Source organism: Bacteroides sp. GM023 (assembly GCF_014750685.1).
Classification (GTDB): Bacteria; Bacteroidota; Bacteroidia; order Bacteroidales; family Bacteroidaceae; genus Bacteroides.
In genome coordinates, this window is record NZ_JAAXGE010000001.1 from 519,041 (window position 1) to 634,383 (window position 115,343).

The 115,343-nt window shown below is 41.6% G+C and carries 93 protein-coding genes, 2 tRNA genes and 1 pseudogene (2 of these 96 running past the window's edge); 70 read left to right on the forward strand and 26 right to left on the reverse strand.

The genetic code is table 11. The annotated features are described in order from the left end of the window. From HC965_RS01895 to HC965_RS01945, 11 genes are all read left to right on the forward strand, one after another. Window positions 1-985, forward strand: the 3' portion of a protein-coding gene (locus HC965_RS01895) for a sialidase family protein (RefSeq protein WP_191029837.1). 656 nt of this gene lie to the left of the window's left edge; the window shows 985 of its 1,641 coding nt (coding positions 657-1,641); its start codon lies beyond the left edge, outside the window; it ends in the stop codon at window positions 983-985. Window positions 986-991: 6 nt separating this feature from the next. Next, complete coding sequence (locus HC965_RS01900) at window positions 992-2,224, forward strand: MFS transporter (RefSeq protein ID WP_191029838.1); 1,233 nt, start codon at window positions 992-994, stop codon at window positions 2,222-2,224. 47 nt (window positions 2,225-2,271) lie between these two features. Further along, window positions 2,272-5,457, forward strand: a complete 3,186-nt coding sequence (locus tag HC965_RS01905; RefSeq protein ID WP_223854636.1) for a TonB-dependent receptor — start codon at window positions 2,272-2,274, stop codon at window positions 5,455-5,457. A 19-nt stretch (window positions 5,458-5,476) separates the two neighbouring features. Further along, window positions 5,477-6,937 carry a RagB/SusD family nutrient uptake outer membrane protein gene (locus HC965_RS01910; protein ID WP_191029840.1) on the forward strand — a complete coding sequence of 487 codons (1,461 nt, stop codon included), beginning with the start codon at window positions 5,477-5,479 and terminating at the stop codon, window positions 6,935-6,937. An 18-nt stretch (window positions 6,938-6,955) separates the two neighbouring features. Then, window positions 6,956-8,284 (forward strand): exo-alpha-sialidase, encoded by a 1,329-nt coding sequence (locus tag HC965_RS01915; protein ID WP_191029841.1) that lies wholly within the window; start codon window positions 6,956-6,958, stop codon window positions 8,282-8,284. A 21-nt stretch (window positions 8,285-8,305) separates the two neighbouring features. Continuing rightward, window positions 8,306-10,474, forward strand: a complete 2,169-nt coding sequence (locus tag HC965_RS01920; RefSeq protein WP_191029842.1) for a fimbrial protein — start codon at window positions 8,306-8,308, stop codon at window positions 10,472-10,474. 12 nt (window positions 10,475-10,486) lie between these two features. After that, entirely contained in the window at window positions 10,487-12,049 is a 1,563-nt protein-coding gene (locus HC965_RS01925; RefSeq protein ID WP_191029843.1) for a calcineurin-like phosphoesterase C-terminal domain-containing protein, read from the forward strand. Window positions 12,050-12,297: 248 nt separating this feature from the next. Continuing rightward, window positions 12,298-13,068 carry a hypothetical protein gene (locus HC965_RS01930; RefSeq protein WP_223854638.1) on the forward strand — a complete coding sequence of 257 codons (771 nt, stop codon included), beginning with the start codon at window positions 12,298-12,300 and terminating at the stop codon, window positions 13,066-13,068. 6 nt (window positions 13,069-13,074) lie between these two features. Continuing rightward, window positions 13,075-14,553: a hypothetical protein gene (locus HC965_RS01935; RefSeq protein ID WP_191029844.1), complete on the forward strand. Its 1,479-nt coding sequence runs from the start codon at window positions 13,075-13,077 to the stop codon at window positions 14,551-14,553. A gap of 73 nt (window positions 14,554-14,626) precedes the next feature. Then, window positions 14,627-15,169, forward strand: a complete 543-nt coding sequence (locus HC965_RS01940) for a hypothetical protein (protein WP_191029845.1) — start codon at window positions 14,627-14,629, stop codon at window positions 15,167-15,169. An 18-nt stretch (window positions 15,170-15,187) separates the two neighbouring features. Beyond that, window positions 15,188-15,778, forward strand: a complete 591-nt coding sequence (locus HC965_RS01945; RefSeq protein WP_191029846.1) for a sugar O-acetyltransferase — start codon at window positions 15,188-15,190, stop codon at window positions 15,776-15,778. A gap of 92 nt (window positions 15,779-15,870) precedes the next feature. Here HC965_RS01945 and HC965_RS01950 read toward each other — a convergent pair. The 4 genes and pseudogenes from HC965_RS01950 to HC965_RS01965 form a co-directional block, all read right to left on the reverse strand. After that, window positions 15,871-17,075: pseudogene (locus tag HC965_RS01950) on the reverse strand (IS256 family transposase). A gap of 185 nt (window positions 17,076-17,260) precedes the next feature. Beyond that, on the reverse strand, window positions 17,261-18,475 hold the full coding sequence (locus HC965_RS01955; RefSeq protein ID WP_191029847.1) for an IS256 family transposase: 1,215 nt from the start codon (window positions 18,473-18,475) through the stop codon (window positions 17,261-17,263). A gap of 137 nt (window positions 18,476-18,612) precedes the next feature. Then, window positions 18,613-19,104: a YfbM family protein gene (locus HC965_RS01960; RefSeq protein WP_223854639.1), complete on the reverse strand. Its 492-nt coding sequence runs from the start codon at window positions 19,102-19,104 to the stop codon at window positions 18,613-18,615. Between the two features lie 26 nt (window positions 19,105-19,130). After that, a complete protein-coding gene (locus HC965_RS01965; RefSeq protein WP_191029848.1) occupies window positions 19,131-19,934 on the reverse strand; it encodes a hypothetical protein in 804 nt (267 codons plus the stop codon). A 236-nt stretch (window positions 19,935-20,170) separates the two neighbouring features. On the opposite strand from HC965_RS01965, the gene HC965_RS01970 reads away from it, so the two are divergent. From HC965_RS01970 to HC965_RS02040, 15 genes are all read left to right on the forward strand, one after another. Beyond that, window positions 20,171-22,648: a TonB-dependent receptor gene (locus HC965_RS01970; protein WP_191029849.1), complete on the forward strand. Its 2,478-nt coding sequence runs from the start codon at window positions 20,171-20,173 to the stop codon at window positions 22,646-22,648. 84 nt (window positions 22,649-22,732) lie between these two features. After that, a complete protein-coding gene (locus HC965_RS01975) occupies window positions 22,733-23,812 on the forward strand; it encodes a sensor histidine kinase (protein WP_191029850.1) in 1,080 nt (359 codons plus the stop codon). Further along, window positions 23,809-24,888, forward strand: coding sequence for a sensor histidine kinase (locus HC965_RS01980; protein ID WP_191029851.1), 1,080 nt, complete (start codon window positions 23,809-23,811; stop codon window positions 24,886-24,888). Before HC965_RS01975 ends, HC965_RS01980 begins: the two co-directional genes overlap by 4 nt. Beyond that, complete coding sequence (locus HC965_RS01985; protein WP_191029852.1) at window positions 24,885-25,601, forward strand: LytTR family DNA-binding domain-containing protein; 717 nt, start codon at window positions 24,885-24,887, stop codon at window positions 25,599-25,601. The genes HC965_RS01980 and HC965_RS01985 overlap by 4 nt, the downstream gene beginning before the upstream one ends. A gap of 66 nt (window positions 25,602-25,667) precedes the next feature. Then, window positions 25,668-26,216 carry an RNA polymerase sigma-70 factor gene (locus tag HC965_RS01990; RefSeq protein WP_191029853.1) on the forward strand — a complete coding sequence of 183 codons (549 nt, stop codon included), beginning with the start codon at window positions 25,668-25,670 and terminating at the stop codon, window positions 26,214-26,216. Between the two features lie 637 nt (window positions 26,217-26,853). Continuing rightward, on the forward strand, window positions 26,854-27,396 hold the full coding sequence (locus tag HC965_RS01995; protein ID WP_191029854.1) for a hypothetical protein: 543 nt from the start codon (window positions 26,854-26,856) through the stop codon (window positions 27,394-27,396). Window positions 27,397-27,475: 79 nt separating this feature from the next. Next, on the forward strand, window positions 27,476-28,069 hold the full coding sequence (locus HC965_RS02000; RefSeq protein WP_223854640.1) for a DUF4304 domain-containing protein: 594 nt from the start codon (window positions 27,476-27,478) through the stop codon (window positions 28,067-28,069). A 52-nt stretch (window positions 28,070-28,121) separates the two neighbouring features. Then, a complete protein-coding gene (locus HC965_RS02005) occupies window positions 28,122-28,565 on the forward strand; it encodes a hypothetical protein (RefSeq protein WP_191030051.1) in 444 nt (147 codons plus the stop codon). A 61-nt stretch (window positions 28,566-28,626) separates the two neighbouring features. Beyond that, a complete protein-coding gene (locus HC965_RS02010) occupies window positions 28,627-29,136 on the forward strand; it encodes a hypothetical protein (RefSeq protein WP_191029855.1) in 510 nt (169 codons plus the stop codon). Between the two features lie 8 nt (window positions 29,137-29,144). Next, window positions 29,145-29,612, forward strand: coding sequence for a macro domain-containing protein (locus HC965_RS02015; protein ID WP_191029856.1), 468 nt, complete (start codon window positions 29,145-29,147; stop codon window positions 29,610-29,612). Window positions 29,613-29,750: 138 nt separating this feature from the next. Beyond that, window positions 29,751-30,920: a FecR family protein gene (locus HC965_RS02020; RefSeq protein ID WP_191029857.1), complete on the forward strand. Its 1,170-nt coding sequence runs from the start codon at window positions 29,751-29,753 to the stop codon at window positions 30,918-30,920. 10 nt (window positions 30,921-30,930) lie between these two features. Next, window positions 30,931-34,311 (forward strand): TonB-dependent receptor, encoded by a 3,381-nt coding sequence (locus HC965_RS02025; protein WP_191029858.1) that lies wholly within the window; start codon window positions 30,931-30,933, stop codon window positions 34,309-34,311. A gap of 26 nt (window positions 34,312-34,337) precedes the next feature. After that, on the forward strand, window positions 34,338-35,795 hold the full coding sequence (locus tag HC965_RS02030) for a RagB/SusD family nutrient uptake outer membrane protein (protein ID WP_191029859.1): 1,458 nt from the start codon (window positions 34,338-34,340) through the stop codon (window positions 35,793-35,795). Window positions 35,796-35,820: 25 nt separating this feature from the next. After that, window positions 35,821-36,987, forward strand: a complete 1,167-nt coding sequence (locus HC965_RS02035) for a metallophosphoesterase (protein ID WP_191029860.1) — start codon at window positions 35,821-35,823, stop codon at window positions 36,985-36,987. 21 nt (window positions 36,988-37,008) lie between these two features. Then, window positions 37,009-38,157 (forward strand): metallophosphoesterase, encoded by a 1,149-nt coding sequence (locus HC965_RS02040; protein WP_191029861.1) that lies wholly within the window; start codon window positions 37,009-37,011, stop codon window positions 38,155-38,157. 47 nt (window positions 38,158-38,204) lie between these two features. On the opposite strand, the gene HC965_RS02045 is transcribed toward HC965_RS02040, so the two are convergent. The 4 genes from HC965_RS02045 to trxA all read right to left on the reverse strand — a co-directional run bounded on the left by HC965_RS02045 (window position 38,205) and on the right by trxA (window position 41,807). Next, window positions 38,205-38,510, reverse strand: a complete 306-nt coding sequence (locus HC965_RS02045) for a DUF202 domain-containing protein (RefSeq protein ID WP_191029862.1) — start codon at window positions 38,508-38,510, stop codon at window positions 38,205-38,207. Window positions 38,511-38,624: 114 nt separating this feature from the next. Next, window positions 38,625-39,866, reverse strand: coding sequence for a glycosyltransferase (locus tag HC965_RS02050; protein ID WP_191029863.1), 1,242 nt, complete (start codon window positions 39,864-39,866; stop codon window positions 38,625-38,627). Window positions 39,867-39,876: 10 nt separating this feature from the next. Continuing rightward, window positions 39,877-41,094 (reverse strand): radical SAM protein, encoded by a 1,218-nt coding sequence (locus HC965_RS02055; RefSeq protein WP_191029864.1) that lies wholly within the window; start codon window positions 41,092-41,094, stop codon window positions 39,877-39,879. A gap of 215 nt (window positions 41,095-41,309) precedes the next feature. Further along, the gene (gene trxA, locus HC965_RS02060) at window positions 41,310-41,807 is read right to left on the reverse strand and encodes a thioredoxin (protein ID WP_191029865.1); all 498 of its coding nucleotides are present in this window, start codon (window positions 41,805-41,807) and stop codon (window positions 41,310-41,312) included. A 490-nt stretch (window positions 41,808-42,297) separates the two neighbouring features. Between trxA and HC965_RS02065 the strand changes: the two genes are divergently transcribed. From HC965_RS02065 to HC965_RS02075, 3 genes are all read left to right on the forward strand, one after another. Then, window positions 42,298-43,695 carry an RtcB family protein gene (locus HC965_RS02065; protein ID WP_191029866.1) on the forward strand — a complete coding sequence of 466 codons (1,398 nt, stop codon included), beginning with the start codon at window positions 42,298-42,300 and terminating at the stop codon, window positions 43,693-43,695. Window positions 43,696-43,797: 102 nt separating this feature from the next. Then, entirely contained in the window at window positions 43,798-44,505 is a 708-nt protein-coding gene (locus tag HC965_RS02070; RefSeq protein ID WP_191029867.1) for an RNA ligase family protein, read from the forward strand. Between the two features lie 2 nt (window positions 44,506-44,507). Beyond that, complete coding sequence (locus HC965_RS02075; protein ID WP_191029868.1) at window positions 44,508-45,617, forward strand: AAA family ATPase; 1,110 nt, start codon at window positions 44,508-44,510, stop codon at window positions 45,615-45,617. A 21-nt stretch (window positions 45,618-45,638) separates the two neighbouring features. Here the strand turns inward: HC965_RS02075 and HC965_RS02080 are convergent, their stop codons facing one another. The 4 genes from HC965_RS02080 to HC965_RS02095 all read right to left on the reverse strand — a co-directional run bounded on the left by HC965_RS02080 (window position 45,639) and on the right by HC965_RS02095 (window position 50,531). Then, complete coding sequence (locus HC965_RS02080; protein WP_191029869.1) at window positions 45,639-46,388, reverse strand: GNAT family N-acetyltransferase; 750 nt, start codon at window positions 46,386-46,388, stop codon at window positions 45,639-45,641. Window positions 46,389-46,871: 483 nt separating this feature from the next. Next, window positions 46,872-48,371 carry an L-lactate permease gene (locus HC965_RS02085; RefSeq protein WP_191029870.1) on the reverse strand — a complete coding sequence of 500 codons (1,500 nt, stop codon included), beginning with the start codon at window positions 48,369-48,371 and terminating at the stop codon, window positions 46,872-46,874. Between the two features lie 96 nt (window positions 48,372-48,467). After that, entirely contained in the window at window positions 48,468-49,919 is a 1,452-nt protein-coding gene (locus HC965_RS02090) for a DUF3868 domain-containing protein (RefSeq protein WP_191029871.1), read from the reverse strand. 24 nt (window positions 49,920-49,943) lie between these two features. Continuing rightward, a complete protein-coding gene (locus HC965_RS02095; RefSeq protein WP_191029872.1) occupies window positions 49,944-50,531 on the reverse strand; it encodes a DUF3575 domain-containing protein in 588 nt (195 codons plus the stop codon). 196 nt (window positions 50,532-50,727) lie between these two features. On the opposite strand from HC965_RS02095, the gene HC965_RS02100 reads away from it, so the two are divergent. The 5 genes from HC965_RS02100 to HC965_RS02120 all read left to right on the forward strand — a co-directional run bounded on the left by HC965_RS02100 (window position 50,728) and on the right by HC965_RS02120 (window position 58,535). Next, entirely contained in the window at window positions 50,728-52,272 is a 1,545-nt protein-coding gene (locus HC965_RS02100) for an acyl-CoA carboxylase subunit beta (RefSeq protein ID WP_191029873.1), read from the forward strand. A 57-nt stretch (window positions 52,273-52,329) separates the two neighbouring features. Continuing rightward, entirely contained in the window at window positions 52,330-53,841 is a 1,512-nt protein-coding gene (gene accC, locus HC965_RS02105; protein ID WP_191029874.1) for an acetyl-CoA carboxylase biotin carboxylase subunit, read from the forward strand. Between the two features lie 44 nt (window positions 53,842-53,885). Further along, entirely contained in the window at window positions 53,886-54,410 is a 525-nt protein-coding gene (locus HC965_RS02110; RefSeq protein WP_191029875.1) for a biotin/lipoyl-containing protein, read from the forward strand. Between the two features lie 87 nt (window positions 54,411-54,497). Beyond that, entirely contained in the window at window positions 54,498-56,849 is a 2,352-nt protein-coding gene (locus HC965_RS02115; RefSeq protein ID WP_191030043.1) for a PAS domain-containing protein, read from the forward strand. A 126-nt stretch (window positions 56,850-56,975) separates the two neighbouring features. Further along, complete coding sequence (locus HC965_RS02120; protein WP_191029876.1) at window positions 56,976-58,535, forward strand: ATP-binding protein; 1,560 nt, start codon at window positions 56,976-56,978, stop codon at window positions 58,533-58,535. Between the two features lie 49 nt (window positions 58,536-58,584). On the opposite strand, the gene bioD is transcribed toward HC965_RS02120, so the two are convergent. The 6 genes from bioD to HC965_RS02150 form a co-directional block, all read right to left on the reverse strand. After that, entirely contained in the window at window positions 58,585-59,232 is a 648-nt protein-coding gene (gene bioD / locus HC965_RS02125) for a dethiobiotin synthase (RefSeq protein ID WP_191029877.1), read from the reverse strand. After that, entirely contained in the window at window positions 59,229-60,005 is a 777-nt protein-coding gene (bioC, locus tag HC965_RS02130; protein WP_191029878.1) for a malonyl-ACP O-methyltransferase BioC, read from the reverse strand. Before bioC ends, bioD begins: the two co-directional genes overlap by 4 nt. A 9-nt stretch (window positions 60,006-60,014) precedes the next feature. Next, the gene (locus tag HC965_RS02135; protein ID WP_191029879.1) at window positions 60,015-60,674 is read right to left on the reverse strand and encodes a DUF452 family protein; all 660 of its coding nucleotides are present in this window, start codon (window positions 60,672-60,674) and stop codon (window positions 60,015-60,017) included. After that, the gene (locus HC965_RS02140) at window positions 60,671-61,825 is read right to left on the reverse strand and encodes an 8-amino-7-oxononanoate synthase (protein ID WP_191029880.1); all 1,155 of its coding nucleotides are present in this window, start codon (window positions 61,823-61,825) and stop codon (window positions 60,671-60,673) included. The genes HC965_RS02135 and HC965_RS02140 overlap by 4 nt, the downstream gene beginning before the upstream one ends. A 222-nt stretch (window positions 61,826-62,047) precedes the next feature. Next, window positions 62,048-64,462 (reverse strand): adenosylmethionine--8-amino-7-oxononanoate transaminase, encoded by a 2,415-nt coding sequence (gene bioA / locus HC965_RS02145; protein WP_191029881.1) that lies wholly within the window; start codon window positions 64,460-64,462, stop codon window positions 62,048-62,050. Between the two features lie 86 nt (window positions 64,463-64,548). Further along, on the reverse strand, window positions 64,549-65,664 hold the full coding sequence (locus tag HC965_RS02150; RefSeq protein WP_191030044.1) for a DUF4421 domain-containing protein: 1,116 nt from the start codon (window positions 65,662-65,664) through the stop codon (window positions 64,549-64,551). Window positions 65,665-65,823: 159 nt separating this feature from the next. Here HC965_RS02150 and HC965_RS02155 point away from each other — a divergent pair, with 159 nt between their 5' ends. Beyond that, complete coding sequence (locus HC965_RS02155) at window positions 65,824-68,952, forward strand: TonB-dependent receptor (protein ID WP_191029882.1); 3,129 nt, start codon at window positions 65,824-65,826, stop codon at window positions 68,950-68,952. Between the two features lie 14 nt (window positions 68,953-68,966). Continuing rightward, window positions 68,967-70,448 (forward strand): RagB/SusD family nutrient uptake outer membrane protein, encoded by a 1,482-nt coding sequence (locus HC965_RS02160; protein WP_191029883.1) that lies wholly within the window; start codon window positions 68,967-68,969, stop codon window positions 70,446-70,448. A gap of 149 nt (window positions 70,449-70,597) precedes the next feature. On the opposite strand, the gene HC965_RS02165 is transcribed toward HC965_RS02160, so the two are convergent. Continuing rightward, window positions 70,598-71,803 (reverse strand): MFS transporter, encoded by a 1,206-nt coding sequence (locus HC965_RS02165; RefSeq protein WP_167966176.1) that lies wholly within the window; start codon window positions 71,801-71,803, stop codon window positions 70,598-70,600. A gap of 187 nt (window positions 71,804-71,990) precedes the next feature. Here HC965_RS02165 and HC965_RS02170 point away from each other — a divergent pair, with 187 nt between their 5' ends. The 5 genes from HC965_RS02170 to uxuA all read left to right on the forward strand — a co-directional run bounded on the left by HC965_RS02170 (window position 71,991) and on the right by uxuA (window position 76,148). After that, window positions 71,991-72,236: a GlsB/YeaQ/YmgE family stress response membrane protein gene (locus HC965_RS02170; protein WP_167966174.1), complete on the forward strand. Its 246-nt coding sequence runs from the start codon at window positions 71,991-71,993 to the stop codon at window positions 72,234-72,236. A gap of 46 nt (window positions 72,237-72,282) precedes the next feature. Then, complete coding sequence (locus tag HC965_RS02175; protein WP_191029884.1) at window positions 72,283-72,570, forward strand: YtxH domain-containing protein; 288 nt, start codon at window positions 72,283-72,285, stop codon at window positions 72,568-72,570. A gap of 378 nt (window positions 72,571-72,948) precedes the next feature. Further along, on the forward strand, window positions 72,949-74,019 hold the full coding sequence (locus tag HC965_RS02180; protein ID WP_191029885.1) for a substrate-binding domain-containing protein: 1,071 nt from the start codon (window positions 72,949-72,951) through the stop codon (window positions 74,017-74,019). Between the two features lie 20 nt (window positions 74,020-74,039). Continuing rightward, window positions 74,040-74,852 (forward strand): SDR family oxidoreductase, encoded by an 813-nt coding sequence (locus tag HC965_RS02185; protein ID WP_191029886.1) that lies wholly within the window; start codon window positions 74,040-74,042, stop codon window positions 74,850-74,852. A 126-nt stretch (window positions 74,853-74,978) separates the two neighbouring features. Next, window positions 74,979-76,148 (forward strand): mannonate dehydratase, encoded by a 1,170-nt coding sequence (gene uxuA / locus HC965_RS02190; protein ID WP_191029887.1) that lies wholly within the window; start codon window positions 74,979-74,981, stop codon window positions 76,146-76,148. A gap of 109 nt (window positions 76,149-76,257) precedes the next feature. Here uxuA and HC965_RS02195 read toward each other — a convergent pair whose 3' ends face one another. Continuing rightward, window positions 76,258-76,812, reverse strand: a complete 555-nt coding sequence (locus HC965_RS02195) for a 3'-5' exonuclease (protein ID WP_191029888.1) — start codon at window positions 76,810-76,812, stop codon at window positions 76,258-76,260. Between the two features lie 189 nt (window positions 76,813-77,001). Between HC965_RS02195 and HC965_RS02200 the strand changes: the two genes are divergently transcribed. The 4 genes from HC965_RS02200 to HC965_RS02215 all read left to right on the forward strand — a co-directional run bounded on the left by HC965_RS02200 (window position 77,002) and on the right by HC965_RS02215 (window position 82,236). Beyond that, window positions 77,002-79,362: a HAMP domain-containing sensor histidine kinase gene (locus tag HC965_RS02200; protein WP_191029889.1), complete on the forward strand. Its 2,361-nt coding sequence runs from the start codon at window positions 77,002-77,004 to the stop codon at window positions 79,360-79,362. Window positions 79,363-79,397: 35 nt separating this feature from the next. Continuing rightward, a complete protein-coding gene (gene nrfA, locus HC965_RS02205) occupies window positions 79,398-80,876 on the forward strand; it encodes an ammonia-forming cytochrome c nitrite reductase (protein WP_191029890.1) in 1,479 nt (492 codons plus the stop codon). A 37-nt stretch (window positions 80,877-80,913) separates the two neighbouring features. Next, entirely contained in the window at window positions 80,914-81,738 is an 825-nt protein-coding gene (locus HC965_RS02210) for a helix-turn-helix transcriptional regulator (protein WP_191029891.1), read from the forward strand. An 81-nt stretch (window positions 81,739-81,819) separates the two neighbouring features. After that, window positions 81,820-82,236, forward strand: coding sequence for a pyridoxamine 5'-phosphate oxidase family protein (locus tag HC965_RS02215; RefSeq protein WP_191029892.1), 417 nt, complete (start codon window positions 81,820-81,822; stop codon window positions 82,234-82,236). Window positions 82,237-82,256: 20 nt separating this feature from the next. On the opposite strand, the gene HC965_RS02220 is transcribed toward HC965_RS02215, so the two are convergent. Together HC965_RS02220 and HC965_RS02225 are read right to left on the reverse strand one after the other, a co-directional pair. After that, a complete protein-coding gene (locus HC965_RS02220) occupies window positions 82,257-82,889 on the reverse strand; it encodes a hypothetical protein (RefSeq protein ID WP_191029893.1) in 633 nt (210 codons plus the stop codon). Window positions 82,890-83,004: 115 nt separating this feature from the next. After that, window positions 83,005-83,280, reverse strand: coding sequence for a putative quinol monooxygenase (locus HC965_RS02225; RefSeq protein WP_191029894.1), 276 nt, complete (start codon window positions 83,278-83,280; stop codon window positions 83,005-83,007). Between the two features lie 274 nt (window positions 83,281-83,554). Here HC965_RS02225 and HC965_RS02230 point away from each other — a divergent pair, with 274 nt between their 5' ends. The 3 genes from HC965_RS02230 to rsgA all read left to right on the forward strand — a co-directional run bounded on the left by HC965_RS02230 (window position 83,555) and on the right by rsgA (window position 86,306). After that, entirely contained in the window at window positions 83,555-84,256 is a 702-nt protein-coding gene (locus HC965_RS02230) for an SIMPL domain-containing protein (protein WP_191029895.1), read from the forward strand. Between the two features lie 218 nt (window positions 84,257-84,474). After that, complete coding sequence (locus tag HC965_RS02235; protein ID WP_191029896.1) at window positions 84,475-85,254, forward strand: class I SAM-dependent methyltransferase; 780 nt, start codon at window positions 84,475-84,477, stop codon at window positions 85,252-85,254. Beyond that, the gene (gene rsgA, locus HC965_RS02240) at window positions 85,251-86,306 is read left to right on the forward strand and encodes a ribosome small subunit-dependent GTPase A (protein ID WP_191029897.1); all 1,056 of its coding nucleotides are present in this window, start codon (window positions 85,251-85,253) and stop codon (window positions 86,304-86,306) included. Before HC965_RS02235 ends, rsgA begins: the two co-directional genes overlap by 4 nt. Window positions 86,307-86,388: 82 nt before the next feature. Here the strand turns inward: rsgA and HC965_RS02245 are convergent, their stop codons facing one another. Beyond that, window positions 86,389-86,670 (reverse strand): hypothetical protein, encoded by a 282-nt coding sequence (locus HC965_RS02245; RefSeq protein WP_191029898.1) that lies wholly within the window; start codon window positions 86,668-86,670, stop codon window positions 86,389-86,391. Window positions 86,671-86,766: 96 nt separating this feature from the next. Further along, window positions 86,767-87,342, reverse strand: coding sequence for a GrpB family protein (locus HC965_RS02250; protein WP_191029899.1), 576 nt, complete (start codon window positions 87,340-87,342; stop codon window positions 86,767-86,769). Between the two features lie 447 nt (window positions 87,343-87,789). On the opposite strand from HC965_RS02250, the gene HC965_RS02255 reads away from it, so the two are divergent. The 9 genes from HC965_RS02255 (at window position 87,790) to HC965_RS02295 (ending at window position 98,691) form a co-directional block, all read left to right on the forward strand. Then, window positions 87,790-87,911: transfer RNA gene (locus HC965_RS02255), tRNA-Lys, on the forward strand. A gap of 21 nt (window positions 87,912-87,932) precedes the next feature. Further along, a tRNA-OTHER gene (locus HC965_RS02260) sits at window positions 87,933-88,023 on the forward strand. 103 nt (window positions 88,024-88,126) lie between these two features. Then, window positions 88,127-90,373 carry a hypothetical protein gene (locus HC965_RS02265; protein ID WP_191029900.1) on the forward strand — a complete coding sequence of 749 codons (2,247 nt, stop codon included), beginning with the start codon at window positions 88,127-88,129 and terminating at the stop codon, window positions 90,371-90,373. A 270-nt stretch (window positions 90,374-90,643) separates the two neighbouring features. After that, the gene (locus HC965_RS02270) at window positions 90,644-91,264 is read left to right on the forward strand and encodes a DNA-binding protein (RefSeq protein WP_191029901.1); all 621 of its coding nucleotides are present in this window, start codon (window positions 90,644-90,646) and stop codon (window positions 91,262-91,264) included. Between the two features lie 80 nt (window positions 91,265-91,344). After that, window positions 91,345-93,057: an ATP-binding protein gene (locus tag HC965_RS02275; protein WP_191029902.1), complete on the forward strand. Its 1,713-nt coding sequence runs from the start codon at window positions 91,345-91,347 to the stop codon at window positions 93,055-93,057. A gap of 613 nt (window positions 93,058-93,670) precedes the next feature. Next, entirely contained in the window at window positions 93,671-95,182 is a 1,512-nt protein-coding gene (locus HC965_RS02280; RefSeq protein WP_191029903.1) for a tetratricopeptide repeat protein, read from the forward strand. 458 nt (window positions 95,183-95,640) lie between these two features. Next, the gene (locus HC965_RS02285; protein ID WP_191029904.1) at window positions 95,641-95,955 is read left to right on the forward strand and encodes a hypothetical protein; all 315 of its coding nucleotides are present in this window, start codon (window positions 95,641-95,643) and stop codon (window positions 95,953-95,955) included. Window positions 95,956-96,043: 88 nt separating this feature from the next. Beyond that, window positions 96,044-98,203, forward strand: coding sequence for a TonB-dependent receptor (locus HC965_RS02290; RefSeq protein ID WP_191029905.1), 2,160 nt, complete (start codon window positions 96,044-96,046; stop codon window positions 98,201-98,203). Beyond that, window positions 98,200-98,691 (forward strand): DUF4625 domain-containing protein, encoded by a 492-nt coding sequence (locus HC965_RS02295; RefSeq protein WP_191029906.1) that lies wholly within the window; start codon window positions 98,200-98,202, stop codon window positions 98,689-98,691. Before HC965_RS02290 ends, HC965_RS02295 begins: the two co-directional genes overlap by 4 nt. Before the next feature lie 149 nt (window positions 98,692-98,840). On the opposite strand, the gene HC965_RS02300 is transcribed toward HC965_RS02295, so the two are convergent. Then, complete coding sequence (locus tag HC965_RS02300) at window positions 98,841-99,737, reverse strand: helix-turn-helix domain-containing protein (protein WP_191029907.1); 897 nt, start codon at window positions 99,735-99,737, stop codon at window positions 98,841-98,843. A gap of 216 nt (window positions 99,738-99,953) precedes the next feature. On the opposite strand from HC965_RS02300, the gene HC965_RS02305 reads away from it, so the two are divergent. From HC965_RS02305 to HC965_RS02340, 8 genes are all read left to right on the forward strand, one after another. Further along, window positions 99,954-100,982 carry an efflux RND transporter periplasmic adaptor subunit gene (locus HC965_RS02305; protein ID WP_191029908.1) on the forward strand — a complete coding sequence of 343 codons (1,029 nt, stop codon included), beginning with the start codon at window positions 99,954-99,956 and terminating at the stop codon, window positions 100,980-100,982. Next, a complete protein-coding gene (locus HC965_RS02310; RefSeq protein WP_191029909.1) occupies window positions 100,979-104,101 on the forward strand; it encodes an efflux RND transporter permease subunit in 3,123 nt (1,040 codons plus the stop codon). Before HC965_RS02305 ends, HC965_RS02310 begins: the two co-directional genes overlap by 4 nt. 21 nt (window positions 104,102-104,122) lie before the next feature. Continuing rightward, window positions 104,123-105,412, forward strand: coding sequence for a TolC family protein (locus HC965_RS02315; RefSeq protein WP_191029910.1), 1,290 nt, complete (start codon window positions 104,123-104,125; stop codon window positions 105,410-105,412). A 106-nt stretch (window positions 105,413-105,518) separates the two neighbouring features. Continuing rightward, window positions 105,519-106,115 carry a cytochrome c nitrite reductase small subunit gene (gene nrfH, locus HC965_RS02320; protein WP_191029911.1) on the forward strand — a complete coding sequence of 199 codons (597 nt, stop codon included), beginning with the start codon at window positions 105,519-105,521 and terminating at the stop codon, window positions 106,113-106,115. 38 nt (window positions 106,116-106,153) lie between these two features. Next, window positions 106,154-107,635, forward strand: coding sequence for an ammonia-forming cytochrome c nitrite reductase (nrfA, locus tag HC965_RS02325; RefSeq protein WP_191029912.1), 1,482 nt, complete (start codon window positions 106,154-106,156; stop codon window positions 107,633-107,635). A gap of 66 nt (window positions 107,636-107,701) precedes the next feature. After that, window positions 107,702-108,946, forward strand: a complete 1,245-nt coding sequence (locus HC965_RS02330; protein ID WP_191029913.1) for a cytochrome c biogenesis protein ResB — start codon at window positions 107,702-107,704, stop codon at window positions 108,944-108,946. Next, entirely contained in the window at window positions 108,943-109,734 is a 792-nt protein-coding gene (locus tag HC965_RS02335; protein ID WP_191029914.1) for a cytochrome c biogenesis protein, read from the forward strand. The genes HC965_RS02330 and HC965_RS02335 overlap by 4 nt, the downstream gene beginning before the upstream one ends. Before the next feature lie 7 nt (window positions 109,735-109,741). Further along, entirely contained in the window at window positions 109,742-111,019 is a 1,278-nt protein-coding gene (locus HC965_RS02340) for an alginate export family protein (RefSeq protein WP_191029915.1), read from the forward strand. A gap of 88 nt (window positions 111,020-111,107) precedes the next feature. Here HC965_RS02340 and HC965_RS02345 read toward each other — a convergent pair whose 3' ends face one another. Beyond that, a complete protein-coding gene (locus tag HC965_RS02345; RefSeq protein WP_191029916.1) occupies window positions 111,108-111,797 on the reverse strand; it encodes a Crp/Fnr family transcriptional regulator in 690 nt (229 codons plus the stop codon). A gap of 390 nt (window positions 111,798-112,187) precedes the next feature. Between HC965_RS02345 and HC965_RS02350 the strand changes: the two genes are divergently transcribed. From HC965_RS02350 to HC965_RS02370, 5 genes are all read left to right on the forward strand, one after another. Continuing rightward, window positions 112,188-112,544, forward strand: coding sequence for a hypothetical protein (locus HC965_RS02350; protein WP_191029917.1), 357 nt, complete (start codon window positions 112,188-112,190; stop codon window positions 112,542-112,544). A 200-nt stretch (window positions 112,545-112,744) separates the two neighbouring features. Then, window positions 112,745-113,287: an RNA polymerase sigma factor gene (locus tag HC965_RS02355; protein WP_191029918.1), complete on the forward strand. Its 543-nt coding sequence runs from the start codon at window positions 112,745-112,747 to the stop codon at window positions 113,285-113,287. 4 nt (window positions 113,288-113,291) lie between these two features. After that, window positions 113,292-113,624, forward strand: a complete 333-nt coding sequence (locus HC965_RS02360) for a hypothetical protein (RefSeq protein WP_191029919.1) — start codon at window positions 113,292-113,294, stop codon at window positions 113,622-113,624. Continuing rightward, the gene (locus HC965_RS02365) at window positions 113,621-114,079 is read left to right on the forward strand and encodes a hypothetical protein (protein WP_223854642.1); all 459 of its coding nucleotides are present in this window, start codon (window positions 113,621-113,623) and stop codon (window positions 114,077-114,079) included. Before HC965_RS02360 ends, HC965_RS02365 begins: the two co-directional genes overlap by 4 nt. Before the next feature lie 22 nt (window positions 114,080-114,101). Continuing rightward, window positions 114,102-115,343: the 5' portion of an SUMF1/EgtB/PvdO family nonheme iron enzyme gene (locus tag HC965_RS02370; protein WP_223854644.1), read on the forward strand. It continues 417 nt past the right edge of the window; the window shows 1,242 of its 1,659 coding nt (coding positions 1-1,242); the start codon lies at window positions 114,102-114,104; its stop codon lies off the right edge, out of view.

Genomic DNA, 115,343 nt, shown 5'->3' on the forward strand with positions numbered 1-115,343 from the left:
TATGGATAAAGGGGTAACTTGGCAGCCGCTTCAACACATTTTGGATATGGGAGAGTGGGGAGGGCTACCGCAGAAGTACAATGGAGTAAGTGATGCCTGTATCCTTGTCGATAGAAAAACTGGTGATATTTATGTAGCCGGGTTATGGATGCATGGGTTGCTGGATAAAGACGGTAAGTGGATAGAAGGATTAAATGAAAACAGTACGGCATGGATGCATCAATGGAAAGGAAAGGGAGCCCAGCCAGGAACGGGAGTAAGAGAAACTTGCCAGTTTATGATAGTAAAAAGTATGGATGACGGACTAACCTGGAGTTTTCCCGATAACATAACTGCTAAAACAAAGCGTCCTGAATGGTGGTTGTTTGCACCAGCTCCTGGACGAGGTATCACATTGGTGGATGGTACATTGGTTTTTCCTACGCAAGGACGTGATGAAAAAGGAATTCCTTTCTCTAATATTACATTTAGCAAAGATCATGGAAAGACGTGGGTGACAAGTAACCCTGCATATCATGATGTAACAGAATGTAGTGTAGTACAGTTGTGTGACGGTTCTATGATGTTGAATATGCGTGATAATCGGAATCGGGGAAATGAAGAAACAAATGGCCGGAGAATCTGTATAACAACGAATCTTGGGAAAAGTTGGACAGAACATCCCACTTCTCGAAAGGCGTTAGTGGAACCGACCTGTATGGCAAGCTTGCACCGACACGAATATATGGAAGAAGGAAAAAAGAAAAGCATGCTTCTATTTGTAAATCCGAATAATTATAAAACAAGAGATAAACTGACTCTGAAAGTTAGTTTCGATGATGGAATGACCTGGCCTGAAGAACACTGGATTCTTTTAGACCAGTATCGTAGTGCCGGTTATTCATGTATTACCTCTATAGACGAAGATTCAATAGGCATTTTATATGAGAGCAGTCAAGCAGATTTAGCTTTTATCAAAATCAAATTAACAGAGATTTTAAAGTAAATAAGTATGAATAATAAAACTTCAAATATATATCCTTGGGTAGTTGTCGGATTGCTTTGGGTGGTTGCTTTGCTCAACTATATGGATAGGCAAATGCTTTCCACAATGCGTATCCCAATGATGGAAGATGTTCGTGAATTGGAGTCTGCTGCTAATTTTGGTCGCTTGATGGCTGTCTTCCTGTGGGTATATGGCCTGATGAGTCCTTTATCGGGCATAATAGGTGACCGCATGAGTCGTAAATGGTTGATTGTAGGAAGTTTGTGCGTATGGTCGGGAGTTACTTTTCTGATGGGATATGCTACCACTTTTAATCAACTTTATTGGCTGCGAGGTATTATGGGAATTAGTGAAGCTTTATATTTACCTGCTGCATTATCACTGATTACTGATTTCCACAGAGATAAAACTCGTTCGTTAGCAGTGGGAATACATATGACCGGATTGTATGTGGGCCAGGCTATCGGTGGATTCGGAGCTACTTTCGCAGCGATTTATTCTTGGCACACAACATTCCATTGGTTTGGCATTATAGGCATAGGCTATGGCATTATCCTGGCATTTTTTTTACGAGACAAAGAGCGAGGAGTAGTTGTTGAGAATCAGAAGAATAAGAAAATACCTGTATTGAAAAGTTTGGGAATGTTATTTTCCAATGTTTTCTTTTGGATTATTCTGTTTTATTTCTGCGTGCCGGGTACTCCAGGATGGGCGGCCAAGAATTGGTTACCGACACTTTTCTCCGAAAGTCTCTCAATCGATATTTCGGTAGCAGGTCCTATGTCAACTATTTCTATTGCTCTGTCTTCACTGATTGGCGTATTGGCAGGTGGTTATATCTCCGATCGTTGGGTACTCAAAAATGTTCGTGGAAGGGTCTATACCGGTGCTTTAGGCTTAGGACTTATCATACCTTCTCTGCTGTTTATCGGTTATGGCCATTCTATTTTTGCATTGGTGACGGGTGCAGTCTTGTTTGGAATAGGTTTTGGAATGTTTGATGCGAATAATATGCCAATCCTTTGCCAGTTTGTATCTGCACGTTACAGAGCGACAGCCTATGGTATTATGAATATGTGTGGTGTATTTGCCGGAGCTGCCATAACAAGTCTGTTAGGTGAATCTATGGATGCCGGATATCTGGGACGTGATTTTGCGTTACTTGCTATATTGGTACTGGCTATGCTAATTATTTTGGTCGCTTGTTTGCGCCCTAAAACAATTGATATGAAAGATTAATCTTTAATTTTTTAGTTATGTTAAATGCACAATTCTTTTATAACAAGATGACCTATATACTGGGAGTCTTGTTGATGTTTCTCTATTTATGTCCCCCTTCGGTCCAGGCTTCGCCTGATCAATCGGGTACAAGTCCTAAAAAAATAACAGTAAAAGGGACAGTTTTGGATGATGCTAAAGAACCGTTAATAGGGGTTTCGGTTTTGGTTAAAGGCATTGATGGAGGAACGATAACAAATGTTGATGGTAAATTTACCATTGAAGCACCCTCTAACGGGGTATTGATATTCTCATACATTGGTATGGATACGCAGGAAGTCGATATTAAAGGTCGACAAGATATTATTGTAACGATGAGGAGTGGGGTAGTTGCCTTGTCGGATGTTGTTGTAATTGGCTATGGAGAAGCTTCCAGGCGTACTATTACTTCCTCTATTTCCAAAGTAAATGGAGATGTTTTGAATGATATACCAATATCTTCTCCTGTTGAAGGTCTGAAGGGACGTATTTCCGGAGTTCGGGTAGTACAAACCAATAATACTCCTGGTGGTGGATTCTCTATAAAAGTAAGAGGTGGTTCTTCCATAACACAAAGTAATGCGCCTTTAGTATTGGTGGACGGAGTAGAACGTAGCATGGATGATCTTAGTCCGGAAGATATTTCTTCTATAGATGTATTGAAAGATGCTGCTTCTACAGCTATATATGGTGCGAGAGGGTCTAATGGAGTAATATTAATATCTACGAAGAAAGGAAAATTCAATAGTGCTCCCAGGATTACATTTGAAGCGAGCCTGGCTTATCAGGAACCTGAGACTTTACGTGATTTCCTGAATGCGGAAGAATATATTAATATTTTAAGACCGGCTATTGCCATTAGTCCGTCTCCACAATGGAACCAGAGTTCCGGGTATTCGGCTTCTTCCGGTAATACGGGAAGTAGTATCTACTCTACTCGTTATTATAATGAGGGAGATGTACTCCCACAAGGTTGGAAAACAATGCCGGATCCTTTGGACCCCTCAAAAACTTTGATGTTTTGTGATACAGACTGGCAGGGTTTGATGTTTGGATCAGCTCTTTGGCAGAATTATCATTTAAGTATAGATGGAGGAAGTAATATAATTCGTTATAATGCTAGTGTAGGATATACGGATGATGGAGGAGTTGGCTTGGCAACCGGTTATAAGCGGTTTAACTTAAAAAGCAATGCGGAAGCTAAGATTTCGGATAATCTGACTGTGAATGTAAATGTCAGTTTCCAAAGAACTTCATCTGAAGCTTATGCAAATCAACGGGATGCTATTTCCCGTGGATTATCGGCTACTCCTACCCAAATTGTTTATATGGAAGATGGAACTCCGGCACAGGGGTACAATGCTACTTCGCAAACTCCTATTTTTTATAATTATTATAATGATGACTCTGATGTGACTAAATATCTTTCTTTAGCAGGGAATCTGAAATGGCAGATTCTGCCACAATGGTCTGTTAATTTGTCCAGTTCATATTATGATACCACAAATAAGCAGAGAACCTTTATGAAGTCAAACTACTACTCACAATCCCGTGAGGCAACGTCTACATGGACTGAAACGAATCGGTTGAAAACAGAGTTATATACCCGATATAATTTTAGTATAAAGCAAAAACATAATGTAGATGTTATGGTAGGTTATGCTTATCAGAAGAGGGATTATGAAAAACTATATGCTTATGGTACGGGGGGAAGTAGTGATAAAATTATTACAATTGATGCTTCATCCGAAACATTAGGTTCTTCTACAATGAATAAAGATGTTGAAGTCGGATTTTTTGGAAGACTTAATTATAATTTTAAAGAGAAGTATTTGCTTACTCTGACAGGGCGTTATGATGCTTCTTCCAAGTTTGTGGAAGATAATCGCTGGGGATTTTTCCCAGGTATGTCCGCGGGATGGATTATTAGTGAGGAAGATTTTATGAAAGGTATTCATTGGCTGGATTATTTGAAAGCGAGATTTAGTTATGGTACAACTGGTAATAACGGAATTGGTGTTAATGATGCTTTAGGTAAATATACGGCTACTTATAAGTATAATGGCAATGCGGCGGTCAGAGGAACAATTCTGCCTAATCAGAATCTGACGTGGGAAACGACTACACAAGTTGATTTGGGGTTTGAGTTGGGTGTATTGGATAATCGTGTTTATTTCTCCTTTGATTTTTATAATAAGAAAACCAAGAACTTATTGTATGATATGAGCTTGCCTAATACGACCGGCTATTCGTCTATCAAGACCAATATGGGATCGGTACGTTTTTGGGGATATGAATTAGAGTTGACGACACAAAATATCAATTCTAAAGATTTCAAATGGGAATCTAAATTCGTATTCTCGCAAAATAAGAACAAGGTTCTGAAGCTTCCTAATAACGGAATGGAAAAGAATCGTACAGGTACGAGCGACTATCCAATATATTCTAATGGAAATGGAACCTTTTTTGGAGGATTGGCAGAAGGAGAGCCGTTATATCGTTTCTACGGATACAAAGCTATTGGAATTTATCAAACAGACGAGGAAGCGGCAAAAGCCGAATATGACCAATTGGCAAGAGGATTTAATTATAAGGACGGAACTAGCGTTGCCGGTCGGAAATTTGCCGGTGATTATATGTGGGCTGACAGAAACAAGGATGGTGTGATTACAAAAAATCAAGATTTATTCTGTTTAGGGACAACGGAACCGACTGTGACGGGAAGTATTGGTAATACCTTTACTTATAAAAACTGGTCATTGAGTGTTTATATGGACTATGCGTTAGGACACTCTATTTATGACGAAAGTTTCAGCAGATATTTCTATTCTACTTTCTCTACAAATTATGCATTGGCAAAAGATGTACAGAAGTGTTGGAGTCAGCCGGGAGATGTCACTCGATATGCGAAGTTCTGGGCTAATGACTCGGGGACAGGACAAGGTAACTTTAATCGAATATCCAATGTGTTCACCTATAAAGGGGATTATTTATGCATTCGGGATGTGGCGGTGAGTTATAGGTTTCCTAAGAAGTGGATGCAAAAGATTAGTATTGAGAACTTGCAGTTGACATTATCCGGAAGCAATCTCTATTACTTTACAGCTGTGAAGGGAATTTCTCCCGAAATAGGGACCGCTTCAACCTATAATAGTTCCTATAGTAATTATCCTCCTGTAAGACGGCTTGCTGTGTCTGCAAAGGTTACTTTTTAATCACTTAAACACTAGAACAATGAAAACTAAAACAATAAAATACTTATTATTTCTATTGCCATTAGGGTTGTTTTCCTGTATCGGAGATTTGGATGTGATACAGAAAAGTACCATAAACTCCGAAAATATGTGGCAAAATGAGGGTGATATGAAAGCTGCCATGTATGGGTCTTTTTATTCTTTCCGGAATGCGTATAAAACAAACTTGAGTTATTGGGGGGATTTTCGTTCAGGATTAATAGGACCGGGATTGGGTAGCTTCAATGGAACTGCATTGGTTACAAACAAACTGACTTCATCCGAAACTAAAGGAACTAATTGGGAAACTCTGTATAAGAGTATAAATGACTGTAATATGATTCTCAAATATGTTGATGAAGTCTCATTTCAGGACGAAAGTGCGCATAATCAGATTAAAGCGAATGCATATTTCTTGAGGGCTTATATGTATTTTACGATTGCCAGAGTATGGGGAGATGCTCCGCTAATGCTTGAAGGTATTGAATCGGATCAAGGGGATATGATGCCGGAAAGAGCAGATGCTGCACTCCTTTATGAGCAAGTGAAGAATGATATTATAGCTGCTTCAGAATCCATGCCTGCTTCTGTTACGGATCGCACTACAGGTTCGCAAGCTGCCATAAATATGTTGGCTACCGATTATTATTTGTGGATGTATAAGTGTAGGAACGGAGAAAAGGATGCACTAAATAAAGCATCTGAAGCAATTGGTAATGTTTTAGGAAACAAGAATTATTCATTGCTTCCTGATTATTCTAAAATATTTGATATCAAAAGTAAAAATAGTGCAGAGATTATATTTACCATGCATTTTGAACAGGATGAAGCTGAAGGTGGTTATCCGGCGAGCTATTTGATTCCGGATAGTAAATATACGGATGATAAAAAGTATAGGGACGCTAATGATGTGAAAACAGGAAGTCAAGACCAGTGGTATTCTCTTAGTAGTACTATCCAAACATTGATAAATGAAGATAGTAATGATAGCCGCACTAGCACGACATTTGGAGTATTTACAATTCCCGAAACAGGCAATACTTATTCCTGGATAAACAAATTCACAGGTGAATGGACTGATAATACTCGTTATTTTGTTTCAGATATTCCCATATATCGTTATGCAGAAGCGCTTCTTTTCAAAGCGGAAATAGAAAATGAGTTGGGTGGAACACCTGTTCTTTATCTGAATCAGATTGCCGAACGGGCTTATGGAAAAGAAGATTATTATCCATCTACTCTGACCAAAGTAGAAATTAATGAAGCTATTTTCAATGAACGGCTCAAAGAATTTGCCACTGAAGGTAAAAGTTGGTGGGATTACATTCGTATGGGATATGTTTTTACAAAGATACCATCACTGTTAGGAAGGCAGAGTGAGACTAATATCTTACTATGGCCTATATCTTCAGACTGCTTTGAAAACAATCCGAATATTCGTCAAACCGTAGGTTATAACTAATTATTAATACAGAATTATATGAAAATTAGGTTATTATACATACTATTTATCTTCTCTGTTTTATGCACTGCTTGCGGAGATGATTTGAAATTCGGTCCTAATCCCGGTACTGTGATTCCTGAAGAACTGGTAGAAGAACCTGGCGGAAATGAAGAACCGGAAATAAGCTATCCGGATAATCGTAAGATTGTAGAGAGCTTAGTTTATGAAGCGGGAAAAGATAATCATATTTATTTTCGAATACCGGCACTAACTGTTACAAAGAAAGGAACTATACTTGCTTTTTGTGAAGCGCGTAATACAAAAGCGGATTTTTATGAGGGTAATGAGGGCAAATTCCCGGTTGAGCCAGTAGGAAGTACTAAAGATTTAGGTGATATTGATCTAGTCGTCAAACGTTCTACGGATGGCGGAGCCACTTGGGAGAATATGATAACGGTTGCGGATGATTTTGATAATACTTGTGGCAATCCGGCTCCTGTTGTAGTTGAAGCGACAGGAAGAATATATCTTTTTTGGTGTTGGGGGCGTTATCCTAATCAATTGAAAAGTAATTGGGTTCAATCCACCTCTGATGGTCATACCCGGCGTGTTTTCTATTGCTATTCGGATGATGACGGACTGACTTGGAGTACCCAGTACGATTTGACGAGTCGGCTAAAGAAAAGTGATTGGAGCTGGTACGCTACTGGACCTTGTCATGGCATTCAGAAACAACTTGCTCCTCAGAAAGGCCGGATTATAATTTCGGCTAATCATCGGGATAATGGTAATAAGGACAATTATTCTCATATTATTTATTCAGATGATAATGGTGCTACCTGGCAGCTAGGTGGAAGAACTGAAATAGGTGGAAATGAATCAAGCCTGACGGAGCTTGCAGATGGAAGTCTGTTGATTAATATGCGCCGAGTAGTGAAAGATACAAATGGTAATGATTTACCATCTGATTACAGAGCTTCGGCAATAAGTAAGGATGGAGGTATTACGTGGGGTAAGTCGGTTATCAATCAGGATTTGATAGATCCCGGATGTCAGGGAGCCATTGTTAATTATCCGGTTGCTAAGAATATTAGTAATACTTTGTTGTTGAGCAATACTCATCATTCTTCCTCGCGTTCTAATCTTTGTATATCCAAAAGTATTGATGGAGGAACTTCCTGGACTACCCCGTTAGTTATATGGAGTGACAGGGCTGCTTATTCGGATATCGTGGTTCTGCAAGATGGCTCAGTATGTGTCATTTATGAGAATGGTTCAGGAAAATTTGGGAAAGCTAATCCGAATGAACAGATAAGCTTTTACAGAATTCCACCTTCTCTTTTGGGAGATAAGTTAAATCTTTAATGATATAATCAAGTATAAATTATGAAGATAATAAAAGTATATATCACATCTGTATTAGCCCTTTTACTGATATTATTTATTGGATGCGAAGTAGACTATAAGGATGTAGATACATTAGGTAAGGCAGATTCCGGTTCTGCTGAGATCAATGTAAGTCTGAATTTATTTGTGGCAGGCAATTGGACTCCTGATCAGGTGTCTGCGACAGAAAAAGAAATGAAAGTAGAAAAGTATGATCTTTTTGTTTTCAAAGTATCATCCGAAGGTAATTATTTGGAGTATAAGGAAGTGAATATTGTACCGGATGCATCCGAAACAGTATCTTACAACCAGAATATAAAAATCGGTAGCAGGGACATAACTTTACCAACAGGAGGAACGAAACGAGTGGTAGTAATAGCTAATGCTAGTGGAAATTCCAATTATCCTGCTTTGTGCTCACTGGCAGAGAGTACACAAGCTGATTTTTCAGATGTCACTCTCTATGAGAACTTTATCAATGATTTTTCTGTAAAAGCGAGTAAGCAGCAGACTTCTCCATTTGTTTTGATGGGAAATGCACTGGTAGCTAATGCAGATACGAAAAATGTAGGTATCACTTTAGCTCCTCAATATGCGAAGATGAATATAAAAAACAAAACTGGCGGCTCTCAAACAAGCGGGCTCTATATTTCTTCCGTACAATTGAAAAATGTACCGGAAAGTGCATTTCCTTTTATAAATGATTATAGCAAGAAGCTTCCTCGTTTTGTAGACTATGATACCAACCTGATAGAGAATGGTTCTATTGAAAATGTATTGCTTGACAGATTATATCTTTTATATACTCCGGGCACAGGAAATGCCTCGGCTGACTATAGGGTAACAATTCTGATAAAAGGAAAGAAGAATGGTGTTGATTTTGAGAAGGAATTCCCATGTCCTAATCCGATGTACGCGGGCTATCTTTATAATATGATTTTATCATTGTCGGGAAATGAAGTCGAAGCGGAATTTGTACCCAATTGGTCGGATGGTAATTTCTCAATCAGTGGAGTGCATCTGAAAAATAATAAGATGACTTTCCCGTTTACAGCGGATAAATACTGGGGATATGAGATTAATTGGGCTACTAATATGGCTGGAACAGTAGAAGTGGAGAAATTGGGAACTGAATCCTGGTATAATGTTGCTGTGGAAGATAATCTTGTGCGAGTGTGTTGTTTGGATGACAATACTTCCGGCATAGAACGAACAGCGTCATTTACTATTGGCCTTGGAAAGAAGAAAGAAACAGTAGAAATCGTTCAACAGCCAATGCCTTCCACTATTATGTTTAACGGTATGGAATGGTTGGATCGGAATTTAGGAGCAATCCTGCCCTCTACAGAGGAGAATATAACTCATTCTGATACCTATGGCTATTATTATCAATGGGGAAGAAACATTCCGTTACCAACTTTTGGAACGTTAGATGTAGTGGCGAGTGATCCGAGCAGGACAATACAAGATGCGCATAATATGAGAGAATTTATATCAGCGTCATCAGATTGGTATACAGCAGTTTCTGTCAGTGACAAGACAACAACTTGGGAAGATAGAACGGGAAGTTTGGGCAATCCATGTCCTGCTGGTTATCATGTTCCGAGTTACAGAGAATATCAAACCATTTTGCCGTATAAGAATTCAGCAGGCATTGGTAGTTTTGCATCGGTGAGCTATAAAATTAATTCAGCTGAAATTTTAGATGATACCGAAACGCTGTATAATACGCTTTATGTGACTTCAGATAAAGAAGGGGCTACCATATATGCTATAAAAAAGTATCAGACTGATGGCGCATACTATTTGAGATTACGTCGAATAAAGACAGCTTCCGGCATTTATTTGCGTATTGATCGTCTTCCCGGTAATGCGGAAAGTGATTTTATTGGTGAAGATGCCAATGCTAAGTTGGCTGCTGCCACGGCTGTTTTCAACTCAACAACCGTGGGAATGGAGACTATTTATTTTCCTGCGACCGGCAGACGAGACAAGACTTCCGGAGAACCTGTAAATCAGGGAATAAATCTTTATGGCTGGGCTGCTACTTGCTGGGATGTAAGCTCCTCTGGTATTTATTTTGATCCGTTTGATGGAAATACAAGAATTTATTGTATTGCTCAAAACAGAGCATTTGGTCAGACTGTTCGTTGTATAAAGAATTATTAGAATGAAACATTTATGAAAATATCAATTTTATTTTTTATAATAAGTATGTTAAACGTTTGCGGCAGTTATGCCGCAGCGTTTGATAATGTGGTGGGAAAAGTGACTTGCGGACAAAAGCCTGTTGCTGATGTACTGATATCTGATGGTGTAGAAGTTGTAAAAACAGACGCTGAGGGTTCCTTTCATTTTAATTCTAAAAAGACGGAAGGATATGTATTTATTTCAGTTCCATCTAATTATGAGGTAGGACATACCGGTATTATTCCAAGCCATTTTGCCCGTCTGCAAAAAGGATATAATGAGATAGATACAATTAATTTTCATTTGACAAAAAGAGAAAATGATGATTGTAGGATTTTTATGTTTACCGATATACATCTGACTCATGATCCTATTGATAAAGATCTACCTCAATTTGGAAAGACGTTTTATCCCGATATTGTATCAAATATAAAAGATTGTACTGATAAACCTGTCTATGCGATATGTTTGGGAGACATGACGACAGATGTGAAATGGCACGTGAATAACTATGGTTTGCCGGAGTATTTAGAAACTATGAAAGATTTTCCTATTCCGGTATATCATACTATGGGTAATCATGACAATGAACGTAAAGTTGTAGATGGTATTTCTGATTGGGATTATTATGGTGAATCTGTTTATAAAAATATAATAGGTCCTAATTATTATTCATTTAATATAGGAGCTTGGCACGTTATGGTATTGGATAATATTATCACGGGAGGACCAATCGAAAAGAATGGGAAGAAGACATATCAATTTACTTATCGTATTGATGATGTGCAGATGGAGTGGATAAAAAAAGATTTATCTTATCTATCAAAGAATACTCCGGTAATGGTATGTATGCATGTTCCGCCATTAAAATATAAAAGTATGGAAAATGGGGTTCTACAGACAGATTATGATTTTGAGAATGCAAAAGAATTGTTAGCTTGTTACTCTGACTTTAATCAGGTTGAAATGTTTGCTGGTCATACGCATAGGAGTAGTAATTATACATATGGCAAAAATATTAATCTGCATAATTTACCTTCTGCATCAGCCGTCTCATGGAAAATTAACGGTGAGACAAGTAGACTGATCAGTGAAGATGGTTCTCCGGCAGGATATTGGATAATAGATATGAAAAACAACCATATTCAATGGCAATTTAAAGCTGCCGAGAGGGATTTGGAAAGCAGTCAGTTTTTTGTTTATGACTTGAATTGTATTCCTGAACAGTTTGGCGGAATCAAGAATTCTAACGAAGTCTTGATAAATATCTACAATTGGGACCCTGCCTGGAAAATAGAAGTGATTGAAAATGGACAAGTATTAAATGTCTCTCATTGCTGGACTCGTGATCCTTTATATCGTCTGATTAGAAGTGATAAAGATGCATTGCCAGGACGCCCAACAGCTTTTTTGGCAAACCATAATTCTCATATGTTTAAAGTGAAAGCAAAGAGTGCAAAAAGCTCTGTAAATATTCGTATTACTGATCGTTTTGGTAATGTTTATAAAACTGTAATGGAAAGACCAAAGAAATTTTCTTGGGATATGCAGTAAATAAAAGAGTCCTGACCTGTCTTTAGTGGGTTTGTTGGGGGATACCGGATACTAAATGAAAGCAAAATGCTTTTTCATGAGTATCCGGTATTTTTTATTCTATTTTTTGTACTTTTGTCCATAATAACACAGTTGCTATGGGAAATTATTTCAGATTACCAGATATTGACTCCTTTATTCAAAAAGTAATAGTACAGGGTAATTGTGGCTTTGACATCTCGACGAGAAGAAAACGAATAAATATAATTATGATTAAGCTAGTTATACTAACTTTGCTCTTTTCAGTATCTTTTGTACCAATGTTTGCCCAAACAAGTGGATATCCGGAATGTAGAAATCAGATAGAAGCTATCAATAAAATGCCTTTGCAGGTAGCATACCTTGTACCTGTGGATAGCTTGGGACAATATATGTTTATGGAATTAATGACACCGGAAATGTGTGATCATTGTGAGGTGGTTGCTGATATATCCGGTGGACAGTTTACTTGTTTTGCTACTTTATATTTTGATAATGAAGGAAAACTTCGTAAGACTATCAAGCAATGGGCAGATGGTGGTGATTTAAATAATATTGTCTATTACGATAAACAAGGAAATATCATTTATGCTGTTTTTGCAACAGGAACTGATGAATATGGGAAGTTGTATTCATATAATTCACAGATTTATGTAGATTATTCATATTCGAAACCTTTTTTCCATAATGGATTTCATCTGTGGATTAATATGACGACCGAGGATTTAGCAACTGTCTATAAAGTAAAACTGGACTTACCCAGGAATTGTAAATCTATAATCTTTACTCCGGTTAAGGTAGGAGATAGAGTTTTGTTGTCTACAAATAAAGTCTATGTTTCTCCCAATGGTAATTTGATAAGTGAAGATTATAATTATTTTGGAAGATATGTCATTGTGAATAAGGTAAAAGGTGATTGGTGTATGGTGAAGGGTATTATATCGGCAGCAGGTGAGTCAATCGGCTATATTCCCGCTGATGATTTGGAAATTATAAGATAGGAAAACATGAAAAAGAAAAACTACTTTATAAACTTTGGTATCGGCTTTCTAGTCGGTATGCTTATATCCATTTATCTATTTTCATTCAGAACTGCTGATTTGTATTGGCACGCCTCCCTGCCTTTGGATGTTTTATTGAAATGGATTGGTTATCAATTTATTGCATTTCTGAAAGTCGGATTTATCACTGGCTTTTTATTGAGCTCTTTTCTAGCTGTTCGAAGAGCAGTTTTGAATAAGGAGAAGAGATGGTATAGGCAATTCTTATTTGATTTGCCTTTATTGTTTATCTGCTTCCTAATATCTTGGTTACAAGTAAATTATTTCAATCCGATATCGAAGGTCGGGATTTATCCTGTTGCGATGGCTGCAAGATTCAATGGGGATTATAGAGAAGCTGTAAGAGATACTATGTTTATGGATATGACCAAATCGTTGGAAGAATATCCTTTTCGTTTTACTACGCCGGTTTTGAAGGAACGAATTGCTACGTTTCAGCAACAAATCAGCGGACAAACAATGAAAGCTGATTCTTTATTATCTGTTGTGCCGGATAGCTTGGCTGAGGATATTTATGAATACAATGATTTACAGGAACTAGGATTATCTTATCATAAGCATGTCCGTCCGATACAGGTTTCGCCGGAAAAGTGTGACACATTGTTGCAGGGATTGGGTGATTGTGTGGAAGGTATTAAAACATTATCTGAGAGTTTGAATAAATATGAAAGGGAATTAGCGGGCCGGGAGATGGATTATTATTTTGTCGGTTTTTATATCATAACATTGCTAAGTGGAGCTTTTGAAGGATTTTGGGCTCGTAGAAGGAAACAGAAAAATAGCGGTGGGACTCGGAATAATCGTTTCAGGCGCTTGATGAAAGATAAGCGTTTTGCAATTCCTATCTGTATAATAGGGATATTGGTGCTTTTGTTTTATCAGAGAGGCGTTCAACATATTGTTCATGTCGAACAAGTACCCTGCAAATTTCCAGTTGTTGTTTATGGGAAGATGGAGGAGAATCGAATAACAAGAATCCGTTTTCCGTTTACTGTTGAGTGTCGTAGCTTATCTTTACGCACTATATCTTATAATAGTAATGGGTATTGGAGTGATTGGGAGAAGAAGTGGGGACGCACACATGGAACTTCATCTTTAGTTTTTGTGGAAGACTGTGATACGTTGAAAATGATGGAAAAAGAAAAAGGGAATCCGGTATTGAAGATACATATTTATCCTTCTAAACAATATATTTTGCAACAGGGTTATTTAATCAATAAAGATTCTCTTATCCAGCAATATTTCTCTCCTTATCTGTTGCGGATGCGTGAAGCGGGAAAAGATACACTTCACTTAACCTATCAACAGATGGAACATATTACACCTGGATTAATAGATAGTATATTGTCAGGAGATACAATTAGCATAGGCTTTCGTTATGATGGAAAATCAAATGGTATTGATATTCCGGTAAGAGGTTTCTGATTAATTTTAGTTACCTTTGTTCATTCTAAAAAGAAACAACAACGAAAATTACACATAATACAATGATACTACTATGAAGACTTTGTTTATTAAAACTCTCCGTATTTTGATGCTTTTTATTTTTATTATTTCATTGGGCTTAGGTTATGTTATCTACGAAGATACATTAGCATCATGGTGGATACCTGTTGGAATGGCGCTTTTGGTGGCTTTGGCTACTCTTCCATTTTATAAGAAATGGGTTTGGCTGACAACAATGGATGGTAAGGTTATTAATTGTCTGTGTCATATTGCCTGTGTAGGTGCTGTCAGCTATGCATTGTTTCTTGGTGGCAATTATTGGCTTGCCGATGCCAGTTCCACACATGAAGAAACAGTAATGGTACAGAAAAAATATATGGAAACCCATAAGAAAACCCGCAAGGTTGGTAAACATCGTTATGTATCGAATGGAGTACGTAAAGAATACTACTTGCAAGTTGCTTTTGAGAATGGGAATGTGGAAACATTGCATGTGTCGCTTGCTACTTATAATAAGACGCGGCAAGGAAAGTCAAAGATACTGACTTTGCAAAAAGGTTTCTTCGGACTTCCGGTGATAACGAAAGGACTTTAATCAATTATCATAGCAGATATGGAAAATAGAGAATTGTATGAAAGAATGCTTTCAGGAGAAATGTATAATGATTTGTCTATAGAACTGGTTCAGAGAAGGGAACAAGTCGTTTTTCTGACGAATGATTATAACTCTACTTATGGAAAGCCAAAAGAGGTTCGTGAAGCATTGTTACGTAAGTTGTTGAGGCGTATCGGCGAGAATGTACATTTTGAACCTAACTTCCGGTGTGAATTTGGATTTAATATCAGTATCGGGAATAACTTCTTTGCCAACTTTGATTGTATAATGCTGGATGGGAACCTTATCACGATAGGAGATAATGTCCTGTTGGGCCCACGGGTGGGAATGTACACTGCCAATCATGTGCTTGACCCTCAAGAACGTGTTATGGGCGGATGCTATGCACACCCGATAACCATAGGAGATAATGTTTGGATTGGTGCCGGAGTCCATCTTATGGGCGGTGTTACTATCGGGAGAAATACAGTAATAGGGGCGGGGAGTGTAGTCACTAAAGATGTGCCGGAGAATGTAATTGCTGCGGGAACTCCCTGCAAGGTAATCCGGGAAATAACGGAAAAAGATAAAACTGAATTCAGAGTCTGATAAATAAAAATAGCTTATCAGAGGGAGCGTAAAATAAACTGTGTGGCACTGTCCACTATTTTGTGTAAATAGAAAACTTCAGGATTCAGGTTTTATACTTGAATCCTGTTTTCAAATATAGTTATAAATTGGTTAAAAATCAACGCCCAATTCCAAATGGGTTGATACCATTTCTTTTCAATTTCTGTAATCGCCAGATAAACAGACTTTTTCAGCGCATCATCATTTGGGAATGATAGCTTGTTTTTGGTGTATTTCTAATTTTTCCATTCAGATTTTCAATAAGATTGGTTGTATATATGATTTTTCTAATTTCCACAGGGAAGTCAAAGAATACGGTTAATTCTTCCCAATTTTTTCTCCATGAGCGTATTGCATAGGGATATTTACTACCCCACTTTTGCTCAAAGTTATCCAACTCCATTTTTGCTGCTTCTTTCGTGGGTGCATTATAGATGTTCTTCAAGTCAGAAGTGAACTCCTTTTTTTCTTTCCAAACTACATACCGACAGGAGTTTCTGATTTGATGTACCACACATATCTGGGTGGTAGAGGCGGGAAACACACTTTTGATGGTTTCTGTAAATCCATTCAGATTGTCAGTAACCGTAATTAGTATATCTTCTACGCCACGGGCTTTGAGATCTGTTAATACGCCCATCCAGAAAGCGGCACTCTCATTTTTACCAATCCACATACCTAGTACCTCTTTCAAACCTTCCTTATTAAGACCTACACATAGATAAACAGTCTTGTTGATTACTTTACCATTTTCCCGAACCTTGAATACAATACCATCCATCCAGACAATCATGTATAGGCTCTCCAGGGGACGATTCTGCCACTCTGAGGCAGCCTGGCTAACTTTATTGGTAATAATAGAGATAGCAGAAGTGGAAAGATTGATGCCGTATATTTCCTGCATTTCCGATTCAATGTCAGATACGCTCATACCTTTGGCATAAAGAGAAATAACAAGTCGTTCAATAGATAAACCACGGGATTGATGCTTAGGTACTACCACAGGCTCAAACTCACCTTCGCGATCACGGGGAAGCTGAATAACGGATTAACCCAGCTCGGTTTGAATCTGCTTCTTATAGCTGCCATTACGTGAATTGCCACTATGATCCCCTTGATTGGAGTGCTTTTCATAACCTAAATGATTGTCCATTTCGGCTTCAAGCATTTGCTCATAAACACGGGTATGAAGCTCTTTCATAAAAGCTGTCACATCTTCACCTGTCTTAAATTGAGACAGAAAATCTTTGCTTAAAAATTCTTTGGGAATGTCCATAAAATCTGCTTTTTACAAAGTTAATACATAAATAAAAAAACTACGAGAAGAATCCCGTAGTTTTCTATTTACACAATATTATGGAGAGTCCCAACTGTGTCAAGCGTTCTTTTCTCTACAATCTCTTCGGTCGGGGAACGCCCAGCGGCAAGGGGCGGGACCACCCGTCCCGACGAGCGACAAAATTAGATTAAAATCAATCGTTCTCCAAATTTAATTGCTAATTGTTGTGCTATTATAGCCCAATTCGCAATCGGCATAGTCCACTTTTTACGTACGTTTCGGTAAGCAAGATAAACCAATTTCTCAAGAGCTGTATCCGTCGGGAATACGCCCTTGTTTTTAGTAACCTTACGAATCTGCCGATGATATCCTTCAACAGTATTCGTGGTGTATATAAGTGTTCTAATACCTTGAGTAAATTGGAAATACGCAGATAGTCGCTCCCAATTATCCCTCCATGACTTTATAACAATAGGATAAAGTTCTCCCCATTTCTTATCCAAATTATCCAGTTCTATTTCAGCAGCTTCCTTGCTTACGGCTTTGTAAACAAGCTTTAGGTCTTTCATAAATTCCTTTTGATTCTTGCTGGCTACGTATTTTATGGAGTTGCGAATCTGGTGAACAATACAAAGTTGAACAGTAGTATCAGGATAAACACTCGCAATAGCATCAGGAAAACCTTTTAAGCCGTCTACACAAGCTATCAGAATGTCTTTCACACCACGATTCTGGAGATCCGTAAGAACAGACAACCAAAAATTAGCACCTTCACTATGGGCAATATACATCCCTAAAAGCTCTTTATGACCTTCAGAGTCTATTCCTAAAACATTATAGATAGCCCGGCTGACAGACTGACCACGCTCATCCATTACTTTATAATGAATAGCATCCATAAAAACAATGGGGTAAACAGAGTCAAGACTGCGAGACTTCCAAGCCTTTATTTCCGGAAGCACACGATCGGTGATTGAACTGATTGTATCCGCAGATACACGATTGCCTAAGTTTTCCTCCATCCAATCACTGATTTGACGAGTACTATTACCTAAAGCATACAAACCGATAATACGATCAGAAACACCCTCTGCAAGAATCGTTTCACGCTTCTTTATAAACTGGGGATCAAAGCTGGAATTACGATCACGGGGAGTGGAAACAGTCACCTCGCCTAAGGGAGTTTGAACCTGCTTGTGCATCTTGCCATTACGGCGATTACCATCTTCACGCTCGGTTGGACTAAGATGGGCATCCATCTCACCTTCCAAGGCGGCGTTAAGAATACTTTCTAAAAGAGGAGCAAAAGCACCATCTTTACCTAACAAGGATTTACCCGATTTGAGTTGTTCGAGAGCCTTGTTCTTAATACTTTCAAAATTAAATTCTTCGTTCATAAAAAAACTGTGTTAGCAAAGTTAATTCTTTTTTTTCTTTGCTGACACAGTTTAAATTACATTCTCTTATCAGACCCTAAATATTGTCTTATATAGCTTTTATTTATTCTTTCTAATAAAAAATATTCATATCGAATTTAGTAAATACTGACTAATACCCCAGTCTGTGCATTCAAAGCCTTCTCATAAAAGGCTTTCAGATTAAGAAACTCTTGTTTTAATTCCTGTTTAAGGCTTTCTTCATTTTTCTTGAGCCAAATATTCGGATATATCTTAGCTTTCTTGAATTTCGATATATCTGCATTTTGGAGTAGTACATCTATTTCTACTTCATTGATAGCTTTTACAATTCCGGGAATATTCTCGGGGTCGGTGTAAGCAATGAAATCATCGCAATCGAACACATACGTGCCTACGACAAATTCACTCAATTTATTTCCTTCTATCGGGTCTTGTGCCGAAACTTCGGTCAATAGAAAATGCAGTCCGTCCCATAACTTGTCAATATCATAAGTTTCTGTACTTTCTTCATCACCATATTCTTCTACTGCTTCAAATAAATCATCCTCATCAGTCAATTTATTCATTGTGGCCTCATCCGCCAACATGTAAACACCTAACATTCCCATAATCTATATTTTTAATTAGTATCTATTTATTTTAGCCATTTCTCTTTCCATTTCTGTAAAAGACTTCCCATAAGTGCATCCTTATTTTGAAGAAGAATTGTTGCAGTTGGTAACCCATGTTTGGGATGGCAAAGTTTCTTTTTCAGTGCTTCTTCAGTGACATGCATTACACCATTAGTCTTTTGAATGGTTGAAATAGAATCATCCTTAATTGTATTGACTAATGCATGCAAGTAAATTAACTTATCTTCTTCTGTCACTTGTTTATTGATGCCATCTATCCATTCTCCCTGTTTATTACAGTAGAAAAATCTTAACTGCATAAAATAAATATCCCGATAAATATAAATCAATAAGTTATCGCATTCTTCCGTACTAATCATATCTTCAATCCGGGAAACAATCGTTTCGTATACGATATGTCTTCTTTGTAATGCAATATCTTGAGAAACACCATACTCATTTTCCTTTTCTTTTAAATAAATGGAAAAGATTTTGTCTGCTATCGGAATATGATTATCATCCCGTACACTGAAGGTTATCTCGTGAATAAGTTTCTTAAATTGTTCCAATGCCGGAATATCTATTCCATAATACATATTGAATAAACTCCAACTGGATATAGAACAGGAATATTGAATAGATATAGATTCTTGGGTGAACAACCATTGTTGCATATCGTAGTTTTCGTCCCAGTCGTAGAGGGATGCGCCCATTACATAGCCTGTATAAAATATCCGAAGGTAATCTAACCGCGGCTCTTCAATATACATGCCGGGACGTTTCATAATTTCCTGAAGTAGCGTCCGTGTTGTTTTTAGGTTTTTCATACCGTTTTATTTATTTCATTAAATATACGGAATTAACTAATACGGTTCGGAATAACTCCAGCTTTTTTATCTTTTGTTAAAAGAATGATGTCGACGGAAAGATTAAGCATTACTAAAAAGATTTTTAATCTCACCAATTCTACATCTTGTCTACAAACAAGCCGTGTTCGTCTCATTAAAAAAAAGATGCTATCCTATCCCTTATCTTCGTGACGAAATAAAAACAGAATAAAATCATGAAGATGAATAAAACCAGCTTATTAGAGAAAATATCCATTCAGTCGGGTATCTCTATGGATGAATGTGGAGTAGTGCTCAAGACTTTCGAAAGAGTCCTTAGTGAAGAACTTTCCCGGAAAATAAACCGTTATGGCGGATGGGTACTATTGTTGATAGCTCTATTCGTATCCGTCATAGCTTTCGGACAAACATCGGCGAAAAAAGCACGACCGGTACAGACCATCCGTGGAATAGTGATTGATGGAGCTTCCAAACACCCGATACCGTATGCGACAGTCAGATTATCCCAAAAAGAGGGAGCGGGTACAATAACAGACAGTCTCGGTCGTTTCAGCATACCGCAAGTTCCTGTCGGGCGACACACGGTAGAAGCGGCATTTATGGGATACGAGCCGGGAATTTTCAAAGAGATATTAGTGACTTCCGCCAAAGAAGTTTATTTGGAAATACCACTGAAGGAAAGTGTGAACGAATTGAACGAAGTCGTAGTCCGTGCCCGTACCAACAAAGAAGAAGCCATGAACAAAATGGCCACCACCGGAGCCCGTATGCTAAGTGTAGAAGAAGCCAGCCGTTATGCAGGCGGTTTTGACGACCCCGCCCGCTTGGTATCCGCCTTTGCCGGAGTAGCCCCCAGCGTATCTTCCAATGGAATATCCATTCATGGCAATGCGCCCCATCTGCTGCAATGGAGACTGGAAGATGTCGAAATCCCCAATCCCAACCACTTCGCTGACATTGCCACATTAGGCGGAGGAATCCTTTCTTCCCTTAGCTCCCAAGTACTCGGTAATTCCGATTTCTTCACCGGAGCTTTCCCGGCAGAATACGGAAACGCAGTTTCCGGCGTATTCGACATGAAACTGCGCAACGGCAATAATCAGAAGAACGAAAACACCCTTCAAGTAGGAATCATGGGAATTGACGTAGCTTCCGAAGGTCCTTTGAGCAAGAAACATAAAGCATCCTATATTTTCAACTACCGATACTCCACAACAGGACTTCTCAATCTCGAGGGCGGAAAAATGGACTACCAGGACTTGAACTTCAAACTCAACTTTCCGACACAGAAAGCCGGTACATTCTCCGTTTGGGGAACCAGCCTGATTGATAAATTCGGCAGTGATTTTGAAAAGAACACAGAGAAATGGGAATATATGAGCGACCGTAGCGAGTCAAAAGACAAACAATACATGGCAGCCGGAGGTCTTAGTCACCGTTACTTCTTCAACAACGACGCATCATTGAAAACAACGGTTGCCGCAACATATTCGAAACTGGACGGAGGAGCGACCATGTTCAACCACTCCCTGGGATCTACTCCCTACATGGAACTGGACTCCAAACATACCAACCTGATAGTGTCTTCCATATTCAACCGGAAATTCAGCAACCGTTTTACCAACAAAACTGGATTTACATACACCGCCATGTTCTATAAAATGAACCTTGCCATCGCCCCTTATGAAGCTGAATTGCTGGAAACCGTATCCCAGGGAAAAGGCAACACCAGTCTGATTTCTGCCTACAACAGTTCTTCCGTAGGATTGACCGACCGCTGGACTCTCAATGCCGGTATCTACGGACAACTCCTGACCCTGAATAACAAATGGTCTGTCGAACCCCGTATCGGTTTGAAATGGCAAGCCGCTCCGAAAGTTACCTTTGCACTGGCTTATGGAATGTATAGCCGCATGGAAAAAATGGACGTCTATTTTGTGAAAACGAAAGGCACAGGCGATAAATCCGTCAACAAAGACCTCGACTTCACCAAAGCACAACATGTCATGCTGTCCTTCGGCTACAAGATATCCGACCGCATGAATCTGAAAATAGAACCCTATATCCAGTTCCTTCACGATGTACCTGTAATGGCCGACAGTTCTTATTCCGTGCTCAACCGCTCCGACTTCTATGTAGAAGATGCATTAATTAATAAAGGAAGAGGACGTAATGTAGGAATCGACATCACATTAGAACGTTTCCTCGAAAAAGGACTCTACTATATGATATCCGGTTCTCTCTTCGACTCCCGCTACCGGGGTGGAGATGGCGTGTGGTACAATACCAAATTCAACCGGAACTATGTCATCAACGGACTTATCGGCAAAGAATGGATGCTGGGACGAAACAAACAGAATATTCTTAGCGTCAATCTGAAACTGACCTTGCAGGGTGGTGACCGTTATTCTCCGATTAATATGGAAGCAACGATGAATCATCCCGACAAAGAAGTGCAGTATGACGAAACAAAAGCATTCTCCAAACAATATTCGCCCATGCTTATCGGCAACTACACCGTCAGCTACCGCATCAACAAGAGAAAAGTCTCCCATGAGTTTGCCGTAAAAGGACTGAACTTTACCGGAGCCAAAGAGCACTACGGACACGAATATAATGTGAAAACCGGAAAAATAGATGTTAGCGACGGTTCCACAGTCCTGACGAATGTGAGTTATAAACTTGAATTTTAGCAATGTAGTATAGAAGACCAATCGGAAAAAAGTTTTATCTTCGTCCCCGGAGATAAAACACTTCCGGTTCCCACAATAAAACATATGATAACTGAAACCGCAATAACAGACAATAAATCTACTTTACTATATAGATTCCTCGTCAGTCCGCAACTTCGATGGGTACGCTATTTGGTACTTATTACCATACTGGCTACTATTTCCTTCAACCAAGTTTTTATTATATTCCTCGACTACCTGGATATACTGGGAGGATGGATTTATGCATTTACTTTCTTGTATTTGCTGACTTACATAGGAGTCATTTACCTGAATCTTTTCTGGCTCTTTCCAAAATTTCTGCTGAAAAGACGTTATCTAAGCTACATATCCTTACTTTCAGTAGCAATGATGCTCGCCCTGGCAATACAAATGGCAACAGAATACATATCTTATTCCTACTGGCCGGAACTTTACGAACGTGCTTCTTATTTTTCCATACCTATGGTGATGGATTATATATCTTCTTTCATGCTGTCCACACTCTGTATGATAGGAGGAACAATGACCGTTCTCCTGAAAGAATGGATGATAGACCATCAACGTGTCTCGCAGATGGAAAAAGCCCACGTCCTTTCGGAAGTCGAACAGCTAAAAGAACAAGTCAGCCCCGAACTCCTTTTCAAAACATTGCATCATTCAGGAGAACTGACATTGAGCGAACCGGGAAAAGCATCGAAGATGTTGATGAAATTAAGTCAACTGCTCCGCTATCAACTATATGATTGCAGCAGAACAAAAGTATTGCTTAGCAGTGAAATTACATTCCTGAACAATTACCTGACCTTGGAACAAAACTCCCATCCGCAATTCAACTATGAACTTCTTGCAGATGGAGAAGTAAACCGGACACTGGTTCCACCCTTGCTTTTCATCCCATTTGTGCAACATATTGTAAAATCAATCAACGAACAGCAAATATCAACCCCTGTTTCTCTTAAAATTCATTTGAAAGTAGAAGAGAACACCATTATATTCACCTGTCTTTGTCCGCAAGTGAATCTTCCGGCAGATAAAGGACTCGACAGAATCCGCCAAAGACTGAACTTATTATATGGCAATCGCTACGGACTATTCCTGACGACAGACAGCATAAGGTTAGAGCTGAAAGGAGGTGAAGCATGAACCTGAATACAGAACATAGAGGAATGGAAGATAAAAACGTTACAACTTTCCTGTTAAGTCCTCATTACCGGACATACAGACACCTGTTACTGCAAGCAATAGTTCTTCTGATGACCATTAATGTCTTTTGGTACGAACCTTTGCAGTCAGTTAATTTTTGGCGGCGTTTTGGTGGATTCCTGGCATATTTTGCTTCCATTAATACGGTAATCTATATGAACCTGTATATATTAGTACCCTGTTTTCTGTTGAAGAACCGTTTAGGGCAATACGTCCTGACGGCTGTTCTGACGAATTTAGTAGTCATTGTTTTCATTTCAGTCACGCAAGGATTACTCTTTGAAGTAATTCTGCCCGGAAAAGATCCCGGTAAATTTGCAACTTTCATCAATACTTTTTCAGGTATACTTACCATTGGCTTCGTTACGGCAGGCTCGGCAGCCATATCACTGTTTACCCATTGGCTGCGCTACAACCTGCGTATTGATGAACTGGAATCCACCACCTTACAATCCGAACTGAAGTTTCTCAAAAATCAAATCAACCCGCATTTTCTTTTCAATATGCTGAATAATGCTAACGTCCTGATAAAGAGAAACCCTGAAGAAGCTTCCAAAGTGCTATTCAAACTCGAAGATTTGCTACGCTATCAAATCAATGACAGCTCGCGCGAAAGAGTTTCCTTAGCTTCGGATATTCGTTTCTTGAACGACTATCTGAATCTCGAAAAGATACGCCGTGATAATTTCCAGTTTACATTAAGCCAGGAAGGAGAGACAGATTCCATTTGGATTCAACCCTTATTATTTATCCCTTTTGTAGAGAATGCAGTAAAACATAGTTTCGATAGTGAACACCCTTCATCCGTTCATGTCTCCTTCAAAGTAGACGATGACCGACTTGAATTTCATTGCGAGAACACGAAACCATCCGTTGCCGTCAGCAAAGGGAAAGTAGGTGGAATCGGTCTTGCTAATATCCGGCGCAGGTTAGGATTACTATATCCGGACCGCTACCAACTGGAACAAAAAGAGGATGAAAATCACTATTCCGTAATTTTAAGTATAACATTATGAATTGTATAATTGTAGATGATGAACCATTGGCACGTGAAGCCATGAAATTATTGATAGAGGAGACGAACGACCTTCAATTGATTGGTAGCTTTAACAATGCGGCTACCGCTTCCGATTTTATGGAACAGCACGGAGTCGATTTAGTCTTTCTGGATATTCAGATGCCGGGAATTACAGGAATTGAATTTGCACGAATGATTTCGAAGCGGACATTAGTCATCTTCACTACTGCCTACACGGAATATGCATTAGACAGCTACGAAGTAGATGCAATAGACTATCTGATAAAGCCTGTCGAACAGGAACGTTTTCAGAAAGCAGTAGATAAAGCACTGTCTTATCACTCCCTGCTGTTGAAAGAGGAGAAAGAAGCCATCGAGACAATTGTCGCTGCCGAATATTTCTTTGTAAAGGCGGAACGGCGATACTTCAAAGTCAACTTCTCCGATATTCTTTTTATTGAAGGATTGAAAGATTATGTCATCATCCAATTAAATGACCAGCGTATCATTACTCGTATGAGCCTGAAAGCCATATTCGACTTACTGCCTAAAACCACTTTCCTGCGGGTGAACAAGTCTTATATAGTCAATACCGACCATATCGAATCATTCGATAATAATGATATATTCATAAAATCGTATGAAATTGCTATCGGTAATAGCTATCGGGACGACTTCTTTGAGGGATTTGTGATGCGGCAAAGATTGTGATATTTCATTTTTTTTTGGTTACATAATTTTCAAATGGTATATTTGTAACCAAAAGAAAGAACACACGTGGTTGGCACAACAGAAAATATTGGTATTAAACTGACTGATGAAACACAGTTTCGCTTTATATTCGACAAATATTACATAACCCTATGTATGTTTGCCAATCAGTATGTTGGAGACGATGCTTTGGCCGCCGATATCGTTCAGGAATGTTTCGTCAAGTTGTGGCAGTTGCGTGACGATTTTATGTATGTGCATCAGATTAAATCCTTCCTCTATACTTCCGTACGCAATAAATCCCTGAACGAACTGGAGCACACTAAAGTCATGAACGAGTATGCCCAAAAAGTTATGGAGATGGGCAAAGACTCTTTTTTTCAGGACAAAGTTATCGCAGAAGAAAGCTATCGTATATTGGTGGACGCCATCGACAAATTACCACCCCAAATGAAAAGTATCATGCAACTGGCTCTTGAAGGAAAAACGAACCCTGAAATAGCTGAAGCGTTAAATATTTCAGGAGAAACGGTGCATTCTCAGAAAAGGATAGCTTACCGCAAATTACGCGGATACTTGAAAGATTATTATTATCTGCTTTTCTACTTTTTATAATTCCTTTATCAAAAAAACTGCGGAAAAAGTTTAATCAACTCCTTGTCAAGATTATAGTGGGTTTACGGGTAATCTCTATGGTGCGGTTGTATTCTAATTATGATTGTCCTATAATACATTTCACTGTTACGAATTATGTAACAGGCGATTATGTTATTGGCTGTCAAAGAATTAAATTTTATAGATAGGAGAAAAAACTAACAGATTTCTTTGTGAGTAATTAGACAAAAACGTACTTTTAGAGGTATAATTATGTATAGCCAAACAAAATGTACATAATTTGCTGAAAAACAAAACATTAAGCATTGTAACTATGATAAGGTCTATAAGTTGATGTTGTAAAGCCCGGAAGGACTGACGTTAAGCGTGAAAATATCACTCGTTCTACATATGATATAACTGTTAAGGGTATAACTAATTGATGGTCATATAATATAGATAGTATGCCTGATGAAATAAATAATATAAAAAAACAGAAATGTACGTCCATATGGCAGACACTTACAAAAGCAAAATAAAAAGTCCATTGGACGATATTTTAGAAGGAGATATACAATAAAATACTTAGAGAAAATAACAGCGAAACATTAAATGACCGCTGTTAGCATAACGTTATAAGCCAAAAAGAAAGTAAATTATGGATAAACAAAAACGAATAGCATTTTTTCATGAAGATGATTATTGTCAATGGGAGATATTCCCCTTGACTGCCAAGGGCTTTTGCATGAAGCAAATGGGCGAAATAGATGATTTCGCCAAAGAGCATCAGTTAGTCGGTGGCATTTATACTGATATGTTTGTACGAGACGACAGTCCTCATGGAATAGAGGAACTTTCTTTGCGTCCGCAGCAGTTGGATGAGGCACTTGGTTTTCTCCCAGCCTATGACCAAGTAGAAACGGGCTACTCCAGTTATCGGGAAGAATTAAAACATACCTATGGCAGAGGTATGGGGGAGGAACAAAATGTATTTTGGTCGGTGGATGAAGCCGGAGTAATAAACGCTCTTTGGCTGGATATGTGGATTGATCCGAATTCTAAAGACTTATGGAAAAGCATTTTAATCGCTTTAGGAAAAATGGTTCCCGTTTTGTTAGCTGACTGGAGTTGGAGTCGATGTGTTGATTTAACAAATCTAAGCGATGTGGAACAATATATAAAAGAAAAAAGTAGCTTATAACAGGAGGCTGAATCACCTTAAAAGTCGATTAACTGCACCCCATTATCAATCAATAAGAATACTCAAAATGAAGAATAGCATGATAGAAGTAAAAGATTTCCCCAAAGGAACGAAGCCCAGAGAAATATTCGTTTACACGTGCGAACGAATTGCCGAGCCTCTAATTCAGTTGGGCTACAAATATCGAAAAAGCAAGAACGATGTTATCAAAAAGGATTCACCTTTTACTTTTCATTTTTACTTCCAACCATCCATTCGATTCAGTTCCATTTGTTTTACAGCCAAGTTTGGGGTTGAATCCGATGTCTTTGCTCAATGGTGCAATAAGAAATACAATCGAGAAGATTCGTTGGAATCAGTTGTAGGTACAACTCTTACCCGACTGACCAAGTTGGAAAATGACTATCCGGATTATTGGGTAGATACTCTTATGGAACGTGAACGTGTAATCAAGGAAATCAGCGACCAGATAAGCCAATATGCCTTGCCTTTCTTTGAGCGTTTCTCTAATATTAGACAATTTATTGAAGAAGTGGAAAAGGAAGGTTTCTTTCCCCATCAAAAAAAGTACAAAGACGGTTTTGGAGTGAATCTTCAGCAGAGAAAGATGGACTTTGTTGAGTGCTTTAGAGATTATTGTAATAAACAAAAAATGATTGATACCAAACAGTAAACCGACTGAAAAACGGAACGCAGTCAAACATTAGCATCAAATGAAGCGGATTATGAACGAAAAATTAAATAACTGGTCTGAATATTGGCAAAGGTATGATACCCTATGCTGTAATATCAAATCTGAAAATAATCAAATGGCAGAGCAACTTATAGATGCAAAATTATACGTCAATGGTTTGACTGATGGTTGGTATGCTTTCTTAAATTTATTTAAAGAGTTAATGTTCAAGAACTCCAATTCTTTAAGTTCAAATTGCAAAGTACAAGCAGACTCTCTAATTATACAATTGGAGAATGCTCTCATACCACAACAAAATAAATATGGCGGTATGACAGTTAATGAGCGTCTTGTTCTTGCTAATAAAATGGATGAATTTGATGATGCAATAAATAGTAAAGATATTCCGAAAATTACGGATATTCTTAAAAGTGTAGAGTTGTCTGATAGTAATATTAACGCAATTCTAGGGAGTTATAAATTACTGTTCATTTAAAAAGAAGAAAACAAAGTATGATGCTAACATACGGCTCGACATTAGCCACCGACACTATAGTATGAAAAAAAGAAGAGGAATAAAAAGGTATTATAAGAAATTACACCAATGTAACGAGTGGGACTATTGGTGTAACATATTATCAGATATATCTGAGTGGTGCAATTATGCTCACCAACATTTTGATTGGATAGGTTATGGAGATATATGCTGGAAAGAGCGTAAAGAACATTTAGATATACTGTTCAAACATTTTTTGATGATAGAACATCATATTAAAAATGTGGAGCGTCCATTTCAGATGTTTGCCATACTTCATTTGAATGATAGCGGGCAAGATGCTCTTTATTTTCATACTCCTAATCCTTATACAGAATATCCCTATATAATTCCTCAAATGGCATATAAGATAGGATGTCAATTACAATATCCGCCATTGAGTAAATATTTGGAAATGCTGATGGGGCAAGGATATACAATATTTACATCAGAGGAAAGACAGTCTTGTATTGTATTTAAGGAAAATGTTGGTGAAACTCTTAATAGAAATAATAGTACAACAACTAGATAAAGAACAATATGATAAAGTATATTTCGGGAGATATATTACAAAGTACAGATGAGTACATAGCACAGGGTGTGGCTGTTGGCTCACAAGAGGGATTGGGAACGGGACTTGCCTTTAAGTTGTCAAGCCAGTTTCCTGAAATCCAAAAGCTCTTTAAGAAGTACACACGGAACAGTAAGTTTCAGGCAGGTGATGTGTTTGTCGGAAAAACCAAAGGTTTTTCTCCGGGTATCATCTACATTGCCACACAACCGGATATGTACCATGCGGAACTTACCTATCTGAACAAAGGTTTAAAACGCCTTAAAAAAATATGTGCAAGTAAAGGAATTAAAAGTGTATCTCTCCCGAAAATAGGTGCGGGCTTGGGCAAACTGGATTGGGATAACGAAGTCAAACCCTTACTTGAAAGTATTTTATCAGATTGTGAAACAATATTCAATGTGTACGAAGATTACAAAATTGAATATGAAAATTAGCTTATAACATATACCTGTTCAGCTTAAAATCCTTTCGAATCTTTGCGTCTAATTTTAATTTAAAAAAAATCATTTTCAATACACCCTGATTTTCAATTCACCTGTTTTAATATAAACAACGATTAAAACATGTGAATTATGATAAACCAATATTTCTATATCGCAAGGCTCATAGCCAAGTACTTATCCGAGGAAATAAGCGAAGAAGAACAGGTGGAACTTACCGGGTGGAGAAACGAGTCTGCCGGGAACGAACGGCTTTTTCAGGAAATCTGCCGGGAAGAGAACATAAAGCGGAATATGCAGAAAAGGCAGGCATTCAGTACAGAAGCCGGTTGGGTGGGAGTGCAGAAGAAAATACAGCACCATCGTTTTAGATACCGACTGTTGAACGTATGCAAATATGCCGCCATCTTTATTCTTCCATTGGCTATTGCTACCGCTGTCCTATATAACAGCACTAACGAACATGACGCCATCTCTCATGTTACAGAACAAATCCTTCCCGGCAGTAAGAAAGCCGTTTTAATATTGGATAATGGAGAAACAATCGACCTGAAATCCACATCCGGTGTGGAATTGAAAGAGAAAGACGGTACGATTATTCAGGTAGACTCCACAGCATTGAATTACCAGCAGACTCCCGACCGGAAATCCGACAAACTGGCTTATAATAAAGTAAACGTTCCCCGTGGCGGCGAATACCAATTGACGTTGAGCGACGGAAGTAAAGTGCAATTAAACTCCATGAGTTCCATTCGCTTTCCCGTACAGTTTGCAAAAGACTGCCGCTTGGTAGAACTCGAAGGAGAAGCCTACTTTGAAGTAAGCAAAACCGGACAACCCTTTATTGTGAAAACGAAAGGAATGAATATTGAAGTACTCGGAACTACCTTCAATATATCAGCCTACGCAAACGAAGAATATCAGACAACCCTCGTCAACGGTTCGGTAAGGGTACAGACCGAAGATGGAAGCAACCGGATTCTGAAACCTTCCGAACAGGCTTGCATCACTCCGGGCAGCAATCAGATTAATGTTCGTAATGTAGACACCGCATTTTACACTTCATGGATACATGGAAAGATAAACTTCAAAGACCAACGGCTGGAAGACATCATGAAAACCCTTGCCCGATGGTATGATATGGAAGTAATCTATGAGAACGAAGCAACGAAAGATTTACGCTTCGGTTGCTACATAAACCGCTATAACGAAATCACTCCACTGGTGAATCTCCTCGAACAGACAGGCAGAGTAACCATCACCGTAGAAGGAAAAACTATTAAAATATTCACTAATCATTAATCCCTGTTTTATGGAAAAACTACGTAATGTTAACCGATTAGGGAAATATGGAAGACGTCTTTGCATGACATTCCTTTTTCTCTGTATTACGACTTCAGGGCTTATGCAGGCATCAGTGTTTGCACAGGCTACCGTTACAGCCAAATTCAGAAACGTAACACTGAATGAAGTTCTTTGGGAAATTCAGAAGCAAACGGACTTTACCTTTATTTACAGCACCAATGATGCGAAGAAAGTGAAAGTGGAAAACCTGGATGTAAAGAACGAACTGATTTCTGAAGTTCTCAACAAATGCCTGCAAAATAGCGGACTGACCTACACCGTACATGATGGAGTCATTGCTATCCGTAAAGCGACTCCCGTTGCAAAAACAGAAACTGTTGCCCGCGAGAAATATACCATTACAGGGAAAGTGACCGAAGACAGCGGCGAACCGATTATCGGAGCCAATGTTATCGTGAAAGGTACAACCAATGGTATGATGACCGATATAAACGGTAATTTCCATTTGGAAGTGACAGACAAGAAAGTCACCCTGTTGGTTTCCTATATCGGCTACACATCGCAGGAAGTCGCTGCCACTCCCGGCAAAGCGATGAATATCATTCTGAAAGTAGACAATAACCTGTTGGAAGAAGTGATAGTAACCGGATACGGTACTTTCAAGAAATCTGCTTATGCAGGTTCCGCCAGCATTGTGAAAACAGATGCAGTGAAAGACGTGCCGAATGTATCTTTCCAGCAAATGTTGGAAGGTGCAGCCCCCGGTGTCAGTGTCAATACTGGTTCGGGCATACCGGGTTCGTCAACATCTATCCGCATCCGTGGTATGGGTTCATTCAATGCCTCTAACTCCCCGTTGTATGTAGTGGACGGCGTGCCTGTATTGTCGGGTAGCATTGGAGCTTCCGGCAGTGATTCCGGCTTGGACGTGATGTCTACTTTAAATACATCGGATATTGAAAGCATCACCGTAATCAAAGATGCCGCCGCCGCTTCCCTTTATGGCTCGCGTGCAGCAAACGGAGTTGTCATTATCACCACCAAACAGGGAAAGACAGGCAAACCGGTCTTTTCATTAAAATCAGACTGGGGATTCTCTAACTTCGCCATGCCTTTCCGCGAAATTATGGGCGGACAGGAACGTCGTAACCTTATCCATGAAGGACTGCGGAACTATGCCATGACATATAGCGGCAGCGCCGATGATGAAGAAGGACTGCATAAAGGAATGAACGAGAACGAGGCTTGGGCTTATGCCGATGCGAACATTGACCAATATGCACCGATACCCTGGTGTGGCTTTGTCGATTGGGACGATTATCTGTTCCGCAACGGCAGCCATCAGAATTATGAGTTTTCTGCTTCCGGCGGACAGGAGAAGATAAAATACTATACATCCATCGGCTATATGAAACAAGACGGTGTGACTATCAATTCCGGTTTGGAACGCATCTCTGCACGCTTGAATGTAGACTATCAGATGGCAAAATGGATGAACATCGGCGCAAAGATACAGTTCTCAAGAGTTAACCAGGATACTTATTCGGAAGGAACATCCTATACTTCACCCATTTACGGTACACGCAACGGAGCTACCCCTTCCGACCCGATATGGAATGAAGATGGTACATGGAACCGTGCGTTAATCAAACTGGACGACCGTAACCCGATGTTATCAAACTCCTATAATTTTAAGAGAGAATACGCCACCCGTTCTTTTAATACGGTATATGCGACATTTGACATTTGGAATGGAATCAAATTCGCGTCGACTTTTAGCTATGACTTCGTGATGAACAAATCCCGTGCCTGGAAAGACCCTCGTACCAGTGATGGAGATGATGACAACGGACGTTTCAGCAAAGACTATAATGATATTACGAATATGACATGGTCTAATATCCTGACCTATCAGACCAAAATTAAGAAAAAACATAATTTGGATTTGTTGGCAGGTTATGAAATCAATAGTAAAGAATCGGATGGATTGGGAACAACCATTTCTAATTTTGCCCGTTGGGACAAACCGGAAGTAAACAATGGCGTGGTATATCAAAGCATGGGCGGTTCCAACAGCACAACACGTATCGTATCCTATATCACACGTGCCAACTATGATTATGATAACAAATACTATTTGGGAGCCAGTTGGAGAACAGACGGAAGTTCCCGTTTGGCAAGAGAGAACCGTTGGGGAAACTTTTGGTCGGTATCCGGCGCATGGAGAATGAGTTCCGAGAACTTTATGAAACCGGTTAAAGATTGGTTGAGCGATTTGAAACTTAGAGTATCTTACGGTGTGAACGGAACATTGCCTTCTTCCTACTACGGTTATTTAGGATTAAGCAGTCTTACCAGCAACTATAATGATAATCCGGGTATTTCACAATCGCAACTTGAAAACAAAGAATTGACTTGGGAAACCAACTATAACTTCAACTCCGGTATTGACCTGGGACTCTTTGACAATCGATTGAGCGTAACATTCGAATATTATATCCGTACAACGAAAAATCTGCTTTACAGCCGCCCGCTGTCTCTTGCAACAGGTTTCTCCAGCTACCTTGCCAATATCGGTAAATTGCAGAATAAAGGTTACGAGCTGGAAGTCCGTTCGACCAATATCGAAACCAAAAACTTCCGTTGGACGAGCAGCTTGAACTTGGGACACAATTCCAATAAAATCCTGAAACTGGACGGTGATTTGAAGCAAGTTACCAGTGGAACATCTATCCACAAAGTGGGATTGCCTTATTCTACCTACTATATGATTGAATTTGCAGGTATCGACCCCGCAGACGGTGAACCGATGTTCTATAAAAACTCAACGGATGAAAACGGAAATCTGAACAAAGAAACAACCAAAGACCCGCGTAGCGCAGAGAAAGTGATACTGCAATGTGCCGACCCGACTATTACCGGTGGATTTGGTAACAGCCTTGCCTACAAGTGGTTTGATTTGAATTTCAACTTGAACTTCTCTTTTGGTTCATGGAAATATGACGGCGCAGCAGGCAAACTCGAACATGGCGGTGATGGAACATTGAATATCCCCATTTACTATCGGAATCGCTGGCAGAAAGAGGGCGACGAAACCAATATCGAACGTTTCGTAATCGGCAGGTCTATATCTATGACAGACTATGCTACGACACGCCGTCTGCACAGCGGAGATTATGTCCGTCTGAAAAACCTGACTTTCGGCTTTACATTACCGAAAACGTGGACACGGAAAGTCGGTATAGACAGAGTACGTCTATATGCGTCAGGCAATAACTTGTTGACCTGGTCGGCATACGAATATCTCGACCCCGAATCAGGCTCATCGCCCGGCTGGGATACTCCGCCTATGAGAACCTATACTTTCGGTTTGGAAGTTAAATTCTAAATGCATTAATCTATAAATTGATAAGTATGAAAAAGATAAAATACATAGCTTTAGGTGTTATCGCAACCTTATTCAGCAGTTGCGGGAATGATTGGCTCGACTTGCAGTCTTCCACACAAATAGAAACCGACGGCTCACTGACCGAATTAAGAGACTTTGAATTTGTGCTGAACGGAGCGTATAGCAGTATGCAGTCGTCCAGTTATTATGGAGCCAATATGACCTGTTATGGTGACTTGACGGGAGATGACATGAAATCCTATAAATCATCCAGTACCAACGTCAGTTATTATACATTTAAGTATAACAAGACGAACGGGCCGAGCGGCTTTTGGGGAATGTATTACGGCATAGCCAAGAACCTGAATATCCTGTTCCGTGACATTGAGAAAATACAGCTTGTTCCCGACCGTGAAATCACCACTCCGAAGTTGGAGAAACTGACCGAACAGGAATATTACAACGACCTGAAAGGAGAGGCTTTCGCTATACGTGCCCTGCTATTGTTCGATATGACACGTCTTTATGGCTATCCTTATCTCAAAGATAACGGAGCTTCATTGGCAGTGCCCATTATTGATAAGGTAGTAGAAGACAAAAACTTCAAGCCATCCCGCAATACGACTGCCCAATGCTATAAAGCAATCACCGACGATTTGAAAGAAGCCGTTAAACTGCTGCGTCCGGTAAAGAAAGAAGGCAAAATCAATAAATGGGCAGCAATGACTCTGTTGAGCCGTGTCTATCTCTATATGGGCAATGACGGCGAAGCCTACAATGTAGCTGCCGAAGCCATCAAAGGCGCAGAAAAGCAAGGCTATAAATTGTGGACGAATGACGAATATGCGAAAATATGGGCAACCCCGTTCAACAGTGAACTATTATTCGAGATTGTGAACCTGACAACCGACAGCCCGGGTAAATCATCTATCGGCTATCTTTGCACCAAATATAATCTGATAGCAACGGAGAAATACTGGAAAGACTATATGAAAGACAACTCCGATGATGTGCGCAGCCAAATGGTTTCCACGGCAAGCAGCAGCAAACCCTACTGTTTGAAATATCCGGCACAAGGTTCTAAATCTTACGAAGATGCCAATATTCCTATTTTCCGTTTATCCGAACTTTATCTGAATGCTGCCGAAGCTGCGGTGAAAAAGAATGATATTCCAAACACACGCAAATACCTGAAGCCGATTTATGCACGTACAGGCGAAGATTTGGATGCATTGTCAGATGATAAAATCACATTGGATTTGGTTCTCGAACAGCGCCGTATTGAATTTTGGGGAGAAGGCCAACGCTTCTTTGACTTACTTAGAAACGGCAAGAGCGTGGAACGTAAGGACCATTTAAGCGAAGTTCCCGATGAAGCGCTCAACTTTAATTGGGATTACTATAAAATGGTACTTCCCGTGCCCAACCATGAAATGGAGTATAACGAGAATATGGTTCAAAACCCTGAATACGAACAGCATTAATTAACGCATTAACGTATAGAAAATTATGAAAAAGATATATAGTATTTACTTACTCCTAGGCTTGTTCATTGCAACCCTTTACTCGTGCCGGGAAGACCTGACTCCCGTAGGGCCGGATATAGCTGAAATCACACACTTCCGTCATGACGGACCTTACCTTTTCTATGAAAACGGCAAACTTAAAATTCTGGAAGTGGCGAAAGACAACACACTTAGCATCCGCGAAGAATCCGGCTTACCTGCCGGCTTGAAACTGGATGTGTATTCGGACGACAACCAACTTCTTTTCCAGGTGCCGATTAACAAAATCGACAACTTTGAACGCCCTGCATGGGACGACCGCACTTCATATGAAAAGACATTTGCCGTATCCGACCTTCACGGACGTTTTGACCTGTTTGCCGCCATTCTGAAAGCGGGCGAAGTGATTAACGATAACTATGAATGGACATATGGTAATAATCATCTTGTCATTAACGGTGATATTTTCGACCGTGGCGCAGACGTACTTCCTATTTTATGGCTTATCTATAAACTGGAATTTGAAGCAAAAGCTGCCGGCGGCATGGTGACAACTATACTGGGCGACCATGAAGAATTGGTTATGCGTGATAACCTGAAATACACATACGCCAAGTACAACACTCTTTCGCAAAGAGCAATGAATATGACCTATGGAAAGATGTGGGGATTGACGAATGTAATGGGTAACTGGCTACGTTCCAAAAACACGATTCAGATTGTAGGTGAAAACTTGTATGTACATGCCGGATTGAGTAAAGCCTTCATGGAACGAAAAGAAACCATCCCCGAAATCAATGAACTGGTGGCTAAGAGTATTTATCTCACGAAAGAAGAACGGAAAAAACAATTCCCGGACATAGCTGATTTCCTTTACAGTGATAGTTATAACGGTCCGCTATGGTATCGCGGAATGGTCAAGACGGGTAGTGATTATAGTCCCATAAAGGATGCCGATGTACAGACATTACTCGATGAATATAATGTCGAACGTATTATTGTCGGACATACCGAAAACAGTCGCGTGAAATATACTTATAGTGGGAAAGTATATGATATCTGCGTCAATCATCCCAAGGCTTTTGAAAAAGAAACCCGTGCCGTATTGATTAAGGATGGAGAAATCAAAGCTGTAAATGACAAAGGAGAATTAGTGACAATCAAAAAGTAACAACCAAAGACAGAAAAGAATATGAGTACTCGCTTTTTGAGATTATTCCTTTCCACTCTTGTGCTCGTTTTAATAAGTTCCGGCGTTAATGCCGGAACTTATCATTCAGGAGATAAGAAGAAAGAGAAAAAAGAAAAGTTATCCGGTGATGGTCCTTACATACTCTATCAGGCAGATGGAAGTACACGGGTTATCAACGTCAATAAAAAAGGCAAGATTATCGACAAGACTTATGCTACATTACCTAAAGATTTCACTTTTCGTGTGACAGACCATAAAGGACGCTATCCATTCGACGTGAAACTTCATCCGGTGCAACGACCGGCCTGGCAATACACCCGTCCCGAAAAAACATTCGTAATGTCAGACCCTCACGGAAGATTAGATTGCGTTATCAGCCTGCTGCAAGGAAATGGAGTTATCAATGATAAATACCAATGGAGTTTCGGTAATAATCATTTGGTTGTCATCGGAGATGTTTTCGATAGGGGTAAGGATGTAGTGCAAATATTTTGGCTATTCTATAAACTGGAAATCGAAGCAGCGAAAGCAGGCGGTCATGTCTCTTTCCTTTTGGGAAACCATGAACCTTTGGTTTTGTCTAACGACCTTCGCTATACAAAGGAGAAATATAAATTACTGGCAGAAAAACTGGGCGTAAAATATCCGCAACTATTCGGTACCGACACGGAACTGGGGCGCTGGCTTGCGACACGCAACACCATGCAAATCATCGGCACAGACTTGTATGTGCATGCCGGACTGGGGAAACTCTTCTATGACAAAAAACTAAATATTCCCTTTGTAAATGAAGAAATGAGCAAAGCGCTCTTTATGAGTAAGCAGGAGCGGAGGGAGCTTTCTCCGTTAACGGCTTTTCTGTATGGAAATGACGGCCCTGTCTGGTATCGTGGTCTTGTGAAGAAAGACCCTAAATACAAACCATTGGCACAGGACTCTTTACAGATGATATTGGAACATTATATGGTGAAACATATTATTGTAGGACATACTATCTTTAAAGATATATCGACCTTCTATAATGGAAAAGTGATCGCCGTTAATGTGGACAACAAGGAAAATCGGAAAAAGAAGCGGGGACGCGCCATACTGATAGATAAGAATACTTATTATGTCGTTGGCGACGAAGGTATCCAAAGAAAACTGTAATACCCGCCACACTGAATTTATCGAAGGAGTTGGCTACGACTCCTTCGTCACTTACTATCCTCATTGCATCGTGAATTCTTTATATACCCTCTCAAATGCTTCCCCATCTGAAAATAACGGAAGAATCCGAAGAAAAACAGAACGATGCCGGATATGACGCAAACCCACGCAAGCCCGTCCAGGCGTGAAATACTTTCAATCTGAAAAATTCCGATTCCTGCAGTAAGCAGATAAAGGGAAGTGCGTACATAGGCGAACAAAGTCCTTACATTGGCCAACTTTGTTCTTTCAATAGCCAAATAATCACGGAGTATCAACTCCTCTTCTTTGAATTTTCCGGTAGGTTCCTGCATATGATTAAACGTTTACGTTTCATTATTCGTCGGAGCAATAGCACTCCCTTATAATAAACGCAAATATATACAAATATGTTTGTTCTTTTATCAGGAATGAAGCGATAGTACCGGCTATATTTTATCTGCCATAGATTCTATGAAATCGCAGAAATTATCTACCGAATGTTCATCACGCATCTGTCCGGCCACTTTCGTCGCATTCTTTCTATAAACGGGATTGGTGACCAAATCATTCACTTTCTCCTTCAATGCCTTGTCGGATACTTTGCCGATTTTAATGCATTTCGGCCCTAACTCCAGTTGTTGGACACGATATGCCCAGTAGGGCTGGTCGATAATTAGCGGCATGATAATTTGCGGCTTACCGGAACGCGCTACACTGTGCGTGGTTCCGCTACCGCCATGATGCATCACGGCATCACAATGCGGAAATATCAGACTGTGCGGAATAGTATGTGTCAACAGGAAAATATCTTTCTCATTTTCTAAAGACTTCCCTGTTCCCGACCATCCCGAACCGATAATCAGCCGGAAACTCAATTGTCGGCATACATTGATTAACCGGCGGCAAAAAGCATCGCTCTCTTTGGCGCTGCAACTGCCGAGCGTGAAGAAAATAACAGGTCTTTGTTCCCGCTGGATGAAATCCAAAAGTTCCTGATAAGCATCCGCGTCATAATGCAAGGCATCATTAAAACAGTATCCGCCGATATCCCATTTATATTTCCAGTCGGAATCCGTATTACCCAAATAACGGCTGTACAGCATATAGTTGAAAGCCCTCTCTGTAGAATAGTAACCGCAATTTTTCAAAGGCTTCAACCCAAGCTGAACGCGGTTCTTGTTGATGGTCTTTTGAGTCATATAATTATTCCCGATATTGAGCAGCTTCCAAATCAACCGGGGAGTGAACACGGGATGCGGCTTCGGATAAGGGAAGATAGGGGGCGGGATACGCCTGCCGGGAATAAAAGGAGCGAAAGCTGTCCGGATAAATGGTTTCCCGCAATAGTCCGCTACACTGGCTGCGGCAAATTCGGAGTTCGTAGCTATCAGTACATCATGCTCTTTCAGTAGCGGGACGAGTTGCTTGAACTGTGCGTCAATCACATCACGCATCCACTTCAGATAAGGTTTGGCACCTTCGTCCTTGTCACCGGCTTTGGATACCATTCCTTGTATATCATCAAAATCCTGTAACACATAATCCAGTTGGTATGCTTGCGCTTCCTTCTCAAATATCTGCGGGAGGTTCAATATCACTTTATGTCCCCGCTTCACTAAAGCGGCGGCGATAGTCAGATACGGATAAATATCTCCCTGCGAGCCACGGGTAACCAAAAGTATTTTCATAGACAGTCATTTATGTAGCAACCACACCCAGAGATTGCAATTTCTCCCGGTCGAGCTGATAATATTTTTCCATTCTAAGCATATTGTTTTCGCTAAGGTCGACAGGCTTGTCGAGTTTCCCCACTTCCCGGTAACCTTTATATACTTTCTTAATCATTTTGCGGGGATTGAAAGTCAGTGAAGAAGTGATGAAACAGCCGTGCGTACACCAGCAGTTCGCCTTATATCCGTGTCCGATGGCTTCTGTTTCTTTCTTCATCACCTCGCTTTGCATGATTCGCTGCACGTCGCAGTCATAATCTTTCACGTTGCCGAGCGGCTCGCGCAGTTCGCAGGAACGGAAACGTCCGTCATAGTCGATAACCAATGTCGTTTCGCCTGCCGTGCAATCCATTCCCCAGGGAGTCGGCTTGTCTATGTTGCTGGCACGAATATCATACAACGCACGGACAATACCCGTATAGAAGAATTTCGTAATCGGTTTGCGCAGGCCGGAAGTATTGGCTACCATCCGTTTGGCGTAGGCTCCGTATATCGGGGCGGCTTCGTCCTGAATATGTCGCAGAGTCGTTTCGTCCAGTGCCTTGACATCATCTTCGCGTGTCACGCCACGGGCTGCTTCGATGGTATGGGTAGACAGATGGAAACGTCCATACATCCATGTCATAAAATCATTAATCTGGTCTATATTATATTTTGTGATAACCGTAGCTACATTAAGCAACACTTTTCCATCCTCTCTAAAGTGCTCGCTGACTTTACGGATGGTATCTACCGCTTTATAAAAATTCCCAGGCACCCCTCGCTGTACATCATGTGTTTCTCCGAATCCGTCCAACGAAATGCTGACATTGATATTGCAATCCGGACAATTGGTGCGGAAACGCTCCACCCATTCGATGACCCTATCCGGCTTCAATCCGTTGGTCGGCATATTGACGTCCTTGATTTGGTTGTTCCGGTAAAACATTTCAAGAATTTCGGGAAGGTCTTCCCGAAGCGTAGGTTCACCGCCCGACACCCACAGCTTGTTAATCTCTCCGGCTGTCTCTGATATTTTCCTGATTTCTTCGAAAGTAAGATCCCGCTCTTTCTTAGCCATATCATTGGCATAAAAGCACATGGCACATTTGGCATTGCACTTTCCGGTAACGAATAAAAAGATGGACTCCAGCTTTCTTTCCGAGTTCATGGAACGGAAGGAACTTCTCGTACGCTTGGTTTTCATTTTATTAGAATGTTGCTTTAATTGTTGGTCTGATACTTGTCTATGAGACAAAAGTACATAAATCTCCCCATTGAAAACCATAGGGATAAAAGCTAAATTCTTTCCTTTTCTCTGTAAATGAATACCATATACGACCTGTCATATAGAACTAGCCCCCTGTCAATCTTCAAAAGACTGACAGAGGGCAGTTACCATGACGAGAAAAAAGTCGAAGTTTATTGCTTTGCTTCGTTATCTTGTTTCAACAGAAATTCATTAATTGCTTTCTTTAGCTGGTCTTTAGGCATTGCACCCTGCATGATTCTCGGTTCTTCTTTCATCGGAATCATCAGCAGGGTAGGGATACTGCGGATACCGAATGCGGCTGCCAAATCCTGTTCCTTGTCCACATCAATCTGATAAATATCCACTTTACCACTATACTCTTTGCTAAGTTCTTCCAAAATCGGATGCATCATTTTGCAAGGGCCGCACCAGGTAGCGTAGAAGTCTACGATGGCAGGACGACTACCTTCAAACTTCCAATCCTTCGGATTAGCTTCATAGTTATATACCTTCTTTAAAAAATCAGCTTTATTTAATGCTACTACTTCCATTTTATTGTCCTCCTTGGTTGATTCATTACTCTTTTTATTTTCTCCGCTGTTTCCTGCACAAGCTGTAGTTGCCAGTACAATAGCGAAAACGCTCAATAATCCTTTCATTAGTTTCATAACTCTTTTTATTTGTTTTATCTGATGCAAAGATAGGTGATATAAAGAGGTTGGGAAATAGCAATTTCCCCGGATTACTTGGCTAAACTTCCCACAAAGGATTATCGAATATTAAAATATGTCTTTTAATCTTTGGAAGATATAAAAATAAGCATTACTTTTGTCGCGATAAAATGAGTATTCACCCTTTAAAATTGATGGAAAGGGTATTAATTATGCTGGAACGATAACATTTTCAAATTAGGACTAAGTTGTCTCGTCGGGAAGATGAGGCTTTGCAACATTTTGTTTTCTTACACATGCCGCTATTCTACTATCATGCGGTAATGGTTGATTAGTCCTGCAATCACATTTTTATTTTTAAAATTAATCACTTCAATGCAGTGGATGGATGTTTTGTATCCGTATCCAAAGCATTGGTATCACGTGTATTACCTTGCTTTCTGCCTGTATGGCGGACAGGGAGTGTCGTATGCGAATGTAAAAAAGTATGGGAATACGATTAAAAGATTTAAGTAAACTGGGATATCGGGATAATGTAGCTCGTAGTCTGGTAGTGGACATTGTAAGCAAACATTGCAAGCATGACACCAAAGAACAGATTGAAATGACATTGAGCAATATACTCCGGGAACCCGAATCTTATAAAAACAACGAAATTTGGAATAAACTTGCCGAACGCCTTTCGCCTACAAGGATAACGAAAGACTTTATGGCTTATGATTTATTGGACGAGCCGCTGATATATAAAACCTACGGTGGTAAATTTATCGAGACTCTTGCCAAACAACAGATGAACCTGGCGATGCGCTTGCCCGTTACGGTGGCGGGAGCGCTGATGCCCGACGCTCATGCCGGCTACGGATTGCCTATCGGTGGAGTGCTTGCAACGGACAACGCCGTGATTCCGTATGCCGTAGGAGTCGATATCGGTTGCCGAATGAGCCTGACGGTATTTGATGCCGGAACGGATTTCCTGAAACGGTATGCCTATCAGATGAAAGAAGCCTTGAAGGATTTCACTCATTTCGGCATGGATGGCGGCTTGGGTTTCGCGCAGGAACACGAAGTCCTGGACAGGGAAGAATTCCGGCTGACTCCTTTGTTGCGGGATTTGCAGGGAAAGGCAGTACGTCAGCTTGGGAGTTCCGGTGGCGGAAACCATTTTGTAGAGTTCGGAGAGATTACTCTGCAAGAAAAGAATGTGCTGAATCTTCCTGAAGGAAGTTATGTGGCTTTGTTGTCGCACTCCGGCTCACGAGGGTTGGGAGCTGCCATTGCCAAACATTACAGCCTGTTGGCACGCGAAGTATGCAGGCTTTCCCGTGAAGCGCAGCATTTCGCCTGGTTGGACTTGGATTCCGAAGCAGGGCAGGAGTATTGGATGAGTATGAACCTGGCGGGTGATTATGCCCGTGCCTGTCACGAACGTATCCATCTGAACCTGGCGAAAGCACTGGGATTGAAATCACTGGCGAATGTCAACAACCATCACAACTTTGCCTGGAAAGAGGAAATAGCTCCGGGACGTATGACTATTGTACATCGCAAGGGAGCTACTCCTGCGCAGGAAGGCCAACCGGGATTGATTCCCGGCAGCATGGCCACGGCTGGTTATTTGGTTTGTGGCAAAGGGGTGGAAGATGCTTTGAATTCGGCTTCTCACGGAGCCGGCAGGGCTATGTCCCGCCAAAAGGCAAAAGATAATTTCACTCAATCGGCTTTGAAGAAGATGCTGTCGCAAGCGGGAGTGACTTTACTCGGCGGAAGTGTGGAAGAAATGCCATTGGCTTATAAGGACATCGACAAAGTGATGCATACACAGGAAACACTGGTGGAAGTGCAAGGTAAATTCACACCTCGCGTCGTACGAATGAATAAGGAGTAATGCGATGAAAGAAAAACGATGGAACAGGCTATGATTCAGGCACAGGAGTCGCTTATCTAGCTATGTGATTTAAGAATTTAATAATTAAAAAAGAAGAAGAAAATGATATCAGAGAAATATGGTCGTACTTACCACTATCCGTTCTCTCCCGGAACGACTAGTGATGACCGGATTAATCATACGTATTGGGAGGACATCCAACGAATTGAGACATTGGTACATACCGAAAAGTTGGACGGAGAGAATAATTGTTTGAACCAGTGGGGTGTTTTTGCCCGTTCGCATGCTGCCCCGACCATTTCACCGTGGACAAGGCAACTGCGTGAGCGTTGGGAATTGATAAAGAATGATTTGGGCGATATAGAAATCTTCGGAGAGAATCTGTATGCCGTACATTCTATTGAGTATCAGCGATTGGAAACGCATTTTTATGTATTTGCGGTTCGTTGCATGGATAAATGGCTGTCATGGGAAGAAGTGAAATTCTATGCAGCTTTATTTGATTTACCTACTGTTCCGGAGTTGGTGATAGAGCCTGTTTCCGGTTTGATGCCGGAGCTTTTGAAACAGGAAATCATCAATATGTCACAAGAACCGTCAGTTTTCGGTTCTTGTGACCCGTGGACAAAAGAAGCTTGTACTCGTGAAGGAGTAGTCAGCCGTAATATAGAAGAATATCCGGTCAGCGAATTTATGCATAATGTATTTAAGTATGTGCGGAAAGGGCACGTCAAGACAGATGAGCACTGGACGCGTAACTGGAAACGTGCCCGGCTTGTTTGGGAATTTAGTAATGAAAAGGAGGAATAATTATGGATTGGAAATTAATAGAAGATAAATCGTGGAGCTCACTCGAACAACAGTTCGGGTGGGTGCATGAAATGAATGTCGTTCCGCAGGATATTCGCTATCATGCGGAAGGAAGTGTAGCTGTACACACACGTATGGTGTTGGAAGCATTGCAGCAATCTGCTACTTATCATTCTCTTTCTGCTTTGGAAAAAGAAATTGTATGGGTAGCCGCATTGTTGCACGATGTTGAGAAACGTTCGGCTTCTGTGGATGAGGGAGAGGGGAGAGTGTCTGCCAAAGGACACGCCCGAAAAGGAGAATATACTGCCCGTACTATTTTATATCGGGATTTTCCTGCTCCCTTTCGTATTCGGGAGCAGATTGCGTCTTTAGTCCGTTATCATGGGTTACCTATTTGGATAATGGAAAAGCCTGATTCTGTAAAGAAGCTCTGCGAGGCTTCTTTACGGGTGGATACTTCATTATTGAAAATGCTGTCCGAGGCTGATGTCAGGGGACGTATTTGTGAAGATAAAAATGAATTGTTGGAATCTGTGGAACTGTTTGAGATTTTCTGCCGCGAACAGGATTGTTGGAGCAAACCGAGACGGTTTGCCACTGATTATGCACGCTTTCATTACTTTCATACAGAGGGTGGTTATATTGATTATATTCCTCACGAACAGTTTAAATGTGAAGTCACGATGTTGTCAGGACTTCCGGGAATGGGGAAAGATTATTATATCCAATCTTCCGGTATAGACCTTCCGATAGTAAGTTTGGATGCAATTCGTCGAAAGCACAAATTGAGTCCTACTGATAAATCAGCGAATGGGTGGGTAGTGCAGACAGCGAAGGAAGAAGCCCGGATGTATCTTCGCAAAGGACAGGATTTTGTTTGGAATGCGACAAATATTACCCGTCAAATGCGTGCGCAACTGATAGACTTGTTTGTGGATTATGGCGCAAAAGTGAAAATTGTCTATTTGGAACAGCCATATCACATTTGGCGTCAACAGAATAAGGATAGGGAATATGCACTTCCCGAATACGTATTGGATAAAATGTTGGATAAACTGGAGGTTCCTTTGCTGACGGAAGCACATGAAGTGGAATATCATGTGTTATAGTCAAAAGTCGGAACTATATGTTTATTTCTTGAGTATTCTCTTTAAATAGTCGATATTTATTAAATTCACTGTTTCGAAAACACCTTTATAAAACACGGCAAAGTTATTGAAGACACAAGGCAATTCTTTTGCCTTGTGTAACGTATCCACTTGAATAAAAGATACAGGAACATCATTTGTTTCACAATACTGCTTTATCATTCCGATGTATTGGTAGACATAAGGGCATTGCATATCATAATAAATAGTCAGTTCCTTGCTTTCAATCTCCAGTTTCTTGGCGTTGGGCGCAAATCGGGGTGTCGTTCCGTCAAAAGAGAGAGCAAGCAATTCATATCCATTATCGGTAGTATCGACAACTTCGAAACCGAACTTCTTGGCAAATGCCTGGTCGGAAAGCCAATTCTTTTGTTTTTTTGCCCCAAGCATACAAACACCGGATTTACCTTTCTCTTTCGCGTCAGCCAGGCAATACTCCATAAGCGATTTTCCATACCCATTTCCTTTGGGACTACCCAGTACCCACAAGCAATACAGATAATAATAGTTGTCACCAATTATGGGAACCCATGCAGTTTCGAGAGGAGCATATTCAATAAAAACCGTAGCTTTTGCATTTAATTTTCTAAAGACATGACCTTCGTTGAGCCGTTCGGAGAGCCATTGACGCTTGGCGTCAATACCCGGATGCGACTTCTTACTGCGGATAATGCAACATAAATGCTCGTCAGCTAGGTTTTCACTTGTCAGGTTTATAAAATCAGTATTCATGTATATGCTCTTTTAAAGTTTGTATATTATCAATTAGCCGGATGCAATCGCATTTATTTTATTGTACTGCTGATTGAGTTATTAATACAAATGTAGTGAATTTATGTGATATTAATAGCCTTATCGGTGACTATCCTCTGAATATACTATCAATGTACTAGAGAAGAATAACTATTACTCAAGTACGGTAATGAATCAAATCCGTTCAATATATGAAGCTATATTTCCTGTCTCACTCTTGTTTTTCACTATTTAATTTCGTATCTTTAGTGTTTTTGCCCTTACCAAATATCATAGTCACCCTATAGAGTGATATTTATCATCTTATAAGGTGATATTTGTCATTTTACAAGATGACTATCATCACCCTATAAGGTGACAACTACCCGACTACACAAACGATTACTAATTTCTGCACTGAAAATCCTTAATCTCTGCACTAAAAATCCTTAGATACAATACAATGTTTACCTAAAGGCGATATCAACTGAAAATATAAACGATAATTCCGGTTATCGCCACATATACTAATGCATAAGGAATAGCCGCTTTCAGAATTTCCCCTTCTTTCCCTTGTTGGTTTCCGGCAGAGGTCGCGATAGCAATACTTTGAGGGGAAATAATCTTTCCCCCGGTAGCACCGACAGTATTGGCAGCCGACAGCCAGTCAGGGCTGACATGAATCTGTCCGGCTACACTTGCCTGCAACTTTCCGAAAAGAATATTGGATGAAGTGTCGCTTCCTGTGATAAATGTTCCCAGACAACCAATCACCGGAGCAAATAACGGATACAGACTCCCGGTAGCCGTAGCCAGTGCGGTAGCGATAACAGCAATCATGCCGGAAGTATCCATAATAGTCGATAATCCCACAAGGCAAATCACTGTGATGAATGTTTTCTTTAGTTGCTTCACTGTATTCCAAAGAACTACAAATAACTCTTTTACCTTCGCTCCCTGTATCAATCCGCCAATGAAAGTGCCGATAAAAAGCAATACTCCCGCATGCGTCAGCCAGGAAATCGTGTAATTGACTGTGGAAGCATTGATGGGCAGGCTGATTCTCGTAATCCAGTTATTTTCCAATGTATGACGCAATCCCGGGAAGAGGGGACTGGTAAGAATAATCAGAAACAAAATCAGTAAATAGATGCTCCACGCGTTCAGTATATCTTTCATTTTCAGATGACTTTTCCGTGCCTTTTCCTCTTTGGATGCCGTCAGTTTTCCATAAAGGACGATGACAATGATAGAAAGAATACTTCCGATGATAGCCGGAGACTCAGCTCCCATATACTTGGCTGCCAAATATTGGCTGACTAACGAAACACCTCCCACCAATAAGGCGAGAAATAGATTCTTCGGTAGCGATTTAAGTTTGGAGTCGGTGAGGAAAAGCAATACAAATGGGATGAGGAACATCAGGACTGATAATTGCAATACGACATTGGTACTAAGATGCAACACATCCAGGTTGGTTTCTTTGGCCAGCACTAGTACAGGAGTTCCGATAGCTCCGAAGGCGGTAGCCACACTATTGGCTATCAGACTGACCGTAGCCGAGAATATAGGTTTGAATCCAAGACTGATAAGAATCGCCGCCGGGATGGCAACTGCCGTTCCGAATCCCGCCATCGCTTCCAATAATCCGCCGAAACCCCATGTCAGTAACAATACCTGAATACTTTTATCGGTAGAGATAGAAGCGAATTGCTGTTTGATAATCTCCATCTTCTCCGTTTTCAGCAATACATTGTAGCTGAAGATAGCCATCAGGATAATGATTAAAATAGGAGAGACAGCTTTCAGTGCCCCATATATAAAGGAATAGAACAAGTTATCTACAGAAAATGCGAAGCCGAAAATAGCAATCAGCATCGTTACAATCAGCGAAATGATACTACTTTTGTCACCCGGCATTTTGAAGAATGCCATTAATACAATCAATAGTAATACCGGAATAATAGCAAGGATTAAGGTCATAATCAGTTCAGTTTTAAAAAAGTGAAACGTCCGTTTGTTAATTCTATAACAAACGAACGTCGCACTTGGGTCGGTTAGAGAAATAGATTTTTCAGTTTATTTCATCTTCACGCTTAAAATCTGTTGCAATTGTTTCAGGTTTGCCTGCGCAGCTTCATTACCTAACCGGGCAGCCTGTTCGAAGGCAGCCATCGCACGGTTGATATCTCCTTGCAGGAAGTTGTAAACTCCGGTATTGTTTATAAATTCGGCAGTGGTATGATTGGCTTTTTCCATATATTTCAAGGCTTTATCCAAGTCTTTCTGTGACAGGGCAACGGCTCCCGCGTTCAGATTGGCAACTTCGTCCGCCGGATACATACGCACGGCGATGTCGAATACATTAATAAAATCCTTGCTGCCTTTCGGGTAACTGTTGGCTACCTGATACATCTCATTCAGACTTAGATATTTCGGGTTCTCCAGGATGATGACACGTCCTTGCTCCACGTCGAAGTTGACAACGGTATAGTCAATCTTACAGTTCACTTTACGCAATCCCGGATAGATTTCTTTCAGCATGGTGCGGTAAGGAACGCCGCCACCTACACGCATGATTTCCTGTTTCCGTTTGGCATCATCAGTTGTATTTTTGATAATATTCAGGAAAGTTTCCTTGTCCTTCATGGACGAAGATTCCAAAGCCTTCACCAGTCCGTCCCAGTTTTCACCGCCGAAAGTAACCTTATAAAGGTTGGAAGACGCTTTCTCATTCTTCACCAAATAGTCCTTCAAGGCTTCTGCACGCTTCTTGGAAAGCTGTTCGTTGAAAGCCAGCGGGCCTTCGGGAGAGGCGAAACCTTCGATGCTGATACTTTGAACCGTCAGGTTCTTATCATTCTGAATCTTGTCGAACATGGAATGAATATTCACCAGTTCGGCATGATTATTCATAAAGTCGGTGAGGATAACAGACTTGCTGACCGGGAAGTCGAGATGCGCTTCATATTTTTCGCTGCGGTTCTTTACCACTTCCACCGTAGGCTGGATATAGGCTACGATAGGTGACATGGCGCTCAGTCGTTTGGCTTCGGTAGACACATCGTTGGTAATCAGTTCCTGCGCGTTCATCTCCTGATAATTACCGCATCCGCACAGGTTCTCAACGAGTTGCAAAGAAGCATTCGCCATCCACGGTTTGTAGGGGATGACTTGCGTATAATTGAAAGTTTCCCGTTTATTATAAGGTACGATGATGGCGGTCGGTTCCTGCTTGGTTATTGCCAGGCTGCGGATATACGCCTTTTCACGTCTTTTACCGTTGACGATGATTTCTTGCAGGGGGACATTATGCTGTCCGTCCGTCAGCAGAGGGATGAGACTCAGGCTTCGAGTCGAACCTACGGTAAGATTCTTCATGTCGAAAGTCATGCCGACATAAAGGGAGTTGCCCTGTTGCCACAATGATACATTGGAGAGAGTGAGGGCATCGTTCAGGAATTTTTGAGCATTCGCCGGCAGTATGGCAGCGGCAAGAGCTATAAACAGATAAATAAGTTTTCTTTTCATCCTTGTAAGTTTTAGAGAGTTCGACTATTTGATGATATAAATGAAGCTAAGTCCGATTTTGGTCGGGCCGAAATAATTGCGACTCTTGTGGCCTAACTTTTCCCCATGGTCGCCGCGGGCATATTTGTCATACTTCAGATGGGCATATCCCACACCAATCGTTGCTTCCATGCTCCATCGTTTACTAATCAGCCATTGGTAACCGTAAGAGATACCGGCGCCGTATAAGTTGCCGTCATACCGGTCGTGTCCCATTCCGAAGATATTCAGGTTGCTGACGTTCATCTCTCCGTAATGTCCGTGCAGGCCGAAGAAACTCCCGTTGAAACGCTCGCAGAGCCAGTAACGCAGTTCCGGCTGGACGAGCCAGTGTTTGATCTGACGGTCTTCCCCGAACTTCCACGGATTGTAATTGCCGGATACATCGAGAGTAAGTTTCTTCGCCAGTCCCACTTCGAAACCGAGGTTGGGAGTGGTAGTCGCCCAATAGAGGGCATTGGTCTTGATAGCAAATTTAGGTAAGTACGTTTCATTCCCCTGTACTTGAGCACGGATGCTTGTACCGAGGGCGAGCAGGAAACAGGCTGCTAATAGAAATTTAACTGTTCTCATTTTTGTTAGGGTCTAGGTTTATTAAAATGATGAGTGCTAAACAAGCAAAGGTGTGAGATTGTTGACGCGCCCGGGAAAAAAGTCTTGCAGCCGATAAATTATGTTTAAAGACATAAACGCTAACATTTTCCGAATATCATACGTTCATTATATATGATAGATATGCACACATTCAACTTTAAATAAATTCAAGCCTATGAAAGAGCTTATCAAGAACCTGGAAGAACTGAACAGGAAAGCAGAAAAAGGCGGCGGAGACGCCCGCATTGAAAAACAACATTCCGTGGGCAAGTTGACCGCCCGTGAACGTATTGATTTACTTTTGGAGAAAGGTTCGTTTATCGAACTGGACAAGTTGGTAACCCATCGCTGTACCGATTTCGGTATGGAGAAGCAGAAGTTTGCCGGTGATGGGGTAGTGACGGGATATGGTATGATTGGTAAACGGCTGGTTTATGTCTTTGCGCAGGATTTCACGGTCTTTGGCGGTGCCTTGTCCGAGACGCATGCCAAGAAAATCTGCAAAGTGATGGACATGGCAATGCAGATGGGAGCTCCTATCATCGGGCTGAACGATTCCGGTGGCGCACGTATCCAGGAGGGAGTTCGTTCTTTGGCGGGATATGCCGAGATATTTCTCCGCAACTCCATGGCTTCGGGAGTCATTCCGCAGATTAGCGCGATAATGGGACCTTGTGCCGGTGGCGCTGTTTATTCTCCCGCACTGACAGACTTTATCCTGATGGTGAAGAATTCGGGATATATGTTTATTACTGGCCCCGATGTCGTGAAAAGTGTGACACAGGAAGAAGTCAGTAAAGACGACCTTGGCGGAGTGGGGGTTCATATGACGAAATCCGGCGTAGCCCATCTTTCTGCCGAAAATGACATTGAGTGTATCAACTATATCCGTGAACTGATTTCCTATCTTCCCGGAAATAATATGGAAGAACCGCCGTTTGTAGCTACCAGCGACTCGCCGACCCGTTTGACGCCGGAACTATCTACGCTTATTCCCACCAATCCGAACCAACCTTATAATATAAAGGAGATGATTGAAGCCGTAGCCGATGACAATAGCTTCTTCGAGTTACAGGCGGAATTCGCACCGAATATCGTTACCGGATATATCCGGCTCAACGGAAAGACGGTGGGAGTAGTTGCCAATCAACCGTTGGTGCTGGCAGGTACATTGGATATTAATGCTTCTATCAAAGCGGCTCGTTTTGTCCGCTTCTGCGATGCTTTCAATATTCCTCTGCTGACACTGGTCGATGTTCCGGGATTCCTGCCGGGAGTAGACCAGGAGTACGGTGGAATCATCCGTAACGGCGCGAAATTACTTTATGCCTATTGTGAAGCTACCGTGCCCAAAGTGACGGTGATTACCCGCAAAGCATATGGCGGCGCTTATGACGTGATGAGTTCCAAACATATCCGCGGAGATGTGAACCTGGCTTTCCCGACCGCTGAGATTGCTGTTATGGGGCCGGATGGTGCAGTAAATATCCTGTTCAGGAAAGAAATCGAAAAGTCGCAGACACCGGATGAGAAACGGAAAGAACTTCAGGATGATTACCGCGAAAAATTTGCCAATCCTTACCGGGCGGCGGAACTGGGATATGTGGACGAAGTAATCGACCCGGCAGTCACCCGCTTGCGCTTGATTCGCAGTTTCGAGATGCTTGCCAATAAGCGTCAGTCCAATCCGCCCAGGAAACATTCTAATATTCCGCTTTAAGAAGTTGAGAGTGGAGAGTTGAGAACTAAGAGTGTTCATTAAAAAGAAGAAAAGATTATGATTAAGAAAATATTAGTAGCCAACCGGGGTGAGATAGCTATGCGTATCTTCCGTACATGCCGGGTGATGAACATCTCGACGGTGGCTGTTTATACACACGTTGACCGTGGGGCTTTGCACGTCCGTTATGCGGAAGAAGCCTATTGCATATCCGAGTCGCCCGAAGATACTTCCTATCTGAAACCGGAATTGATATTGGCGATTGCCAAGAAGACCGGGGCAGCCATTCATCCGGGATATGGTTTCCTGTCGGAGAATGCGGACTTTGCTCGTCGCTGCGAAGAAGAAGGAGTGATTTTTATCGGGCCGAGCGCGGATATTATTTCCAAGATGGGGATTAAGACGGAAGCGCGTAAGATAATGCGTGAAGCCGGACTACCGATTGTTCCCGGGACAGAGACTCCTGTGCAGGGAATTGAGGAAGTGAAGAAAGTAGCCAGCGAAGTGGGGTATCCTATCATGCTGAAAGCACTTGCAGGAGGCGGGGGAAAAGGGATGCGCCTGGTACGTTCTGAAGAAGAAGCGGAAACGGCACTTCGCCTGTCACAGTCCGAAGCGGGCACATCGTTTGGCAATGATGCCGTCTATATTGAAAAGTACATAGAGAATCCGCACCATATCGAGGTGCAGATTATGGGAGATAAATATGGGAATGTGGTACATCTGTACGAACGCGAATGTTCCATCCAGCGCCGTAATCAGAAGGTGATAGAAGAAAGCCCTTCGCCTTTCGTGAAAGAAGAGACGAGAAAGAAGATGCTGAAAGTGGCAGTGGAAGCCTGTAAGAAAATAGGTTATTATAGTGCCGGGACATTGGAATTTATGATGGATAAAGACCAGAATTTCTACTTTCTTGAGATGAATACCCGTTTGCAGGTAGAGCATCCGGTGACGGAAGAATGTACGGGCGTTGACCTGGTACGTGATATGATAACCGTTGCCGCCGGAAATCCGTTGCCTTACAAGCAGGATGATATTCAGTTTAGCGGAGCCGCTATCGAATGTCGTATTTATGCGGAAGACCCCGAGAATAACTTTATGCCTTCTCCCGGTGTGATTACGGTTCGCGAAGCTCCCGAAGGGCGTAATCTGCGTCTGGACAGTGCCGCTTATGCCGGATTTGAAGTTTCTTTGCATTATGACCCGATGATTGCGAAACTCTGTTGTTGGGGGCGTACCCGTGCTTCGGCTATCTCCAATATGGCGCGTGCTTTGCGTGAATATAAGATACTCGGAATCAAGACCACCATTCCTTTCCATCAGCGTGTATTGAAAAATGCTGCTTTCCTGAAAGGCGAATATGATACTACGTTCATTGATACCCGTTTTGACAAGGAAGACTTGAAGCGTCGTCAGAATACAGACCCGACGGTAGCGGTCATTGCTGCCGCAGTACGTCATTACGAAAGGGAGAAAGAAGCGGCTTCACGCGCTACGACTCTGCCGGTGGTAGGAGAATCGCTTTGGAAGTACTACGGTAAGTTGCAGATGACTGCCAACAATTATTAAATTGAGAATTGAGAATTAAAAATTAAAAAATAATAGTGCAGGTTATGGGTACAACATTAGCTACATATTATGCCAAACTCCAGGATATGCCGGATAGCGAATATAAGGTGGAAATCCTGGAAGACGGGCCAATCAAGAAGATTGCGGTCAACGGTAAAATATATGAGGTCGATTATAACATGGGCGGTGACTCCATTCATTCGATTATTATCGACCATCATTCGCACGGAGTACAGATTTCTCCTTCTTCCAATAATTCTTATACGATTATGAATAAGGGGGAATTGTATCAGATTGAGTTGCAGGGAGAGATGGAGAAGATACACAATGCCCGTTCGGCTGCCGAATCGGTAGGTCGCCAGGTGGTACAGGCACCGATGCCGGGAGTCATACTGAAAACGTATGTGAAGAAAGGGGACAGCGTGAAACGTGGTGACCCGCTTTGCGTACTGGTAGCCATGAAGATGGAGAACGAAATACGTTCGGTGACGGACGGTGTTGTAAAAGAAGTTTTCGTGGAAGACGGCATGAAAGTGGGATTGAATGACCGAATTATGGTGATTGAATGATTCTTGGAAAATAAATGGGATTTTACGTGCTTATCTCCAAATAAATATTTACTTTTGGCAGATAAGTACGTATTTATCCGTTATACCATGAACAGTGAACAAACAAGGGAAGCATTAGAAGAGCAATTGGAGGCACTCAGAAAAGAAAATGAGCAACTCAGGAAGGAGCTTCTGTCCCTCAAACAAGAGAAAAAGGAGGATGACTCCATTAGTTTCAAAGAAAAATATGCTGTAAAGATACTGGATTCTTTACCGGATATGTTGACAGTCTTTAATCACAAGGAAGTGGGGATTGAAGTCGTGTCCAATGAAGAAACCAATCACGTCGGAGTGACAAACAAGGATTTCGTGGGGATGCACATGTGCGATATGGTGCCCCCGGAAGCCTATCAGAATATACACTCCAATATGCATCACGCGATTACTACAGGAACCGTTTCGGCTGCACACCATGAACTGGATTTTAATGGCAGGCATCATTATTACGAAAACCGTATCTTCCCGTTGGATAAGGAATATGTGTTGATTATGTGCCGTGATATAACGGAAGGGGTGGCTACGCAAAGGCAACTGGAAGTATTCAAGAGTGTACTCGATAAAGTGAGCGACAGTATTCTTGCCGTAGCGGAAGACGGGACGCTGGTGTATGCCAACAAACAATTCATAGAAGAATACGGAGTCACCGGAGAGATGGGAACGCAAAAGGTGTATGACCTGCCTGTCTCCATGAAAACGAAAGAAGCCTGGCAAAAGCGGCTCCAGGAAATACGTGACAATGAGGGTAGCTTTGCTTACCGCGCTGCGTATGTGCGTGTGGGAGACGATAAGAAAAGGATTCATCAGGTGTCTACTTTCCTGATTCGTGAGAATGACCAGGAGCTTGTTTGGTTCTTTACCCAGGATATTACGGATGTGATAAGGAAACGGGACGAGCTTCGCGAACTGAATCTGTTATTGGATGGTATCTTGAATAATATCCCTGTTTACCTGTTTGTGAAAGACCCGGAAGATGATTTCAGATATTTATATTGGAACAAGGCTTTTGCCGACCATTCCGGTATCCCTGCTTCCAAAGCGATAGGGCATACGGATTTTGAGATATTCCCCTTGCATGAGGATGCGGAAAAGTTTCGCAAGGATGATTTGGAATTGCTTCGCACTCATAAGCGCATTGATATGCAGGAAACTTATCTGACGGTTTCGGGAGAACCACGTATCGTGCAGACGCTGAAAGCGCTTGTTCCGATGGAAGGGCGTGAACCGTTATTGATTGGTATCTCCTGGGATGTCACCAACCTTCAGAATATTGAGCAGGAACTTATCAAGGCACGAATTAAAGCTGAACAGTCTGACCGCCTGAAGAGTGCTTTCCTGGCAAATATGAGCCATGAGATACGGACCCCGCTCAATGCGATTGTCGGATTCTCTCAATTGCTGCCTGGCGCCAATACTGCCGAGGAAAAGAAACTTTATTCGGATATTATCAATCAGAATTCGGATATTCTGTTGCAGCTTATTAATGATATATTGGATTTATCGAAGATAGAAGCGGGTACATTGGAGTATGTGAAACGTCCGATGAATCTCGGTGAAGCGTGCCGGACGATTTATACGGTTCATAAGGAACGTGTGAAAGAAGGGGTGAATCTTATTTTTGATAATGGAGAAGAAGACCTGCTGATGGAAGGTGACCCGAACCGCATCATGCAGGTGATAACGAATTTTATCACCAACGCAAGTAAGTTCACTTATACGGGTGAGATTCGCTTTGGCTTTGAGCGAATGGATAAGAAGATTCGTGTATATGTGAAGGATACGGGAATCGGAATAGAACCGGAAAAGGTGGACCATATCTTCGACCGTTTTGTCAAACTGAACAGTTTTGCGCAAGGCACCGGCTTGGGACTTTCTATCTGCCGGATGATTATTGAAAAGATTGGCGGAGAAATAGGCGTGAACTCTGAACTGGGTAAAGGCTCGACTTTCTATTTTACAATACCGTGTGAGGGAGTTGGAGAACGGGGTAAGCTTTTCAAAGTAACCAGGTCGGAATCTAAAAACAATCCGGTGAATTCTTCGCAACAGGTGAAGAGGATTTTGGTTGCCGAAGATGTAGAAAGTAATTTCATCCTGCTAAAGAAATTAATAGGAAAAGAATATACCTTACTTTGGGCAAAAGATGGATTTGAAGCCGTGGAAATGTACAAGCAGTATCATCCTGACTTGATTCTGATGGATATTAAAATGCCGCGTATGGATGGTTTGGAAGCTACTCATATCATCCGTTCTTATTCCAAAGAGATTCCTATTATTGCTTTGACGGCATATGCTTTTGAAACGGATAAGGAACTGGCTTTAGAAGCCGGTTGCAATGATTTTGTGACGAAACCGATTTCGGAAAAGATTTTGAAGAGGGCGTTGGATAAGTATTCTATATGATTATGTTCTCGGATAATATGCAGAATGAATTGCGTAACCGCATCTTTTAACTTGCCATGACAAAGAGTTCTCTTAAAAATATATATCTTTGCAAGAAAGGTATCTTTGTTATAAAAGGAATGGAGTATGAGCAATAAAATTTATCCAATCGGTATTCAGAATTTTGAAAAGATTCGTAATGACGGTTATTTCTATATTGATAAAACGGCATTGATGTATCAAATGGTAAAGACGGGCAGTTATTACTTTTTGAGCCGTCCGCGCCGTTTCGGAAAGAGTCTGCTTATCTCCACTTTAGAAGCCTACTTTCAAGGAAAGAAGGAACTGTTTGCAGGATTAGCAATAGAAAAGTTGGAAAAGGACTGGATAAAATATCCTATCTTGCATTTAGACCTTAATATAGAGAAATATGATACGCCGGATAGCCTGGATAATATACTTGAAAAATCGCTGGCGGCATGGGAAAAAATCTACGGTGCCGAACCGTCAGAACGTTCATTTTCCTTACGTTTTGCCGGTATCATAGAACGCGCTTGTAAGCAGGCGGGACAGCGTGTAGTCATTCTTGTGGATGAATATGACAAGCCTATGCTGCAGGCTATTGGTAATGAAGAGTTGCAAAAGCAATTCCGAAATACCTTGAAACCATTCTACGGAGCACTCAAAACAATGGACGGTTGTATCAAGTTTGCCTTTCTTACCGGTGTGACAAAGTTTGGCAAAGTCAGTGTTTTCAGTGACTTAAATAATTTGGACGATATATCAATGTGGAATGAGTATATCGAAATTTGTGGTGTTAGTGAGCGTGAAATCCATGAAAATCTGGAAACTGAACTCCATGAATTTGCTGTTGCCAGAGGAATAACATATGACAAACTCTGTGATGAATTGAGAGAGTGCTATGACGGCTATCACTTTACGCACAATTCAATAGGTATGTATAATCCGTTCAGCCTGCTTAACGCTTTCAAACGCAAGGAATTCGGCAGTTATTGGTTTGAGACGGGCACGCCTACTTATTTAGTGAAATTGCTGAAAAAACATCATTATGACCTGGAACGTATGGCACATGAGGAAACCGACGCCCAGGTACTGAACAGCATAGATTCTGAATCCACCAATCCCATTCCGGTTATTTATCAGAGTGGCTACCTCACTATTAAGGGATATGATGAAGAATTTGGAATGTATCGTTTAGGTTTCCCCAACCGTGAAGTGGAAGAAGGGTTTATCCGTTTTCTGCTTCCTTATTATGCGAATGTGAATAAAGTAGAATCTCCTTTTGAGATTCAGAAATTTGTCCGTGAAGTGCGTTCCGGCGATTATGATTCTTTCTTCCGCCGTCTGCAAAGTTTCTTTGCAGATACTACTTATGAAGTGATTCGCGACCAGGAATTACATTACGAAAATGTGCTTTTTATTGTTTTTAAACTGGTTGGCTTCTACACCAAAGTAGAATATCATACGAGTGAAGGACGCATCGACCTTGTCTTACAGACTGATAAATTCATTTATATAATGGAATTTAAACTGAACGGCACAGCCGAGGAGGCTTTGCAGCAAATTAACGACAAGCATTATGCCCTTCCTTTCGAAATGGATGGAAGAAAGCTCTTTAAAATAGGCATAAACTTCAGTGCGGAAACTCGCAATATCGAGAAGTGGATTGTAGAAACAAAAGACTAGCTCGACAAATAGTGAGACTAGTCTTTTGTCTTTTGAAGTCACAGGTCATTTACTCTTTTATCTCTGGGACTAATATAAACTTCGTTTCGGGGAAATACTTCTTTAGCCAGCTTTGAATGAAGTTCATCGTATCTTGTTGAATAGTTTTATCTTCTACTGTAGGATAGAGATTGTATAATACTGTATCCAATATAATGCCACGTTTTTGTATTGCTTCAAGACTAAGAAGGGTATGATTGATGCTCCCTAATTTCCCGGAAGTAACAAAGATTAGTGGATATTTCTCTTGGGCGATATAGTCTATTGTCAGAAGTTCGGTGGTTAATGGAACCATTAGTCCGCCTGCTCCTTCAAGTAAAACAGAGTCATATCGTTCACTCAGTTCTTCAGTGGCACGTTTGATTTTATCGAAGTCGATAGGGCGGTTATCCAGTTGGGAAGCAAGATGCGGAGAAGCGGGATAGGAGAAAATTTCCGGCATAGTCAATCCTTCTTCATCTTCTTTAGTGAAAGGGATTCCCATAATGCGACGGTGCAAGTCGATGTCTTCGGAATGACCGACGTTTCCTGTTTGGATGAACTTTTGAGTGATGGTACGTTGTCCGTTCTTGTTCCATTCACGAGCTAAAAAACCGGTGGCATAGCTTTTTCCGGCATCAGTGTCGATACCGCTTACGAAATATACATTCTGTTTCATATAGTTTTCTTTTTTGCGATGATATAAATAGGGTGATAGGTCAGGGACACAGAAGTGCCCTGTGTGAATTCTTGTGTGTAACGTTCACTAAATAGTTGTAAGTCACGACGAGTCCGCAGTTGTCCGGAGGATTGACCGGATATTCCGGTTACTCCTGTAACTCCTGTTTGCTTCAAATGATAAAGTACTTTTATAGGATTGTCGAACGAAAGAGGAATAAGTTCTTCTTCCGAATGGAGTATATCAAAGTGGGATGACAAGGCGGTTACAAGTTCTTCTCGTGAACGATAAGGAAGGCCGTTTCCTGTTAGCTCGCGTATCTCCTTCATATTCTCTTTCCCAAAAGTGCTGAAAGCAAAATAACCTTGCTTATTGAGCAATGTGTTACATCTCTTGAAGAAGTTCTCGGGAGATTCGAACCATTGCAGGGCGGAACAGGAAGTTATCAATGCGCTTTCGGTAGGGAAGGGAGCTGTTTCTGCATCTCCCGGAAGAAAGGAAACCTGTTCTTTCTTTAATAAATCCTCGCAACAATATTTCATCTCCGGGCAAAGGTCATTCAATAAGAGTTCTTCCGGGCGAAGGGTTTGAAGCAGCATACGGGAATAAATTCCTGTGCCGCAACCGAACTCAATCACTTTCGAGCAGGGGGAAGATATATGTTCCGTAAGCAGGCGAATCATTTTATCTGCTATCTGTCGCTGCACGTTTGCTTCTTTCGGATAGGTCGTGATGGCCTTTGAGAAACGTTCTGCGATTAGTCGTTTATTCATAATGGATGATTATTTAATTTGCATGATTACACTCTCAAAAAGTTCTTGTTGATAATGGGCAGCTTCTGCGTATTCAAGAATATCTACCTTGTTTCTCCATGCCAGCCATTGATTATCCGGCAGGAAGATACGGTCGTTCTTGCCTATGATGGCTTTTTGCCATACAAAATCTGAAGGCGGTAATGACAAGTATTGCTGTTGTATGGCAGCTAATTCCTCTTTGAGTTCTTCGACCGGACGTTGGGGAGCTATTGTTTGAAAGGCTTTGTAATCGGCTGCCGAACCACACATTCTTCTTTGAAACTTTTGCAACGTTTGTTCGTTCAATCCTTGTAGTGTTCCTTCGAAGATGGCAGGTGCAATCCCTTTTGTTTCGTGTATAGGGTAAGGAGTTCCGTTGATGGCGATACTTTGAGAGATAGGCAGAGATGGATATTGTTTCATTATTTGAGAAGCTGCCCATATCCCCATTGACCAGGCAATGAGAGTGATTTCGGAATACTCCTGTAATAAGTTGGCATCAAACTCCAATGAACGGTAATCATAACAAATCATCCAATCCTTATCAGTCGGATGAGTTTGCAGGAAAGGAGTTTCATCCATTCCCCAGCCTGCGAAGAAAAGTAATAGATGCTTTTGATTCTTCTTTATGATAAAATGCTGTTTCATTCGTTTATCAGTTCTATGAGTTGGTCGATTTCATGCTCTGTGATATCCGCTGTCAGTGAGAAGCGGATGCGTGAAGTCCCTTCGGGCACAGTAGGCGGACGTACCGGCAATGCATAAAATCCCTTGCGTTGGATTTCTTCCGCTTTATGTATCGTATCCTCACTTGCCCCTACAATCATGGGAACAATATGGCTTACTGAAGGGCAGTTGTATCCTTTGTCAGCAAGCGCAGCTTTTAGCTTCCTGCTGATTCGCAGCAAATGAATTCTCTTCTGTTGGAGAGAGGGCAGATGTTGTAATATCCATGCCGTCCACTGAATATTGATAGGAGGAAGGGCTGTTGTGAATATAAACGTGCGCATCTTATTGACAAGATATTCCCGAATGACCTGTCGGCAGACAATATAGGCACCTGTTGAAGCGATTGCTTTTCCGAATGTCCCTACCAGGAAGTCTATCTCATGGATACAATCCTGTTCTTCGGCACATCCTAATCCGTTTTCTCCCCGTACACCGAAGGCATGAGCTTCGTCTACATAAAGAAGAATATTGGAATAGCTCTTTTTCAATTGAACGAGAGCGCGAAGGTCGGCTTCGTCTCCATCCATGCTGAAGATACTTTCGGTGACGATAATGATTTGTTCGTAGGCATCGTGATTCCCGGAAACCAATCGTTCCAACTGGGAGATGTCATTGTGACGATACCGGATACATTTTGCGGATGACAATCGGATTCCGTCTATCAGACTGGCATGTACCAGTTTATCCGCAAGAATCAATGTTTGCGCATTACTGACGGCAGGAAGAATCCCTGTATTGGCATGATAACCACTATTAAAAATGAGTGCGCTTTCTACTCCGAACATAGTTGCCAGTTGTTGTTCCAACGCTTGATAATCGGAAAAATTACCTGTCAACAATCGGGAAGAAGAGGAACTAGGCAGAAAGGTTTCAGGAGTTATCGTCTTTAAGAATTTCTCTCTTAATGATACATTATTAGCCAGTCCGAGATAATCGTTGGAAGACAGATTCAACATCCGTTTTCCGTTCAGAATAACATCCCGTCCATCGTGGACAAGTGGCGGGAGAGAGCGATAGTTCTTCTTTTCTTTTAGCACAAGAAGCTCCTGATTTATAAAGTCTAATGTCATTATTTATGATTTTTGATAACTGGTATTGATTATGGGATAAATAGAAATCATAATTTGCTGTTTATGAGATACTTATTGTATATGCGGAATATCCTGCAAGTTCCTCACCGAGAAACCACCCTTTCCTCACCGGGGAACGACCCGTTGCTCACCGAGGAACAGCCCGTTGCTCACCGAGAAACGAACTTTAGGGAGAAGATGAGAAAAACTCGCCTTTGTATGTCATCTTTTTTGAATAACTTTGAGTAATCCGGAAGTCAATTTACTTAGTTGTTCGGGAGTAATAATGAAAGGCGGCATCAGATAAACCAGTTTGCCGAATGGACGTACCCAAATACCTTCTTCCACAAAGCGTTGTTGCATATATGCCATATTCACCGGACGTTTCATTTCAATGACTCCGATTGCCCCTAGTATCCTTACATCAGCTACTTGTGGCAACTCCCGTGCAGGCGCTAATTCTTCTTTTAATTGAGCTTCGATTCGCTTCACATTCTCCTGCCAACCGGATTCAATCAATAAGCGGACGGATGCGCAAGCCACCGCACAAGCGAGTGGATTTCCCATAAAGGTAGGCCCGTGCATAAAGGCTCCCGGAGCATGGTTGGAGATGGTATCTGCCACCTGATTACTTGCCAAAACCGCAGAAAGCGTCATATATCCGCCGGTCAATGCCTTTCCGATACACATAATATCCGGTTCTACTCCGGCGTGTTCCCAAGCGAAAAGTTTGCCTGTTCGTCCGAATCCCGTTGCTATTTCATCGAAGATGAGAAGAAGTCCGTGTTCCCGGCAGAGCTTTTCCGCTTCGCGCAGATATTGCGGATGATAAAACCACATACCACCTGCTCCCTGCACAATCGGTTCAAGAATAAGTGCTGCTAATTCATCCGAATGTTTTTCAATCGTCTCCCGCAAAGGGGCAATATCTTCAGGATTCCACTCCCCGTCAAACCGGGAAACCGGAGCCGGAACAAAATGGCGGACAGGAAGCGCCGTCCCGAAAAGACTGTGCATTCCCGTCACCGGGTCGCAGACGGACATGGCATTCCAGGTATCTCCGTGATAACCGGAACGGATGGTCACGAAATTATTCTTATCGGGTTTTCCTGCTGCATACCAGTATTGTACAGCCATCTTCAAAGCGACTTCAACAGCTACCGAACCGGAGTCTGCATAGAATATCTTCTGCATGGATGGCGGAACCAATGGCAATAGTAATTTCCCCAATTCAATGGCAGGTTCATGTGTCAATCCACCGAACATCACATGAGACATTTTGTCCAACTGTTCTTTGGCCGCCTGGTTCAATGCCGGATGATTGTATCCATGAACGGCACACCACCAGGATGACATTCCTTCAATAAGTGTCCGCCCATCTTCAAGGGTAATGGTAGCGCCATCCGCCCGTTCCACTTTATAGACAGGAAGCGGGTCGGTAGTAGAAGTATAGGGATGCCATATATGTTCGCGGTCGAACTGTGAACTTGCGAAATGATACCCTTCTTCCTGAATCATCTTCTTGTCTTCCGAAACTTTGGAGCCGAGTGTCGTCAGCAAGTCACCTACAATAGCCGAATTAATTCCAATATGCAATGCCTTGTGCATCGCTTCGGAAGAGAGTTGCGAACGTCCACCGGCAAAGCGGAGAAAAGCCGTCGGGTTGATAAAGCGGAATAAAGCAATCGTCCGGAGAATTTCTTCTTCGCTCAAAGGCTTTTCGTTCTCCAATGGCGTTCCGGGGATTGGGCTCAGCAGATTGATAGGGATGGACTGAACATTCAGTTCTGCCAGTGTGAAGGCAAATTCAATTCGTTGCTCCATCGTTTCTCCCATACCGATGATACCGCCACAGCAAATATCCATTCCTACATGGCGGGCAGCATCAAGGGTTGCGAGCTTCTGCTCTTGTGTATGAGTGGAGCAGAGTGACGGGAAGTGAGAAGGAGCAGTTTCGAGGTTGCAGTGATAACGGGTTACGCCTGCTTCATGCAGAGAACGCAGTTCTTCTTCGTTGAGTAAACCCAGCGAAGCGCAAAGTTGAATCGACGAATGTCGCCGCATATGGCGGACAGTATCACAAAGTTGGGTAATCTGTTTGGGAGAGGGCTTCCGGCCGCTGGTGACGAGGGAGAAACGGTTGACGTCCTGGGCTTCATTGTATTTTGCCTGTCGGAGACATTCTTCAGCGGGTAGGAGATTGTAGACTTCGGCTTGCGTCTTGTAATGAGAGGATTGTGCACACCATTTACAGTTCTCCGGACATCTGCCGGACTTGGCGTTGATGATGGAACACATGTCGAATTCGTGCGAAGCACGTGCGACGGTAATCTCATGCGCGGCGGCATAAAGCGCCTCGCTGTCGGCCATGTTGGCCAGCCAAGCGGCCTGGTCGGGCGATATATCCACGCCTGCCAACACTTGGTCTTTAATTTCTTGAAGTGTCATAAATGTATGATAAGGGATAGTTTGTGCAGCATTCTGCTTGCGAAGGGCAACGTCCACTACATTGAGATGCAGATGACCGATTTGGAATTCACGTCCCATACTCGCAAAAGCGGCGTAATTCTTTCTCCCCCAATAGCGGAAGCGGGAAAGAAGGGTGCGTGTAGTCTGTATGTGGCGTTGTTGCTTCATTGATTTTTTACTTTTTGTTCCGTAGAACGCGGCAAATGTACAAAGATTCTTTGGATAAGCAAACAGTTTGGCGGTTTCTGATATTTCTACTTCGATTTCTTTTTCCTGTATTCCTTGCGTAGATTGAAGTTGAATCCGGCATATACCTGGAGAGTTCCGAAGCCATTGTCCAAAGAGAAATTGTTGCGATGATAATTGTAGTTTTTCCCAACGAAAGAAGAGCCTACGAAGTACTTTCCGTTATTATAGACTACGCCTGCACGGAGCAGGAAATCGAGATTCAGCTTGCCATACCATGTTTTTCCTTCGTGAGTTTCCGCGTCTACATCGGAAGCCTTGTAGGCAATGGCGGGAGTCAGAGACAGGCAAGCCAGGCAGTTGCGTGCAAATACCCAATTGTAGGCATAGCCGAAACTGATATTGGCATTGGTATATTTTATCTTATTGACTTTCATGGCGGGATTCATATTCGCTTGTATATATTCCGGCAATTGCAGATAGTCAAAATCGAGATTGTGCTTCGATATGGAAAAACCGGCAATAAATGTCCCCGCATTACGCCGTTGATTGGTGGACTGGCTGAAAGCTGCCGGATAAGAGAATTTCCGGTTGTTGAATATGTAGTATAAATTCAATCCCTTTATATCTACTTTCAGACCGCTGAAGTTCTCCGAATAGTTGGAAGGAATCTCGTCAGAGAATCCTCTGATTTTATGAATCTTATAATTATTACCCGTGCGGCGGTAGAAGATGTCCACCCCTAACTTGGAACTATAAAGACTTAAATCAAACTCTGTCCCTCTGTTCTTCCGGTTCGTCTTTCTATAAATATCATCGACATCGACAGACCATCCCAGGAAAATCCATCTCCACCCGAAGTACAATCCTATCTTGTTATGCGGATTAGGCGAGAAGCTAAGTTTCTGTGGTTGGGGAAGTTCGCTGGTGACCGAGTAATATTCAAAGTTGCTGAAATGGGTAACCATTAGCGCATAATTGTAGCGGTTGGGACTGATGTAAAGCGTATCGAAATCACTGAAATTCATGAATTTCTTGATAGCCCTCTTGAATGCGCCGGGTTTGGCGATATTTGCCGAATCTCCCTGCACACTGTCGGCTACGGAAATATTCTCCTTTCCAGGTTGTGCCTGTAAGGAGAGCGACAATAACAGAGAAATATATAAAACAATCTGTCTTACCATGCGATTCTTCGTAGCCGTTATGAATGTCTTTGGTTTCACGAATGTACTACCTTTCGTTGATTTATACTAGCAATCTTCTAAAAAATGTTTCGTTTCCTAAACAAAAAACTTCTAAATACTGTTAGTACAGCTAGCAAATAAATATTAAGCCACAAAATTATGAGAATCTATTTACGTTTATTAGCAGCGTCTCTTCTGCTTCTTGCAGGGAATATATTGTATGCAGAAGCACAGCAGGAGAAGCGCGTGACAGGTACGGTGACCTCTGAAGGAGAGCCCTTGCCTGGTGTGTCTGTACAATTGAAAGGAGCATCTTCAGGCACAATCACCGATATTGATGGAAATTACTCTGTCGAAGCTCCGGCTACCGGCACTTTGGTATTCCGTTTTGTAGGGATGCGCACAGTAGAACAACCGGTAAACAACCGAAATGTGATAAATGTTGCCTTGGAATCAGAAAGTAAAGAACTGGACGAGGTGATGGTAGTAGCGTATGCCACCGCCAAGAAATATAGTTTTACCGGAGCTGCTTCGACCATGAAGGCAGGGGAAATCGAAAAGTTGCAGACTTCCAGCGTATCGCGTGTCTTGGAAGGTACCGTGTCCGGTGTGCAGGCAAGTGCGGCAAGTGGACAGCCGGGTACGGATGCCGAAATCCGTATTCGTGGTATCGGTTCTATCAACGCTTCCAGTGCTCCGCTTTATGTAGTGGACGGTGTTCCGTTTGATGGGAGTGTGAACTCCATCAATCCCGATGATATATCTTCGATGACTGTTCTGAAAGATGCCGCGTCTGCCGCCTTGTACGGTTCCCGTGGCGCGAATGGTGTGATTATTATCACTACCAAGCAGGGCGAACAGAACTCGAAAGCAACGGTAAAAGTGAAAGCGTCTTTAGGAGGTTCCAACCGTGCAGTCCGCGACTATGACCGTGTCAGCACCAACCAATATTTTGAATTATATTGGGAAGCACTTCGCAATCAGTATGCCAAAAGTTCTGACTACACACCGGCAACTGCCGCGGCACAGGCTTCCAAAGATTTAGTTACGAAATTAATGGGTGGAGGTCCTAATCCTTACGGCCCGCAATATGCACAACCGGTCGGCACGGACGGTAAACTGATAGAAGGTGCCCGCCCGTTATGGGATTCTAATTGGAGTGACGCTATGGAACAACAGGCACTTCGCACAGAACTGAACCTGAGTGTTTCCGGTGGTGGAAAAGCCAATCAGTATTTCTTCTCCGCCGGATATCTGAATGACAAAGGTATCGCCCTCGAATCCGGTTATCAACGTTTCAACCTGCGTTCCAACATTACCAGTGAAATAACTTCCTGGTTGAAAGGCGGCGTCAACTTGAGTTTTGCCCATTCCATGCAGAACTATCCGGTTTCTTCCGACTCCAAAACGAGTAACGTGATTACAGCCGGACGTACCATGCCGGGCTTTTATCCGATTTATGAAATGAATACCGACGGCAGTTACAAACTGGATGAAAGCGGAGACCGTATTTACGATTTCGGTTCGTATCGTCCTTCCGGTTCTATGGCTAACTGGAACTTGCCCGCTACTTTGCCCCTGGATAAGTCGGAACGTATGAAAGATGAAGTTTCCGGCCGTACTTTCCTGGAAGCTACGATTATCGAAGGATTGAAATTCAAGACGAGTTTCAACTTCGATTTGATTAACTATAATACATTGGATTATACGAACCCCAAACTAGGCCCGGCGAAGGAAAACGGTGGCGGTGTCAGCCGAATGAATACCCGTACTTTCTCCTGGACATGGAATAATATTGCCACTTATGAAAAGACGATTGGTGAACATCATTTCAATGTCCTTGCCGGTATGGAAGCATATTCTTATCGTTATGATGAACTGACTGCGTCACGTTCTAAAATGGCGCAACCCGATATGCCGGAACTGGTAGTCGGCTCACAGTTGACCGGTGGTTCGGGATATCGCATCGACTATGCGCTGGTCGGCTATCTTACCCAACTGCTCTACGACTATCAGAATAAATATTTCTTCTCGGCATCTTACCGTCGCGACGGTTCTTCACGCTTTGCGCCGGAGACTCGTTGGGGAAACTTCTGGTCATTGGGTACTTCCTGGCGTATCGACCGTGAAGAGTTTATGGCAAGCACTTCCGACTGGCTGTCTGCCTTGACTCTGAAAATGAGCTACGGTGCACAGGGAAATGATAACCTTGGTACTTACTATGCAAGCAAGGGACTTTATAGTATCGTCTCCAATTTGGGCGAGAATGCATTAGTCTCCGACCGTATGGCAACTCCGAACCTGAAATGGGAAACGAACCTGAACTTTAACGTCGGTATTGACTTCTCTCTGTTTAACAACCGCTTTTCCGGTTCGTTCGATTTCTTTACGCGTCGTTCGAAAGACTTGCTTTATTCCCGTCCGATAGCTCCCTCTTTGGGATATGGTTCTATTGACGAGAACGTAGGAGCTTTGAAAAATACAGGTATAGAACTGGTACTTAACGGAACGATTATCAATCAGAACGGTTGGGTATGGAAACTGGGTATGAACCTCACTCACTATAAGAATAAGGTGACAGACCTTCCATTGAAAGATATGCCGCAAAGCGGTGTGAACAAGCTCCAGGTAGGTCGCTCTGTTTATGATTTCTATATGAAAGAATGGGCAGGCGTAGACCCTGAGAATGGTGACCCATTGTGGTATATGGACGAGGAAGATGCCAACCACAACCCGACAGGAAAACGTATCACCACGAATGATTATGCTTCGGGAGATTATTATTATGTCAACAAATCGTCTCTTCCGAAAGTATATGGCGGTTTCAATACGTCACTTTCCTGGAAAGGATTCGACCTCTCTGCCATCTTTGCTTACAGCATCGGCGGATATATCTACAACCGTGATATTACAATGATTCTGCATAACGGTAGTTTGGAAGGACGTGACTGGTCGACAGAAATTCTGCGACGTTGGACACCGGAAAACCGGGATACCGATGTTCCTGCTTTGAGTACAACCTCTAATAACTGGAACTCGGCATCCACCCGCTTCTTGCAAAACAACTCCTATATGCGATTGAAGAACCTGACGCTCTCTTACAATTTACCCAAGCAATGGATTAGTAAATTGTCATTGAGCAGTGTGCAAGTATATGTGCAGGGAGATAACTTATTTACTATCCACCGGAATCAGGGACTAGACCCTGAGCAGGGAATTACAGGTATTACTTATTACCGCTATCCGGCTATGAGAACCATCTCCGGAGGTATTAACGTTGCTTTCTAAATTCAGACTAAATTATGAGAAAAATAAAAATACAATCTATTCTAGCAGCCGTTGCCACTCTCTTTTTGGCAGCGAGCTGTAGCAGCAGCTTTTTGGATACAGACCCGACAGACGCAGTAAGTTCCGAAAAAGTGCCTGTGCCCGAAAATGCGGAAGCACTTGTGAACGGTGCCTGGTATAATCTGTTTGATTATTCAAGTACTTATGCCAATATCGGTTATCGTGCACTTCAATGCCAGGATGATATGATGGCAAGTGATGTCGTGTCCCGTCCGAAATATGGGTTCAACTCTTCCTATCAGTTCAACGATGTGGCTATTTCTTCAAACAATAGAACGGAGTTTGCCTGGTATCTGATATATAAAACGATAGATAACTGTAATACTGCTATTTCCATCAAAGGGGATTCGGAAGAACTCCGTCGGGCGCAGGGACAGGCATTAGCCTTACGTGCTTTCTGCTATCTGCACCTGGTACAGCATTATCAGTTTACTTATTTGAAGGATAAAGATGCGCCTTGTGTTCCTATTTATACTGAACCGAGTAACAGCTCAACAGTGCCGAAAGGAAAATCGACAGTAGCGCAGGTTTACCAGCTTATTTTTGATGACTTGACTTTAGCACAGGATTATTTGAAAAACTATGTCCGTAGTGGTGATAATCAGAAGTTCAAACCGAATGTAGCAGTAGTCAACGGACTTTTGGCTCGTGCTTACTTACTGACCGGACAATGGGAAGAAGCAGCAAAAGCCGCCGAAGCCGCCCGTGAAGGATATTCTTTGATGACAACCACTGCCGAATACGAAGGATTCAATAATATCTCCAATAAGGAATGGATATGGGGATTCCCTCAAATACCTTCCCAATCGGATGCAAGTTATAATTTCTATTATTTGGATGCTACATACGTTGGAGCTTACAGTAGTTTCATGGCCGACCCTCATTTGAAAGATACTTTTACCGAAGGTGATATTCGTATCCCGTTGTTTCAGTGGATGCGCGAAGGATATTTGGGATACAAAAAGTTTCATATGCGTGCGGATGATACGGCTGATTTAGTCTTGATGCGTTCTGCCGAAATGTATCTGATTGAAGCCGAAGCGAAAGTCCGTGATGGTGTAGCATTGAATCAGGCTGTAGCACCTTTGAATACATTACGGAATGCCCGTGGAGTAGGGGATTACGATGTGACAGGAAAATCAAAGGATGATGTAATCAACGAAATTCTGATGGAACGCCGCCGTGAACTTTGGGGAGAAGGATTCGGAATTACCGATATACTCCGTAACCAAAAAGCCGTAGAACGTACCGCTTTGTCGGACGAAATACAGAAAACGGAAGTGGACTGCTGGCAAGAAGGCGGTAGCTTTGCCAAACGGAATCCATTAGGACATTGGTTCCTCCGTTTCCCGGACGGCAAAGCGTTTACAGTGAATAGCTCTTATTATCTGTATGCTATTCCACAAAAAGAAATTAACGCTAACCCTAACTTATAAATATAAATAGATAACTCTCTTAATTTTTTGACTTTGACCTTAACTTGTAGACCGGTATACGTCGTGACGATGCATACCGGTCGTTTCTTTTATCTCCAATTAAATATGTTAATATAATGCGCTTTGCTTCGCTTTATTTATGTAGATTTCTATCCAATCTTTTTCTTCTTCAAATTCGGCAAAAAGAATGTGACCAATCCCAGCAGCGGCATATAAGCACAGATATTATATACATATTCAATACTCGTTTTATCTGCTAAATTACCGAGTACGGCAGATGCTACACCAGCCACCCCGAAAGCAAATCCAAAGAATAACCCTGATATCAATCCGAGTTTGGTAGGAAGCAATTCCTGTGCATAAAGCAATATAGCGGGAAAAGCGGAAGAAAGCATCAATCCCACACAGAAACTAAGGATAATAGTCCACATCAAATTAGCATGCGGCATTAGTAAACTGAACGGGGCAGCTCCCAAAATAGAAGCCCAAATAACATACTTCCGACCGATACGGTCACCTACCGGACCACCAATCAGCGTTCCGATAGCAGTAGCAACTAAGAAAATAAATAAATATAGCTGCGAATCCTGTACCGTAACATTGAATTTATGAATCAGATAGAATGTATAATAACTGGTCAGACTCGCCATATAGATATATTTCGAGAAAATCAATATCAATAATATACCGATAGTAATAGCCGTCTTATCCATAGGCAGGGGAAGATGAACCGGAGTTTTTACACTGACGGTTTGAGCCTTCATCCGGTTCAGATAAGATTTATACCATTTGCAAATCGGATACATGACTCCGATAGCTGCAACCGCTACAAATGCAAATATGAAAAGATGTTGTCTTCCATAAGGGGCAACGAGCAAAGCCACCAATAAAGGGCCTAGCGAACCACCGAAATTGCCACCTACCTGAAAAAGTGACTGTGCTAATCCCCGCTTGCCACCTGAAGCAAGGAACGTGATGCGGGAAGCTTCCGGATGAAGCACCGAAGAACCGATTCCGATTAAGAACACAGACAGTAATATCCAATACAGATTATCGGAAAATGCCAAGCTCACCAAACCTACCATTGTAAAGCTCATTCCGATAGGCAACGACCATGCAACGGGATATTTATCAAAGATGATTCCGGTAATCGGTTGAAAGACCGAAGCCGAAAGCTGATAAACCAATGTGATAAGACCGATTTGCGCAAAACTCAATCCTAAATCATCTTTGAATAGAGGATAAGCTGCTGAAACAACGGACTGTAAAAGGTCATTGAGACAGTGTGAAAGACTTAATGCGATTAAGATGGAAAATGTAATTTTTCCTACGGGTTGTTCCTGATTTTGTACCATGATACCTATTTCTTTAGAAGTGTTCCTGAAAAATTGGCTGCAAAGGTACGCAAACTTTTCAAATTCAGAAGAAACACACCTCAGAATAAAGCTCTAAAACTAAGGATTGTAAATTGTCGTTAATTCAGTTTTGAATTACTGAACTATTCTCCATACCTGCTGTTGTTAAATTAAAAAGGAGGATAATATGAGCTTTATTTGGTATATCATTATTGGTATTGTGGCTGGATTCCTCGCAGGTAAAATAATGCGCGGCGGAGGTTTTGGCCTTATAATTAATTTATTACTTGGTATTCTTGGAGGTGTACTGGGCGGTTGGGTGTTTGCCCTTTTCGGACTTGCAGCTTCAGGATTGATAGGAAGTTTGATTACTTCCACGGTGGGAGCTATCCTGGTTTTGTGGATTGCTTCTTTGTTCTCAAAATCTAAATAGGTATTATTATATAATTTATTTTTAATCTAAAAAACTGAATTTAATTATGGAATGTAGACATGGTAATTTTTGGATTGGACTCGGAATCGGGTCAATCCTGGGTGCGGTAGCTTATCGCCTTTCACGCACCGCGAAAGCTAAACAGTTGGAAAGCGAAATTTATGATGCTATTCACCGTATTGGTCGTGACGCAGAGGCCGCAGCAGCTTGCGCTGAAAAGAAAGCGATGAACCTCGGACTTAAAGCAGTAGAAACCGGAGCTGAAATTGCTGATAAAGTAGCAGTCGAAGCAGATAAAGTGGCTGGTAAAGCAAAAGATAAATGGGGAAAATAAAAATCCCAGAATTGGTAATCAGCTTGGATATAGTTGATTACCAATTTCTATTTAATAACTACCTGTCATTTACATCACTTAAAACCTCTATGTGTGCCCGTGCACACTTTACACGTTTTACCATTCTTTTTCATTCTTTTCCGGAATAAAGGTACTCCGTTTCTTATCCTTTTCTACTCTATAAATGTACTTTTTATGATTCTTTCTGCCGTTTTTCTTATGTTTAACAACATGAATGTACTGCCATGTTTGTTGGTAATATTCTGATTATTAATAGTATATCTCATTTTATAAGCGTTCGTGTGTGCGCACACACTATTGCGTAATTCAATAATTCATTTTACTTTTGTCATCGAAAAACAAGATACTTATTAAAATATGGATAAAGAATTCTCAAATATTCGTATTATAGACATAGCCAAGATGGCTGGTGTCTCTGTCGGTACGGTAGACCGGGTTATTCATAATCGTGGACGGGTATCTGAGGAAAACAGGAAGAAAGTGCAGACAATTTTGGAAATGGTGCATTACCAGCCCAATCTTATGGCACGGTCTTTAGCTTCCAAGAAACAATATCATCTTGTTGCCATTATACCGTCTTTTACTCAAGGAGAATATTGGGAAGCCATTTCAGAAGGTATCGACAAAGTAGCTTCGGAGATGGAATCGTACAATATAACGATTACCAAACTCTTTTTCGACCAATATAACAATAAAACGTTTGATGATATTACCCGAAACTTGCTGGATGAGAAAGTAGACGGAGTATTGATTGCTACCTTGTTTACCGATTCGGTTATCCGTCTTTCTCAGGAATTGGACAGAAATGAGATTCCTTATATCTATGTCGATTCAAATATCGCAGGACAACACCAACTGGCTTATTTCGGAACAGAATCTTATGACGCAGGAGTCATTGCGGCAAGGTTATTGACCGACAGACTTTCACCGGCTTCGGATATTCTGATGGCACGGATTATCCACAGTGGAAAGAACGACTCCAATCAGGGAAAGAACCGCAGGGATGGTTTTTGCCATTATCTGAAAGAGATAGGATTCGCCGGAAAACTGCATGAAGTAGAGTTGAAAATCAACGATTCTGTATATAATTTCACAAAACTCGATGAAATATTCGATGTAAATCCGGATATGGAAGGCGCTATTATATTTAATTCAACCTGCTATATCCTCGGAAATTATCTGAAAGCAAGAGAAATGCAAACGGTGAAACTGGTAGGCTATGACCTTATCGAGCGGAATACCCAATTGCTTTCAGAAGGCGTTATCACTGCATTAGTTGCCCAACGTCCCGAAAGACAGGGCTATGAAGGCATCAAGTCTTTATGCAATCATCTGCTATTCAAGCAAAATTCAGAAAAAGTAAACCTGATGCCGATTGATATCCTACTGAAAGAAAACTTGAAATATTATCTGAACAATAAACTATAAACATATAAATTTTAGAAACCATGAATGAATTATTTAACGTAAAAGGCAAAGTTGTTGTAATCACCGGTGGAGCCGGAATCTTAGGTAAAGGAATTGCTGAATACCTCGCAAAAGAAGGTGCAAAAGTGGTTGTACTCGACAGAAGCGAAGAAGCAGGAAAAGCATTGGTAGACGGCATTAAGGCGGAAGGAAACGACGCTATGTTCCTTTATACCGATGTAATGGATAAAGAAGTATTGGAAGGCAACAAAGTAGAAATCATGAAAGCCTATGGCCGCATTGACGTATTGTTGAACGCTGCCGGAGGTAATATGGCAGGTGCTACAATTGCACCGGACAAAACTATCTTTGACTTGCAGATTGACGCATTCAAGAAAGTGGTAGACTTGAACCTGTTCGGTACAGTATTGCCTACAATGGTATTTGCTGAAATCATGGTTGAACAGAAGAAAGGTTCTATCGTAAACTTCTGCTCAGAATCAGCTCTCCGTCCGTTGACTCGCGTAGTAGGTTATGGCGCAGCAAAAGCAGCTATCGCTAACTTTACTAAATATATGGCAGGCGAACTAGCACTGAAATTCGGTAACGGTCTGCGTGTAAACGCTATCGCACCGGGATTCTTCCTGACAGACCAAAACCGTGCGTTATTGACCAACCCGGATGGTTCTCTGACTGACCGTTCAAAAACGATTCTCGCTCATACTCCGTTCAACCGTTTCGGTGAACCGGAAGACCTTTATGGAACAATCCATTATCTGATTAGTGATGCTTCCAACTTCGTGACAGGTACAGTAGCTGTTATCGACGGTGGTTTCGACGCATTCTCTATTTGATAAATGGAGAATTGAGAATTAAAAATTGAAAATTGGCTGCGCAGCATCTGCATGCCGACTCTCAACTTTTAATTCTCAACTCTTATTTCTTAATTCTCAATTTTCAATTCTTAATTTAATAATAGTATGTATTTATGCGAACAAACTTGGCGCTGGTACGGTCCTAACGACCCAGTAAGCTTGTGGGATATTAAGCAGGCAGGCGCTACCGGTATAGTAAATGCTCTCCATCACATTCCGAATGGCGAAGTATGGACAGTAGAAGAAATCATGAAGCGTAAGCAAATGATTGAAGAAGTGGGTCTGACATGGTCTGTTGTGGAAAGTGTACCTGTACACGAACATATCAAGACGCAGACCGGGGACTATCTGAAATATATCGAAAACTATAAAGAAAGCATCCGTAACCTGGCAAAATGCGGCGTAATGGTAGTAACCTACAACTTCATGCCTGTATTGGACTGGACACGTACCGACCTTGCCTATACAATGCCCGACGGTTCTAAAGCCCTTCGTTTTGAAAAAGCGGCTTTCGTAGCTTTCGACCTTTTCATCCTGAAACGTCCGAATGCGGAAAAAGACTATACTCCTGAAGAAATCGCCAAAGCAAAAGCCCGTTTCGAGCAAATGAGCGAAGACGACAAGAAACTGTTGGTTCGCAATATGATTGCCGGACTTCCGGGTTCTGAAGAAAGCTTCACAGTAGAACAGTTCCAGGAAGCATTGGATCGTTACGACGACATTGATGCTGAAAAACTTCGTTCCAACTTGATTTTCTTCTTGAAAGAAATTGCTCCTGTTGCCGATGAGGTAGGAGTGAAGTTGGTGATTCACCCGGACGATCCTCCTTATCAGATTTTAGGTCTGCCACGTATCTTGAGTACGGAAGAAGACTTTAAGAAACTGATTGAAGCCGTTCCTAACGAATCCAATGGTCTTTGCCTGTGCACAGGTTCTTTCGGAGTACGTGCTGACAATGACCTTGCCGGCATGATGGAGCGTTTCGGTGACCGTGTGAACTTCGTACACTTACGTAGCACACAGCGTGACGAAGAAGGAAACTTCTACGAAGCTAACCACCTGGAAGGAAACGTAGACATGTACAACGTAATGAAGAGTCTTATTCTTCTGCAACAGCGTCGTAAATGCTCTATCGCTATGCGTCCCGACCACGGACATCAGATGATTGATGACTTGAAGAAGAAAACAAACCCGGGATATTCTTGCTTAGGCCGCCTTCGCGGATTAGCAGAACTTCGTGGTCTTGAAATGGGTATCGCTAAGTCTATCCTCTAATCGAAGTACATAATTAGCACTTTATAATAAAAAACACTACGGCTATTATTGATTGAAATAATAGTTGTAGTGTTTTTTATTTATCTTTTTTCTCTGAATAGGAAATGGATTAATCAAATAAATCTCCGATATGGGTGTCTACCACCTCCTTTTTAGGCTTTTTCGGTTCGGGAATAATAAGCAAGGCTATTTGTGCGCAAGCCTCTGCATCCGCAAGTGCGTGGTGGTGATTCTCCAGACTATATCCGCATCGTTCTGCCACCGTATGCAACTGATGATTGGGCAAATCTTTACCGAAAACTTTCCTTGAAGTGCGACAGGTACAATAAAACTTATAATCAGGATAATTCATGTCATACAATTCGTGAACCGCCCGGAGACAGCCTTCGTCAAAAGGACTGTTGTGGGCAACAAGCGGCAATCCGTCTATCAACGGCTTTATTTCAGCCCATACATCGGGAAAATCTTCCGCTTCTATCGTATCGTCATAAGTCAATCCGTGAATAGCCGTTGTCCATTGCGTGTAATAATTAGGAGCAGGACGAATCAGACGATAGATTTTATTCACAATCTTACCGCCCCTTACGATGACGACGCCGACACTGCATACGCTGGTACGTTTGCCGTTGGCTGTTTCAAAGTCGATAGCTGCAAAGTTCTTCATCGCTTCTGTTGTTTTTTCAGATACAAAGATAGTATAAAAAAATGAGGTTGGAGAAAATATAGTAACAGGATTGACAAACAGATAGTTTTACCCAAAAATGAATTAAAACGAACTTTTGGAAAATATTCTCAATAAAACAGTCCTCTTTTATAGAATTTATACTATTTTTGCTCGACATAAACAAAAGACATGGACAAAACATACTTTAAGCTTAAATACGTTTTAATATTCATTCTTTCATTGTTTGTTTTTGTAGGTGGACTAAACTACAAAAATTGGCTCGTCACTAACAATCTGACACCCAAGCGTATCTCCCTTATTTATTCTCAATCCCCAAATGATGCCGGCAATAAAAATCTAGAGAAATTATTAGCTCAGGAGTTCCGCCAACAGGGAATAGATGCCATATTTGATAAGTTCTATCTTAATTGTGATAAATTTAATGAGAAAGAAGAAATAGAACATATACGGAAGTATCTCGAACTACTTGAGAATAAATCCACAGACCTTATTCTGTCCATTGGCGACCAGGCAACCTATTCTTTATTATCCACCCGCCATCGGTTGCTATCTTCCATTCCCATAGTAGCTTGTAACGTACGTTTTCCCAATGAAGAACTGATAGAAGAATACGATTCGAAGAAAGTATATGTATTGCGTGACAGCCCTGACCTGAAACGTAACATTGATTTTATTAAAACACTGTATCCCCATAACGCTACGGAGATTATTTATAACATAGACCTGACTTACCTCGGACATAAATCTTTCGATAAACTCTCTAAGGTTGTTGACAGGAAAAATGTAAGATTCCTGGGCTATCAAAAAGCATTTGTACAAGAGTGTGATTATAAGCATTTGACGGAAATGATTGAATATTTCAATCTGACTCCCGGATTGGTAAATGGTAGCACTAATGGAAACGGATTAACTATAAGTCTATTTCCTTTTCGTTATATAAGGGGCGCTTCCCTATTGGTCATGCTGGAAGAATCAAAAAGAGGGAAGAAAAATCAAGCGTTCTTGCTGGACAAATTAGATATGATGGCCATTCCGATAGTAACTGCCTTGAATATTCCTTCTTTTAGTTGTATTCGTGAAGGGTTTGGTGAAAATGCTAAGATTGTAGGTGGATATATGGCGACAGAAGGCATTTCGGCAAAAACTACCGCCAACCTTGCAACACGTCTTTTGAAGAAAGAGAAGATAGGAATGCCTAAAATAAGGGATTTGGAAAAAGAATATGTACTGGACTGGATGTATTTTTCCGAATATGCAGGTAGCATCAGCAACGTTCCGAAAGATGTCCGCATTATCAACTATCCGTTTTATGACCGTTACCGGAAAGAACTTTATATACTGGGCGGATTGTTCGTCATTTCCTTTATTTTGGTTATCATCAGTCTGTTGCGCACCTATCGGCGTTCATTGATAGAACGCAGGAATCTTCAAATGTTGAAGGAAGTCCACAAGCGGTTAACGCTTTCTGTGGATGGAGGTAAAATCTCTCTTTGGAATATTCAGGAGGGTGTTCTCGAATTTGACGAGAATTATGTACAGTTGGTCGGATTGGAACAACGGAGATTCGCCAAAGAGGATATTATGAAATATACTCATCCTGACGATACGCAATTACTTGATTCATTCTATGAAACCATGCATGCATCTCCCGGTATGCAAATACAGCGAATACGTTTCTGTTTTGGAAAAGAGGGCGCAGATTACAAATGGTACGAACTACGATGCAGTAGCCTGAAAGATGCCAAAGGAGAGATTATGCTTGCCGGTATCATGCAGAATATTCAGAAACTGGTAGAACATGAACACCAGTTGGTACTAGCGAAACAGATAGCGGAAAAGGCCGAACTGAAACAATCGTTCCTGAACAACATGAGCCATGAAATCCGCACGCCACTCAATGCTATTGTAGGTTTCACCAACCTGCTGATAGGCGAAGGAGCTGACGAAATAGAACCGGAAGAAAAGATGTCTATGCTTGAAATTATCAATAGTAATAATGAATTGCTTTTGAAGCTGGTGAATGATGTATTGGAAATATCCCGTTTGGATTCAGGAAACTTATCCTTTGACATCAAGGAGTGCGACATTACGAAAACAGTGAAGGAGATTTATATGACTTATCAAGCACTGATTCAGCCTTCATTGGATTTTCTTCTCGAACTGGACGAGACTGTTTCCTTACCAGTCAATATCGACAGCTTACGTTTTACGCAAGTCATCTCCAACTTCCTGAATAATGCAAATAAGTTTACCAAAGAAGGAACGATTACTTTGGGATGTAAAATAGATAAAGTACATCAGGAAGTTTGTATCTACGTAAAAGATACTGGCAAAGGAATTGACGATAAAGAACTTCTGATGATTTTTGACCGCTTCTACAAGACCGATGAATTTGAGCAGGGGAGTGGTTTGGGACTTTCCATTTCCAAGGTGATTATAGAGCGGTTGGCTGGTCGTATAGAAGTACATTCCGAAGTAGGAAAAGGTAGTTGCTTCTCCGTCGTTTTATCTTTGGCAAGTTTGATTTAATACAGTAAACGAGGTATCTAAAAAGAAAATAAGGAATGAAAGAAATATTAAAACCCTGGCAGGGGTGGTTATTGTTCGGTCTTGCAATGGTTATTGTTTTTACGTTGGGGGTAGTCATTTCATTCTTGATGGAACACAGGACGGAAGTCGTAGATGTGGTTTATAACAAAAAGACAGAGATAACCGGAATAGAAGCACGCAGTTCTCTCTTCTCCGATAACTATCTTCGTGAATATAAGACGTGGGTAGATACCACATCAAACGATTTGCGCAACGATATGAATGGAAGGATATCTATTGATGTTTTGGCACAGCATCCCGAAATGGTCGTTTTATGGGCCGGCTATGCTTTTTCTAAAGATTATACTTCACCACGCGGACATATGTATGCTGTGGATGATTTAAGACATTCGCTTCGTACCGGTGCTCCCATGCATGCTGATGACGGTCCTCAGCCTGCAAGCTGCTGGATGTGTAAAAGTCCCGATGTTCCCCGTATGGTGGCAGTTATCGGGGTGGATTCCTTTTATAATAATAAGTGGGCTACATGGGGAGCGGAAATTGTAAATCCCATCGGATGCGTCGATTGCCATGAACCTAAGAATATGAAGCTACATATCAGTCGCCCGTCACTTGTCGAAGCCTTTCAACGTCAGGGCAGAGACATCGCGAAAGCTACCCCGCAAGAGATGCGTTCATTGGTCTGTGCCCAGTGTCATTCGGAATATTATTTCAAAGGTGATATAAAATATCCGACTTATCCCTGGGATAAAGGTTTCACTGTCGAAGATTTAGAGAAGTATTATGATGAAATCGGATTTACTGACTATATTCATAAGTTGAGCCGTGCTCCTATACTGAAGGCGCAGCATCCAGACTATGAGATTTACCAAATGGGCATTCACGGTCAACGCGGTGTGTCATGTGCCGACTGTCATATGCCTTACAATGACGAAGGCGGAATAAAATACAGCGACCATCATATTCAGAATCCGTTAGCTGTGACTGAACGTACTTGTCAGACTTGCCATCGCGACAACAAGGAAACGCTCTGTAAAAATGTATATGAACGTCAGCGAAAGGCAAATGAACTGCGTGCCCTTTTAGAAATAGAATTGACTAGGGCACACATCGAAGCTAAATTTGCCTGGGATAAAGGAGCTACTGAAAACGAAATGAAAAACGTTTTGCAGTTGATTCGCCAGGCACAATGGAGATGGGATTTTGGCGTTTCCTCTCATGGCGGTTCTTTTCATGCTCCGCAGGAAACAATGCGTATTTTAGGTCATGGATTGAATAAGGCATTTCAGGCACGTATGGCTATCAGCAAAACCCTGGTATCGCACGGATATACAGATGATGTCCCGCTTCCTGACCTTTCAACAAAGGAAAAGGCGCAGCAATATATCGGTTTGGATATACCTGCTGAAAGAGCTGCAAAAGAAAAATTCCTGAAAGAAGTCGTTCCTGAATGGCTTCAGAAAGCAAAGGCAAACGGACGCATAGCGAATTAGAATTTATTTTCGCTATATTTGCCTGCAAAACAGATCAATGTACACTGAATATCATCCCTCTCATTTGCTTTCTCCCTATATTGATAATTATTGGGAACTGAAAGGTACTCCGGAATATGGTATGCGTATCCATATCCTGCCGGATGGCTGTACCGATTTTATTTTTACGTTGGGAGAGGTAGCTGAGGCAGTGGAAAAGGAGAGCCTGATTATGCAACCTTATCGTTCTTACTTTGTAGGACCGATGACAAAATTCTCCGAACTGGTCACTTATGCTGAGTCTGTTCATATGTTTGGTATCCGCTTTCTGCCTTGCGGATTGTCCTGCTTCACCAAACTGCCTTTGCATGAGTTTGTGAACAGCAGAATCAATACAGGGGAGATGAGGGCTGTTTTTGATGACACTTTTGTTGAAAGGCTATGCGAGCAGGAGCACATAGAGGGACGGATACGGTTGGTGGAAGGATATCTACTGGCATATTTGGCTCGTCATTACCAGTCTGCCGATTCCCATGTCGCCATGGCGGTAAATATGATTAACCAGTCTGGCGGCAAACGTTCAGTCCGCAGCCTGATGGACGAAGTTTGTTTATGCCAGCGTCATTTCGAACGAAAGTTCAAGTATTACACCGGATACACTCCTAAAGAGTACAGCCGCATTATCAAATTCAAGAATGCCGTAGAACTCTTGAGAAATACCACACCTTCCAATCTGCTGACTACGGCGATTAATGCGGGATATTACGATTTGGCGCATTTTTCAAAAGAGATTAAGTCCTTGTCGGGCAGTACTCCCACGTCATTTCTTTCGCTTACCGTGCCGGAAGATACTACGCTGACCTATATCGAATCAGGAAGATAGGCTGGTAAAAGTCGATTTTTTACAATAGAAAAGAACTTCACGCCGTTATCTTTGCAACCGTAATATAAATCCAATAAGATTATGTCAACAAAAACAATGAAAGAGAAAGCGACCGAGTTGTTGCAGAGATGTGAAGTTGTAGTGCTTGCTTCTGTAAATAAAGAGGGATATCCCCGTCCCGTGCCAATGAGCAAGATTGCAACAGAAGGTATCTCTACCATTTGGATGTCAACCGGAGCGGATTCCTGGAAAACTATTGATTTTCATGCCAATCCGAAAGCAGGTCTTTGCTTTAATGAAAAAGGAGACAGTGTGGTGCTGACAGGAGAAGTGGAAGTCGTAACGGATGAACAGCAGAAGCTGGCACTGTGGCAGGATTGGTTTATCAACCATTTTCCCGGTGGTCCGACTGACCCGAATTACGTATTACTGAAATTTACATCAAATCATGCGACCTACTGGATTAACGGGACATTTATCCATAAAAAGATAGATTAGCTGTCCTGCATACACAGAAACTATAAAAAAGGAGTATGTCCTGCACGTATCTGTTCCGGGATTGTCCGGTCATACTCCTGTAGTGGAAATTCCGTATGTTCGGGGTATGAACAGGTCGTTTCCCTTTGATAAGTTCCTGAACTATTATGCTCGAAATATCTGATTTCTGCGATATAAGGAATACCATTCTCCATGACAATATCAATCTGATAATAAATCTTCCAGCCCATTCCTGCAGAAAGCCCCAGGCTAAATCCCGAATCGCTTCTTTCTAACCTTTCGCAACAAATATCCGGCGTTGAATAGGTTTCATTCGAAATGACATTATCATATACATTTTTCTTTCCATCGTGCTTGATAAGCAATAAGCGGTCGGAGTAGATAGATTGCCCGTTATCCAGGGTTTCGGGTGTCATTGTAACAGGAGATAAAGTCGCCACATATGTATTGCCATACGAAAGGCTGTCGATGACTGTATAATAATTGGAAACGACATATCCCCATAATTGATGATAACCTTTATAAGCGGGCGGACAATTCTTGACACAAATAGTATCGGACTTCAAACGAGGTTGATATTGCTCCTCTTGTCCATAGCTGTAGATAGCACAGATTAATAAGATGGCAAGTACACTTATCTTTGTTGTTCTCATATATTCAATTATAAGGTCTGAAAGAAAAAAGAGAGAAACACTTCCTTTCTAAAGAAGGAGCGTTTCTCTCTTTCTAGTAGTTGGATAGATAGTACATCTATTCTCCGTGATTCATTTAGAATTCAAACTTCTCCAGTTTCATTTCAGCTAATTCCTGAATGATACCTACGTACTTGGCAAAATGAGGAGATTTCTCGTGAGCTGCCAGTACTTCAGTATTCTGCCATGTTTCGCAAATCATGAAAACGTCGTGACGGGTACTGCTTTCGAAAGTATCATAAGCAATGCATCCTTCTTCTTTCAAAGAACAAGCAGTCAGTTCCTTAGCTGCTTCAATCGCTTTTTCGCGGTTTGTCTCGCTTACACGGACAAAAACATTTAATCTTATCATAGCCTTTATTATTAAATGATTGAAAATTACTTTATCACATCTCTGTGAATAAATCGTAGGCAAAGATAGTGTTTTTGCGCATTTCCGGCTAGCTTGTTCTTTAAATTTCACCAAAACGTCATACAATCATAAAAAAACAATTATGGAAGATATTATTTTGATACATAGAAAGTGTCTGCTGGATATCTTAGGATAAAGTCTGTATTATGGATTTTTTTTATAGCTTTGTGAAATGATGGTATGAAGAAAGTGTAACACTATAATAATCGAAGATATGAAAAAAGTATTTTTATTGGCTTTTGCTTTGTTTGCATGGAGTGTAGTTATGAATGCTCAGGAAAGTGACGGAAGATATATTGAAGTGACCGGTTCTTCAGAGATAGAAGTCGTGCCGGATGAAATACATTTTCTGATTCAGATAAAGGAATATTGGGAAGAAGAATATACCGGTAAATCAACGAAAGAAGAAGATTTCCGGACCAAAGTTCCATTGGCTATGATAGAGAAAGATTTGCGTAAAAGTTTGCGTAAAATAGGAATATCGGATGAGGCTATCCGTACACAGGAAGTAGGGGACTATTGGCGTCAGAGAGGAAAGGAATTTCTGATAGGCAAGCAACTGGATATCCGGCTCACAAATTTTGAGCAAATCAATTCCATTATCCGTTCAGTCAATACATGGGGAATTGAGTCCATGCGTATCGGCGAACTGAAACATCAGGATTTGCCGATGTACAGGAAACAGGGGAAGATTGAAGCATTGAAAGCAGCCCGTGAGAAAGCATCTTATTTGGTGGAAGCAATGGGGCAGCAGTTGGGTGAAGTTATTCGTATCATCGAACCTGCCGACAATAACATAAGCCGTTATCTTCCTTTTCAGGCACAGAGCAATGTCAGCATGGGTACGGCAGCTACCGAACAGTATCGTGTCATCAAACTAAGATATGAAATGACCGCCCGTTTTGCTATTAAATAAAAAAAGTCTATCTTTGTCGCATGACAAAAAATAATAAATCGGATTTGGTTTAGTAAACAGTCTGTGTCTCTGACACGGATTGTCCCTTCCTTTACTCTCGGATAATTCCTTTCGAGGGTATTCTTTGTGTCTTTATAATTTCAATTTTTAACTGGCGTACAATGGCGAAAAAGGCATTGTTATGCTTCCAACGTGTACGCCCTATATACATTACGATAATGAATAACGAAAATAATACAATTCACGGAATCGACGTAGATTTAATTTGCAATTTCTTTTTAAATACAGAACGTCAAGGTCCGGGAAGCCCCGAAGCAACCCTTAAAGCATTAAGTTTTATAGATAACCTCACCGACCAATCCATGATTGCTGATCTTGGCTGCGGAACAGGCGGACAGACGATGAACCTGGCACAACATACGCCGGGACACATCACAGGAATCGACTTTTTCCCGGGATTTATTGACCGGTTCAATACGAATGCCGGTAAACTGAATCTTCAGGATAGAGTGAAAGGCATCGTTGGTTCAATGGACAACCTGCATTTTCGGGAAGAAGAACTAGACCTGATTTGGTGCGAAGGAGCTATCTATAATATCGGCTTTGAACGAGGTCTGAACGAGTGGCGCAAATACTTGAAAACAGGAGGATATATCGCAGTTTCTGAAAGTGCGTGGTTTACCGCGGAACGTCCGGCGGAGATTCATAATTTTTGGATGGAAGCCTATTCGGAGATAGATACGATTCCCAATAAAGTAGCCCAAATTCAGAAAGCCGGGTATATTCCCGTTGCTACCTTTATCCTGCCGGAGACTTGCTGGACAGAGCATTATTTCGCTCCACTGGCTAAAGCCCGGGAGATTTTTATTCATCAGCATGCAGGAAATAAAACCGTTGAGGAACTGATAAAGTTCCAACATTATGAAGAAGAGTTATACAGTAAGTATAAGGAATTCTACGGTTATGTATTCTTCATCGCAAAAAAGATAGAACAATGATAAATTTGAATATTTACGGTTGGAATGAGATGCTAGCCCAACTAAAACAAGAGTCAACATACAGTGCACTGATTCATGGTCGCGTATCTATAGTTCACCGGACATGCTACGACGTAGTTTCAGAAAATGGCTTGTTTCAGTGTGAATTCACAGGAAACATGATGTATGGGAAATCGGAACATGAATTGCCCTGCACAGGTGATTGGGTAATCTTTCAACCATTCGATGAGAATAAAGGGATTATAGTTGATATGTTATCTCGTGAACGGACATTATATCGCAAGAAAAATGGAACAGTTGCCGATAAGCAAGCCATAGCTTCTTATGTCGATAAGGCATTTATTGTGCAAAGTCTTGATGATAATTTCAATGTCCGCAGAGTAGAACGGTTTATGGCTCAGATATTGGAAGAAAAGATCAGTCCCGTATTGATACTCAATAAAGCTGATTTAGTCTTTGACAATCAGAGTATAGAAGAACAGATTAAGCATATTGCCAGTCAGATACCCGTATTTTTTACGAGTATCCATCAGCCTCAAACGATTCTCCGGCTGCGAGAATCCATATCAAAAGGCGAAACAGTTGTCTTTGTCGGCTCTTCAGGTGTTGGGAAAAGCTCTTTGGTGAATGCCCTTTGTGAAGAATCTGTGTTGTTAACCTCTGATATAAGCCTGTCCACGGGAAAAGGACGACACACTTCGACCCGTCGGGAAATGGTATTGATGGGCGATTCGGGTGTTTTAATCGACACTCCGGGTGTTCGTGAATTTGGCTTGGCTATTGACAATCCCGATTCATTGGCTGAAGTACTGGAAATCTCCGACTATGCTGAAACATGTCGTTTCAAAGACTGCAAGCATATCAACGAGCCCGGTTGTGCTGTTTTAGAAGCGGTCAACAGCGGTGCATTAGACTATAAAGTTTATGCTAGCTATTTAAAACTTTGCCGGGAAGCATGGCACTTCTCTGCTTCCGAACATGAGAAACGTAAAAAGGAGAAATCCTTCACAAAACTCGTAGAAGAAGTAAAGAATCGCAAGGCAAATCGCTAATCTCTATTTAAACGATGCAGGTATCCCCGGATGCCTGCATTATTTATATTCACTTATATCCATATGTGCATGATTTTGGTTTTTATGCTTCGTGCAAATATATGGTTGCCACTTTTTTAGGGCCATCATAGACATCTAAAAAATCAATTGATTTTAAAATATCATGTGGTGCATGTTCGAATAAAAAAGATACTTCACAATCACTTATATATTCGTTGGGTTCAAGCAAAAACACTTTTATACTCCACCACGAAGGATTTATTTGTGGCAAAAAAGTTACCGCATAACAAATTTCTTGTATCGGGGGAACTTTTAAGCCACCTTCTTCTGATTTTAGCCAATATATTTTTCCTTCTTTTCCCATTATTAGTCTGTTCTTTTATATATAATTCCTCTTTCTTTATTTCATATCTTCTATTGATAACGATTAATACTTTGTGATGATTTATAAAGAGCCTTTTTATCGTTTGTTGTCGTATTTACTTGTAAAGAGCAGTTTTCCTTTCTGCGTATATTGTTTTATGAAATCACCTTTGCTGAAAGTGTACGTATTCCTGTCATGCTCATACTGTTTCCACAAATCAAGTTTAAGTCGTTCATATTCTTTGGCAATGGCAATATTGGCTTGAAGATAATCTCTGAAATACAATTCATCATTATCCCCTTCATAACATAAGTGCAGATGAAATACCCGTTCGGCGAATCCTTGTAAAGTATAACCTTTATTGAAATCAATGCGACTCTCATTTTCTGCCATGCAGAGATAGCCGCATCTTTCAATTGCGTCTTTCAAGTTGTCGAGTTTTTCTTCTCTTGGAACTTCCATAAGTATATCTATGATAGGTTTTGCCCAAATCCCTTTGATAGCTGTACTACCGATATGACTAATACGCTGAATATAGGGAAGTTCCTCTTTCAGTAATTCCGCTTCTTCATTATACCAGTTTTCCCAACAATCTTGATGTGCAGTCAAGACTATGGGGAATAATTGCCAAAGTTCTTCTAAAGACAATTCTATTAATTTTTTATTCTTCATATCATGTCTCAATTATTGCTAATGAGATGTGACTAATCATTTTGAGTGATTAGCCACACATTATCGGCATATTCATTTTTTTCTTTCAATTAAAAATTAGACATTCTATTCTCATCTTTATAAATAAATGCTCTTTTCATAATATTTATTGTTGGAAGGGAGATAAAAATATATCTACTACCTACAAAAGTATAAAAACTGCTGGCTTATCACCTATATGTATCTGTCTTTCTTCTGTATTCCTGCAAAATAACTCCCGTTCATTCATTTTTTTACTGTTTTTTCTTCAAAAGAGCAAAAAAGTTTTAGTTACGCAAAAAGGCTGCGCACCACTACATCTATCTTTGTCGAAGAAACAAGAAAAACAGGTCAAGTACAGGTTACTTCAATAACTCTTTTAAGGTATGGAAATCACTCGTGCGATTATCCGTTTTCCTGTTTCGCAAAGGGGCAGTAGCTCAGTGGGTAGAGCATCATCTTTTAATCTTGAGATTATCTTGATGAAAGAAGGTCAATTAAGATTTACTTCTATCCCGTGACTGTCGCCGGTTCGACTCCGGCCTGCTCCACAAAAAAATAAATATAGAGGTAGGACAGTAGCTTCGGGATTATCTGAAATGAGGTCAACCGGGGCTTACTTCTTAACGGTGGTTATCGCTGGTTCGAATCCGGCCTGTTCTACCTCTTTTTATAAACTAAGGTCAAGGAAGGCTTACTTCAAAAACTGCAGGAATGCTCCATTGATTCACAGTCTCCCGATTACCTTACTTAAAAAACACAAAGTATGAAAAAAGATTTGTTGAAAGTATCTATCAGGCAGAATGCAATCTATTTGCCTTCGATAGAAGGAGAAAAAAAGCGGGAAGCGTTGACTTCGACTACCATAGCATTGGTAGCCCAACTCCGTAAAGTAGGATATACTTTGTCCGAAGAACTGCTGCATGCCGTCAATCAGTTGCATCCGGCTCAACAGGTAGAGATTCTCCAAGTAATGAAAGAAGCCTTGGGCGTGGCGCTCAACTGGGCTCCATTAGTGAAAGGTTGGGATACACCTACCGGAGAAACCGGTTTAGACCATTTGGTTACGTGGATTGCCAATCTGTTCAATAGTAAGAAAGGCGTGAAGCTCCCTTGCGGACACGTGATTCCCGATAATACATTCCCTTTGGAGAGGTACAACGGTTGCCCGTTCTGCGGAACTCCGTTCCAAACGGCCACTACGGAATACTTCGGACAGGGAAGCAAACTGAAAACCCTGGAACTTTGGCAGGATAAGGAACTGAATGCTTTCTTCTGCGACTTGCTTGAATCGCGTACGGCTCTTGACGCTACGCAAGTGGATAGCTTGAAGATAATGCTTGGCAAACTTTCGTTGCCGGCAGTCAACATCAAGATGAAGGAGACTTTGATGCTGGTGATAGATACATTGGTGGAGCAGGATAGGGCGCAGGAAGCGCAAATCTATTTCTCTACTCCGAATGATATATTGCGTTATCTGTGGTATAAGAAAACCGGGTTCCTGCAAATCATAGAGCCTAAGACTATTATCCGTAAGGCAGGTAGAAACAATGCGCATATGTGTGGAGCTTTGGACAAAAGTAGTTCGTCGGCTCAGGCGAAGCGTGAGGAACTGAAGTTGAAATATACCCGCCGTGAATGTAAGATGGTGGCTCTTTGGTTGAACAACCTGACGATGAATCCCGAAAAGTCCTGCGAAACCATGCATCCGAAAAGAGAAATGTGGGTGCGTATGATACGTGCATTGCGTTTGGCGGAATATGCCCGTAAGCCGGGATTTGAGAGTCTGAAGGAGTTGATGGATATATTCTACTGCCAGGCATATATGGTATGGCAGGGAGAAGTGGAGCGCTACCGTTTGAAGGCGGATGCGGAACAGACATTCGCTCTGTTGAAACAACGACCGGGTATGTTTGCACGTTCCTTATTTGCCAATATGCTTTGGTTCGGGCCGGAAGATACGCTGGCTGCATTCAAGGAAGTTGTTCATTTGTTGCCGGCACGTTTGGTAGTCACTTTGGGTATGTATGCGGAGAACTACTTTGAACCCGGACGTAAGAGAATGGTGAAACCTTTAGGAGGAAATGCTCTTTTGATAGAACCGCACTACCTGGTGGCGCTGTATATGGAAGAGCAGCTGAAAGCAATGGTGAAGGATGTACAGGACTTGTGTAAGGAAGTCGTGGCTGCCCGTTTCGCCAACGCGGCTACCGAAGGTGAAAACAAAAGTATGTATATTGATCCTATGTTGTTCCATATCCCGTTGTCTATCGGCGACCGTAGCGAAACAATTCAGGATACTTCCTGTGCATTGCAGGGAACACGTTTCCCGGTAGAAGGGGATAAAGTGCGATTGTTCATGCAGTGGGGAAAGGGGCTTCCGGCACAGCATCTTGATATGGACTTGAGTTGTCATATCACTTTGCCTTCAACGACGGAAGTTTGTTCTTACTTCAACCTGCGGGCTATTGGCGCCAAGCATAGCGGAGATATCCGAAGCATCCCCGACAAGAAAGGTACTGCGGAATATATCGAGCTGGATTTGAATGAACTGAACCGTGTAGGTGCGCAGTATGTTGCTTTCACTTGCAATGCGTATAGTAACGGGACTATCTCTCCTAATTTGGTAGTCGGTTGGATGGACTCGGCTTATCCTATGAAAATATCGGAGAGAACAGGAGTAGCTTACGACCCTTCTTGCGTGCAGCATCAGGTGCGTGTTTCCCAAAGTTTACAGAAAGGACTTGTTTTCGGAGTCTTGAAAGTGAAAGAAAGGGAAATCGTTTGGCTGGAAGTTCCTTTTGGTGGACAGACTGTGCTTTCTTTGGATACACAAGCTATCGAAAAGTACTTGGATAAACTGGAAGCGAAAACAACCGTAGGTGAACTGTTGGCAATCAAAGCGCAGGCACAGGAGTTGAAGTTGGTTGATACCCCGGAAGCGGACGAAGTATATACCCGTGAATGGGCATTGAATACTGCTGCTGTGACTAAGTTACTGTTAGGTGATTAATTTCTAAAGAGGAATAAACTTTTTCCTCTTTAGATTTAAAGGTCGCATCGCATAAAGTTGTACCTTTGTATGCGATAGATTAATCGTCTGACTATAGTGATTCTTTCGTCTGACTGTAGTTGAACTTTCGTATGACTATAGTCAGACGAAAAGGTAACTATAGTCAGACGATTAATTATATGTATAGTTGGAGTTAAATCCCTGCATTTACAGGATTAAACGCAGGGAAAAAGATGATAGATATATAAACCCAATAAAACAAAGAAGCTAATGAGCGCATATTATGATTTGTACGAAACACCGGATGTTCAGAATACAGGAGAACAACAACCCCTTCATGCCCGCATCGTCCCAAGTGGAACTTATTCAAGGAAAGATTTTTTGGAACGTGTAGCCCGTTCTTCCCAAACTTTTAATTATAACGTAATAGATGCGGTAGTAGGAGTTGTAATAGATGAACTTTCCGAAGCTCTTGCGGAAGGACACATCGTTGAACTTGGGGAACTCGGTCATCTCAGTATTTCTTTGAAGTGTACCAATAAAGTTATGGATAAGCGGGATATTCGCTCGGAATCCATTAGCTTGGATAACGTACATCTGCGTACTTCCAAAGAGTTCAAAAGAAAAATAAGGCGTGAAATGGAATTGGAACGTGTGGAGAAATCTAAGCACGCACCCCGTAAAGTTGAGTTTCCCATAGAACAACGCCAGCAGATGTTACAGGAATTTTTGAAAAGTAACGGCGGTATTACCCGACTGGAATATAGTCGACTGACCGGACTTTCCCGATTGAAAGCGATTGATGATTTGAATGCTTTTATAAAGAACGGTATTCTTCGTAAGCGTGGTGCGGGAAGGACGGTGTTTTATGTTTGGAAACAGGAGGAATGATATAATCAAATCAAAGATTTCTTCGTGTTATTACTAACAATTTTGTACCTTTGTTTGTCTATAGAAAAAACAGTTTGATTATGGCAAGAATAACGATTCCTTATGCAGTGGCAGATTTTATAGATCTTCGTGAACGTGGATTCTATTATGTGGATAAAACAAAATATATTTCGTGTCTTGAAGATTATAATGCTCCAGTCTTTCTACGTCCACGTCGTTTTGGAAAGAGTCTGTTAGTTTCTACCTTGGCTTGCTATTACGACCGTACGAAAGCGCATCGGTTTGAAGAGCTGTTTGGCGGCACATGGATTGGCGACCATCCTACGCCGGAGCACAATCAATATATGATAATCCGTTATGACTTCTCTGCAATGGTAATGTCAGACAGCATTCAAGGACTTGCACAGAATTTTAGTGACTTGAATTGTGGCCCGGTAGAAGTAATGGTAGCACATAATCGTGATTTATTTGGTGATTTTGAATTTACCAGTCGCGGAGATGCGTCTAAAATGTTGGAAGAAGTACTAACCTATGCCCGCTCTCACGAACTGCCTAAAGTTTATATTTTGATTGATGAATATGATAATTTCACCAATCAGTTACTTACTGCCTATAATGATCCACTTTATGAAGAAGTTACCACCAATGACAGCTTTTTGCGTACTTTCTTTAAAGTAATCAAAAAGGGTATCGGAGAAGGTAGCATTCGTACCTGTTTTTGTACAGGTGTGTTGCCTGTCACTATGGATGATTTGACCAGTGGATATAATATTGCGGAGATATTGACTCTTGAACCCAATTTTTTGAATATGCTTGGGTTCACATATGAAGAGACAGAGATATATCTGCGTTATGTACTTGATAAATATTCCACGGGACAGGAACGTTTTGATGAAATTTGGCAGCTAATTGTAAGCAACTATGATGGTTACCGTTTCCGTCCCAATGGTGATAGATTATTTAATGCCACTATCCTTACTTACTTCTTTAAGAAATTCGCAGCTAATGCCGGCAGTATTCCCGATGAATTAGTAGATGAAAATCTACGTACGGACATTAATTGGATTCGTAGACTGACTCTTTCACTGGATAATGCCAAAGCAATGTTGGATGCATTGATTATTGATGATGAGCTATCTTATAATGTAGCCGACCTTGCCAGCAAGTTTAATAAGAAGAAATTTTTTGATAAAGAATTTTATCCTATCAGTCTGTTCTATTTGGGAATGACAACACTGAAAGATAATTTTGTGACAACATTGCCCAATATGACTATGCGTAGTGTGTATATGGACTATTATAATCAATTGAACAGGATAGAAGGCAATGCGCAGCGTTATGTTCCGGTGTATCGAAAATATGATTCCAATCGGAGTTTGGAACCACTGGTACAGAACTATTTTGAGCAATATTTAGGACAATTCCCTGCGCAAGTCTTTGATAAGATAAATGAAAACTTTATCCGGTGTTCTTTTTATGAACTGGTGTCACGTTATCTGAGCAGTTGCTATACTTTTGCTATCGAACAGAATAATTCCGTAGGTCGGTCAGACTTTGAAATGACCGGTATTCCCGGTACGGATTACTATACGGACGACCGTGTCGTAGAGTTTAAATACTATCGTGCAAAAGAAGCGGAAAAAATGTTAGCACTTGCCCAGCCGTTCACCGAACATATAGAGCAAGTGAAAAGATACGGAGAAGATACAAAGAAAAAGTTTCCTAACTATAATGTGCGGACATACGTAGTCTACATCTGTGCCAATAAGGGATGGAAATGTTGGGAAGTATAACACATATTAAGTCTGATAATTTGCTGATTATTTTTCATTCCGATTATTTACCCCGCTATTCTATTAACTAATAGAGGGAGAATGTAGTGGAAGATAAATATGAGGGTATTGTTATTAATGACATTCATATCTTTTTCCTAATGAGTTAATTTATTTTGCTCAACAGTTGATGGGGGACTTACTCAACTGATGTTTGTAGTGAAGACCTTTCAAAGCACAGAGTCTTTCATAATTCTGTAGTGAATCTTGCTAGCAGTATTGTAACATATTGTTTCTTTCCTAAAAAACGGAGTTGCAATTAGCAAAAAGTGGTTGATGCTAAGTTGACTTTATTTAAAATAATTTATCAAATTGACGATATTTAAAATTGGGAATACAAGATTGAACAGAAAAAGATCGAAGGTGGATAAAAGGGGATTTAAAAATACTCTAATTTTAAGGTTATAGGTTTAATAGGCTAAAAAGTTCTTCCACTTAAGAACGTTTTTTGACTAATTAAATATAGAATTCTATCGTATAATCCTAAAACCGTAATAATACATTTTTTCTTCATACTTAATTCTGTTACTTTTGTAGAAGAGTAGTTTGTTATTGATATGTAATATATACGATTATGAGTAAAAAAGGACTTGTTACAATTTTGATGATAACTTTATATTGTGTATTGTTCTTGTGTAGCTGTAGAACTTCAATTAAAGTTTCTGATACTAAATCTAAGGGGATTGATATCCGGTATAAAAAAATACCACAACTAGTTTTGATTTTAGATAAAGAATCTTTTGATGAAGTTTATGCGCGGAAAGTATATATGCATAAAAATAGAAATAATAGATATATAAATAACGATTCATATGAGAATGCTCTAATGGCATTTGAAACAAATTATAGGAGCAAAATAGAGCCTTTCGATGAAAATGAACATTATGGCTATATACGATGTAAGCTTTTAGATTATACTTTGAAAGATCCATTATGGCCAGCTTTTGTAGATGGTTTTTTTCTATCTGTTCCTCTCTTCTTAGGTATGCCATTAGCGTATGCGAAGGCAGAAGAATCTATTGAAATACAAATTCTAAACTTGAATAATGAAATCGTGAAAACATATAGATATAATACGTCATGTAAGAAGAGTAGTAGATTGTATAATGGTTTTCCTCTCAATTACATAGAAGGTTCTATTCTAGGTGCTTTTAAAAAAGCATTAAATACATTTAATCAAGATTTGTTGGCGGATGCCGACAACATAAAGAGGAATCTTATATCTACAGCCAAAGCAATTAAAATGGACTGTTTAGAAGCACAGTATATCGGTGTTGAAAAAGATGAATACTATCAAAAAGGATTTGCTTTAATACAACAGAAAGATTTTATGAATGCAATCAATTGTTTTACAGAATCGTTAAGTAGGTCTCCTTTGTGTGCTCCTTCTTACTTTGGAAGAGCAGTGGCTAAATATAATATGGGAGAATATAGTTCAGCATTGAAAGATATAAATCGTTTGATTCAATTATCTCCTAATGATGATCTTGCATATTATTATAAAGCAGCTATATTGTGCAATTTACGAAAATATACAGAATCTGTTTTTTTTATAACAAAGGCAATTACAATTAATTCTCAAAATGAAGATTATCATTATTTGCATGGAATGATTCTTGAGAAGATGGGATATTTTGATGATGCTATTGCAGAGTATAGGAATGTTTTGACTTTGAATCCGGATCGAGTGGAAGTTGATGATGCAATAACATCTCTTCGTAGAAGAATCAGAAACAAAGAAGACGAGTATTACAAAGCCAATTTGGAAAACCAAATAAAAGCTTTACAAATTCTAAACTCTAGTCTACAAAACCTTGGTGGAGGCTATAGTAATAACAATATTCTTAATAGTACCAATAGTTCGGGAAGTAGAACAAAACTTCAAATACAGAATGACCTTGATAAAGCAAAGCGTTTATTAGAGGATATGAAGAAGAATCAGGATATGCAATATGAAAGAATGAAAAATGATCGAACAAGTGGAATTAGTGGTGCTATATATGTTGATGGGTATGACAGGCTTATAAAAAAGCAAGAACAAAGAATCAGTGGGTTGGAGAATGAATTAAGGAATGCTAAAAAATAAATGATTATTTTGTTGACCATTCTTATTGAAAGTTTTGCTAAACTTTATTTTTCTTGATTATAGTGAGTGTTATAAAGTGTTTAGTAGCAGTTTTCAGCTCCTATGAATTATCATTGAGAATAAAAAAGGGTTTCGTTGTGGTGGATATATCTACACTTATTTGGGGACAAGTGGATGTTTATGATTTAATTTATATATAAACATGAATTCTTTTAATGTAAATGTTAGTACCATAAAGTGATCTATTTAGAAAATAATTGTAAACTTGAAAGAGCTTAATAATGTCACTGATTCTTAGAAAGTTTAGGAATTCGATGTTCTGAGAAATATATCGTGACAAGGAAATATTTGAGTCTCATGAGATTTAAGAAGATAACACATATTAAGACCGATAATTTGCTGATTATTTTTCATACCGGTATATTTGTCTCGCTATTCTATTAACCAATAGAGGGAGAATGTATCAGAAGAAAAATATAAGGGTATATATAGCATGGATGTTATTCATGACATTCATCCCCTTCTTTGTAGTGAAGACCTTTCACTATCATGGAAGCGAGGATGAAAAGTCGTGCTCCCATGCAAAGCATTCTCACAAATCATCCGATGATTGTGCGATATGCCAATATTCCCTTTCTTTCTTTACTGAACCCGCACCGGTAGAATTTCATTGTACATTGACGCTCGTGCCCTACGAGCCGATTATTTATCAGGATAAGGTCGTTTGCAAACGGACTTATTCGCATCGTTTACGCGGACCACCCGTCGCTTGAATCCATAATCAGACATTTTTAATGAAGATAGGTTGACATTCAGCCTGTCCTCACATTCGTTTTACACATTAAATAAAGATTGTAATTGATGCGTATCGGAGTAATTTCGGGCGTACTAGGGTTATTTGTAGCCTTACCCGTCCACGCACAGAAGTCCGATTCAATCAAGAGCATGCTTTTGCCTGATGTTGTGGTGACCGAAACGTACCAGCAACGTCAAGCCAAGAAGTCTGCGCTCACGGTTGAAGTGGTAACTCAGGATTTTCTGCGCAAACATTTTACAGGAAACTTCATGCAGGCGATGGAGAATATTCCCGGCGTACAAGCGATGGATATCGGTTCCGGTTTCTCCAAACCGATGATTCGCGGAATGGGATTCAACCGGATTGCCGTATTGGAGAATGGCGTCAAGCAGGAAGGACAACAATGGGGAGCCGACCACGGACTGGAACTGGATGCTTTCAATATTGAAGCGGTCAATGTGCTGAAAGGCCCGGCTTCACTGCTATACGGCAGCGATGCGATGGGCGGAGTGATTGATATAACCCCGCCACCTGTCCCTGCTGATAACAGCATATTCGGTGACGTCACACTCCTGGGTAAATCCGTCAACGGAACGATAGGCGGCTCACTGATGCTGGGAATCAGGAAGAATGCCTGGTACTCCCATATCCGCTACTCCGAACAGCACTTCGGAGACTATCGTATCCCTGCGGATACCATTGTCTACCTCACGCAAAAAATGCCCGTCTACGGACGCAAGCTAAAGAACACAGCAGGTATCGAACGCAACATCGGATTCTTCACCCAATATCAGCAAAAAGGATATAAAGCGAATTTCTCCGTAAGCAATGTATATCAAAAGACAGGGTTCTTTCCGGGAGCACATGGTGTGCCCGATGCATCCCGCGTAGAAGACGATGGCGACAGTCGTAATATTGAATTGCCATATAGCAAGGTAAATCATCTGAAAGTGACTACCCATCAACAATACGCATGGGAGAAACTAATCCTGTCAGGCGATTTGGGCTTCCAAAACAACCACCGTGAAGAATGGAGCGCCTTCCATACTCACTACGGCTCGCAGTCTGCACCGGAGAAAGACCCGGACAAGGAACTGGCTTTCAACCTGAACACTTACAGCGCTTCGGTAAAAGCTCGCTTTGTCGGCTCTTCCTCATGGGAACATACGCTGGGATGGGACGGACAGCATCAACGGAACGACATTTCCGGTTATTCCTTCTTGCTGCCCGAATACCATCGTTCCACTACGGGATTGCTTTGGCTTACGACTTATAGACCTAATAATGTCCTCTCCATTAGCGGAGGAGCGCGATATGACTACGGACATATCGACATCTCCTCGCATGAAGACGCCTATCTTGCCGATTATCTTCAGAAACAAGGATATGAGCAGGAACAGATAGACTTCTATAAGTGGAACAGCCACGCAGTGAAAAAAGACTTCGGCGATTACTCTTTCTCTCTTGGGCTCGTTTGGACGCCATCTGACAAGCATCTGATAAAGGTAAATGTCGGACGCAGCTTCCGTCTGCCCGGTGCGAACGAGTTGGCCGCCAACGGTGTGCATCACGGAACTTTCCGCCATGAGCAGGGAGACGCAAATTTAAAGTCCGAACAAGGCTGGCAACTGGATGCTTCTTATCATCTGAATTACCGGGGAATCTCTTTTTCCGTTTCCCCCTTTGTCAGTTGGTTCAGCAACTATATCTTCCTGCGGCCTACCGGAGAATGGTCTGTATTGCCCCATGCCGGGCAAATCTACCGCTACACCGGAGCAGAAGCCTTATTCGCGGGAACGGAAGCTACGATAGACGTTCGTTTTCTACGCAACTTCAATTATCGCATCTCCGCCGAATACGTTTACACCTATAATTGTGACGAACATATCCCGTTGAGTTTCTCTCCGCCACCGGGTATGCGGAATACACTGACCTGGCAGTATAAACGCTATATGCTTTATGGCGAATGGCAAAGTATCGCCCGGCAAAACCGTGTAGACCGTAACGAAGACCGTACATCCGGCGCAAACCTGTTTCATTTGGGCGGTTCACTGAACATCCCGATTGGCGGAAACAAGGAAATAGAAATAACCCTGACCGCCCGTAATATCTTCAATACCCGATATTACAATCATCTAAGTTTTTACAGGAAAGTTGAAATCCCCGAACCGGGACGAAACTTTCAGTTATTAATCAAAATTCCATTTAAAAAATTATTGAAATGAAAAATAAATTTTATCTCCCAATGATTGCCATTTTGGCAATGTCGACTTTCGTGTTTTTCTCTTGTGATAACGACGACTCCAGCGATACTACCAAACCGTTGATTGAACTTCACGAACCGGAAGAAGGGCAAGCCCTGGAAATCGGAAATGAACACGGAGTGCATTTTGAACTGGATTTGTCGGATGACGTCATGTTGAAATCCTATAAGATTGAGATACACAATAACTTTGACCACCATCCACACGGTCGTAATAGCAGGGCTGCCGAAGAAACCGTAAATTTCAGTTTCAATAAGTCCTATGATATTTCCGGACAGAAAACGGCGCATATTCATCATCACGACATTATGATACCCGCCAATGCGACTCCGGGAGATTATCATCTGATGGTCTATTGTACGGATGCCGCAGGTAATGAATCTTATGTCGCCCGCAATATCAAATTGAGCAACGACGTGGAAGATGAAGACCATCATCACGACGAATAAAAATGCCTAGGCGAATGAGATGCATAATAAGCAAGCCATGAACTAGCTTTTTTTAGACAAGAGAACAAAAGGACAAAAGAAGAAACGAAGTGCAGAAAAACCTGCATGGAAAATTTGTTCTTTTGTTCTTCTGTCAGAAAAGCTCCATCTTACATATTCTTCCGCACCTCTCTCGGCGACATACCGAAATGCGCCCTCACATACTTTCCGAAGAAAGAGATATTCGGAAAATTCATCTCGTCAGAGATTTCCTTAATAGATTTATCCGAATGTTTCAGCATATACCTGATATTCTCCGTCGTATATTCATGTATCCATTTCAACGCCGTCTTTTTGCTGACCGTCTTGCAAGTGTATGACAGATATTTAGGTGTCACGCATAACTCCTTTGCATACTGGGATACTGCACGTTCCTTCCCTTTATTCCGTTCCAATAACTTGAGAAAGTTTCTGAATAAAATATCTCCCTGCCTCATTAAATCATCCTCGGAAGAAGTGATAAACTTATCCAAATACGCGCAAATTTCGTAAAGCGCAGCCTGAATAAAAGAATACATCACTTCTTTATGATATAAATGTGGTGATTGATTGACTTTAATCTTCATCAGTTCATAATAATATCCGAAGATTTGCCGGCTATCCTCTTCCAAATGCACAATCGGATTTTTGCTGATATAGAATGCCTTGTTCCAAATATGCTTGCCGTTGTGAAGCAACTGTTGGATGATACGTTCGGAAAGCCCCAGCATTTTACCTTCAAAATCGGGACTAATCATATAATTATTGAGCAATATATTAGGACGGCAAAATAACAAGTCGTTCTCATGGATGACATATGTATTCCCGTTGACATCCAATTGGAGTTTTCCCTGAGTGCACATGATGACCACTACCATACTCAACTTGATGGTATTATTCTCGTCGTAAGGTAACTCCTTTATATCGTCTGCCATGGCGATGTCTCCGTCAATATAGTTCAGCATTTCTTCATCTTTGATGTTGTCCATGCTTACTTCACGGATGTTGTTATTCTCAATTACTCTCATTGTTCCTTTTTTACTTTGTTCGGTGCAAAGATGGTCATTAATTCAAGATAGGTAGTGTCCTTTCGGGAATGAATAGTGTTCTATTTCTCTCATTTTGGTATATGTGACGAAAAATAGGACACTTCCGGGTTTTTAGGGAACACTGCTACTGTCCGGAAAATATACACCTTCGCAGCCGGAAAAAGAAAATTATGTAATCAGTAAATGAAAAGAAAAATGAAACAAAAGTATTATTTGGCGACATTATTGCTAGGCACGCTGGTAACAGGATGCAAGCAAACGGGAGAGACGACAACAGTAGAACCTGTGAAGGTGAAAGTACTGACAGTGGAAGAACATCCGATAAACGGAACACAAGGATTTTCGGGAACAGTCGAAGAAATGACAGGCTCCACATTGAGTTTTCCGGTAGGCGGAACTGTCGGGACAATAGCAGTAACCGTCGGTCAGCGGGTTGCGAAAGGAGCACTTATTGCTGCTGTAGATGAGGTGACTTTACAAAATACGTATAATGCATCCGTCGCTCTGCTTACCCAGGCGGAAGATGCCTGGCAGCGACTGAAACAATTGCACGACAATGGCAGCCTGCCGGAAATACAATGGGTGGAAGCCCAAAGCAATCTGAAACAAGCCGCAGCCTCTGAACAAATAGCCAGGAAGAACCTGTCCGACTGCCGGTTGACAGCACCATTTAGCGGTATTATTTCAGAGAAGAATGTGGAAACCGGACAGAACGTAATGCCTGGGATGCCGGTTGTTAAACTGGTTACCATTCAGCAGGTGAAAGTCAAAGTAGCCGTTCCCGAGAATGAGATAGCACAAATCAAGATTGGACAAACCGCCCGGATTATGGTCGCTGCACTGGAAAACCGGATGTTCGAAGGTAAGATTATCGAGAAAGGCATAGCGGCCCATGCATTATCCCGTTCATATGAAGTGAAAGTCCTGATAGACAATCCCGAACAAATATTGATGCCGGGGATGATTTGTCAAATGCATATTGATAAGTCAGAAAGCGAAGCGACCGCTTTTATACTGCCCGTTCAAGTCGTACAGTTGGACGAGAGCAACCGCTCGTTTGTATGGGTGAACACACAAGGGAGAGCCGAAAAGAGAATGATACAGACAGGAGAACTAACGAACCGGGGAGTGGTGGTTAAGAGTGGACTCGCTTCCGGCGAAGAAGTAATAATTGAAGGACAACAGAAAGTGAGTGTACAAACGCCGATTACAACAGAAAGATGAAAAAGGAACTAAAGATAAAGAAGCGCAGCCTGGTAGAATGGGCGATGCATTACCGGCAGATTGTCATCCTGATAACCTGTTGCCTGATGGCATTCGGAGTCTTCGGACTGTCTGAGATGAAAAAGAATGAATTTCCTGATTTCACCATCCGGCAGGGAATTGTGGTAGCTGTGTATCCGGGAGCCACTGCCGCTGAAGTGGAAGAACAGGTAGCCAAACCTTTGGAGAACTATATATTCAGTTATAAAGAGGTGAAGAAAAGCAAAACCCATTCTACCTGTAAGGATGGAATGGTCGTCATACAGGTGGAGTTGAATGATGAACTGAATAATAAGGATGAATTTTGGAGCAAGTTCAAGCACGGAGTCGGACAATTTAAAAGCGAACTGCCGCAAGGAGTACTTGGTTTGCAGGTCATGGATGATTTTGGCGACACATCAGCTTTACTGATTACGATGGAGAGCGAGGAGAAAACCTACCGCGAACTGGATACCTATATGGACGGATTGAAAGACCGACTTCGGAGAATAGAAAGCGTAGGACGGCTGAATACGTATGGTATGCAGCAGGAACAGATTTCTATTTATTTGGATAGCGAACGTCTGTCTCATTACGGCATCAATGACCAGACACTTGCCATGTCACTGTTTACGAAAGGATTCACCACCACTGCTGGACGAGTGAAAACACAAGATTATGTTTCCCCCGTCTACATCGGCAAATCCTTGAATACCCTGCGTGATGTACAGGAAATGATTGTTTATTCCGATACGGACGGAAATACCGTCCGGTTGAAAGATGTAGTCAAAGTGGTAAGGGAATATCCCGCACAAGAATCGTCCATCACCAACAACGGAAAAAAATGCCTGCTTCTTAGTGTTGAAATGAAGAAAGGCAAGAATATCGTCCAAATGGGAAATGACGTAAAAGAAGTGTTGGAAGAATACGAGAAGACGTTGCCATCGGATGTGCAACTGTTCAAGATTACCGACCAAAGTAAGGTGGTGGATGACAGCGTAGCTACTTTTCTGAAAGAATTGATGATTGCCGTTGTGGCTGTGATTATGGTAGTGATGCTATTAATGCCGTTCAGAGTGGCAATGGTGGCAGCATCCACCATCCCCATCACTGTATTTATCTCATTGGGATTATTCTATGCTTTCGGCATCGAACTGAATACGGTTACATTGGCGGCATTGATTGTCACATTAGGAATGATTGTGGACAATTCTATCGTGATAATAGACAGTTACCTGGAAAAGATATCCGAAGGAATGTCCCGTTGGCATGCTTCTATCGAGAGTGCCACCCATTTCTTCAAGTCTATCTTTTCGGCAACTTTGGCTATCAGTATTACCTTCTTCCCGTTCTTGTTTACGATGAAGGGAATGATACATGACTTCCTGCTGAGTTTCCCGTGGGCTGTTACATTGGTATTGATGATTTCATTACTGGTGGCCGAACTATTAGTTCCCTTCATGCAGTTCTACTTTATCCGGAAACCGGTGGAAAGTGAGCTTCCGGTGGGCGGAAAAAAGAAATTCTCTTTCCTGGATATCTTGCAGAACGGATACAACTGGCTACTGGATAAATGTTTCGCATATCCCCGGGTGACAATCGGAGTAGGAGGATTGTCCGTCATTGCAGGTGTGATATTGATGGGTTGCCTTCCGCAGAAGTTGATGCCGACAGCAGAACGCGACCAGTTTGCCGTAGAGATTTATATGCCGACCGGTACGGCTGTGGAGAAAACGACACAGATAGCAGATAGCCTGGAGCATATTCTTCGCCGAGACGAACGGGTAGTGTCGGTAGCTTCTTTTAAAGGGACTTCCTCGCCCCGTTTTCAGAACTCGTATGCTCCGCAGATGGGTGGAAGTAATTTTGCACAGTTCATCGTGAATACTACCGGAATTGACGCTACGGTAGAAGTACTGGATGAGTACACGCCCCGCTATTCGACTTATTTCCCGGAAGCCGTAGTGCGGTTTAAGCAGTTGGGGTATAGTGAAGCGGTAAATCCTGTCGAAGTGCGGATAAGCGGCGACAGCCTTTCTCTATTGAAAAATGAAGCCGACAAGATTGTGGAAATATTGCGTACAATGCCTGAACTGGAATTGGTGCGTACCAACTTTAATGAACCGTTGGCAGCTACCCGGATTGAGTTGGATGAAGATGAATCCATTCGTTTGGGAATCACGAATACCTCTTTGGAAACAACGCTTGCCATGCGTTATGGAAACGGTTTCCCTGTCACCACTGTTTGGGAAGGTGATTATGACATCAACATCGTGCTGAAAAGTACGAAAGCGGATTCTACCCGCTATGAAGACCTCGGAAATGAACGGATAGCCGCGTCCGGCGGACTGGCAACCGTTCCTTTACGTCAGATAGCGAAGATTGTTCCCGTATGGAATGACGGGCAAATTGTACGTCGCAACGGAATCCGTACCATTACAGTGATGGCGGAAGTCGGCAGAGGAGTCAATGTGATGGATGCAACGGCTAAGGTGCAGGAGAAACTGTCCGGATTATCCATGCCGGAAAACATAACACTGACCTATGGTGGTGAACTGGAAGATAATGAAGAACGGATGCCCGATATTATAGCGGGACTTTGCATCGCTATCATTATTATCTTTTTCATTCTTCTATGGCATTTCAAACGCATAAGTACGGCTGTTATGATGCTCGTATGCCTTTCGCTCTGCCTGTTCGGAACGGCTGTCGGCATATTGATACAGGGAGTTGACCTCAGTATGACCTGTGTGTTGGGAATTGTCAGCCTGATGGGAATCCTTGTACGTAACGGTATTATCATGATTGACTACGCCGAAGAACTCCGTAATAATGAACGGATGACGGCACATCAGGCTATCTACCATTCGGCACAACGGCGTATGCGTCCCATCTTCCTGACATCGGTTGCCGCTTCGATGGGAGTGATTCCGATGATATTGGGGGGTAGCGGACTTTGGATGCCGATGGGAACTGTCATTTTCTATGGCACGCTGATAACGATGATGTTCATCCTGACAGTGATGCCGGTATGTTACTGGTTGATGATGAGCGGGACAAGTGAGAAACGCAGTCGGTCTGCAAAACTGGAATTGGAATAATTAAACTAAGGATAGAAAACGATGATACAGGATAAGTATAAGAAAACAATGGTTTTCGCACTATGCGGATGCATGATGCTTCCTTTATGTGCGCAAAAGACATATACACTTGAGCAATGCCGGGCTATGGCATTGACGCATAATATAAAGATGAAAAAGGCTCAAACGGATTTGAAGTCGGCGGAACAGACGAAGAAAGAAGCGTTTACCAATTATTTCCCCACCGTGGGAGCAACAGGGGCAGGGTTCAACGCGAACAAAGGGTTGCTCGAAATGGAATTGTCTCCCGGCATGGGAATGTCTATGCTGAAGAATGGAATTGTAGGCAGTATCACTGCCACGCAGCCTTTATTCACGGGGGGACAGATTATAAATACGAATAAACTGGCAAAAGTCAGCGTTGAAATAGGCAAATTGCAGTTGCGCCAGTCTGAAAACGAAGTGAGTTATACAACGGAGCAATATTACTGGCAGGTAGTCACGTTGCAGGAAAAACAGAATACGCTGACAGCCGTAGAGAAGATGCTGAACCGCTTGTTTCAGGATGTAGACGTGGCGGTCAAGGCGGGAATGACTACACGGAATGAACTCCTCCAAGTGGAATTGAAAAGGAATGATGTGGCCAGTAAGAAGATAACGCTGGATAATGCGTTATCCCTGAGTAAGATGATATTGGCACAATATATCGGGGAAGCCAGTGATAATTTTGAAGTAGAGACAGATGTTCCGGTGGAAGATATTCCCGCTTTTCCCGAACAGCTTCGCCGGAATCATCGCGCTTCGTTAATACTGACCCCCGAATATCATCTGCTGGAGAAAAATGTTGAAGCCAACCGGTTGCAGAAGAATCTGACTATCGGAAAGAATCTTCCTACGGTAGCCATCGGTGCAGGATATATGTATGACGACCTGATGGATAAATCCCATCCTTTCGGCATCGCTTTTGCTACCGTTTCCATTCCTATCTCCAATTGGTGGGGTGGCTCCCATGCCATTAAAAGGCAGAAACTGCAATTGAAGTACGCCGAATATGAGCGGGACGATACGGGAGAATTGCTGATGATTAAGATGCAGAAAGCCTGGAATGACGTAGACGATTCCTACAAACAGATTCTGATTGCCCGGAAATCCATAGAGCAGGCTACGGAGAATCTAAGACTGAATGAGGATTACTACAAGGCGGGGACTACAAGCATGAGCGATTTACTGGACGCGCAGTCGATGTTTCAGCAAAGCAGGGACGCGTATGTAGATGCTTATTCTCACTATCAAATCAGGAAACTGGAATATTTGCAGGCTACGGGACGATAGATTCTCCGTTTTTTGCATGATGAGTATTTTTTCTTTCGAAAGGTGTAATAGATATTACACCTTTTTTGTTTCAAAACCTTTACTTTTGTAAAAAATACTTTTTCATATGATGAAGTTACCAATAATAAATCGACTCTTTCCTTCTTATAAATGGAAGGTAGCGGCTGTCATCATTGGCGGCGTTATTGTGGGCGGAGGGACATTGTTCATGTATATGCTTCGTGCGCATACTTACCTGGGAGACGACCCGGCTGCCTGTGTGAATTGTCATATCATGACTCCTTACTATGCGACCTGGTTTCATAGCTCGCATGCCCGGGACGCTACTTGCAATGACTGTCATGTGCCGCATGAGAATGCTGTGAAGAAATGGACATTTAAAGGTATAGACGGCATGAAGCACGTAGCTGCCTTTCTCACCAAAAGCGAGCCGCAGGTCATTCAGGCTCACGAAGCCAGTTCCGAAGTGATTATGAATAATTGTATCCGCTGTCATACGCAGCTCAATACCGAGTTTGTGAAGACAGGGAAGATTGATTATATGTTGTCGCAGGTAGGAGAGGGAAAGGCTTGCTGGGATTGCCACCGGGATGTTCCCCATGGCGGAAAGAATTCCTTGTCAGGCACTCCGGGAGCTATTGTTCCTCTGCCCGAATCCCCCGTTCCCGAATGGCTTCGGAAGATGGTGAATAATAAAGATTAAAAAAGAAATACGTAATAAAATAATAAAACCGATATACAATGGAAAAGAAATTAAAATCATGGCAAGGATGGCTGTTGTTCGGAGGTTCAATGGTCGTTGTGTTTGTTTTGGGATTATGCGTTTCTGCGTTGATGGAGCGTAGGGCGGAAGTCGCCAGCATCTTCAATAACCGCAAAAACGTCATCAAAGGAATTGAAGCGCGGAACGAACTCTTCAAAGATGATTTCCCCCGTGAATATCAGACTTGGACTGAAACGGCAAAGACTGATTTTGAAAGCGAATTTAATGGAAATATAGCAGTAGACGCATTGGAGAAACGTCCCGAAATGGTCATTCTTTGGGCCGGATATGCTTTCTCGAAGGATTATTCTACTCCGCGCGGACATATGCATGCCATTGAGGATATCACGGCATCACTCCGTACCGGAGCACCCGCAAGTCCGACCGATGGCCCTCAGCCGTCCACTTGCTGGACTTGTAAGAGTCCCGATGTTCCCCGCATGATGGAAGCCATCGGCGTAGACTCTTTCTATAATAATAAGTGGGGAGCGATGGGGGCTGAAATCGTGAATCCGATTGGTTGTTCCGATTGCCACGACGCGGAAACAATGAATCTCCATATCAGCCGTCCGGCTCTGATAGAGGCTTTCCAACGTCAGGGAAAAGACATCACCAAAGCTACTCCGCAGGAAATGCGTTCGCTGGTATGCGCGCAATGTCACGTTGAATATTACTTCAAAGGTGATGGCAAATACCTTACGTTCCCGTGGGATAAAGGTTTTACGGTAGAGGATATGGAAGCTTATTATGATGAGGCCGGTTTCTATGATTATATCCATAAGTTGAGCCGCACGCCGATTCTGAAAGCACAGCATCCCGACTATGAAATTTGTCAGATGGGTATCCACGGACAGAGAGGTGTCTCGTGTGCAGATTGTCATATGCCGTATAAGAGTGAAGGCGGCGTGAAATTCAGTGACCATCATATTCAGAGCCCGTTGGCTATGATTGACCGTACTTGCCAGGTTTGCCACCGCGAGAGTGAAGAGACATTGCGCAATAACGTTTACGAACGTCAGCGCAAAGCGAACGAAATCCGCAACCGCCTGGAACAGGAATTGGCGAAAGCGCATATCGAAGCTAAATTTGCTTGGGACAAAGGAGCTACGGACGACCAAATGAAAGATGTTCTTGCATTGATTCGTCAGGCACAGTGGCGTTGGGACTTCGGAGTGGCTTCACACGGCGGCTCTTTCCATGCACCGCAGGAAATTCAGAGAATCCTTTCTCACGGACTCGACCGTGCTATGCAGGCTCGTCTCGCCGTATCCAAAGTATTGGCGAAGAACGGATATACAGACAACGTTCCGATGCCGGACATCTCAACGAAGGCAAAGGCCCAGGAATACATTGGTCTTGATATGGACGCTGAAAGAGCTGCGAAAGAGAAGTTCTTGAAAACAACTGTTCCTGCCTGGTTGGAGAAAGCGAAAGAAAATGGACGGCTGGCGCAAATATAAAACAAATATAAAATAAGGAATAGGACAAATATAGGATAGATATAAGATAAGTATAAGAATATATATATGTGGAGCAAACCGTGGAGTTATAAAGAAGGGCTGACGATTGGCGCAGGATTACTGATAATAGGCATATTGCTACAAATGACAGTAGGTGCCATTAACTGGGATTTGTTTGCCTGTCCGGTCAATGTGATTGTGTTAGTGGTTTATATCATTGCCCTGATAGCCATGCACCTTCTTCGTAAACGTGTTTATTTATTCGGATGGTTAAGTCATTATTCCGCTGCTGTCTCCGCTTTGTTGTGGGTGGTCGGCATGACGGTGATAATGGGACTTATCCGGCAAGCTCCTTCCGGTCATGCTTCAAATGCTTCAACGGATTTGCTGGGATTCTCGCAAATGATTGCGTCCTGGCCTTTCGTGCTGCTTTACTTTTGGATGGTTACCGCATTGGGACTGACGATACTTCGTGCCAGCTTTCCTTTTAAGTGGAGCCGGCTTTCGTTCCTTCTCAACCATATCGGATTGTTTGTTGCATTGATAGCTGCCACTTTAGGTAATGCCGATATGCAACGTTTGAAGATGACTACCCGGATGGGCAATGCCGAATGGCGGGCTACCGACGATAAAGGACAGTTGATAGAACTCCCATTGGCTATTGAACTGAAGGATTTCACTATCGACGAATATCCCCCGAAACTGATGTTGATTGACAATGAGACAGGTCGCACGCTTCCCGAAAAATCTCCGGTACATATATTATTGGAAGAAGGAGTATCGGACGGCAACTTGCAGGACTGGCAACTGACTATTAAACAGTCTATCCCGATGGCTGCTTCTGTGGCTACTGAGGATACATTGAAGTTTACCGAATTTCATTCGATGGGTGCTACTTATGCCGTGTATCTGAAAGCTGTTAATCAGAAGAATCAACAGATGAAAGAAGGGTGGGTGAGCTGCGGTAGTTTTCTTTTTCCTTATAAGGCAATCCGCCTGGATTCTTTGACCAGTCTTGTGATGCCGGAACGGGAACCGCAACGGTTTGCGTCGGAAGTGAAGATTTACACGCAGGAAGGTACGATAACGGAAGGAACTATCGAAGTAAACCGACCGATGGAAGTGGAAGGATGGAAAATCTATCAGCTTAGTTATGACGAGACAAAAGGACGATGGAGCGATGTCAGTGTTTTCGAACTGGTTCGCGACCCGTGGTTACCGGTTGTTTATGCAGGAATTATTATGATGATGGCAGGAGCTATCTGTCTATTCGTGAATGCTCAAAAGAGGAAAGAGGAGGAGAAAGCATGAGTTGGGACTACTTTATACTATTTGCGATAGCCGCTTTGGTTTGTTGGGCTATCGGAGCTTTTGCAGCTTGGAAAGGAACGAAGCCGGGGTGGGCTTACGGATTTACGCTGTTGGGACTGGCCATCTTCTTCAGTTTTATGATTGGAATGTGGATTTCATTGGAACGTCCCCCGATGCGGACGATGGGAGAGACTCGTCTATGGTATTCTTTCTTCCTTCCGTTGGCAGGATTGATAACTTATGTGCGTTGGAAGTATAAATGGATTCTTAGTTTCAGTTGTATCCTTTCACTGGTGTTTATTTGTATCAATATCTTCAAACCGGAGATTCACAATAAAACCTTGATGCCTGCTTTGCAGAGCCCGTGGTTTGCCCCTCATGTCATTGTGTATATGTTTGCGTATGCCATGCTGGGAGCGGCAACGGTGATGGCCGTCTATCTGCTTTGGTTCAAGAAGAAAGAAATAGAACGGAAAGAGATGGATTTATGTGACAACCTCACTTATGTAGGTCTGGCATTTATGACACTGGGTATGCTTACAGGAGCTATTTGGGCGAAGGAAGCCTGGGGACATTACTGGGCTTGGGACCCGAAGGAAACTTGGGCGGCAGCTACCTGGTTCGCCTATTTGGTATATATTCATTTCAGATTGGGCAAGCCGTTGAAGGCACGTCCGGCATTGATTATTTTGTTAGTATCGTTTGTCTTATTACAGATGTGTTGGTATGGAATCAATTATCTTCCGTCCGCACAAGGAATCAGTGTACACACTTATAACTTAAATTAAAATATCAATGAAAACATTTTATTGGTCATTAGTCATTATGCTATTGCCAAGCATGGCATACACACAAAACACGGAGAAGGAAAATGAATTTACGATGTCTGTACAAATCAGACCCCGTGCTGAGTATCGGAACGGAGCTTTGACTCCCCGTAATGAGGGGGAAAGTGCCGCGTCGTTTATAAACAACCGGGCACGTTTGTCTATGGATTACAAGCGTTCGGATTTGGAAATTAAGATGTCGGCACAGCATGTCGGCGTTTGGGGACAAGACCCGCAGATTGATAAAAATGGTCGTTTCATCTTAAATGAAGCATGGGCGAAATTAGATTTCGGGCAGGGATTCTTTGCACAGCTAGGTCGTCAGACGTTATCTTATGATGATGAACGAATCCTGGGCGGACTGGACTGGAATGTAGCCGGGCGTTATCACGATGCATTGAAACTTGGTTATGCCAACAAGAATAATGAAGTGCATCTTATCCTTGCATTCAATCAGAACGATGAAAAAACAGCAGGCGGTACGTATTACGATTCTTCCAAAGGACAGCCTTACAAAAATATGCAAACTGTATGGTATCATTATAAATCAGACAATATCCCCTTCGGAGCTTCTTTGCTATTTATGAATCTCGGACTGGAAACAGGGGATAAGGCAACAGAAGATTCGCATACCCGATACCTGCAAACGATGGGCACTTACCTCACTTATAAAGATAGCGGCTGGGATTTGAACGGTGCATTCTACTATCAGATGGGTAAAAACAAATTTGCCCGGAAAGTCTCTGCGTTAATGGGAAGCGTACAAGCTGCCTATGCATTTGATAAGACTTGGGGAGTTGTTGCGAGCTTCGATTATCTAAGTGGGGATAAAGGTACGGGAGATAAGTTCAAGGCTTTCGACCCTCTTTATGGTACACACCATAAGTTCTACGGAGCAATGGACTACTTCTATGCTTCCACTTTCGCCAACGGTTACGCTCCGGGATTGATGGATGCTCGTATCGGCGGTCGGTTCCGTGCATCTTCCAAAGTGGATATGGAGTTGAACTATCATTATTTCACTACGGCAGTCAAACTTCCCGAACTAAAGAAATCATTAGGTTCGGAAGTCGATTACCAAATCAATTGGTCAATCATGAAGGACGTGAAACTTTCAGCCGGATATTCTTTTATGCTTGGCACAAAAACAATGGATGCTGTGAAAACAGGAAATCATAAGAGCTGGCAAGATTGGGGGTGGGTATCATTGAATATCAATCCGAAGGTGCTATTTACAAAATGGTAAATATAGGATAATAGCATTGAAAATAAAATGTGGCGCAACCTAAAACATTAGTTTTATGCTGCGCCACATTTTTATTATAAATCTTCTATTATAGAAACTTCTCTAAAGCCGTTTTATTCAATATCTCCACCCGCTTTCCTTCCATGGTAACAAGCCCTTCTTTAATCATCTTATTGATTTCTTTCGATAAAGCAGGACGGGATACATTCAAATACTCGGCAAGCTGAGATTGGGTATGCATAATATCCACTACCAAAGAATCCTTTTTCTTATGCTCGTATAAGTAGACGATAAATCTCTCCCGTACCGTTTTGCGTGAAAGAGGTTTTAGGCGTGATACAGTACAAATATTGCAATTACCGGCAATACAAAGAAAATTATGTAATACCTGTGGGTCTTGACTGATGACTTTGAAAGTTGACTCTTTAGTCGCCATAAACACGATGCTGTCTTCAAGAGCGGTGAATGTAGCCGGTAAAGTATTGTCTGAATTGAACAGGTGCGGAGTAGCAAAAGTCCGTGGCGCAATGATATATTCAATCATCACTTCATTTCCTAATCCGTCAATAATATCTGTCCGAAGTTTCCCTTCCAGTAGTACATACAGCTTATTGCAGGGCGTACCTTGCGTTACAACTATCTCTTTCTTTTCCGCTGCATAGACCACAAACTCTAACTTTTCAAGCAAAGAATGTTTGATATTTGTTGGTAAATCCCGGAAAAGAGGGATTTGAAATAGCTTTTCTTTATGCGAATCGGTCAGTTGTATCTTTTTCATTGCTTCCTGTTGTTCGTATCATGGACAAAGATAAGGATAAAAAATGAAAACATGGGCGGATGGGTGTAAGAAGGTTGTCGTTTTGTTCTGACTATAATTATAGCCGAACTTTCGAATTTGGACAAAGTGAGACGAAAATAGTAATATATTGGATGTGCTTGCTCTGATTTACTGCGATTTGTGTATTGAAGAATAGCTCTGTAACGAGTGATTTTATCCACTAAAATAATAGAGTTATGAGAGCGACATTCAAATAATATATGCCAAAAATATCGATTCAATTTTACTTTTGTATTTTGGCTAGGTCTTTTATATAGAACGACCATTCAGCTGAGCTCACGAAAAGGTACGTGGAATATAAATGTATAATGAAATTATATATAAAAAACTATGTATACAACAGAAAAATGGAAAACAGGAATACTGGTAATTGTGATGGCATTGTTTTGCGGATCCGCAAATGCGCAACGTTGGCGTTCGCATTGCCATCCGCATCGGGTGGTTACTATTGTGGATCGGCCTAACGTAACAACTCACGTCAGCAATCGCTTCAATCAAAGGGAGCGATTGGCGCTTGCGGTGGCTTACTTGGAGACACATGAATACCTCTCCATCAGGCAGTATGCAAAAATGACACAACTTAGTAAGGTCTCGGCAGAAGCCGAGCTTAACGCTTTTGCAATGGATAAGAACAAACCCATACAATTTGTTATCAAAGGAAAAAAGAAAGTGTATATAAAAAAATGATAGCGTAATGAAACAGAACTGGAAATTAGTGTTTATAGGGGTGACCGTTATGTTCTTAATGCAATCGTGTGTGACCATGCGTTCACCTCACCACCATCACCGTCACAGGTATTGTTTGGTCGTTGCGCAACCGATAATTGTCACAACCTTGTTCAACCTTTCTTCCGTCGAATGTGTGGCGGTATCAGAACCTACTGTTTATGGGAATAAGGGATGATCGGGAGTTGGTAGCGATAATAGTCAAAGATCCGGAAAAAGGATTCCGATTGCTGATGACGAAGTATATGGATACGGTATATTGGCACATTAGGCGACTGGTGGTGTCGCACGATGATGCGCAAGATGCAACACAGGAGGTGTTTGTACGAGTATTTCGCTTTTTGAAGCAATTCAAAGGTGAATGTGCTTTCCGTTCGTGGATTTATCGGATTGCCACTAATGAGGCTTTGCGTATTCTGAATCAGCGTCAAAACGACCGGGTGTCGTTGGATGATTCTTTAGTTGAACTAAGCAGTATGATGGCTGACGATTATGTAGATTATGCTGACTTGGAAGCGGTCAGGCTGCAACAGGCTATTTTGGCATTACCTACCAAACAGCAGTTGGCTTTCAACTTACGATACTATAACGAATTGGGGTATGACGAGATTGCCGAGATTACGGGCTCTACCCCAGAGAATGTAAAATCGAACTATCATATTGCTAAAGAAAAGATAATCAAATATATGAACTTAAACAATTAGACGTATGAAAGAAAAGTTTGATTTCAACTGCATAGGTAAACGAATGCCCTATACCGCACCTGAAAGCTTTTTAGACGATATTGAAAAGAATGTATGGGAAACTATAAAAGAGGAGGTGATACCGTCGAAACCCAAGCGGAACTACCGCCTTTGGTATTCTATATCCGGCGGACTTGTGGCAGCAAGCATTACGTTGTTGCTTGTTTTCAATATTCTGCCCGGTCATCAAAAGACGGACGATTTAGAGATGTTTGAACAAGCTTTCTTAAATCTGAGCAGCGCCGACCAAGATTATTTACTAACCGTCTATCAGGACGATTTATTTATAAATAAATGAAAGGAATCAATATGAAAAGTGTTTTTAGAATTCTTTTGTTTGCTATGGCAATGATCACTTTTTGCGTAAGCACTTATGCCCAAAAGGATAGTAGACAACGCATTACGCGAGAACAATTAGCCGAAACACAAGCTAAATATATCGTAAAAGAAATAGAGATGGATGACGCAACCGCAGAAAAGTTTATCGCAACTTTTTGTCAGTTCCAAAAAGAAATCTGGGCACTTGGTCCCAGACCCGAAAGAATAGCTTCGGACCATACAGATACAGAGGCAGAACAAGCGTTAAAAGAGCGATTTGCCCACAGCCAAAAGATACTCGACCTGAGAAAAAAGTATTATGTACTATACAGCAGATTTCTGACACAGAAGCAGATAGAATGTGTCTATAAATTGGAAAGGGGAATGATGAACCGTCTGTATTATCGCTCTCAAAAGGGAAAAACTCAAAAATAATAATTTGATTAAGAATAAAATAATGAAAAGAATCAGTTTATATTGTCTTTTGCTTCTCTTTCTGTCAACGATGGTTGCTTGTCAGGGAGACAATGAAGAAAATGTAGTGCTTCCCGGCAATCAAGGGCAGAACTCAGCCTTGGGGAATCTTACCGCAACCATCTCTGACGGGCTTTATAACAATTGGTGTGCGGGTGATGTCATAATGTTGCTTCATGGTGGAAAAACTGTTTTTGTGGAAGCACAGGAATCCGGCAACATGTCGGGACTTTCAAGTACTGTCGAAGGCACTTTCACTGATGATAATCCTTTGTATGGCATTTTTCCGGCAGACAATATGGTGTCTTCAGATAATGAAAGTGTAATCATAACTATTCCTACCGCCCAAACGGGTGGCGACAATGGATATGATGAAAAATCAGCGGTCACTGTGGCCCGCACAGTCACAAAATCTCTAAATTTCCATACTATTTGTGGGGGTATTAAACTTAACTTCCAGATGTCGGGTGTGACAAGAATCGAACTTGAAAGTGTTGATGGCTATGCCCTGTCTGGTATGGTTAGGATAAAATGGGATGAGCAGGGAAAACCTGTGGTTGATGAAATAGAAAGCGCCAATTCCATCATTACTTTCAACGCTTCAGAGGATTCCGGTCTCATACCAGGAAAAGACTACTATATTTCCACCTTACCTTGTGACATCTATGGAGGATATAGGCTTTCCATATACAAGGATGACTTGGTTGCTCATTATTTCGGTGTGCATCAGATGGTGGATCGGAGCATTTATATAAGTCCGAGTGATCTGCATGAAAGTGAGTTGGAGTTTGACAATCCGGATGCGCCGCTTGTAGAAGAAGAGCGTCCGGAACTGGATGCCATAACAAACATCCTCCTTCACCAATATCAGAGAGATCCGACAGAAGAGAACAAACAGGCGCTACTGGATCAGATGGGGCTTCGTTATGACAAAGTTGTGGCGCGAAAGAAAGCCAAGCTCCGTGAGTTGGAGAGGGAAGCAAAAACTCCCGATCTTGTAGAAGAAATGCAAGGTATTGTGGATGAAATGGTTGAAAAACGTGAGATTCGGCTGGAACAACAGTTTCTGCGACTCATTGACCCTCGAAATGACGATAACCCAGATGACGCCTGGATGGTGTTGCGTGGTGCGTCTGCTCTGAATGCCTACATTGGTTATGCACCTGTGACAAATGCTGAATATGCTGTTTTCAGAGAAGGCTTTATCTATGATACAGGAAAGGAA

What these genes read in the sequence shown, in the direction of transcription:
- HC965_RS01915 (WP_191029841.1), top strand. Translation starts at nt 6,956, where the DNA reads ATGAAAATTAGGTTATTATACATACTATTTATCTTCTCTGTTTTATGC.
- HC965_RS02355 (WP_191029918.1), top strand. Translation starts at nt 112,745, where the DNA reads ATGGGAATAAGGGATGATCGGGAGTTGGTAGCGATAATAGTCAAAGAT.
- nrfH (WP_191029911.1), top strand. Translation starts at nt 105,519, where the DNA reads ATGATGAAGTTACCAATAATAAATCGACTCTTTCCTTCTTATAAATGG.
- HC965_RS02085 (WP_191029870.1), bottom strand. Translation starts at nt 48,371, where the DNA reads ATGACCTTAATCCTTGCTATTATTCCGGTATTACTATTGATTGTATTA.
- HC965_RS02025 (WP_191029858.1), top strand. Translation starts at nt 30,931, where the DNA reads ATGGAAAAACTACGTAATGTTAACCGATTAGGGAAATATGGAAGACGT.
- bioC (WP_191029878.1), bottom strand. Translation starts at nt 60,005, where the DNA reads ATGAATAAACGACTAATCGCAGAACGTTTCTCAAAGGCCATCACGACC.
- HC965_RS01960 (WP_223854639.1), bottom strand. Translation starts at nt 19,104, where the DNA reads ATGGGAATGTTAGGTGTTTACATGTTGGCGGATGAGGCCACAATGAAT.
- HC965_RS02080 (WP_191029869.1), bottom strand. Translation starts at nt 46,388, where the DNA reads ATGAATACTGATTTTATAAACCTGACAAGTGAAAACCTAGCTGACGAG.
- HC965_RS01910 (WP_191029840.1), top strand. Translation starts at nt 5,477, where the DNA reads ATGAAAACTAAAACAATAAAATACTTATTATTTCTATTGCCATTAGGG.
- HC965_RS02045 (WP_191029862.1), bottom strand. Translation starts at nt 38,510, where the DNA reads ATGCAGGAACCTACCGGAAAATTCAAAGAAGAGGAGTTGATACTCCGT.
- HC965_RS02065 (WP_191029866.1), top strand. Translation starts at nt 42,298, where the DNA reads ATGGGAATACGATTAAAAGATTTAAGTAAACTGGGATATCGGGATAAT.
- HC965_RS02160 (WP_191029883.1), top strand. Translation starts at nt 68,967, where the DNA reads ATGAGAAAAATAAAAATACAATCTATTCTAGCAGCCGTTGCCACTCTC.
- HC965_RS02270 (WP_191029901.1), top strand. Translation starts at nt 90,644, where the DNA reads ATGAGCGCATATTATGATTTGTACGAAACACCGGATGTTCAGAATACA.
- HC965_RS01925 (WP_191029843.1), top strand. Translation starts at nt 10,487, where the DNA reads ATGAAAATATCAATTTTATTTTTTATAATAAGTATGTTAAACGTTTGC.
- HC965_RS02300 (WP_191029907.1), bottom strand. Translation starts at nt 99,737, where the DNA reads ATGAGAGTAATTGAGAATAACAACATCCGTGAAGTAAGCATGGACAAC.
- HC965_RS02210 (WP_191029891.1), top strand. Translation starts at nt 80,914, where the DNA reads ATGTACACTGAATATCATCCCTCTCATTTGCTTTCTCCCTATATTGAT.
- HC965_RS02365 (WP_223854642.1), top strand. Translation starts at nt 113,621, where the DNA reads ATGAAAGGAATCAATATGAAAAGTGTTTTTAGAATTCTTTTGTTTGCT.
- HC965_RS02020 (WP_191029857.1), top strand. Translation starts at nt 29,751, where the DNA reads ATGATAAACCAATATTTCTATATCGCAAGGCTCATAGCCAAGTACTTA.
- HC965_RS01920 (WP_191029842.1), top strand. Translation starts at nt 8,306, where the DNA reads ATGAAGATAATAAAAGTATATATCACATCTGTATTAGCCCTTTTACTG.
- accC (WP_191029874.1), top strand. Translation starts at nt 52,330, where the DNA reads ATGATTAAGAAAATATTAGTAGCCAACCGGGGTGAGATAGCTATGCGT.
- HC965_RS02110 (WP_191029875.1), top strand. Translation starts at nt 53,886, where the DNA reads ATGGGTACAACATTAGCTACATATTATGCCAAACTCCAGGATATGCCG.
- HC965_RS02120 (WP_191029876.1), top strand. Translation starts at nt 56,976, where the DNA reads ATGAGCAATAAAATTTATCCAATCGGTATTCAGAATTTTGAAAAGATT.
- HC965_RS01995 (WP_191029854.1), top strand. Translation starts at nt 26,854, where the DNA reads ATGGATAAACAAAAACGAATAGCATTTTTTCATGAAGATGATTATTGT.
- HC965_RS02330 (WP_191029913.1), top strand. Translation starts at nt 107,702, where the DNA reads ATGTGGAGCAAACCGTGGAGTTATAAAGAAGGGCTGACGATTGGCGCA.
- HC965_RS01900 (WP_191029838.1), top strand. Translation starts at nt 992, where the DNA reads ATGAATAATAAAACTTCAAATATATATCCTTGGGTAGTTGTCGGATTG.
- HC965_RS02315 (WP_191029910.1), top strand. Translation starts at nt 104,123, where the DNA reads ATGATACAGGATAAGTATAAGAAAACAATGGTTTTCGCACTATGCGGA.
- HC965_RS02250 (WP_191029899.1), bottom strand. Translation starts at nt 87,342, where the DNA reads ATGAAGAATAAAAAATTAATAGAATTGTCTTTAGAAGAACTTTGGCAA.
- HC965_RS02000 (WP_223854640.1), top strand. Translation starts at nt 27,476, where the DNA reads ATGATAGAAGTAAAAGATTTCCCCAAAGGAACGAAGCCCAGAGAAATA.
- HC965_RS02070 (WP_191029867.1), top strand. Translation starts at nt 43,798, where the DNA reads ATGATATCAGAGAAATATGGTCGTACTTACCACTATCCGTTCTCTCCC.
- HC965_RS02175 (WP_191029884.1), top strand. Translation starts at nt 72,283, where the DNA reads ATGGAATGTAGACATGGTAATTTTTGGATTGGACTCGGAATCGGGTCA.
- HC965_RS02115 (WP_191030043.1), top strand. Translation starts at nt 54,498, where the DNA reads ATGAACAGTGAACAAACAAGGGAAGCATTAGAAGAGCAATTGGAGGCA.
- HC965_RS01985 (WP_191029852.1), top strand. Translation starts at nt 24,885, where the DNA reads ATGAATTGTATAATTGTAGATGATGAACCATTGGCACGTGAAGCCATG.
- HC965_RS02245 (WP_191029898.1), bottom strand. Translation starts at nt 86,670, where the DNA reads ATGGGAAAAGAAGGAAAAATATATTGGCTAAAATCAGAAGAAGGTGGC.
- HC965_RS02360 (WP_191029919.1), top strand. Translation starts at nt 113,292, where the DNA reads ATGAAAGAAAAGTTTGATTTCAACTGCATAGGTAAACGAATGCCCTAT.
- HC965_RS01905 (WP_223854636.1), top strand. Translation starts at nt 2,272, where the DNA reads ATGACCTATATACTGGGAGTCTTGTTGATGTTTCTCTATTTATGTCCC.
- trxA (WP_191029865.1), bottom strand. Translation starts at nt 41,807, where the DNA reads ATGAAACTAATGAAAGGATTATTGAGCGTTTTCGCTATTGTACTGGCA.
- HC965_RS02195 (WP_191029888.1), bottom strand. Translation starts at nt 76,812, where the DNA reads ATGAAGAACTTTGCAGCTATCGACTTTGAAACAGCCAACGGCAAACGT.
- HC965_RS02140 (WP_191029880.1), bottom strand. Translation starts at nt 61,825, where the DNA reads ATGACATTAGACTTTATAAATCAGGAGCTTCTTGTGCTAAAAGAAAAG.
- HC965_RS02150 (WP_191030044.1), bottom strand. Translation starts at nt 65,664, where the DNA reads ATGGTAAGACAGATTGTTTTATATATTTCTCTGTTATTGTCGCTCTCC.
- HC965_RS01935 (WP_191029844.1), top strand. Translation starts at nt 13,075, where the DNA reads ATGAAAAAGAAAAACTACTTTATAAACTTTGGTATCGGCTTTCTAGTC.
- HC965_RS02005 (WP_191030051.1), top strand. Translation starts at nt 28,122, where the DNA reads ATGAACGAAAAATTAAATAACTGGTCTGAATATTGGCAAAGGTATGAT.
- HC965_RS02235 (WP_191029896.1), top strand. Translation starts at nt 84,475, where the DNA reads ATGAATAACGAAAATAATACAATTCACGGAATCGACGTAGATTTAATT.
- HC965_RS01980 (WP_191029851.1), top strand. Translation starts at nt 23,809, where the DNA reads ATGAACCTGAATACAGAACATAGAGGAATGGAAGATAAAAACGTTACA.
- HC965_RS02030 (WP_191029859.1), top strand. Translation starts at nt 34,338, where the DNA reads ATGAAAAAGATAAAATACATAGCTTTAGGTGTTATCGCAACCTTATTC.
- HC965_RS01955 (WP_191029847.1), bottom strand. Translation starts at nt 18,475, where the DNA reads ATGAACGAAGAATTTAATTTTGAAAGTATTAAGAACAAGGCTCTCGAA.
- bioA (WP_191029881.1), bottom strand. Translation starts at nt 64,462, where the DNA reads ATGAAGCAACAACGCCACATACAGACTACACGCACCCTTCTTTCCCGC.
- HC965_RS01970 (WP_191029849.1), top strand. Translation starts at nt 20,171, where the DNA reads ATGAAGATGAATAAAACCAGCTTATTAGAGAAAATATCCATTCAGTCG.
- HC965_RS02345 (WP_191029916.1), bottom strand. Translation starts at nt 111,797, where the DNA reads ATGAAAAAGATACAACTGACCGATTCGCATAAAGAAAAGCTATTTCAA.
- HC965_RS02185 (WP_191029886.1), top strand. Translation starts at nt 74,040, where the DNA reads ATGAATGAATTATTTAACGTAAAAGGCAAAGTTGTTGTAATCACCGGT.
- HC965_RS02155 (WP_191029882.1), top strand. Translation starts at nt 65,824, where the DNA reads ATGAGAATCTATTTACGTTTATTAGCAGCGTCTCTTCTGCTTCTTGCA.
- HC965_RS02350 (WP_191029917.1), top strand. Translation starts at nt 112,188, where the DNA reads ATGTATACAACAGAAAAATGGAAAACAGGAATACTGGTAATTGTGATG.
- nrfA (WP_191029912.1), top strand. Translation starts at nt 106,154, where the DNA reads ATGGAAAAGAAATTAAAATCATGGCAAGGATGGCTGTTGTTCGGAGGT.
- HC965_RS02135 (WP_191029879.1), bottom strand. Translation starts at nt 60,674, where the DNA reads ATGAAACAGCATTTTATCATAAAGAAGAATCAAAAGCATCTATTACTT.
- HC965_RS02200 (WP_191029889.1), top strand. Translation starts at nt 77,002, where the DNA reads ATGGACAAAACATACTTTAAGCTTAAATACGTTTTAATATTCATTCTT.
- HC965_RS02040 (WP_191029861.1), top strand. Translation starts at nt 37,009, where the DNA reads ATGAGTACTCGCTTTTTGAGATTATTCCTTTCCACTCTTGTGCTCGTT.
- HC965_RS02265 (WP_191029900.1), top strand. Translation starts at nt 88,127, where the DNA reads ATGAAAAAAGATTTGTTGAAAGTATCTATCAGGCAGAATGCAATCTAT.
- HC965_RS02310 (WP_191029909.1), top strand. Translation starts at nt 100,979, where the DNA reads ATGAAAAAGGAACTAAAGATAAAGAAGCGCAGCCTGGTAGAATGGGCG.
- HC965_RS02230 (WP_191029895.1), top strand. Translation starts at nt 83,555, where the DNA reads ATGAAAAAAGTATTTTTATTGGCTTTTGCTTTGTTTGCATGGAGTGTA.
- HC965_RS02050 (WP_191029863.1), bottom strand. Translation starts at nt 39,866, where the DNA reads ATGAAAATACTTTTGGTTACCCGTGGCTCGCAGGGAGATATTTATCCG.
- HC965_RS02090 (WP_191029871.1), bottom strand. Translation starts at nt 49,919, where the DNA reads ATGAAAAGAAAACTTATTTATCTGTTTATAGCTCTTGCCGCTGCCATA.
- HC965_RS01930 (WP_223854638.1), top strand. Translation starts at nt 12,298, where the DNA reads ATGATTAAGCTAGTTATACTAACTTTGCTCTTTTCAGTATCTTTTGTA.
- HC965_RS02165 (WP_167966176.1), bottom strand. Translation starts at nt 71,803, where the DNA reads ATGGTACAAAATCAGGAACAACCCGTAGGAAAAATTACATTTTCCATC.
- HC965_RS02295 (WP_191029906.1), top strand. Translation starts at nt 98,200, where the DNA reads ATGAAAAATAAATTTTATCTCCCAATGATTGCCATTTTGGCAATGTCG.
- HC965_RS02075 (WP_191029868.1), top strand. Translation starts at nt 44,508, where the DNA reads ATGGATTGGAAATTAATAGAAGATAAATCGTGGAGCTCACTCGAACAA.
- HC965_RS02035 (WP_191029860.1), top strand. Translation starts at nt 35,821, where the DNA reads ATGAAAAAGATATATAGTATTTACTTACTCCTAGGCTTGTTCATTGCA.
- HC965_RS02290 (WP_191029905.1), top strand. Translation starts at nt 96,044, where the DNA reads ATGCGTATCGGAGTAATTTCGGGCGTACTAGGGTTATTTGTAGCCTTA.
- HC965_RS01975 (WP_191029850.1), top strand. Translation starts at nt 22,733, where the DNA reads ATGATAACTGAAACCGCAATAACAGACAATAAATCTACTTTACTATAT.
- nrfA (WP_191029890.1), top strand. Translation starts at nt 79,398, where the DNA reads ATGAAAGAAATATTAAAACCCTGGCAGGGGTGGTTATTGTTCGGTCTT.
- HC965_RS02170 (WP_167966174.1), top strand. Translation starts at nt 71,991, where the DNA reads ATGAGCTTTATTTGGTATATCATTATTGGTATTGTGGCTGGATTCCTC.
- HC965_RS02305 (WP_191029908.1), top strand. Translation starts at nt 99,954, where the DNA reads ATGAAACAAAAGTATTATTTGGCGACATTATTGCTAGGCACGCTGGTA.
- HC965_RS01940 (WP_191029845.1), top strand. Translation starts at nt 14,627, where the DNA reads ATGAAGACTTTGTTTATTAAAACTCTCCGTATTTTGATGCTTTTTATT.
- HC965_RS02015 (WP_191029856.1), top strand. Translation starts at nt 29,145, where the DNA reads ATGATAAAGTATATTTCGGGAGATATATTACAAAGTACAGATGAGTAC.
- HC965_RS02335 (WP_191029914.1), top strand. Translation starts at nt 108,943, where the DNA reads ATGAGTTGGGACTACTTTATACTATTTGCGATAGCCGCTTTGGTTTGT.
- HC965_RS02220 (WP_191029893.1), bottom strand. Translation starts at nt 82,889, where the DNA reads ATGAGAACAACAAAGATAAGTGTACTTGCCATCTTATTAATCTGTGCT.
- HC965_RS02225 (WP_191029894.1), bottom strand. Translation starts at nt 83,280, where the DNA reads ATGATAAGATTAAATGTTTTTGTCCGTGTAAGCGAGACAAACCGCGAA.
- HC965_RS02010 (WP_191029855.1), top strand. Translation starts at nt 28,627, where the DNA reads ATGAAAAAAAGAAGAGGAATAAAAAGGTATTATAAGAAATTACACCAA.
- HC965_RS02055 (WP_191029864.1), bottom strand. Translation starts at nt 41,094, where the DNA reads ATGAAAACCAAGCGTACGAGAAGTTCCTTCCGTTCCATGAACTCGGAA.
- bioD (WP_191029877.1), bottom strand. Translation starts at nt 59,232, where the DNA reads ATGAAACAGAATGTATATTTCGTAAGCGGTATCGACACTGATGCCGGA.
- HC965_RS02215 (WP_191029892.1), top strand. Translation starts at nt 81,820, where the DNA reads ATGTCAACAAAAACAATGAAAGAGAAAGCGACCGAGTTGTTGCAGAGA.
- HC965_RS02100 (WP_191029873.1), top strand. Translation starts at nt 50,728, where the DNA reads ATGAAAGAGCTTATCAAGAACCTGGAAGAACTGAACAGGAAAGCAGAA.
- rsgA (WP_191029897.1), top strand. Translation starts at nt 85,251, where the DNA reads ATGATAAATTTGAATATTTACGGTTGGAATGAGATGCTAGCCCAACTA.
- HC965_RS02095 (WP_191029872.1), bottom strand. Translation starts at nt 50,531, where the DNA reads ATGAGAACAGTTAAATTTCTATTAGCAGCCTGTTTCCTGCTCGCCCTC.
- HC965_RS02285 (WP_191029904.1), top strand. Translation starts at nt 95,641, where the DNA reads ATGTATCAGAAGAAAAATATAAGGGTATATATAGCATGGATGTTATTC.
- HC965_RS02280 (WP_191029903.1), top strand. Translation starts at nt 93,671, where the DNA reads ATGAGTAAAAAAGGACTTGTTACAATTTTGATGATAACTTTATATTGT.
- HC965_RS02275 (WP_191029902.1), top strand. Translation starts at nt 91,345, where the DNA reads ATGGCAAGAATAACGATTCCTTATGCAGTGGCAGATTTTATAGATCTT.
- HC965_RS02180 (WP_191029885.1), top strand. Translation starts at nt 72,949, where the DNA reads ATGGATAAAGAATTCTCAAATATTCGTATTATAGACATAGCCAAGATG.
- HC965_RS01965 (WP_191029848.1), bottom strand. Translation starts at nt 19,934, where the DNA reads ATGAAAAACCTAAAAACAACACGGACGCTACTTCAGGAAATTATGAAA.
- HC965_RS01945 (WP_191029846.1), top strand. Translation starts at nt 15,188, where the DNA reads ATGGAAAATAGAGAATTGTATGAAAGAATGCTTTCAGGAGAAATGTAT.
- HC965_RS02340 (WP_191029915.1), top strand. Translation starts at nt 109,742, where the DNA reads ATGAAAACATTTTATTGGTCATTAGTCATTATGCTATTGCCAAGCATG.
- uxuA (WP_191029887.1), top strand. Translation starts at nt 74,979, where the DNA reads ATGTATTTATGCGAACAAACTTGGCGCTGGTACGGTCCTAACGACCCA.